The sequence below is a fragment of the Epilithonimonas sp. genome (assembly GCF_036780765.1).
Lineage (GTDB): Bacteria > Bacteroidota > Bacteroidia > Flavobacteriales > Weeksellaceae > Epilithonimonas.
Genome location: NZ_DAIQCG010000002.1, coordinates 363,733 through 478,507 on the forward strand (window position 1 = coordinate 363,733; position 114,775 = coordinate 478,507).

General features: G+C 34.3%; 117 protein-coding genes and 3 tRNA genes (2 of these 120 running past the window's edge). 65 read left to right on the plus strand and 55 right to left on the minus strand.

What is annotated here, in order from left to right; genetic code table 11:
• Together V7P73_RS05075 and V7P73_RS05080 are read right to left on the minus strand one after the other, a co-directional pair.
• Positions 1–49 (minus strand) — tRNA-Met (locus V7P73_RS05075) (it extends 127 nt beyond the left edge of the window).
• A 112-nt stretch (positions 50–161) separates the two neighbouring features.
• Positions 162–237: transfer RNA gene (locus tag V7P73_RS05080), tRNA-Met, on the minus strand.
• Between the two features lie 215 nt (positions 238–452).
• On the opposite strand from V7P73_RS05080, the gene V7P73_RS05085 reads away from it, so the two are divergent.
• The 3 genes from V7P73_RS05085 to V7P73_RS05095 are packed head-to-tail and all read left to right on the plus strand — an operon-like array spanning position 453 to position 3,752.
• Positions 453–818: a BlaI/MecI/CopY family transcriptional regulator gene (locus tag V7P73_RS05085; protein ID WP_333851852.1), complete on the plus strand. Its 366-nt coding sequence runs from the start codon at positions 453–455 to the stop codon at positions 816–818.
• On the plus strand, positions 818–2,854 hold the full coding sequence (locus V7P73_RS05090; RefSeq protein ID WP_333851853.1) for a M56 family metallopeptidase: 2,037 nt from the start codon (positions 818–820) through the stop codon (positions 2,852–2,854). Before V7P73_RS05085 ends, V7P73_RS05090 begins: the two co-directional genes overlap by 1 nt.
• A gap of 58 nt (positions 2,855–2,912) precedes the next feature.
• Positions 2,913–3,752 carry a GLPGLI family protein gene (locus V7P73_RS05095; RefSeq protein WP_333851854.1) on the plus strand — a complete coding sequence of 280 codons (840 nt, stop codon included), beginning with the start codon at positions 2,913–2,915 and terminating at the stop codon, positions 3,750–3,752.
• A 34-nt stretch (positions 3,753–3,786) separates the two neighbouring features.
• Here the strand turns inward: V7P73_RS05095 and mscL are convergent, their stop codons facing one another.
• A complete protein-coding gene (mscL, locus tag V7P73_RS05100; RefSeq protein WP_333851855.1) occupies positions 3,787–4,167 on the minus strand; it encodes a large conductance mechanosensitive channel protein MscL in 381 nt (126 codons plus the stop codon).
• 131 nt (positions 4,168–4,298) lie between these two features.
• Between mscL and V7P73_RS05105 the strand changes: the two genes are divergently transcribed.
• Positions 4,299–5,786, plus strand: a complete 1,488-nt coding sequence (locus tag V7P73_RS05105) for an NAD(P)H-hydrate dehydratase (protein ID WP_333851856.1) — start codon at positions 4,299–4,301, stop codon at positions 5,784–5,786.
• Here the strand turns inward: V7P73_RS05105 and V7P73_RS05110 are convergent.
• A complete protein-coding gene (locus tag V7P73_RS05110; protein ID WP_333851857.1) occupies positions 5,783–6,769 on the minus strand; it encodes a DNA topoisomerase IB in 987 nt (328 codons plus the stop codon). The two genes, V7P73_RS05105 and V7P73_RS05110, sit on opposite strands and share 4 nt — an antisense overlap.
• A gap of 171 nt (positions 6,770–6,940) precedes the next feature.
• On the opposite strand from V7P73_RS05110, the gene V7P73_RS05115 reads away from it, so the two are divergent.
• The 7 genes from V7P73_RS05115 to rluF all read left to right on the plus strand — a co-directional run bounded on the left by V7P73_RS05115 (position 6,941) and on the right by rluF (position 12,296).
• On the plus strand, positions 6,941–7,840 hold the full coding sequence (locus tag V7P73_RS05115) for a cell division protein FtsX (protein WP_333851858.1): 900 nt from the start codon (positions 6,941–6,943) through the stop codon (positions 7,838–7,840).
• 2 nt (positions 7,841–7,842) lie between these two features.
• Complete coding sequence (locus tag V7P73_RS05120; RefSeq protein WP_333851859.1) at positions 7,843–8,148, plus strand: DUF3098 domain-containing protein; 306 nt, start codon at positions 7,843–7,845, stop codon at positions 8,146–8,148.
• 77 nt (positions 8,149–8,225) lie between these two features.
• Positions 8,226–9,044 carry an undecaprenyl-diphosphate phosphatase gene (locus tag V7P73_RS05125; protein WP_333851860.1) on the plus strand — a complete coding sequence of 273 codons (819 nt, stop codon included), beginning with the start codon at positions 8,226–8,228 and terminating at the stop codon, positions 9,042–9,044.
• Entirely contained in the window at positions 9,045–9,743 is a 699-nt protein-coding gene (gene truB / locus V7P73_RS05130; RefSeq protein ID WP_333851861.1) for a tRNA pseudouridine(55) synthase TruB, read from the plus strand.
• A gap of 203 nt (positions 9,744–9,946) precedes the next feature.
• A complete protein-coding gene (locus tag V7P73_RS05135) occupies positions 9,947–10,813 on the plus strand; it encodes a T9SS type A sorting domain-containing protein (RefSeq protein WP_333851862.1) in 867 nt (288 codons plus the stop codon).
• A 148-nt stretch (positions 10,814–10,961) separates the two neighbouring features.
• Positions 10,962–11,552 (plus strand): hypothetical protein, encoded by a 591-nt coding sequence (locus tag V7P73_RS05140; protein WP_333851863.1) that lies wholly within the window; start codon positions 10,962–10,964, stop codon positions 11,550–11,552.
• Positions 11,553–11,573: 21 nt separating this feature from the next.
• Positions 11,574–12,296, plus strand: coding sequence for a 23S rRNA pseudouridine(2604) synthase RluF (gene rluF, locus V7P73_RS05145; protein WP_333851864.1), 723 nt, complete (start codon positions 11,574–11,576; stop codon positions 12,294–12,296).
• 25 nt (positions 12,297–12,321) lie between these two features.
• On the opposite strand, the gene V7P73_RS05150 is transcribed toward rluF, so the two are convergent.
• Both V7P73_RS05150 and V7P73_RS05155 read right to left on the minus strand, forming a co-directional pair.
• A complete protein-coding gene (locus V7P73_RS05150; RefSeq protein WP_333851865.1) occupies positions 12,322–13,659 on the minus strand; it encodes a helix-hairpin-helix domain-containing protein in 1,338 nt (445 codons plus the stop codon).
• A gap of 238 nt (positions 13,660–13,897) precedes the next feature.
• Positions 13,898–14,230: a MerR family transcriptional regulator gene (locus V7P73_RS05155; RefSeq protein ID WP_034965019.1), complete on the minus strand. Its 333-nt coding sequence runs from the start codon at positions 14,228–14,230 to the stop codon at positions 13,898–13,900.
• Positions 14,231–14,310: 80 nt separating this feature from the next.
• Between V7P73_RS05155 and V7P73_RS05160 the strand changes: the two genes are divergently transcribed.
• Positions 14,311–15,201, plus strand: coding sequence for an SMP-30/gluconolactonase/LRE family protein (locus V7P73_RS05160; RefSeq protein ID WP_333851866.1), 891 nt, complete (start codon positions 14,311–14,313; stop codon positions 15,199–15,201).
• A gap of 35 nt (positions 15,202–15,236) precedes the next feature.
• Here the strand turns inward: V7P73_RS05160 and V7P73_RS05165 are convergent, their stop codons facing one another.
• Both V7P73_RS05165 and V7P73_RS05170 read right to left on the minus strand, forming a co-directional pair.
• On the minus strand, positions 15,237–15,944 hold the full coding sequence (locus tag V7P73_RS05165; RefSeq protein WP_333851867.1) for a glycosyltransferase family 25 protein: 708 nt from the start codon (positions 15,942–15,944) through the stop codon (positions 15,237–15,239).
• Between the two features lie 80 nt (positions 15,945–16,024).
• A complete protein-coding gene (locus V7P73_RS05170; RefSeq protein ID WP_333851868.1) occupies positions 16,025–17,332 on the minus strand; it encodes a DEAD/DEAH box helicase in 1,308 nt (435 codons plus the stop codon).
• A gap of 471 nt (positions 17,333–17,803) precedes the next feature.
• Here V7P73_RS05170 and rpsA point away from each other — a divergent pair, with 471 nt between their 5' ends.
• From rpsA to V7P73_RS05185, 3 genes are all read left to right on the plus strand, one after another.
• Entirely contained in the window at positions 17,804–19,600 is a 1,797-nt protein-coding gene (gene rpsA, locus V7P73_RS05175; RefSeq protein WP_333851869.1) for a 30S ribosomal protein S1, read from the plus strand.
• A gap of 86 nt (positions 19,601–19,686) precedes the next feature.
• Positions 19,687–20,451: a T9SS type A sorting domain-containing protein gene (locus V7P73_RS05180; protein WP_333851870.1), complete on the plus strand. Its 765-nt coding sequence runs from the start codon at positions 19,687–19,689 to the stop codon at positions 20,449–20,451.
• Positions 20,452–20,584: 133 nt separating this feature from the next.
• Positions 20,585–21,568 carry an EamA family transporter gene (locus tag V7P73_RS05185; RefSeq protein ID WP_333851871.1) on the plus strand — a complete coding sequence of 328 codons (984 nt, stop codon included), beginning with the start codon at positions 20,585–20,587 and terminating at the stop codon, positions 21,566–21,568.
• A 43-nt stretch (positions 21,569–21,611) separates the two neighbouring features.
• On the opposite strand, the gene V7P73_RS05190 is transcribed toward V7P73_RS05185, so the two are convergent.
• A complete protein-coding gene (locus V7P73_RS05190) occupies positions 21,612–21,848 on the minus strand; it encodes a YtxH domain-containing protein (protein ID WP_333851872.1) in 237 nt (78 codons plus the stop codon).
• 228 nt (positions 21,849–22,076) lie between these two features.
• Complete coding sequence (locus tag V7P73_RS05195; protein WP_333851873.1) at positions 22,077–23,453, minus strand: glycosyl transferase family 1; 1,377 nt, start codon at positions 23,451–23,453, stop codon at positions 22,077–22,079.
• A gap of 156 nt (positions 23,454–23,609) precedes the next feature.
• Between V7P73_RS05195 and V7P73_RS05200 the strand changes: the two genes are divergently transcribed.
• From V7P73_RS05200 to ggt, 3 genes are all read left to right on the plus strand, one after another.
• On the plus strand, positions 23,610–24,164 hold the full coding sequence (locus V7P73_RS05200; protein WP_333851874.1) for a hypothetical protein: 555 nt from the start codon (positions 23,610–23,612) through the stop codon (positions 24,162–24,164).
• 138 nt (positions 24,165–24,302) lie between these two features.
• Positions 24,303–24,869, plus strand: a complete 567-nt coding sequence (locus V7P73_RS05205; RefSeq protein WP_333851875.1) for a pentapeptide repeat-containing protein — start codon at positions 24,303–24,305, stop codon at positions 24,867–24,869.
• A gap of 9 nt (positions 24,870–24,878) precedes the next feature.
• The gene (gene ggt, locus V7P73_RS05210; RefSeq protein WP_333851876.1) at positions 24,879–26,564 is read left to right on the plus strand and encodes a gamma-glutamyltransferase; all 1,686 of its coding nucleotides are present in this window, start codon (positions 24,879–24,881) and stop codon (positions 26,562–26,564) included.
• A gap of 626 nt (positions 26,565–27,190) precedes the next feature.
• Here ggt and rny read toward each other — a convergent pair.
• The 10 genes from rny to V7P73_RS05260 form a co-directional block, all read right to left on the minus strand.
• Positions 27,191–28,762 carry a ribonuclease Y gene (rny, locus tag V7P73_RS05215; RefSeq protein WP_333851877.1) on the minus strand — a complete coding sequence of 524 codons (1,572 nt, stop codon included), beginning with the start codon at positions 28,760–28,762 and terminating at the stop codon, positions 27,191–27,193.
• A 330-nt stretch (positions 28,763–29,092) separates the two neighbouring features.
• The gene (locus V7P73_RS05220) at positions 29,093–29,380 is read right to left on the minus strand and encodes a cell division protein ZapA (protein WP_248877526.1); all 288 of its coding nucleotides are present in this window, start codon (positions 29,378–29,380) and stop codon (positions 29,093–29,095) included.
• A 2-nt stretch (positions 29,381–29,382) separates the two neighbouring features.
• Positions 29,383–29,685, minus strand: a complete 303-nt coding sequence (locus V7P73_RS05225) for a hypothetical protein (RefSeq protein ID WP_074233423.1) — start codon at positions 29,683–29,685, stop codon at positions 29,383–29,385.
• Between the two features lie 334 nt (positions 29,686–30,019).
• Positions 30,020–30,832, minus strand: a complete 813-nt coding sequence (gene porT, locus V7P73_RS05230) for a type IX secretion/gliding motility protein PorT/SprT (protein ID WP_333851878.1) — start codon at positions 30,830–30,832, stop codon at positions 30,020–30,022.
• Position 30,833: 1 nt separating this feature from the next.
• Complete coding sequence (ubiE, locus tag V7P73_RS05235) at positions 30,834–31,559, minus strand: bifunctional demethylmenaquinone methyltransferase/2-methoxy-6-polyprenyl-1,4-benzoquinol methylase UbiE (protein WP_333851879.1); 726 nt, start codon at positions 31,557–31,559, stop codon at positions 30,834–30,836.
• Between the two features lie 49 nt (positions 31,560–31,608).
• Positions 31,609–32,181, minus strand: coding sequence for a hypothetical protein (locus V7P73_RS05240; RefSeq protein ID WP_333851880.1), 573 nt, complete (start codon positions 32,179–32,181; stop codon positions 31,609–31,611).
• A gap of 53 nt (positions 32,182–32,234) precedes the next feature.
• A complete protein-coding gene (gene ribD, locus V7P73_RS05245) occupies positions 32,235–33,287 on the minus strand; it encodes a bifunctional diaminohydroxyphosphoribosylaminopyrimidine deaminase/5-amino-6-(5-phosphoribosylamino)uracil reductase RibD (protein ID WP_333851881.1) in 1,053 nt (350 codons plus the stop codon).
• A gap of 24 nt (positions 33,288–33,311) precedes the next feature.
• Positions 33,312–33,965, minus strand: a complete 654-nt coding sequence (locus V7P73_RS05250; protein WP_333851882.1) for a hypothetical protein — start codon at positions 33,963–33,965, stop codon at positions 33,312–33,314.
• Positions 33,966–33,989: 24 nt separating this feature from the next.
• A complete protein-coding gene (nadE, locus tag V7P73_RS05255) occupies positions 33,990–34,781 on the minus strand; it encodes an NAD(+) synthase (RefSeq protein ID WP_333851883.1) in 792 nt (263 codons plus the stop codon).
• 5 nt (positions 34,782–34,786) lie between these two features.
• A complete protein-coding gene (locus V7P73_RS05260; protein WP_333851884.1) occupies positions 34,787–35,317 on the minus strand; it encodes a GNAT family N-acetyltransferase in 531 nt (176 codons plus the stop codon).
• A 46-nt stretch (positions 35,318–35,363) separates the two neighbouring features.
• Here V7P73_RS05260 and gldB point away from each other — a divergent pair, with 46 nt between their 5' ends.
• The 6 genes from gldB to V7P73_RS05290 all read left to right on the plus strand — a co-directional run bounded on the left by gldB (position 35,364) and on the right by V7P73_RS05290 (position 40,172).
• Entirely contained in the window at positions 35,364–36,347 is a 984-nt protein-coding gene (gene gldB / locus V7P73_RS05265) for a gliding motility lipoprotein GldB (RefSeq protein WP_333851885.1), read from the plus strand.
• A gap of 175 nt (positions 36,348–36,522) precedes the next feature.
• Entirely contained in the window at positions 36,523–36,849 is a 327-nt protein-coding gene (gene gldC, locus V7P73_RS05270; RefSeq protein WP_089768268.1) for a gliding motility protein GldC, read from the plus strand.
• A 99-nt stretch (positions 36,850–36,948) separates the two neighbouring features.
• On the plus strand, positions 36,949–38,103 hold the full coding sequence (locus V7P73_RS05275) for a cystathionine gamma-synthase (RefSeq protein ID WP_333851886.1): 1,155 nt from the start codon (positions 36,949–36,951) through the stop codon (positions 38,101–38,103).
• 18 nt (positions 38,104–38,121) lie between these two features.
• Positions 38,122–38,619, plus strand: coding sequence for a GNAT family N-acetyltransferase (locus tag V7P73_RS05280; RefSeq protein ID WP_333851887.1), 498 nt, complete (start codon positions 38,122–38,124; stop codon positions 38,617–38,619).
• Between the two features lie 5 nt (positions 38,620–38,624).
• The gene (locus V7P73_RS05285) at positions 38,625–39,695 is read left to right on the plus strand and encodes an endonuclease/exonuclease/phosphatase family protein (RefSeq protein WP_333851888.1); all 1,071 of its coding nucleotides are present in this window, start codon (positions 38,625–38,627) and stop codon (positions 39,693–39,695) included.
• 33 nt (positions 39,696–39,728) lie between these two features.
• Positions 39,729–40,172 carry a hypothetical protein gene (locus V7P73_RS05290; RefSeq protein ID WP_333851889.1) on the plus strand — a complete coding sequence of 148 codons (444 nt, stop codon included), beginning with the start codon at positions 39,729–39,731 and terminating at the stop codon, positions 40,170–40,172.
• A gap of 3 nt (positions 40,173–40,175) precedes the next feature.
• On the opposite strand, the gene V7P73_RS05295 is transcribed toward V7P73_RS05290, so the two are convergent.
• The gene (locus V7P73_RS05295) at positions 40,176–41,069 is read right to left on the minus strand and encodes a helix-turn-helix domain-containing protein (RefSeq protein WP_333851890.1); all 894 of its coding nucleotides are present in this window, start codon (positions 41,067–41,069) and stop codon (positions 40,176–40,178) included.
• Between the two features lie 456 nt (positions 41,070–41,525).
• Between V7P73_RS05295 and V7P73_RS05300 the strand changes: the two genes are divergently transcribed.
• A complete protein-coding gene (locus tag V7P73_RS05300) occupies positions 41,526–42,509 on the plus strand; it encodes an aldo/keto reductase (RefSeq protein ID WP_333851891.1) in 984 nt (327 codons plus the stop codon).
• Positions 42,510–42,796: 287 nt separating this feature from the next.
• Here V7P73_RS05300 and V7P73_RS05305 read toward each other — a convergent pair whose 3' ends face one another.
• Entirely contained in the window at positions 42,797–43,759 is a 963-nt protein-coding gene (locus V7P73_RS05305; RefSeq protein WP_333851892.1) for a bifunctional helix-turn-helix transcriptional regulator/GNAT family N-acetyltransferase, read from the minus strand.
• 389 nt (positions 43,760–44,148) lie between these two features.
• Positions 44,149–44,236, minus strand: a tRNA-Ser gene (locus V7P73_RS05310).
• 466 nt (positions 44,237–44,702) lie between these two features.
• On the opposite strand from V7P73_RS05310, the gene V7P73_RS05315 reads away from it, so the two are divergent.
• From V7P73_RS05315 to V7P73_RS05325, 3 genes are all read left to right on the plus strand, one after another.
• A complete protein-coding gene (locus V7P73_RS05315) occupies positions 44,703–46,214 on the plus strand; it encodes an acyl-CoA dehydrogenase family protein (protein WP_333851893.1) in 1,512 nt (503 codons plus the stop codon).
• A gap of 303 nt (positions 46,215–46,517) precedes the next feature.
• The gene (locus V7P73_RS05320) at positions 46,518–46,940 is read left to right on the plus strand and encodes a cold-shock protein (protein WP_333851894.1); all 423 of its coding nucleotides are present in this window, start codon (positions 46,518–46,520) and stop codon (positions 46,938–46,940) included.
• Positions 46,941–47,017: 77 nt separating this feature from the next.
• Entirely contained in the window at positions 47,018–47,278 is a 261-nt protein-coding gene (locus tag V7P73_RS05325; protein ID WP_333851895.1) for a SemiSWEET transporter, read from the plus strand.
• Here the strand turns inward: V7P73_RS05325 and pdeM are convergent.
• A complete protein-coding gene (gene pdeM, locus V7P73_RS05330) occupies positions 47,275–47,919 on the minus strand; it encodes a ligase-associated DNA damage response endonuclease PdeM (protein ID WP_333851896.1) in 645 nt (214 codons plus the stop codon). The two genes, V7P73_RS05325 and pdeM, sit on opposite strands and share 4 nt — an antisense overlap.
• Positions 47,920–48,045: 126 nt before the next feature.
• Complete coding sequence (locus V7P73_RS05335) at positions 48,046–50,514, minus strand: ligase-associated DNA damage response DEXH box helicase (RefSeq protein WP_333851897.1); 2,469 nt, start codon at positions 50,512–50,514, stop codon at positions 48,046–48,048.
• A 112-nt stretch (positions 50,515–50,626) separates the two neighbouring features.
• Between V7P73_RS05335 and V7P73_RS05340 the strand changes: the two genes are divergently transcribed.
• The 4 genes from V7P73_RS05340 (at position 50,627) to V7P73_RS05355 (ending at position 53,121) form a co-directional block, all read left to right on the plus strand.
• Complete coding sequence (locus V7P73_RS05340) at positions 50,627–51,142, plus strand: DNA cytosine methyltransferase (RefSeq protein ID WP_333851898.1); 516 nt, start codon at positions 50,627–50,629, stop codon at positions 51,140–51,142.
• Positions 51,142–51,297: a hypothetical protein gene (locus tag V7P73_RS05345; RefSeq protein WP_333851899.1), complete on the plus strand. Its 156-nt coding sequence runs from the start codon at positions 51,142–51,144 to the stop codon at positions 51,295–51,297. Before V7P73_RS05340 ends, V7P73_RS05345 begins: the two co-directional genes overlap by 1 nt.
• On the plus strand, positions 51,290–52,072 hold the full coding sequence (locus V7P73_RS05350; RefSeq protein WP_333851900.1) for an HNH endonuclease: 783 nt from the start codon (positions 51,290–51,292) through the stop codon (positions 52,070–52,072). The genes V7P73_RS05345 and V7P73_RS05350 overlap by 8 nt, the downstream gene beginning before the upstream one ends.
• A 137-nt stretch (positions 52,073–52,209) precedes the next feature.
• Positions 52,210–53,121, plus strand: coding sequence for a hypothetical protein (locus V7P73_RS05355; protein ID WP_333851901.1), 912 nt, complete (start codon positions 52,210–52,212; stop codon positions 53,119–53,121).
• A gap of 6 nt (positions 53,122–53,127) precedes the next feature.
• Here V7P73_RS05355 and V7P73_RS05360 read toward each other — a convergent pair whose 3' ends face one another.
• Both V7P73_RS05360 and V7P73_RS05365 read right to left on the minus strand, forming a co-directional pair.
• The gene (locus tag V7P73_RS05360; RefSeq protein ID WP_333851902.1) at positions 53,128–54,708 is read right to left on the minus strand and encodes an ATP-dependent DNA ligase; all 1,581 of its coding nucleotides are present in this window, start codon (positions 54,706–54,708) and stop codon (positions 53,128–53,130) included.
• Between the two features lie 79 nt (positions 54,709–54,787).
• Positions 54,788–55,813, minus strand: coding sequence for a ligase-associated DNA damage response exonuclease (locus tag V7P73_RS05365; RefSeq protein WP_333852127.1), 1,026 nt, complete (start codon positions 55,811–55,813; stop codon positions 54,788–54,790).
• Between the two features lie 657 nt (positions 55,814–56,470).
• Here V7P73_RS05365 and V7P73_RS05370 point away from each other — a divergent pair.
• Both V7P73_RS05370 and V7P73_RS05375 read left to right on the plus strand, forming a co-directional pair.
• The gene (locus V7P73_RS05370) at positions 56,471–57,880 is read left to right on the plus strand and encodes an APC family permease (RefSeq protein ID WP_333851903.1); all 1,410 of its coding nucleotides are present in this window, start codon (positions 56,471–56,473) and stop codon (positions 57,878–57,880) included.
• On the plus strand, positions 57,870–58,088 hold the full coding sequence (locus V7P73_RS05375) for a hypothetical protein (protein WP_333851904.1): 219 nt from the start codon (positions 57,870–57,872) through the stop codon (positions 58,086–58,088). The genes V7P73_RS05370 and V7P73_RS05375 overlap by 11 nt, the downstream gene beginning before the upstream one ends.
• A 145-nt stretch (positions 58,089–58,233) precedes the next feature.
• Here the strand turns inward: V7P73_RS05375 and V7P73_RS05380 are convergent, their stop codons facing one another.
• The 17 genes from V7P73_RS05380 to V7P73_RS05460 form a co-directional block, all read right to left on the minus strand.
• Complete coding sequence (locus V7P73_RS05380; RefSeq protein ID WP_313100593.1) at positions 58,234–58,971, minus strand: SDR family oxidoreductase; 738 nt, start codon at positions 58,969–58,971, stop codon at positions 58,234–58,236.
• 79 nt (positions 58,972–59,050) lie between these two features.
• On the minus strand, positions 59,051–59,617 hold the full coding sequence (locus V7P73_RS05385; protein WP_313100592.1) for a Crp/Fnr family transcriptional regulator: 567 nt from the start codon (positions 59,615–59,617) through the stop codon (positions 59,051–59,053).
• Positions 59,618–59,898: 281 nt separating this feature from the next.
• Positions 59,899–60,972: a hypothetical protein gene (locus V7P73_RS05390; RefSeq protein WP_333851905.1), complete on the minus strand. Its 1,074-nt coding sequence runs from the start codon at positions 60,970–60,972 to the stop codon at positions 59,899–59,901.
• Between the two features lie 82 nt (positions 60,973–61,054).
• Positions 61,055–61,339, minus strand: a complete 285-nt coding sequence (locus V7P73_RS05395; protein WP_333851906.1) for a hypothetical protein — start codon at positions 61,337–61,339, stop codon at positions 61,055–61,057.
• 3 nt (positions 61,340–61,342) lie between these two features.
• Positions 61,343–62,113 (minus strand): DUF3883 domain-containing protein, encoded by a 771-nt coding sequence (locus V7P73_RS05400; protein WP_333851907.1) that lies wholly within the window; start codon positions 62,111–62,113, stop codon positions 61,343–61,345.
• A complete protein-coding gene (locus V7P73_RS05405) occupies positions 62,113–62,913 on the minus strand; it encodes a DNA cytosine methyltransferase (protein ID WP_333851908.1) in 801 nt (266 codons plus the stop codon). The genes V7P73_RS05400 and V7P73_RS05405 overlap by 1 nt, the downstream gene beginning before the upstream one ends.
• 4 nt (positions 62,914–62,917) lie before the next feature.
• Entirely contained in the window at positions 62,918–63,244 is a 327-nt protein-coding gene (locus V7P73_RS05410) for a helix-turn-helix domain-containing protein (protein ID WP_333851909.1), read from the minus strand.
• Positions 63,245–63,574: 330 nt separating this feature from the next.
• Entirely contained in the window at positions 63,575–64,147 is a 573-nt protein-coding gene (locus V7P73_RS05415) for a YdeI/OmpD-associated family protein (protein WP_333851910.1), read from the minus strand.
• Between the two features lie 2 nt (positions 64,148–64,149).
• Positions 64,150–64,542 (minus strand): RidA family protein, encoded by a 393-nt coding sequence (locus tag V7P73_RS05420; RefSeq protein ID WP_333851911.1) that lies wholly within the window; start codon positions 64,540–64,542, stop codon positions 64,150–64,152.
• An 81-nt stretch (positions 64,543–64,623) separates the two neighbouring features.
• On the minus strand, positions 64,624–65,313 hold the full coding sequence (locus V7P73_RS05425) for a helix-turn-helix transcriptional regulator (RefSeq protein WP_333851912.1): 690 nt from the start codon (positions 65,311–65,313) through the stop codon (positions 64,624–64,626).
• 184 nt (positions 65,314–65,497) lie between these two features.
• A complete protein-coding gene (locus V7P73_RS05430) occupies positions 65,498–65,911 on the minus strand; it encodes a DUF1761 domain-containing protein (protein WP_333851913.1) in 414 nt (137 codons plus the stop codon).
• Between the two features lie 11 nt (positions 65,912–65,922).
• Positions 65,923–66,333 (minus strand): DUF6157 family protein, encoded by a 411-nt coding sequence (locus tag V7P73_RS05435; protein WP_333851914.1) that lies wholly within the window; start codon positions 66,331–66,333, stop codon positions 65,923–65,925.
• A 187-nt stretch (positions 66,334–66,520) separates the two neighbouring features.
• On the minus strand, positions 66,521–67,561 hold the full coding sequence (locus tag V7P73_RS05440; protein WP_333851915.1) for a DUF7638 domain-containing protein: 1,041 nt from the start codon (positions 67,559–67,561) through the stop codon (positions 66,521–66,523).
• 167 nt (positions 67,562–67,728) lie between these two features.
• On the minus strand, positions 67,729–68,262 hold the full coding sequence (locus V7P73_RS05445) for a hypothetical protein (protein WP_333851916.1): 534 nt from the start codon (positions 68,260–68,262) through the stop codon (positions 67,729–67,731).
• Between the two features lie 167 nt (positions 68,263–68,429).
• Positions 68,430–70,046: a DUF4435 domain-containing protein gene (locus tag V7P73_RS05450; RefSeq protein WP_333851917.1), complete on the minus strand. Its 1,617-nt coding sequence runs from the start codon at positions 70,044–70,046 to the stop codon at positions 68,430–68,432.
• 172 nt (positions 70,047–70,218) lie between these two features.
• Positions 70,219–71,298: a restriction endonuclease, SacI family gene (locus tag V7P73_RS05455; RefSeq protein ID WP_333851918.1), complete on the minus strand. Its 1,080-nt coding sequence runs from the start codon at positions 71,296–71,298 to the stop codon at positions 70,219–70,221.
• Positions 71,291–72,391 (minus strand): DNA cytosine methyltransferase, encoded by a 1,101-nt coding sequence (locus tag V7P73_RS05460; RefSeq protein WP_333851919.1) that lies wholly within the window; start codon positions 72,389–72,391, stop codon positions 71,291–71,293. The genes V7P73_RS05455 and V7P73_RS05460 overlap by 8 nt, the downstream gene beginning before the upstream one ends.
• 229 nt (positions 72,392–72,620) lie before the next feature.
• Here V7P73_RS05460 and V7P73_RS05465 point away from each other — a divergent pair, with 229 nt between their 5' ends.
• From V7P73_RS05465 to V7P73_RS05510, 10 genes are all read left to right on the plus strand, one after another.
• Positions 72,621–73,091, plus strand: a complete 471-nt coding sequence (locus V7P73_RS05465) for a hypothetical protein (protein WP_333851920.1) — start codon at positions 72,621–72,623, stop codon at positions 73,089–73,091.
• A 256-nt stretch (positions 73,092–73,347) separates the two neighbouring features.
• Positions 73,348–74,070: a hypothetical protein gene (locus tag V7P73_RS05470; RefSeq protein ID WP_333851921.1), complete on the plus strand. Its 723-nt coding sequence runs from the start codon at positions 73,348–73,350 to the stop codon at positions 74,068–74,070.
• 272 nt (positions 74,071–74,342) lie between these two features.
• Complete coding sequence (gene glgB / locus V7P73_RS05475; protein ID WP_333851922.1) at positions 74,343–76,289, plus strand: 1,4-alpha-glucan branching protein GlgB; 1,947 nt, start codon at positions 74,343–74,345, stop codon at positions 76,287–76,289.
• A gap of 12 nt (positions 76,290–76,301) precedes the next feature.
• Positions 76,302–77,708, plus strand: coding sequence for a glycogen synthase (locus V7P73_RS05480; RefSeq protein ID WP_333851923.1), 1,407 nt, complete (start codon positions 76,302–76,304; stop codon positions 77,706–77,708).
• A gap of 75 nt (positions 77,709–77,783) precedes the next feature.
• A complete protein-coding gene (locus tag V7P73_RS05485) occupies positions 77,784–79,052 on the plus strand; it encodes a glucose-1-phosphate adenylyltransferase (protein ID WP_333851924.1) in 1,269 nt (422 codons plus the stop codon).
• Between the two features lie 96 nt (positions 79,053–79,148).
• Positions 79,149–79,916, plus strand: coding sequence for a DUF3108 domain-containing protein (locus V7P73_RS05490; RefSeq protein ID WP_333851925.1), 768 nt, complete (start codon positions 79,149–79,151; stop codon positions 79,914–79,916).
• A 113-nt stretch (positions 79,917–80,029) separates the two neighbouring features.
• Positions 80,030–80,299 carry an SRPBCC domain-containing protein gene (locus V7P73_RS05495; RefSeq protein ID WP_333851926.1) on the plus strand — a complete coding sequence of 90 codons (270 nt, stop codon included), beginning with the start codon at positions 80,030–80,032 and terminating at the stop codon, positions 80,297–80,299.
• A 278-nt stretch (positions 80,300–80,577) separates the two neighbouring features.
• Entirely contained in the window at positions 80,578–81,432 is an 855-nt protein-coding gene (locus V7P73_RS05500) for a VOC family protein (protein WP_333851927.1), read from the plus strand.
• 313 nt (positions 81,433–81,745) lie between these two features.
• A complete protein-coding gene (locus V7P73_RS05505) occupies positions 81,746–82,183 on the plus strand; it encodes a VOC family protein (RefSeq protein ID WP_333851928.1) in 438 nt (145 codons plus the stop codon).
• Positions 82,184–82,213: 30 nt separating this feature from the next.
• Complete coding sequence (locus V7P73_RS05510) at positions 82,214–82,654, plus strand: SRPBCC domain-containing protein (protein ID WP_333851929.1); 441 nt, start codon at positions 82,214–82,216, stop codon at positions 82,652–82,654.
• A gap of 13 nt (positions 82,655–82,667) precedes the next feature.
• On the opposite strand, the gene V7P73_RS05515 is transcribed toward V7P73_RS05510, so the two are convergent.
• The 3 genes from V7P73_RS05515 to V7P73_RS05525 are packed head-to-tail and all read right to left on the minus strand — an operon-like array spanning position 82,668 to position 85,356.
• A complete protein-coding gene (locus V7P73_RS05515; RefSeq protein WP_333851930.1) occupies positions 82,668–83,783 on the minus strand; it encodes an FAD-dependent monooxygenase in 1,116 nt (371 codons plus the stop codon).
• A gap of 3 nt (positions 83,784–83,786) precedes the next feature.
• Complete coding sequence (locus V7P73_RS05520) at positions 83,787–84,473, minus strand: hypothetical protein (protein ID WP_333851931.1); 687 nt, start codon at positions 84,471–84,473, stop codon at positions 83,787–83,789.
• A 16-nt stretch (positions 84,474–84,489) separates the two neighbouring features.
• Positions 84,490–85,356 carry a sigma-70 family RNA polymerase sigma factor gene (locus tag V7P73_RS05525; RefSeq protein ID WP_027383822.1) on the minus strand — a complete coding sequence of 289 codons (867 nt, stop codon included), beginning with the start codon at positions 85,354–85,356 and terminating at the stop codon, positions 84,490–84,492.
• Between the two features lie 458 nt (positions 85,357–85,814).
• Here V7P73_RS05525 and gldD point away from each other — a divergent pair, with 458 nt between their 5' ends.
• The 4 genes from gldD to V7P73_RS05545 all read left to right on the plus strand — a co-directional run bounded on the left by gldD (position 85,815) and on the right by V7P73_RS05545 (position 90,742).
• Positions 85,815–86,372 (plus strand): gliding motility lipoprotein GldD, encoded by a 558-nt coding sequence (gene gldD / locus V7P73_RS05530; RefSeq protein ID WP_333851932.1) that lies wholly within the window; start codon positions 85,815–85,817, stop codon positions 86,370–86,372.
• A 113-nt stretch (positions 86,373–86,485) separates the two neighbouring features.
• Positions 86,486–87,406, plus strand: coding sequence for a PfkB family carbohydrate kinase (locus tag V7P73_RS05535; RefSeq protein WP_333851933.1), 921 nt, complete (start codon positions 86,486–86,488; stop codon positions 87,404–87,406).
• 57 nt (positions 87,407–87,463) lie between these two features.
• Positions 87,464–89,299 (plus strand): hypothetical protein, encoded by a 1,836-nt coding sequence (locus tag V7P73_RS05540; RefSeq protein WP_333851934.1) that lies wholly within the window; start codon positions 87,464–87,466, stop codon positions 89,297–89,299.
• Between the two features lie 66 nt (positions 89,300–89,365).
• Complete coding sequence (locus V7P73_RS05545; protein ID WP_333851935.1) at positions 89,366–90,742, plus strand: peptidylprolyl isomerase; 1,377 nt, start codon at positions 89,366–89,368, stop codon at positions 90,740–90,742.
• 68 nt (positions 90,743–90,810) lie between these two features.
• Here the strand turns inward: V7P73_RS05545 and V7P73_RS05550 are convergent, their stop codons facing one another.
• From V7P73_RS05550 to V7P73_RS05565, 4 genes are read right to left on the minus strand one after another with little or no spacing between them, the layout of a single operon-like run.
• The gene (locus V7P73_RS05550) at positions 90,811–91,149 is read right to left on the minus strand and encodes a hypothetical protein (RefSeq protein ID WP_333851936.1); all 339 of its coding nucleotides are present in this window, start codon (positions 91,147–91,149) and stop codon (positions 90,811–90,813) included.
• 26 nt (positions 91,150–91,175) lie between these two features.
• Positions 91,176–92,261 (minus strand): MBL fold metallo-hydrolase, encoded by a 1,086-nt coding sequence (locus tag V7P73_RS05555; RefSeq protein WP_333851937.1) that lies wholly within the window; start codon positions 92,259–92,261, stop codon positions 91,176–91,178.
• Positions 92,262–92,263: 2 nt separating this feature from the next.
• Positions 92,264–92,617 carry a DUF2116 family Zn-ribbon domain-containing protein gene (locus V7P73_RS05560; RefSeq protein ID WP_333851938.1) on the minus strand — a complete coding sequence of 118 codons (354 nt, stop codon included), beginning with the start codon at positions 92,615–92,617 and terminating at the stop codon, positions 92,264–92,266.
• 43 nt (positions 92,618–92,660) lie between these two features.
• Positions 92,661–93,194 carry a hypothetical protein gene (locus tag V7P73_RS05565; RefSeq protein ID WP_333851939.1) on the minus strand — a complete coding sequence of 178 codons (534 nt, stop codon included), beginning with the start codon at positions 93,192–93,194 and terminating at the stop codon, positions 92,661–92,663.
• 183 nt (positions 93,195–93,377) lie between these two features.
• On the opposite strand from V7P73_RS05565, the gene V7P73_RS05570 reads away from it, so the two are divergent.
• The 3 genes from V7P73_RS05570 to V7P73_RS05580 all read left to right on the plus strand — a co-directional run bounded on the left by V7P73_RS05570 (position 93,378) and on the right by V7P73_RS05580 (position 96,833).
• Complete coding sequence (locus V7P73_RS05570) at positions 93,378–93,713, plus strand: single-stranded DNA-binding protein (RefSeq protein WP_333851940.1); 336 nt, start codon at positions 93,378–93,380, stop codon at positions 93,711–93,713.
• A 63-nt stretch (positions 93,714–93,776) separates the two neighbouring features.
• A complete protein-coding gene (locus tag V7P73_RS05575) occupies positions 93,777–94,217 on the plus strand; it encodes an HRDC domain-containing protein (protein WP_333851941.1) in 441 nt (146 codons plus the stop codon).
• 69 nt (positions 94,218–94,286) lie between these two features.
• A complete protein-coding gene (locus V7P73_RS05580) occupies positions 94,287–96,833 on the plus strand; it encodes a phosphoenolpyruvate carboxylase (protein WP_333851942.1) in 2,547 nt (848 codons plus the stop codon).
• A gap of 61 nt (positions 96,834–96,894) precedes the next feature.
• Here V7P73_RS05580 and prfB read toward each other — a convergent pair whose 3' ends face one another.
• Positions 96,895–98,007, minus strand: coding sequence for a peptide chain release factor 2 (prfB, locus tag V7P73_RS05585; RefSeq protein WP_333851943.1), 1,113 nt, complete (start codon positions 98,005–98,007; stop codon positions 96,895–96,897).
• 551 nt (positions 98,008–98,558) lie between these two features.
• Here prfB and V7P73_RS05590 point away from each other — a divergent pair.
• Genes V7P73_RS05590 through V7P73_RS05600 form a run of 3 tightly spaced genes read left to right on the plus strand, consistent with a single transcriptional unit; the run spans position 98,559 to position 100,915 of the window.
• The gene (locus V7P73_RS05590; RefSeq protein ID WP_333851944.1) at positions 98,559–99,119 is read left to right on the plus strand and encodes an RNA polymerase sigma factor; all 561 of its coding nucleotides are present in this window, start codon (positions 98,559–98,561) and stop codon (positions 99,117–99,119) included.
• Complete coding sequence (locus V7P73_RS05595) at positions 99,100–99,831, plus strand: hypothetical protein (RefSeq protein WP_333851945.1); 732 nt, start codon at positions 99,100–99,102, stop codon at positions 99,829–99,831. The genes V7P73_RS05590 and V7P73_RS05595 overlap by 20 nt, the downstream gene beginning before the upstream one ends.
• A gap of 7 nt (positions 99,832–99,838) precedes the next feature.
• A complete protein-coding gene (locus tag V7P73_RS05600) occupies positions 99,839–100,915 on the plus strand; it encodes a hypothetical protein (RefSeq protein WP_333851946.1) in 1,077 nt (358 codons plus the stop codon).
• Between the two features lie 122 nt (positions 100,916–101,037).
• On the opposite strand, the gene V7P73_RS05605 is transcribed toward V7P73_RS05600, so the two are convergent.
• Positions 101,038–101,433, minus strand: coding sequence for a hypothetical protein (locus V7P73_RS05605; protein WP_333851947.1), 396 nt, complete (start codon positions 101,431–101,433; stop codon positions 101,038–101,040).
• 325 nt (positions 101,434–101,758) lie between these two features.
• Between V7P73_RS05605 and V7P73_RS05610 the strand changes: the two genes are divergently transcribed.
• The 6 genes from V7P73_RS05610 to V7P73_RS05635 all read left to right on the plus strand — a co-directional run bounded on the left by V7P73_RS05610 (position 101,759) and on the right by V7P73_RS05635 (position 107,548).
• Entirely contained in the window at positions 101,759–102,172 is a 414-nt protein-coding gene (locus V7P73_RS05610; protein WP_333851948.1) for a hypothetical protein, read from the plus strand.
• 103 nt (positions 102,173–102,275) lie between these two features.
• The gene (locus V7P73_RS05615; protein WP_333851949.1) at positions 102,276–103,457 is read left to right on the plus strand and encodes an acetyl-CoA C-acyltransferase; all 1,182 of its coding nucleotides are present in this window, start codon (positions 102,276–102,278) and stop codon (positions 103,455–103,457) included.
• Between the two features lie 96 nt (positions 103,458–103,553).
• Positions 103,554–105,029, plus strand: coding sequence for an MFS transporter (locus V7P73_RS05620; protein WP_333851950.1), 1,476 nt, complete (start codon positions 103,554–103,556; stop codon positions 105,027–105,029).
• A gap of 97 nt (positions 105,030–105,126) precedes the next feature.
• On the plus strand, positions 105,127–106,053 hold the full coding sequence (locus V7P73_RS05625; RefSeq protein ID WP_333851951.1) for a mevalonate kinase family protein: 927 nt from the start codon (positions 105,127–105,129) through the stop codon (positions 106,051–106,053).
• Between the two features lie 71 nt (positions 106,054–106,124).
• Positions 106,125–107,048, plus strand: a complete 924-nt coding sequence (locus V7P73_RS05630) for a UbiA family prenyltransferase (RefSeq protein ID WP_333851952.1) — start codon at positions 106,125–106,127, stop codon at positions 107,046–107,048.
• Positions 107,049–107,059: 11 nt separating this feature from the next.
• Complete coding sequence (locus V7P73_RS05635; protein ID WP_333851953.1) at positions 107,060–107,548, plus strand: GNAT family N-acetyltransferase; 489 nt, start codon at positions 107,060–107,062, stop codon at positions 107,546–107,548.
• Between the two features lie 149 nt (positions 107,549–107,697).
• Here the strand turns inward: V7P73_RS05635 and V7P73_RS05640 are convergent, their stop codons facing one another.
• Entirely contained in the window at positions 107,698–108,492 is a 795-nt protein-coding gene (locus V7P73_RS05640; protein WP_333851954.1) for a S1/P1 nuclease, read from the minus strand.
• Between the two features lie 276 nt (positions 108,493–108,768).
• Here V7P73_RS05640 and uvrA point away from each other — a divergent pair, with 276 nt between their 5' ends.
• From uvrA to V7P73_RS05665, 5 genes are all read left to right on the plus strand, one after another.
• Positions 108,769–111,597 carry an excinuclease ABC subunit UvrA gene (gene uvrA / locus V7P73_RS05645; protein ID WP_333851955.1) on the plus strand — a complete coding sequence of 943 codons (2,829 nt, stop codon included), beginning with the start codon at positions 108,769–108,771 and terminating at the stop codon, positions 111,595–111,597.
• A 38-nt stretch (positions 111,598–111,635) separates the two neighbouring features.
• Positions 111,636–111,815, plus strand: a complete 180-nt coding sequence (locus tag V7P73_RS05650) for a hypothetical protein (protein WP_333851956.1) — start codon at positions 111,636–111,638, stop codon at positions 111,813–111,815.
• Positions 111,816–111,965: 150 nt separating this feature from the next.
• A complete protein-coding gene (locus tag V7P73_RS05655; protein WP_333851957.1) occupies positions 111,966–112,361 on the plus strand; it encodes a hypothetical protein in 396 nt (131 codons plus the stop codon).
• Positions 112,362–112,586: 225 nt separating this feature from the next.
• Complete coding sequence (locus V7P73_RS05660) at positions 112,587–113,288, plus strand: CoA transferase subunit A (RefSeq protein WP_333851958.1); 702 nt, start codon at positions 112,587–112,589, stop codon at positions 113,286–113,288.
• Positions 113,289–113,747: 459 nt separating this feature from the next.
• Positions 113,748–114,371 (plus strand): HD domain-containing protein, encoded by a 624-nt coding sequence (locus V7P73_RS05665; RefSeq protein WP_333851959.1) that lies wholly within the window; start codon positions 113,748–113,750, stop codon positions 114,369–114,371.
• On the opposite strand, the gene pheA is transcribed toward V7P73_RS05665, so the two are convergent.
• Positions 114,368–114,775, minus strand: the 3' portion of a protein-coding gene (pheA, locus tag V7P73_RS05670; protein WP_333851960.1) for a prephenate dehydratase. 441 nt of this gene lie beyond the right edge of the window; 408 of the gene's 849 nt are visible here — the last part of the coding sequence; the start codon falls outside the window, past its right edge; its stop codon occupies positions 114,368–114,370. The genes V7P73_RS05665 and pheA overlap by 4 nt on opposite strands.

Sequence of the window (114,775 nt, forward strand, 5' to 3'; positions counted from 1 at the left end):
CGACCTCCGGGTTATGAGCCCGACGAGCTACCTACTGCTCTACCTCGCGATATTGTTCTGCAAATATACAACTTTTTTGATACAAGTCAAATTAATTTTGATTTTACTGATGAAATTATTGAGAATAAAAAAAGAGAACCACAGTTGTCATTCTCTTAAATTGGTTGCGAGGACACGACTCGAACGTGCGACCTCCGGGTTATGAGCCCGACGAGCTACCTACTGCTCTACCTCGCGATATTGGATTGCAAATATACGACTATTTCGATTCAAGTCAAGATTTATTTTAATAATTTTAATAACTAATGTTTTTTTAATTTTAAAAATTGAAAATCAATTAGTTATAGTTTTTAACTTCTTTTAACTATAAAAATAGTTGTACAAATTGAAATTAATCCTACATTTGTATTACTAAGTTTTTAGTGATATAAGATTGATTGTTTTTAAAGTAAATGAATATGAATAAGTTAACCAAAGCAGAAGAACAGGTAATGCAGTACCTTTGGCAGATAGAGAAGGGATTCTTGAAAGACGTTTTAGAATTGTTTCCTGAACCAAAACCGCATACTAATACCATTTCCACTATTCTTAAAATATTGATGGAAAAAGGATTTGTGAATTACAAAACTTTTGGAAGACAGCACGAATATTTTCCTCTTATAAGTAAAGAAAATTATAGTGGAAAGTCTATCAGAAGCTTGGTTAAAAATTATTTCGAAGGTTCATATACCAATGCTGTTTCGTTTTTGGTAGAAGAAAATGAAATAAGTGTTCAAGATTTGGAGCTTTTATTGAATGAACTTAAAAACAAGGAATAATGGAACCAATTTTACTTTACTTTGGCAAGATGATTCTTTGCTCAGCAGTGATGTTTGCTTATTATCTATTGTTTTTAAAGGATAAGACTTTTCATCATTATAACAGATTCTATCTTTTATTTTTGGTAATAATTAGTCTAATTCTACCTCTGGTGAAAGTTTCTTATTTTACGATAGAAACAAATGAAAACTTGTATCTACTTCTTAGTGGATTCAATCAAAATCAATCTCAAACTACAAACTATGATATCACTATTTATTCAGTTTTTTATACAATTGCTGGAGTGGTTTCAATCGCTCTTTTAATTAGATTAATACTAGGAATTTTAAAAATCCATTCGATAAAAAAACAGTTCCCAAATGAAACCATCGAAGGAATCAATTTTTATCAGACTAATCTAAATAATGCACCTTTTTCATTCTTCAGAAATCTGTTTTGGAAAAAATCAATCGAGATTAATTCTCCTGTTGGACAACAGATTCTGAAGCACGAGATGGTTCATATAGAACAAAAACACAGCTGGGATAAACTCCTGATGCAACTGGCAAAATCCATTTTCTGGTTCAATCCTGTGTTTTACTTTATCAACAAAGAAATCAATCTTATTCACGAATACTTGGCGGACAAAAAAGCAGTCAAAAAATCGGACACAAAAGCATTTGCGCAGATGCTTTTGGAGAGTCATTTCTCGGGTTCGGTTTTGCCTGTCACAAGTCCTTTTTTATCATCTAACCTCAAAAAAAGACTTACAATGATTACAAAAAATCAAACCAAGTACAGTTATGCACGCAAGTTATTTGCGTTACCAATCTTATTTTTTATGGTGTTTGCGTATATGGTAAATGCTAAAAACAAAGAAATCACAGAAACGAACAAAGCGATAGAAATCGCTGTTGAACAAATTAAAATGGATACAATCCAGCCAAAACAATCAGAATTTGATAGTTTTGCAAACAATCATCAAAGACAAACAAAAGCTTATTCTGATGCTTTGCAGGAAGACCATTTGAAAATGTCGGCAATCAGCAAAATAATGTCTGAGAAAGGAAAAGCGTTATCTGCTCTGAAAAAAGCTAAGAAAGAAGAGTATTCAGAGTATAAAGCTTTGGAAAATGAAATAGAATCTCTTGCTGCTCAGATGGAAGACGTTGTAAACTCGGATAATTACAAGAGAAATATCAAAGGTTTAGAAGAACATTCTGAAGCTATTGCTAAAATGTATGATTCTCCAGAATTTAAGAAAAAAATTTCTGATGCTGATGAAGTTGCAAGAAAAGCCGACGCAATGGTTAATTCTAAGGAATTCAAAAAGAAAATTGCGGATGCGGAGAAGCGTGCAATTGCGGCTGATAAATTGGTCAATTCTCCAGCGTTCAAAAAAAGAATTGCTGATGCTGAAAAGCGTGCGGAAGAAGCTGCTACAAAAGTTAACTCTCCTGATTTTCAGAAAATGATTCAAGAAGCTCAGAAAAGAGCACAAGACGCGGTTGAGAAATATGGTAAAGTTTATTCGGATGATGAATTTCATAAAATGATAAAAGACCAATTTAGGAAAGATGCTTTTACTGATGGGACTGTAGCTTATGGATTTGACGCAAGTGACTTTCCGGAGTTCAAGGATTTGACAACTAATTTCAAATTTAATTTTTCTGATGATGCATTCTTTAATGAAGCTAAATCTAAATTGTCTCCAAAAGAAATGAAAAAGATGGAGAAAAAAAGAAAAGAACTGCAAAAGAAGCAAAGTGAATTACTGGAAGAGCAAAAAAAAATTCAGGAAAAACAGCAACAATTAAACAAAGAAATGCGTGAGAATTCTTCATTTAAAATAAGTTTTAATTCTATGGAGAATGAACCAAAAGTTTTTGTTCCGAATAACAAGATGACGGCTGCTAATACAGACAAAATGATAGTTTATATCAATGGAAAAATAGTGGATAAATCTGTACTTAATAAAATGAATCCTAATGAAATTATGTCTATGAACGTTTTTAAAACAAACGGAACCGGAAAAATCGAAGTTATTACAAAATAAACAATTTACATTCATAACACTTTAGCCGGTTCGCCGGCTTTTTTAATACTTTATAACTATGAAAAAACTACTAATTAATTTATTTCTGATTGTAGGAATTCTGACGTTTGCTCAAAACAAAAGATTTATTTATGAATACAAATTTATTTCAGATTCGACAAACTTAGAAGATGTAAAAACTGAAATGATGTTTCTGGACACAACAAGAGATGGTTCCAAATATTACAGTTATACAGTTTTCAATTCGGATTCTTTGATGAAAGCTGAATTTGAAAAGCAAATTGCGGCAACTGGTTCTATGAATGTGAAACCTGGTATGCAAAAGGGAAGTGTACGATATTCGGTAACGAAAACTTATCCTGATTATAAAATTAATCTCCATCGTAGATTGGGGATGGATGCTTACAATATTTCTGATGACAGAAAAATCAACTGGAAAATCTTGTCAGAAAAAGAGAAAATAGGAGAGTGGAACGCTCAAAAAGCAGAAGCGGATTTTGCAGGCAGACATTGGATTGCTTGGTTTTCTACAGAAATCCCTATTCAAGATGGACCATATAAATTCCGAGGTTTGCCTGGGTTGATTGTTAAGATTGAAGACAAAACGGGTTCTCACAAAATGGAACTTAAAGGAATTAAAAATATTGTCGGCGATGTAGATATCAATGTTTGGGAAGCAAAGGAAATTGCTGTTAATTCCAAACAATTCCAAAAAGTATTGAAAGAATACGAAAATGACCCAACGAAAGGAATCAAGCAAATTCAAATGGGCGGAACATCTATCGTTTTAACTGGAAAAGATGGAACTTCCACAAAAATTGCAAAAGATCAGGAAGATCGATTGAAAAATCAAATAAAGAAAGATAATAACAGGATTGAATTGGAATTATTACAATAAAAAAATGCCACTGAAAAGTGGCATTTTGTGTCTTTTAAAGTGAGTGTTTTTTCTTCAATTCATCGCGGATCTCGGCAAGAAGAACATCCGTGGAAGATGGTCCAGCAGGAGCTTCTTCTGGTTTCTTGTTAAATTTATTGGCAACTTTTATTAACCAAAATAAAACAAAAGCAATTACCAAAAAGCTGATTACGGATGATAAGAAATTTCCGTAAGTTACACCGTTCCAAGCCAATTCTTTGATGTTTTCTGCGCCTGCAGCTTTCAAAGCTGGCGTCAATAGAAGTGGTGTAATTACATCATCTACCAATGATTTTACAATTGCGCCAAATGCACCACCAATGATGACACCGACTGCTAAGTCTACTACATTTCCTTTGAATGCAAATTCTTTAAACTCTTTTACAAATCCCATAGTTGTATTTTTTAATAGTTAGTTAATAACAAAAATAGAATTTTTTATTGATAACGGTTTATTTATTTCTATTTATTAATCAATTTTATTGATTAATTTTGAGATTAATTATTTTTACCAAATGCTGAAAAATGAAAATATTAACAGCAAACCAAATCAAAAACTGCGATACAGCGACTATCGAAAAAGGTATTAGTTCCATCGCATTGATGGAAAAAGCGGCCACAAAATGTTGTGATTGGATTATAGATTATTTCAGGAATGCGGACAAATTTTTGATTTTTTGTGGAAATGGCAACAATGGCGGCGACGGTTTTGCTATCGCCAGAATACTTTATGAAAAAGGGTTTGATGTAGAAGTTTTTATTAATAAAAACAATATGAAATTTTCTCGAGAGGCAGAGATTAATTTCAAAAAAATAAAAACAATAAGCGGAATTGATGTTAAAGATTTTTCTGAGGTTTTTAATGTCCATGATGAAAAATCTATTATCGTTGATGCTTTGTTTGGTTATGGACTGAATAGAGAATTGTCTGATGACTTTAAAAATTTAATCAAAAAATTAAATCAAATTAAAGCGCAGAAAATCTCAATAGATATTCCAGCCGGACTTTATGCGGATAGAATAATTGAAGAAAATTCTACTGTTTTCAAAGCGGATTTTACTTTGACTTTTCAGTTTTATAAAAGAAGTTTCCTCCATCCCGAAACTGGAAAATTCTGTGGAAAAATTATTGTCTTAGATATTGACTTGGATAAAGATTTTATTAATGAAGTTGAAACAGACTATTTTGTTATTGATGACGAATTAATCAAAGAAATTTATAAACCTCGCGAAGATTTCAGTCACAAAGGAACTTTCGGGAAAAGTATTTTAGTGGGCGGAAGTTACGGTAAAATGGGTGCAATTCTAATGTCAACTTTATCCGCTTTGAAAACCGGAAGTGGTTTGACGTTTACCATTGCACCAGAATGTGGTAATGTTATTTTGCAATCTCAAATTCCGGAGGCGATGTTTATTGGCTCAGGAAAAAATTATATTGATAAAATCGAAATTCAGGAAAAGGCAGTTTATGGAATTGGTCCAGGTTTGGGAAAAGAAAAGCAGACCCAAAAAGCACTTTTTGAGTTTCTGGAAAGTTACAATCAATATGTTGTTTTAGATGCTGATGCGCTCAATATTCTGGCGGAAAATAATAAGTTAAATTTGATACCTAAAAATGCTGTCATCACACCACACCCCTTGGAATTTGAAAGGTTGTTTGGAAAAACTGCAAACTCTTTTGAAAGAATAGAATTAGCAAAACAGAAAGCGAAAGAATTGCAAATTTTCATCATTCTGAAAGACCATCATACAGTTGTAATCACTCCAGAAAAAAAAGTGTTTTATAATATCACGGGCAATTCCGGAATGGCAAAAGGTGGAAGCGGTGATGTTCTGACAGGGATTTTAACATCATTAATTTCTCAAAAATATGAAATCGAAAAATCTTGCATCTTCGGCGTTTGGCTTCACGGAAAAGCTGGAGATTTTGCATCGCAAAAATTTTCAAAAGAAGCGATGTTACCCACAGATCTCATTAATAAGATAGGTGAAGTTTTTAAAAGTTTGAGTTAATTTAATTTCGATTTCAACATATACAAAACACCTACTTCAGTTTCAGAAAGATTTTCATTTTTTCTTAGGAGTTTTTTAATTTCTTTCTGAAAATAATTAATGGTTTGTCCGTTTTTATAATGCTCAAAAATTCTCGGATCTATATAAGAATCTCGTGCAACAGCTGGTGTATTGCCCAATTTTTCAGAAACTGTAACAATGGCATTCCGGATGCGTTTTTTCATCTCCTTCTGTTGTTGTTTTTCACAAATTCCTAATTCATCCAAAATTCCTGCGGCAATCATCGTTCCGGCCCACGTTCTGAAGTCTTTTGCTGAGAATTCTTCACCCATTATTTCTTTGATATATTGGTTTAGATCTTGGCTTTCAACAGTTATTAGTTCGCCGTTTTCATCATAATATTTAAAAAGTCTGTAGCCTGGCAATTCTTCCAAATCAGAAATTGTTTTTGCTAATTTGGAATTAATAATATGCTTTTCTTGAAATTTTCCCGATTTTCCTTTATAGGAAAATACTATTTCATCACCTTCGATGTTAAGGTGTTTTTTGCGGATTGTTGTTAATCCATAGCTTTGATTTTGTTGCGTATATTTGGGACTTCCTGGTCTAAAGTAAGCAGAGTCTAAAAGTCTGACCATTGCCGCCAGAACTTTTTCACGGGTTATTTTTTTCTTTCGGAGATGCTGTCCTGTAACGCGTCGCATATGTTCCAGATTCTCGGCAAAATGTAAAATCCTATCAAACTTGTCCGCATCTTTCTTCGCTCGGAATTTTGGATTGTAGATGTATTGCTTTCTTCCTTTTTGGTCTCTGCCTACAGCTAGAATTTTCGCCCTTTTATTGGTTGTGATTTCCACATCTTTCCAAGCTGGCGGAATGACCAATGACTTAATATATTCGATTTTTTGTGGGTCTTTTAGCTTCTCTTTATTTTTATCGAAATAAGAAAAGTTTTTTCCTGTAGCTTGTCGGGTTAGTTTCATAATTTTGATTTGATATTTTTCCTAAACAATAAAAATGCCGATTTTTCGATTCTAAAATTCTCAGGAAAGTAGTTGTGAAAATTAAGTCATAATGATGTTTTTATGATTTTATTAACAGAGGTCACGACGGCTTTTTAAACGAAAATTTCTATTTTAGCAAAAATTTTTTTGATGCCAAAGACAGTTGATGATTTTAATAAAAGCAGATTGAGGTCCAGTAATATTACTGTAGTCATCAGTATTTCGCTTGTTTTATTCCTTGTAGGATTATTTGGATTGATATTGATTAATGCTCAAAAATATTCAGACTATATCAAGGAACAACTTGTAGTGGAAGCTTATTTTGATGAGTATCTGGATCCACGCGACTCTGCAAAAACGCTTAAGTTTCAAGAAGAAACTTTTAATACAATTAAACAGCAGCATTATGTAAAACAAGCTAAATATATTTCTAAACAACAAGCGACAGTTTTAGCAAAAAAACAATTGGGGATAGATGCTGATGCACTTTTTGAGGAAGATATATTTCCAGCTTCCGTCGAAGTGACTTTGAAACCAGAATTCGTAGATCCTGCAAAAATTGATGGGGTGGTAACACAGCTTAAAGCTATAAAAGGCGTAAAAGATGTGGCTAATGATAACCAACTAACCATAGATGTTTATAACAACTTGAATAGGATTCTAACTTGGATATTAGCATTTTCAATTTTATTTTTGATTGTTGCAATAGTTCTTATTAATAATTCAATCAGACTGAAAATATTCTCTAAAAGATTTATTATCAAAACGATGCAGTTGGTTGGAGCTAAAAGGAGATTTATTTTGATGCCATTTATAAAAGAAGCTTTGGTTCTTGGATTAATTGGTGCTTTTATAGGACTTTTGGCTTTAGGAGCTGTTTGGTATTATTTCACAAGTCAGATTGGGACGCCATTTGTTCAGGATACAAACCAATATGTTTTCTTGGTAATAATAATTTTCTTGGTTGGTATTTTTATAACCATTGCAAGTACTATCTTTGCAACTTGGAGATTTTTACGAAGCAACGTAGATGACCTATATTACTCATAACAATGGCAAAAAAAACAAATAAATATTCTGCAGATCAAATAGGAAAACCTACAGAAACTGTTGAAAAAAACTCGTTCTATTTCGGAAGCAAGAATTTTAAATTGATGTTGATTGGTTTGGGATTAATTCTTTTAGGATTTGTCTTAATGATGGGAGCAGATGCCAATACAACTCCTGAAGGAAAATTTGACCCGAATTATTGGAACGAAGGAATTTTTTCTTTCAGAAGAATCAGATTAGCACCGATGTTGGTCATTGCTGGATTTGTGGTTCAGGTTTTTGCAATTCTGAAAAGAAACAAAGATTAAATTTTAATAAGAAATACAATAATAACTTTGTCTTGGTGAAACTGAGGCAAAGTTTTTTTTAATAAAACAAACACACTATGGATTTGATCAAAGCAATTATTATTGCAATCATAGAAGGACTTACAGAATATTTACCGATTTCTTCAACTGCTCATATGGGATTTGCAGCAAGCCTTATGGGATTAGAAGAAACTGAATTTCTTAAAATGTTTCAGGTTTCCATTCAGTTTGGTGCTATCCTTTCTGTGGTTGTGGCTTATGGTAAAAAATTCTTTGATTTCAGCAATTTGCAGTTCTATTACAAATTAGCTTTTGCTGTTTTGCCAGCTTTGGGAATTGGTTTTTTCTTAGATGATATTATTGAATCTGTTTTAGGGAATCAAATCGCTATTTCGTCTGTTTTGGTTTTAGGAGGAGTTGTTTTATTGTTTGCAGATAATTGGTTCAAGAATCCAATTATTCACGATGAGAAAGAAATCACGATCAAAAAAGCTGTGACTATTGGTTTTTGGCAATGTTTGGCAATGATGCCGGGAACAAGTAGAAGTGCTGCTTCTATTATTGGAGGAATGTCTCAAGGATTATCAAGAAAAGCTGCTGCTGAATTTTCATTTTTCTTGGCTGTTCCCACGATGTTAGCCGTAACACTTTATTCTGTTTTTGTAAAAACTTGGGGTAAAGAAACCGGTAATCCACAAAAAGGTTATGAGATGATTTTGGCTTCACAAGATCATATTTTGATATTTGTTATCGGGAATGTAGTTGCGTTTGTCGTTGCTTGGATTGCAATCAAATCTTTCATTGCTTTGCTGAATAAATATGGCTTCAAACCTTGGGGTTGGTACCGTATTTTTGTTGGCGTGGCTTTGTTGATTTATTTTTATTTCTTCAAGTAAATGACGGCAGAAGAATTACAATCCGGACATGTATTTCTATTGGACAAACCTTTGGATTGGACAAGTTTTCAGGCTGTCAATAAGTTAAAATATAAACTCAAAAATGAGTTCAAAGAATTACCAAAGAAATTCAAAATCGGTCACGCTGGAACTTTGGATCCTAGAGCAACAGGATTGTTAATTGTTTGTACGGGGAAATTCACAAAGAAAATTCCGGAAATCCAAGATGCGCCGAAAGAATATTGGACAGAAATCAAAATCGGCGTTCAAACCGAGTCTTACGACACGGAAAAACCCGAAATCCTACAAACTGATTATTCTCATATTACAGAGGAAAATATCTATCAAACTTTGGAAAAATTTCTTGGAGAAATTGATCAAAAACCTCCAGTTTTTTCTGCACTTAAAATTGATGGAAAACGTGCTTATGAACTTGCAAGAAAAGGAGAGGATGTGGAAATGAAATCTAGAAAGACCACGATTCTTTACCTTAATAATATTGAAATTAATTTGCCTTTTGTTTCATTCACTGTGGGATGCTCCAAAGGAACTTATATCAGAAGTTTGGCTCACGACATTGGACAAGAATTGAAAGTTGGAGCTTATCTAACTCAACTTAGAAGAACAAAAATTGGAGATTATTCAATAGAAAATGCTACTTCTGATTATCTCGAAAATAATTTCCATTTTAATAATTAAAAGGTTTTATTTTGTGATATTGATAGTATATTTAATGTAAATGTTAAATATAATATATTTTATAAAGTTTATTTTAAATTAAACATTAATCTTTAAAAGAATTTAAAAATTGAATATTTGTTTAATTCTTTTGCTTATTCTGAAGAGAATCTTTATTTTTACCTCTCAATTTTTAAAACAAACGTTTAATTTAAATAAATAATATGAAAAAAATTCTATTATCTTTTATTGCTACATTGGCAATTTTCTTTTCAGCTAATGCACAAACAAAAATCTCTTTCGAAGCTTCAGAAGGTTATAATGTTGGGAGTGTAGATGGACAAAAAGATTGGACTGCTTCAAGTTCTTATTTTAAAGTATCAAACAATAGAGCTACAGATGGAGCAAGTTCTCTATATATCGAGGATGATGCTAGTGAAGAGTGGAGTAATGCTTACACAACGATACCAAACTATAGTAAAACAGAAATATCCGCAGATGTATATCTTGAAGGTTTTGATTCTGATTATGCAGTAGGATTATATACTGAAGATGGAGATGTAGTTGCTGATTTTTGGTTGACATATCAAAGCTGGAACTTTGTGGTTTATGATCCTGCTCAGGAGACTTATGTAGAAACTGATTTAGAATGGGATGCTACAACTTGGTATAACTTCAAAACTGTAATTGACAAAGCCAATAACACACTAGAATATTATGTGAACGGTAATGTTATCTATTCTACAACTTTGACCGCTACAAATTTCTCTTTTTTAGACCTTTCTATAGAAAATTATGGATCTGGTTTCAGTGTTGATAATATCCAAGTTAAAGATGCTACGTTAGCTGTTGTAGAAGCAGGTAAAAAAGATATCTTCAGAATTTATCCAAATCCAACTGTAGATGTTGTGAATTTTGATGTTGCTGGAAAAATTAATTCTGTTGAAGTTTATGATGCTGCAGGTAAACTAGTTAAAACTTCTAAAGATGGAGCAAAATCATTAAACGTATCTGAGCTAGGCAAAGGTAACTATGTAGTTAAGGTACAAACAGAAAATGCTTCTTATACTAAAAAAGTAATCAAAAAATAAATCATTTATTTTGATGTAATTATAGCCTTGCTTTTAAAGTGAGGCTTTTTTATTGTATTGAAGTTTAATAAAACATACTTTTGTCAAATATTTTAAACGAAAACCATTGAAACTTCATTTGAGAAGGTTTCAATTATCAAAACATTCCATGAATAAAATTTTACTGACTTTAGCATTAATACTTTCAATTGTCGTTTTTGGACAATCTGAAGATAGTAAAAGTAAAACGATGGGTTTTTTCATCAGTCCGAATGTTCAGATTGGATATAATTTGGGAAATTCAATTAAAGATAATCAGAACAATGATTCTCCGTACTATCAACAATACGTTGCACCTTATTTACCAAATGATTTTACATACGGAATTGGTGTGGTTGGAGGTTATCATATATTTCGTTTTTTTGCTTTAGGAACAGGGATTAGATATAATTTTATAGCAAATGATCAGCATCTTTTAAATTGGATTATACAGCCGAAATTCTATTTAGGGAAAGATGATTGGAAAGGATTTATAGAATTAGAATATGGTAAGCAGTTTAATCACTCTAATGTTAATAATGCAGAACATTATGGATTGAAAATAGGTTATCAGGATGCATTTTCTAAACGATTGAATAACGAAATTGGGGTTTTTATTTACACTCAGAATTATAAACTTTCAGGGGCAACTTTTATAGGGCTTTCATTTGGCGCTACAATTTTTAGCAACAAAAAATATACGGTTTATAGAAATGATTAAGTTTTTATAAACAAATTGAATATGGAAAAAATTAGAATTAATAAATATTTGTCAGAAGTTGGATTCTGCTCCAGAAGAGCGGCAGATAAACTTTTGGAAGAAGGCAGAATTACTATCAATGGCATAGTTCCAGAATTAGGGACTAAGGTATCTGATGAAGATGAAATTTTCGTCGATGGGAAAACCATCAAAAAAGAAGAAGAGGAGTTTGTTTATATTGCCTTCAATAAACCTGTTGGTATTGTCTGTACAACTGATACAAAACGTGAAAAAAATAATATTGTAGATTATATCAACCATCCCAAACGTATTTTCCCAATCGGAAGATTAGATAAACCAAGTGAAGGTTTGATTTTATTGACTTCCGACGGCGATATTGTCAACAAAATTCTAAGAGCCAGAAACAATCACGAGAAAGAATATTATGTAAGAGTTAATAAGCCAATCACGGAAAAGTTTCTTGAGAAAATGAGAAACGGTGTTCCGATTCTTGATACAGTTACTAAGAAATGTGAAGTCGAAAAAATCGACACAATGAATTTCCGAATCGTTCTGACACAAGGACTCAACCGACAAATCCGAAGAATGTGCGAACATCTGGATTATGAAGTGAAAAAACTTAAAAGAATCCGAATTATGAATATCAAACTTGATCTTCCCGTAGGAAAATGGCGAGATTTGACTCCTCAGGAAATGAATGAATTGAATGGTTTATTAGAAGACTCCAGCAAAACGTTTGAGTAATTTTTCTACAATCAACAATCAACAATCATTTATCATTAATAATATAAAGTCTCATTTTTTCCTCGTATTCGGGTTTCAATTTCAAATATTTCCAGATTTTTTTATCATCAGGATAAGAGATTCTATAAAAGATAATTCTGTCTGCGGAATAACGGAAGTAAGGATGTTTTTTCAGCCAATCTTCTGGGGCATTGGCTAAAGAATATTTTGGAACCTCCGAATTGTCAAGTTTTGCAACATAGATTAATTTTTCGCCCAAAGCTCTGTCAATTTCGTAAGTTTCCAGCAGTTGTTGTTTGTTTATGAAACCACCAAGTTTCTTTCTGAAAGCCAAAATCCCAGCAGAATCTTTTTCGGTAAATCCAAATTCCTGCAATTGTTTGAAAGTGATTTGATTAAGATTAATTTTTGAAAAATCAGTTTTTTCTGCAACAACAGTTTTTTCTTCAGTTTGTTTAGGTTTATCAACAATAGAAAGTCTAATCCAAGGTTTCATTTCTTCATATTTTTCTGGCGAAATCATAAAACATTTTTGGATGTCTTCCAAAGATTTGAAAGAACCTTTCAAAATCTTATCTCGATATTTCAAAATGGAAATGGCCTGTTTTTCAGAAAATCCCAAAGCTTGCCATTGTTCTTGATTCAAATCGTTTGGATCAAAGTATTGACGGATTTTCACTACTTCTTTTTCTTTCTTTTTCTCAAATTTTTGAGTTAGATTTTCTGGTGTTTTGTTAGGTAAAATCAAATAAGGAGACATTTGCGAGAACTGTTCATCATTAATCATAAAACATTCTCTCAGCTTTTCTTTACTTATGAAACTTCCACCCAGATAATTTTTATATTTTAAAATAGCAGCCGATTGTTTCTCAGAAAAACCAAGATTTTCCCAATCTTTCTGAGAATATAAATCAGGATTGAATTTTCCTTTTAGATTAAGTCTTTTCTTTTCGTAAGGTTTGTAATTGTTTTGATTGTTTTTGAAATCAGAATTGTTCTCCGGAAGAAGAATATAATTTTTCAACTGCTCATATTTCTCCGGCGTTAGCGCATAACACTTTTTGAATTGCTCCTTAGATTTAAAATTTCCGCCAACAACTTCCTTATATTTCAGAATAGTTTTGACTTGCTTTTCACTGAAACCAAGATTCTTCCATTGACTTTCGTCTAAATCGTTTGGATTAAATTCAGTCAGAATAATTTCTTCAACTTTTGGTGCGATGAAAGTAATTTGAGGTTTTTCGTAATGCTGATTTTTCTTATAAATCGAAAAAGCAATCTGTGAAAAAATAATGAGAATTCCGAAAATTCCAAGGCTTAAAATTTGCCTTTTCCGGATTTGGAAAGGTAATTTTGGATTCATTTTTTGTATTTTAACCAAAGTTAAATAAAAAATGAATCGAAAATCAATTATTAATAAAAAAATATTACCAGATTTTTTTTGAAAATAGTATAAGCCACATAGGCACATAGAAATATAAAAGATAAAAATTTCAAAAAGATAAAATAGTATTTTTCGTCAATTTCTATTTTATCTTAGTTTTCGCATAAAACTATGTGTCTATGTGGTCTTAAAAGTATGAATTCTAACAGTAGCTCGATTAATCGTTTAAAGAATTCTTAAGCTTCAGAAGTTCAGCTTTGATAAACTCCAATCTGTCAATAATAGTAATGGTTTCAGAGATTTTGGTGTTGGTTGTCAAAGCAACTCTCGCGCCGTCAAGCGTATAGCCTTTTTCCTTTACCAAATGATAAATAATCTTCAGATTCTCAATATCAGAAGGCGTAAAATAACGGTTTCCTTTTTTGTTTTTCTTAGGTTTGATGATAGGAAATTCCTGTTCCCAATAGCGAATTAGAGAAGTATTAACATCAAAAGCTTTGGCAACTTCGCCAATAGAATAGTAGAGTTTGTCCGGAAGATTAAGTTTCATTGATAAAAATCGAATTCTCAAAGATAATTATTTTTAATTCTTTTAAGCAAATTGTAACTTGCGACTTTATTATTTATACTATGAAAAGTTTTTGGAAGTTTCGTTATGTCGCGATTTTGTTGATTTTGATAAATTGTAAAGTTCAAAATACCCATGAAAAACTGTTTGATGTTCCACCGACATTACTATCAAGTCAATTTGAATTTACAGAAGGTCCTGCTTCTGATAAAGAGGGAAATGTCTATTTCACAGACCAGCCAAATGATAAAATCTATTTTTGGAACTGGAAAACCAATCAATTGGAATTGTTTCTTGCCAAAACAGGACGGGCTAACGGAACTTATTATGATAAAGACGATAACCTGATTACTTGTTCCGATGACAATGGTGAGATTTGGAAAATCAATAAAAATAAAGACGTTCAGGTTTTATCCCAAGGTTTTGAAGGTAAAAGACTCAATGGTCCTAATGATCTTTGGATTGATAGATTTGGCGGGATTTATTTCACAGATCCTTTGTATAAAAGAGATTATTGGAAAAACTTCAAAGAAGAAATTTCTGAAAAAAACCTGTATTACAGAAATCAAAACGGAACAATTACAAAACTGGAAACCTTCATTCAACCGAACGGAATTATTGGTTCTGAAAAACTCAAAAAACTTTATGTTTCTGATATCAATGCTGGAAAAACTTATGTTTACGAAATTCTTGGCAAGGGAAAATTATCTGAAAAGAAATTGTTCTGCGAAATGGGTTCTGACGGAATGACTTTGGACAGCCAAGGAAATCTTTATCTCACAGGAAAAGGTGTAACGATTTTTAATTCTAAAGGAGAAAAGATTACCAATATTCCGATTGATGAAGACTGGACTTCCAACGTGACTTTTGGCGGAAAAAATAATTCGACTTTGTTTATCACAGCTTCTCATTCTGTTTATGCTTTACCGATGAATGTTTCCGGAATCAAATAAAAAAAATCGCTTATCAATAAGCGATTTCTATTTTTTTACCGAAAATGATATAATATTTTTTTATAAATTTTTTGTAGTTTGTAAGAAATAATTCTTGAAAGGCCAACTCTGTTATTGCTTATAAGAGAAGGAGTAGTTCCGTCAAAAGTTTTTTGGCTGGCAATGAATGGTTGTGATTTGTACATCTTAAATATATTGTTTTCAAAACACGTTGTATGGAATAAATCAATTGGTAAATTAATTTTGACTTTTTTAGCATATTCCAGAATGTTTTTTGCTGCAATTCTGTCTATCAAATATGCTGCTGTAGTTGTTCCCTGATCAGTTTGATAAATATATTTTCCCTCTTTTCTTTTACTTCTCGGAATGAATCTTAAATCAGAATCTTCTAAAGAAATCATGAACTGAGACAAATTGGTGTTTTTTATCTCATTTGTAATTTTTTCTATATAATAATTAAATTTTTTATGAAGATATATATCATCTTCTAAAATCAGAACATAATCATTCTCAGTTTTTAGAAGTGTTTCGTAAGCTAACAAATGCTTATATGCGCAAGAGGTAGTTGGTGTTTTTGCTTTTAAATCACCCGAAAAAAAATCATCCAAAATGTCTTTTTCAAGTTGGTCTTTATCACCATATACTATTAAACTGAAATTAATATTTTTATTTGATAAATGATCTTCGATATATTTACGCCTTTCTTTTGCTGTGCTGACGTGAATTACTAATGATGAAAGCATGGTTTTGATTTTTACAAATATAGTTAATATATGTTGTTAGGAAATATTATTTGTAATACAGTATTACAAATAATCGCTTATCAATAAGCGATTTCTATTTTTATCTTTTTGCCTTTCAACTTTTCGTTGGCTAATTGTTTGAGCAATTCGATGGTTTTTTTTCGGTTGACAGCAACGTAAGAAGTCGTGTCTTTGACTTCGATTAAGCCAATGTCATCTTTTCCGAGACCACCTTTTTTGATTAGGTAACCAACAATATCAACTTTGTTGACTTTGTCTTTTTTTCCGGCACTGATGTAGATGGTTTGATTCGGAGTTCTTTCTGGAACTCGATTAGCTTCCGAAACGTTTTCTTCTGGCGTGTTGTTTTTGATGAAAGGAAAATTCTCGTCTTCTGTCATAATTAAATACGCAAAACCTTTCGCATTCATTCTTGCGGTTCGTCCGTTTCTATGGATGAAAGCATCTTCTTTTGGCGGTAATTGATAATGCACAATCGACTCAACCTCTGGAATATCCAAACCTCTTGCTGCTAAATCTGTTGTAATCAAAATTCTTGCAGAATCGTTTCTGAATTTCAAAAGTGCGCGTTCTCTTTCGTCCTGTTCCATTCCGCCGTGGAAAGTTTCCCGCTGGATTCCTTTTTCTCTCAGTAATTCAGAAATTCTGTCCACTGCATCTCTGTGATTACAGAAAATCAAGGTTCTTTTGTTTCCGATTTTACAGATGAGTTGGAAAAGTGTATTCAGTTTTTCTTCAGGTGTTGTCATTACCTTTTTTAGCTGAATGTTCGGTTTTGCTTCATTTTCTTTTAGAAAATTGATTTTCTTTTCATTGTTGAGTTTTACAAATTTCGGAATGTTGTCCATCAACGTTGCAGAAGTCAAAATACGTTGCGAAAGTCCATTAAGCGAGCTAATGATATATTCCATATCTTCCTGGAAGCCTAATTCCAAAGCTTTATCAAACTCGTCCAAAACCAAAGTTTTGATAGTTTCCGGATTGAAATTTTCGTTTTTCAAGTGATAAGCAATTCTTCCAGGTGTTCCAATTAAAACAGCTGGTGCTTCTATCAGATTATTGATTTCTATCTTTTTATCGTGTCCGCCGTAAGCAATAGAAACTTTGAAATCTGTGCCCATAGATTTGAAAACCTGTTCGATTTGTAAAGCTAATTCTCTTGCCGGAACTAGAATTAAGGTTTGAATTCCTTTAACATCAGATTTCAAATTTCTAAGAACAGGAAATAAAAATCCTAATGTTTTCCCTGAACCGGTTGGCGATAATAAAACGACATCAGTTTCATTTTCCGACGCTTTATATATAGATTTCTGCATCTGATTCATATCCTGAATCTGCAGTTTTTGAAAGATTGGTTGTAATTCCATTTTGCAAAGGTAATTCTTTTTGGTTCGAGGTTCAAGGTTTGCAATTTAAGATTCAAATCTCTGTTAGCTAGTACTTCATACCTAGCCCCGATTGACTCTGTTTCATAAATTAATTTTAGAATCGTCGAAACTTGTACCTCGTTTTGCAACGGCATCCTTTTTTGTTATTGCGATTGACGAATGGTTCAACATATTGCTTCACTTCGTTCGCAATGACAAAAAAGATATAGTGGAAAGCGGGAATTAGCTCCTAAATAATATATTGTTTTTATTTTGAATATCAATTAGTTATAGAGAAAGTGAATTTGTAGAAAATTATTGTTGGTTTCAAATATTTTGCTTAATTTTGCACCACTTTTGTGAACGCACTTTGGGCGAAGTAAAACATTAACAATTAACATCTTCCGTATTTTTCAGGAGTCACAGCAAAGCCAAAGTCTGAATAAATAGGAATACAAATTTTATTAGAAAATGTCAAAAGAGACAAATTCAGCAGAGGTTCTTTTGAACCAAAATGTAGCACCAGAACAATTTGATTGGGATTCTTTCGAGTCAGGTCTTAACGCAGAAGACAGAAGCGAGAAGAAAGAATTGGAAGAAATCTATAATGGTTCTCTTAACGATCTTACAGATAACGACGTAATTGTTGGTAAAGTTGTAAGATTGACAGATAAAGAAGCTATCGTAGATATCAACTTCAAATCTGAAGGTGTTATTTCTCTTAACGAATTCCGTTACAACCAAGGTCTTAAAGTAGGCGATGAAGTTGAAGTAATGGTTGACAAAAGAGAAGACAAAACTGGACAATTACAATTATCTCACAGAAAAGCTAGAACGCTTAAAGCTTGGGATAGAGTAAACGAACTTCACGAAACTGGAGAAATCGTAAACGGTTTTGTAAAATCTAGAACTAAAGGTGGTATGATCGTTGACGTACACGGAATCGAAGCATTCTTGCCAGGTTCTCAAATCGACGTTAAGCCAATCAAAGATTACGATCAGTTTGTAGGTAAAACTATGGAGTTCAAAGTTGTGAAAATCAACCCAGAGTTCAAAAACGTAGTTGTATCTCACAAAGCACTTATCGAAGCAGATATCGAAGGTCAGAAAAAAGAAATCATCGCTCAATTGGAGAAAGGTCAAGTTCTTGAAGGTACTGTTAAGAACATCACTTCTTACGGTGTATTCGTAGATCTTGGAGGTGTTGATGGATTGATCCACATTACAGACCTTTCTTGGTCTAGAGTGAACCACCCATCTGAAATCCTAGAAGACGGACAAACTGTAAAAGTTGTTATCCTTGATTTTGATGACGAGAAAACAAGAATCCAATTAGGTATGAAGCAATTAGAAGCTCATCCTTGGGATGCTCTTTCTGCTGATTTGAAAGTTGGAGATAAAGTAAAAGGAAAAGTAGTAGTTCTTGCTGACTATGGTGCTTTCGTAGAGATCGCTCCAGGTGTAGAAGGATTGATCCACGTTTCTGAAATGTCTTGGTCTACTCACTTGAGAAGTGCTGGAGATTTCGTAAAAGTTGGTGATGAAGTAGAAGCAGAAGTTCTTACTTTGGATAGAGAAGATAGAAAAATCTCTCTAGGTATCAAGCAATTGAACAAAGATCCTTGGGAAAATATCGAAGCTAAATATCCAGTAGGTTCTAAGCATGTTGGAACTGTAAGAAACTTCACAAACTTCGGAGTTTTCGTAGAATTGGAAGAAGGAATTGATGGATTGATTTACATCTCTGATCTTTCTTGGACTAAGAAAATCAAGCACCCATCTGAGTTCTGTGCAGTTGGAGATAAATTAGATGTTGTAGTATTAGAATTGGATACTCAAGCAAGAAGATTATCTCTAGGTCACAAGCAATTGACTGAGAATCCTTGGGATAAATTCGAAACTAAATATGCTGAAGGAACTGTACACGCTGGTAAAGCTGTAGAAGTACACGATAAAGGTGCTTCTGTACAATTCGAAGATGCTGAGGTTGAAGCTTTCTGCCCATCAAGATTATTAGAGAAGGAAGACGGATCTAAAATCAAAAAAGGAGAAGAAGCTCAATTCAAAGTAATCGAATTCAATAAAGAGTTCAAAAGAGTAGTAGTATCTCATACTGGTATCTTCAGAGATGAGGAGAAAAAGAATGTAAGAGAATCTTCTAACAGATCAAGCAATGTTGCTTCTTCTTCAAACAACGAAGAAAGATCTACTCTTGGAGATATCGATGCATTAGCAGAATTGAAAAGAAAAATGGAAGAAGGTAAATAATCACCTTTAATCATTTTAAAATAATAAGCCACCTTTTTTAGGTGGCTTTTTTAGCAAAAAAAATATAATATCTAATATAATAACCTATGAAAAAAATTCTATTATCTATAAGCTTCATCACAGTAGCTTTTTCATCCGCTCAAATCAGTTTGAATGAAGGTTTTGAAAGTGGATCTACGCCAACTGGTTTTACAAATGTCAGCTTTTTTCCAAGCAAAGTTCTTACGCCTTGTACAGGAACTTACGGTTTGACAAGAAACTTCTGGAGCGGCGGGATTGCAGGCTCAACAACCTATTCTTCTACTTTATCTAACGGTGGCAAAATTGATATTTCCTTCGCTTACAAAACTCATATCTATTCTGGAGGTTCTGTGAATGGAACACTGAAAGCAGAATATTCTATTGACGGTGGTCAAAATTATACTGCTTTAGGTACTACTATTAATCTCAATTCTTTAATTGCTTGTACTACTTGGTCTGGATCTATTCCACAAAATGTAGTGCCATCGGGAGCCAATTTCAAATTCAGAGTTTCCGGACAATGGACATCGGGTGAGTATAATGTTATTTTAGATGACTTCAAATTAACGCAATCCCCATTCTTAGCAACTTCTGATATTGCTAAAAAAGAAATTCCAGTTTATCCAAATCCTTTCAAAGATATAATCTATTTGGATAATGCTGATGCTGTAAAATCCGTATCAATTGCTGATGTTTCAGGAAGAAATATCAAAACTGTTGCAGTAGCTTCAAAAGAAATCAGACTTTCTGAACTTAAAAAAGGAATCTATATTCTTACAATTGAGAACAAAGACGGAAGCTATAAACAAACTAAGTTAATAAAAGACTAAAATAAAAAGAAAGCGTTTCGGATCCCGAAGCGTTTTTTTATTTAAATCATTGATTGTATTGATGAACATATTTATTTAAGTTCTTAGCGAGAATAAATATAAAATCGTAAATTCGCCGGCTGTCTAAAAAACTATGGAAAAGAAAAATATTTTAAAAGGTGTTCTATTTGTTGGTATTGGCGCGAGTATCTATGGGATGCTGGCTACATTCGTGAAAATGTCGTATAACGATGGTTTCACAACTTCAGAAGTTACAACGGCACAATTTATACTTGGAATTATTGGATTGTTGATTCTGAATGTCATTCAAACCAAAACCTCCAAAAAACCATTATCTGCACCCAGCAAAAAAGAAATCAGAATGTTGATGCTGGCAGGAACTTCACTTGGTTGCACAAGTTTATTCTACTATATTGCTGTTCAGTATATCAATGTTTCTATTGCGATTGTATTGTTGATGCAGTCGGTTTGGTTCAGTGTAGTTGTGGAAAGTTTCATTACAAAAAAGTTTCCGAATGCCAGAAAAGTCGTTGCTACAATCATTGTTTTATTAGGAACTGTATTAGCAACTAATTTGATTAATCTGAATGTCAAAATCGATTGGCACGGAATCTTTTGGGGATTATTAGCTGCAGCATCTTTTACAATGACGATGTTCACATCCAATACTTTAGCGACACATTTGCCGGTTTTAAGAAAAAGTTTTACAATGCTTTGGGGTGGTTGTGTTATTGTATTGTTATTCCTGTTCTTTGCTCAGATAGGACCAATGTATTTTGACGGACTTAGATCTTTTTACCTCAATTTTACAGAGAATACACAACATATCAGACCATTTGATTATTCAATTTTCTGGACTTACGGTTTTATTTTGGCTCTGTTTGGAACCATCATTCCGCCGATTTTATTCAATCTAGGATTTCCGAATGCAGGTTTAGGATTAGGAAGTATCATCTCATCATTAGAACTTCCGGTTTCTGTAACAATGGCATTTATGTTACTGAATGAAGAAGTCATTTTAATCCAATGGCTGGGAATAGCCCTGATACTCTTCGCAATTGTTCTGATGAATTTGCCTTCCAAAAATCAAAACGAAGAAGCAAAAGCTTATCACTAAATAAATAAAAAAAGCCGTTTCAATTGAAACGGCTTTTTTATTGTTATTCTGCAGCTTGTTGTGCATCATTTTTCAACTCTTCGGCTTTTGATTTTACTTGATCTACAGTCTGATTAGCTTTATCTTTCAAGTCATTCCCGAATTTAGTCAGGTTATCTTTTGCTGTATTGATCGTATCTTTTACCTTTTGCTGATCTTCTGGAGAAGCTTTTTTGTATTTCCACCAAGCCAAAGCTCCCAATCCTAACAATGCCAAAAGACCATTTGTCTTATTTCCCATGATATAATTTTTTGATTAATATTTGATTCTTAAAGTTACAAGAAAAATGTATGCCATCTCATAGTTTTAAAGAAAAAATTTAGAGCGTGTCCTTTCCAACACATCAGCCGAAGCTGGGACCGCGCTGTCCACTATTATCTTTTTTTTGCCATTGCCATTGCCCAATCAAAAAAAAAGGATAGCCGTTACCAGCGCTCACGCGCTGCGCAGGATAGAACCAGTCAACAATTAATCCAGTTTTGTCAACAGTTCAGCCAATTGTCTTGTCAATTCTTTTCTACTGAACTCATTAATATTAGCAGAATTTTGAATGGATTTTCCAGCTTTCCAATCCTCATAAAGAGAGTAAATAAAATTTTGGATTTCCACATTATTAGCATAATCAAAATGTTTTCCAGCATTGGTTTTATCGAGAATCTTTTCCACATCTGCATCTTTTGGTCCGAACGAAATAATCTTTTTCCCAGTCGCCAAATATTCAAATAACTTTCCAGGAATAATACCTTTAGAGCTTTCGTTCGGGAAATTAGTAATCAAAAGCAAGTCGGAGTTTTGCATCTCATTAAAAGAATTATTGTGTGGCAAATAACCAAGATTTCTAATATTATCTCTCAAAACCGAATTCTTAATATCATTCAGAATTTTTTCATCAACTCTTCCCACAAACTTCAATTCAAAATCTTTAGCAAAATCTGGATGTTTTTCGGATAATTCAGTCAGAGCTTTCCAAAGATTTTCCGGATTCCTCAATTGTTCCAAAACCCCAACATAACTCAAATTGAATTTTGTTTTAAGGGTTTTAGAGTTTGAGAATTCTAGAGTTTCAGATTCTTCAACACTCCAACTCTCCAATCCTCCAACGCTCCAACTCTCAGACTCACTATCTCCCAAACTCTCCAACTTGTCAAATCCATTCGTCACACAAAAAGCATTAGCTCCATTTTTTCTGAAATTATCAGTATCGGTGTAACTTGTCGCCAGCGTCAAATCAGCATTTTCAAAAACTGATTTTTCAAGCTGTCTATGTTTTTTGTCAGAACCTGAGGTTAATTTCAAATGTTTATAATAAGATATTTCTGTCCATGGATCACGGAAATCAGTAATCCATTTCAGATTTGGCAATTCTTTTTTCAAACCCAATCCAATCAAATGCAAACTGTGTGGTGGACCAGTTGTAACGATTGTTTCAATATGATTTTCAACCAAATATTTTTTCAAAAACTGAATAGAAGGTTTTACCCAAAATTTTCTAGCATCTGGAATGAAAAAATTTCCTCTTATAAAAATGGAAAGCTTAGAGATAAAAGACTGATTCTTCCCAACATCAAACTGTCCACCCTTGAACTTCTTATTACTTTTACTGAATTTCTCAGCAATCTGATAAGGCTCCCAAATGTTGGTTTTTACAATCTTCAGATTCTCTGGAACTTCTTTTACCAAAGTCTCATCTACCAAAGGATAGCTTGGGTTTTCAGGCGTGTAAATGATTGGTTCATAACCAAATTCAGGGAGATATTTGGCAAACTTCAGCCAACGCTGTACGCCAGGTCCGCCAGCAGGTGGCCAGTAATAGGTAATAATTAATATTTTTTTCAATTTTTCCATTTTCAACTTTCAGAATGCCCGAAATAGTCGTGTAAATTTATCTGTTTTTAAAACGATTTCAAAATCTTAATATATTTAAAAGGAAAGAAACAATTCTCATTCAATTTTTTGTGGTATCATCTTTGTTGAAACCTAATGTTTTTTAAAATATGAAATATGAAAAGATTAATGTTTTTGATCGTATTAATAACTACAGTTTTTACTACGAGTCTTTTTGATGCACAGGTTAATGTCAATATTAATATCAACAGCCAGCCAAAATGGGGACCTTCCGGCTACAATTATGTAGAATCCTATTATCTGCCAGAGTATGATCTTTATTATAATGTTCCAAAACGCGGCTATTATTACTCTTCTGGAAGCAGATGGATTTTTTCGCCAGTTTTACCTGTGAGATTCCGCCACGTCGATTTATACAGAACGCACAAAGTTGTATTAGTTGATCGTTATCCTTACAAAAGACATAAAGTTCATTATAATCAGTATGCAAGATATAGAGTTAATCACTCTCCTCCATTGGTTGTAAAGCATTACAATGGTAAAGGTTATCATAAAAAAAGTTATAAAAATCATTACAAATCACCAAAATACAAATACGCAAGAGTTGTTCACCCAGGGATTTTCAACCGTGGTAAAAATAAACACTACAAAATGGGAAAACATCCTAAACCAAATAAACATCACAAAGGTGGTCCGAGAGGACATAGATAATATAAACAAACCTCAATTTTTGAATTGAGGTTTTATTTTATTCGAATTTTTCTATTAATCTTTTTCAGAATTTTCTACCTGAGAATTTCGGCTTCATCATAAATTCTGTAAATTTATCTGTTTTTAAAATGAGTTAAAATGATATATGAAGCGGGGAAAATTTTTTCTTCCAAAGGCTATAAATCCGAACAGATTCAGAAAGGAGATTATGAAGAATGCAATTTCATAGGCATCGATTTTTCTAAGTATGATTTATCGGATTTCAAATTTTCTAATTGCGATTTCAAAGATTGCGATCTTAGTAATGCAAAGATTCGACAGACTGCTTTTAGAGATGTCGTTTTCAAGAATTGTAAAATGATGGGACTCAATTTTGAAGATGCACATTCGTTCAATATATCTTTTAGGTTTGAAGATTGTATTCTGGATCATTCTTCTTTTTATCAGTTAGATATTCGGAAGACGATTTTCAAAAACTGCAGTCTGAAAGAAGCAGATTTTACAGAAACCAATCTTTCCGGTGCCTTTTTCGATGATTCTAATCTGGCTAATTCTGTTTTTGATCGAACAATTTTGGATAACGCAAATCTTAAGAATGCCATTAATTATTCCATCGATCCCAATAAAAATCAACTCAAGAAGACTAGATTCGCAAAAGATAACCTCGCTGGATTATTAGACCAACTTCAAATAATTATCGATTAAAATATCAATATGAAAAAAATACTATACGCAAGTTTACTCTTATCAGTAACCGTTTCTGCACAATACACAGACTTCAATCTCATCAAAGAAGTTAAGGTTAAAAACAAAGGCGTTGTTGTCTCCGCACATCCACTCGCGAGTGAAGCTGGCTCAAAGATTATGAAAGAAGGTGGTAATGCCTTTGATGCTGCCATTGCAACACAACTGGCGTTGGCGGTTGTTTATCCTCAGGCTGGTAATATTGGAGGAGGCGGATTTATGGTTGCAGTAACATCTGATGGAAAAAAGCTAGCTTTAGATTATCGTGAGACAGCACCTTCCAAAGCTAGTTTCGATATGTATTGGGATAAAAAAGGAAATGCCAATACAGATTTGTCTCAATATGGAAGATTAGCCGTTGGCGTTCCTGGAAGTATCTCTGGGATGTTTGAAACTTTGAAATATGCCAAACTTCCATTTTCAAAACTAATAGAACCTGCGATAGATTTGGCACAAAAAGGTTTTGCAATTACAGAGCAGGAAGCAGATCTTCTCAACCGTCATCAGGAAGATTTTAAAAAGCATAACAAAAATAAAATCGTTTTTATCAATGATAAAGGCTGGAAAGCTGGAGATTTATTAATTCAACCTGAGTTGGCAGAGACTTTAAGAAGAATCCAAAAATCTGGAGAAAAAGAATTTTATGAAGGAAAAACCGCAGAGTTAATTCTTGCCGAAATGAAACTCGGAAACGGAATTATTCAGGCAAAAGACCTTAAAAATTATAAAACCAAAGACAGAAAAGCGTTGTCTTTTGATTACAAAGGAAACGAAATTGTATCTATGCCAATGCCTTCCAGTGGTGGAACTTTGCTGGCTCAGATGTTGAAAATGGCTTCTTATGAAGATCTTTCAAAATACCAGCAGAATTCGGCTGAAGCGGTTCAAATTATGGTGGAAGCTGAGAGAAGAGCGTATGCCGACAGGGCAGAGTATATGGGAGACCCAGATTTTACAGCAGACAAAACTGAAATGTTAACCTCGGATGTGTATCTTAGAAAAAGATGGCAGTCTTATAATCCCAATCAGGCAACACCGAGCAAAGACGTAGGAACCATTATCAATCAACCAAAAGAAAGTATGCAGACTACGCACATTTCTATTTTGGATAAGATGGGAAATGCCGTTTCTATCACCACAACACTAAACGGTTATTACGGAAGCAAAACAGTAGTTTCAGGAGCTGGATTTTTCTTGAATAATGAGATGGATGACTTTTCTATAAAACCTGGTGTTCCCAATATGTTTGGTGCAGTTGGGGGAGAAGCCAACAAGATAGAACCTGGGAAAAGAATGCTTTCATCTATGACACCTACGATAGTTCTAAAGGATGGAAAAGTAAAAATGGTGGTTGGAACGCCTGGAGGAACTACAATCCCAACTTCGGTTTTTCAGGCGATTGTTGGCGTGATTGATTTTAAACAGAATGCTAATTTCTCTATCAACACACCTAAGTTTCACCACCAATGGTTGCCAGAAGTTGTGAAAATAGAGTACAATTTCCCAGAAACAACCATCAAAACTCTTGAGAAAAAGAAGTATAAATTCGAGAAAATCAAACAAATTGGAAAGACAGAAATAATTCTAGTTGATGAAAATCAAAATATCCACGCTGTAGCGGATGGAAGAGGAGATGATTCTGTGGGGGTGGAGTAACTTAAATGGATAAAGACATAAAATCAAAATTTATAATTGCATTTTTGTTTTTAAGTTTTATTGCCTCATGTTCCAAAGAGGATCTACAATATCTGGAACTTACAAGTGGTAGGGCAATGGATCCAAGTCAGAGTAGATTCTGAATAAAGATAATGTCTGATAACTATTTTTATTTATGTAAAGAAGTTATGAATGTCGATTCAGATAATTATTATAAACACAGTGGAAAATATAAATTTTATAAATGAAGTTATAAAATTGATTTTATGGAATATCAAGCTTTAGTTACAACTAATTTTTCAAAGGATAAAAAGTAGCTTTTAAGTCTATTCCAGATGAACAAGCGTACCAAATAAAATATAATTTTAATAATTCAGAAGATAGATATAGATTTTATAGCTTTAGTTTAAATGAAAAACAAAGTTTTATTTTCGAAATGTTTGAAAGTTTGCGATATAAAAAATTTAAAGAAATAGATTCAATTGAGTTTTCATCAGATTTATTACAAGAAAAACTTCCTGATCCTCTCAAATTATAATGAAATTTTGTAAAAAGGAACTGACTAATTTTTACCAAAACAAAAGGCTTCCAAATTTGGAAGCCTTTTTATAATTTTAAAGAGTGGATTATCTAGCAATATTCACAGCTCTGGTTTCTCTAATAACAGTAACTCTTACTTGCCCAGGATAGGTCAACTCATTCTGGATTTTTTCAGAGATGTCATAAGATAATTGGTAAGCGTTCTCGTCATTTACTTTCCCGCTTTCTACCATAACTCTCAGTTCTCTACCAGCTTGGATGGCATAAGCGCTTGAAACACCTTCGAAACTCAAAGCTGCAGCTTCTAGGTCTTTCAATCTTTGGATGTAAGATTCTAGAACTTGTCTTCTTGCACCAGGTCTTGCTCCGGAAATAGCATCAGCAACTTGGATAATTGGAGATAGGAGAGAGGTCATTTCGATTTCGTCGTGGTGAGCACCGATGGCGTTGATTACTTCGGCATTTTCACCATACTTCTCTGCCCATTGCATCCCAAGAAGTGCGTGTGGCAATTCTGATTCTTGTTCAGGAACTTTCCCGATATCGTGTAATAGACCAGCTCTTTTAGCTAGCTTAACATTCAATCCTAATTCAGCAGCCATTGTCGCCGCAATGTTTGCAACTTCTCTGGAGTGTTGTAGTAAGTTCTGACCGTAAGAAGAACGGAACTTCATTCTACCAACTACTTTCACCAACTCTGGGTGAAGACCGTGGATTCCAAGATCGATGATGGTTCTCTTACCAACTTCAATGATTTCTTCCTCGATATGTTTTCTTGTCTTCTCAACTACTTCTTCGATTCTAGCCGGGTGGATTCTACCATCCGTCACCAATCTGTGTAGAGACAATCTTGCAATCTCTCTTCTCACAGGATCAAAGCATGAAAGAAGAATCGCTTCCGGAGTATCATCTACAATGATTTCTACACCTGTTGCAGCTTCCAAAGCACGGATATTTCTACCTTCTCTACCAATGATTCTACCTTTGATCTCATCAGATTCAATATTAAAAACAGAAACCGAATTCTCTACCGCCTGCTCCGTTCCGATTCTTTGGATGGTTTGGATAACGATTTTTCTAGCCTCATTTTTTGCATTAAGTTGAGCTTCCTCCATAATACTTTGAACGTGGGCTTGAGCTTTTGTTTTAGCTTCAGCTCTCAAAGATTCTACCAATTCGTTCTTAGCTTCTTCAGCAGAGTAGTTGGAGATTTTCTCAAGCATTTCTACTTTTTGCGCTATTGCAACATCTAGATCGTGTTGTTTTTTCTGAACAACTTCCAGTTTTTTGTTGTAATCTGCAACTTGTCTTTCTAAGTCTTTTTCTAATTTTCCAGCTTTGCTAAGCTCGTCATTCAGTTTGTTTTCTTTGTCTTTGGTACGCTTTTCAGCTTCCTGCATTTTTTTCTCTCTGTTGTTGATGTTGGCGTCGTGCTCCGACTTCAGTTCCAGAAATTTTTCCTTGGCTTGCAGATGTTTTTCTTTTTTTACCGCTTCTGCCTGTACATTGGCTTTTTCTATAATGTTTTCGGCTGTTTTCTTAGCATCTTCTACAACGTATTGAGCTTTTGAATTGAGAGAACTTTTTCCGAAGAAAAGTCCTGCAACTGCTCCGATGATAAGGGCAACGACACCGATAATAATGGTAATTGTGTCCATAAAATTTATATATATATATTGAGTTTAATTGTCTCTCTAATTGATGGAAGTCAGACGTCTGAAGTTGGATAATTTTTGTTCCCACAGACACTTTTTTCCAATTTAATAAACTTCCGTCATCCAGCTTCTGACTTCCGACGGAACATAAAAAAACCTACAACAGTTCAGTTATAGAGTAAACTCCATAAAAACACGATTTGAACTGATTTTCACTCTTTGTAATCTGCGCAAGGCAGCACGCCATCGAATGAACTTTCGTCCGGTAATTTTTAATTGTTGAGTTTACTTCTTTGTGTTAGAACTATTGTAGGCAGCTTGTAATAGAAAAAATTATTTTTCCAATTGCTCTAAGAGTGTATTGATTTTGGCAACACGCTCGTTTGTATTTTTAATATTTTTCTCGTTGTTTAAAGAATATACTTCTGCATTGGTTCCCAGTTTCAAAGCGCACATCGCAAGAGCATCCTGTTTATCTCTTACATCGAAACTCGCTTCAAAATCCTTGATCATACTTTCTATCTGTTTCCCTACTTTGCGCAAGGTTTCTTCTTCTGCAGCAGGCACGTTCAACGGATAATTTCTTCCGGCTATATTGATCGTTATTCTTCTGAAATCCATTGTTATAAACCGCTGTTTTGTAATTCAGAAACGCACATATCTATTTCTTTTACCAATCTGTTGATGTGATTTTTCATCAGTCGGTTGTGTTCTGCGTTTCCGGATATTGCTGAGTAGAGTTTTAATTCTTTATTTTCTTCTGCTAATATCTGGTTTCTGCGTTTTTCCTCGGCATATTCTTCCTTCACTTTTTGTAGCTCCTCAGCCGTTTCTGCGTGTTTCTCTGAAAGAGTCCTGAACTTTTTGTAAAGGTTCTGAATCTTTTTCTCTAAAACAGAAAAGTTGTTTTCTAATTCGCTTAACATGACCAGAATTAAATTCTAACTTTTACAAAAATAGTAAAAATTAATGATGAATTAACACCTTATTGCGCTTTTGTGAAAATGAATGGGTTTGTGTTTGATTTTTAAGGATTTAAAGTTGGACATAAAATGTTTAGGAAAATAAATAGTTTCTGAGGTTTATCCTTTTGGTAACCTTATTTTCTATTAGGCGCAGCTGCGTGAGGGCGGAAGGCATTGTTGGAGCTCTCCGCCTTTGGCGGAAGCGACTGCCTGTAGACCGACCTGCTTGTCCCGATGCAGTCGGGACAAAAGGGCACGCCCATAAAAGCTTCCTATAGAGAAAGCTTTGTAGATTTTATTCGAATTTCAGAACAAACATAAATGCTCTGGTTTGTATTGTGGAAATGGCTGGTGTCCAATACGGCGGTGTGGTTGCGTTGTCTTGTACCAACTCGTTATTGGTGAAGAAAGTTCCTCGGATTGCTGGTGTTAATTTAAATCGACTGAAATACAACTGAATCCCAATCTCTGCAGACCAACCGAAATTGTGTGTGGTTGTACGGAAGGTATTTACGCTGTTGTCACCTTCGGAAGTTTCGTTGGACTGAAGATTCATCAAATAATTAACTCCAACAGCGGCGTATGGACGCGAGTTGTACCAACGGTCACCGTGGATTTCCAGCAAAATCGGAACATCTACATAAGTTGATTTTACCATTCTTTTCTGATCTACATCAGTTGGAGTGGTAATATTGGGAGTAATACTTCCATCCGGTAATGTAAAGCCTCCTGGAAATGCTTCATTGACTTTGTCAAACGTATTGAAGGTCAAATCTCTTTGTACAAAATGTAAGCCTGGCTCTATACGAAGATCTAAATAATAATTAAGCCTCATTTTACCAATTAATCCGGCACCGAAGCTGTAAGTAGATTTGGATTCTACAAGATTTCTGTTGCCATCCATCCCATATCTTGGATTGAGAACCATTTTGTAATCAAAATTATTACCAGCCAGATAAAATCCATAACTGAATTTTTCCAAATCCATACCTTCTCTGTTTTCTTGTCTGTCTTTTGTTCTGAAAAGATTGTTGTAAGTCTGCGACTGAAGGTTACTGCCAAATATTATAGCAGATATTGATAAAATTTTGATTAATCTTTGCTTCATCCTATTTTGTAGCTTTATAAATGGTGGCTATTCCTAAACTTAATTTTGTGTATTCTACTTTTTTGAAACCTGTGTTCAGAAGAATGGTTTTCATTTTTTCTCCAAAAGGAAAAGCGTTTACAGAATCTGGAAGATAGGTGTAAGCTCTGTTGTCTTTGGAAACCAAACGTCCTATTGCCGGTAATATATTCTTAAAATAAAACATATAAAATGGGCCTAAAAATCCTTCTACTTTTGAGAATTCTAAGATATAAATACTTTTGTTCTCTTTCACCACTCTTCTCAATTCTGATAATCCTTTTTCCAGATTTTCAAAATTTCTTACTCCAAATGCAACGGTTACGCCATCGAATTTATTGTCTTCAAACGGAAGTTGTTCTGCATCGCCTTTCTGCATCGTGATTTTGCTGTCAAGATTTTGTTTCTTGATTTTCTCGATTCCCACGTTCAGCATTTGTTGAGAAAGATCCAAACCAACAACATTAGCATTAGTTCCTTTCTGTACTGTAATGGCTAAATCTCCTGTTCCCGTCGCTACATCCAAAACCAATTGTGGTTGGTCTTTTTTCAGCATATTTACCAACTTATTTCTCCAAAGCACATCAATTTTCATGGATAAAACGTGATTCAAAAGATCATATTTTGGCGCAATGTTGTCAAACATATCTTCTACTTGACTTTTCTTGCTATTTTCGGAGTTATATGGTGTTACGTTGTTGTGTTCCATTTTATTGTTGATAAATGATAATTGATAAACAGTTACTTAAACTGAAGAATCAAAATTTGTAATAGTTGTTGTAATAATTGATAAAATCCTGCTTTCTAAAAACTTTTGATCTACTTTCAATTTTTGCGACGTTTTTGATAACGCGATCATAATCTTCGTCCAGATTATAATAAAAGTCTTCAGAATATAGCTTGTTTATTTTCTTAACATCGCCAAGATAAAGCTTCTTATCAATCTCTAATCCGGGTTTTGTAGCCATCAAAGAATCTTTGTTCAAGCCGTAACCATAGTATTGATTGTTGATGTAATAATCTTTGTGTGTAATATTCAGAAGGCCTCTTACTTTGTTCACTGTGAAGGCAGAATCGTAAAGCATTTGTTTGTTTTGATCAAAAACCTGAATCTTGTTTTTTCCTTTATTAAGGTCAACTTTCAGATATTGTCCGGCAGATAAAACCTTTTCTTCGCCGTTATTGACTTTGAAATAATAAGTTTCCGGCGTAGGATTGTCCACCAAATAATAATTTGGTTTTGCCAAAAACAAAAAGTAAATCGCAAAAGCAAATCCCATTGCCAACAAAGAAAAAATCAAACCTTTTGTAGATGCGCTCAGATTTTTCATAGAGTGATTAAAGATGCGAATTTACGGATTTTTTCTGAGCTGTAATTCTGATATTAGTTAAGACTTTCGTTAACGAAAAATAAAACTTCTGTATCTCTTAGTTTTTCTTTTTTTTGAGGATTGAAATTGAATTCCGGAGCTTTGGTTCCGTTCTCTAAATTCAGATTTGGATTTTTGAAAATCAATGCTTCATCCCAAAGATTTTGATTGATGAATTCCTGCAATGTAAATCTTCCACCTTCAATAATCACGGACTGAATTTGTAATTCATACAATTTTTCTAAAATCTTATTAAGTGAATTTTCCCTTTCTATTTTAAAGAATTTCAGATTTTTATCTTCAAGATTTTTAACCGAATTAAAAATAATTGTTTCTGCCTCATCATTATAAATATTAGACTTTTCAGAAACTTCGAGATTGAAATCGATTAAAATTCTAATCGGATTTCTTCCTTCAAACTCTCTTACCGTCAAACTTGGATTGTCGTGAAGAGCTGTGTTTTTTCCAACCAAAATAGCGTGTTCTTCGCTTCTCATTTGATGAACAAACTGCTTAGATAAAGCATTACTAATTTGATAAGGCTTGAAATCTTTATCCATAAAACCATCTGCAGATTGCGCCCATTTTAGGATAATAAAAGGTCTTTTTCTCTCGTGATATGTAAAAAATCGTTTGTTGAGTTGTCTGCATTCTGGTTCTAAAATGCTGGAAACAACTTCAATTCCTGCTTCGGTAATGATTTTTTTGCCTTTACCATTCACTTTATCGTGACTGTCCATTGCACCAATGACCACTTTTTTGAACCTCAATTCTTTGATTTTAAGAGCGCAAGGTGGCGTTTTTCCAAAGTGCGCACAAGGTTCCAAAGAAACATAAATTGTTGATTCCGGAATCAAATGTTTGTCTTCCTCTTTTATAGAGTTAATCGCATTGATTTCTGCGTGTGGTTCGCCAGCTTTTTTGTGAAAACCTTCGCCAATAATTCTATCACTATAGACGATAACCGAACCAACTAAAGGATTTGGATAAGTCTTTCCTAAAGCTTTTTCGGCTAATTCGATACACCTGCGGATGTAAAATTCATCATCATTTCTAACTTCTAACATCTTGAATCAAACTTCTAATACCAATTATTTCTTTGTTTCTACTGCAGTTGGTTTGTAAGTTACAGTTGGAATTGCAGTTGTGATAATGGCTTCCATTAATCTGTTCCTTTCTTTGGACAAAGCTTTGCTTGAGTATTTCAAATCGCCAGCGACTCTTTTAGAATAAGAAAAAATCAAGAATGATTTTTTACCATTAGAATCAAAATTTTTAAATCTGTCAATGTTATATTCAGCGTAAGATTCGCCTTCTTGTGGAACAACGGTTACGAGGTAATCTACAATGATTTCCTTGCCGTCAGGGCTTTCTGTTACGCTAACAAAAGAATATTTGTCCTGAGTTCTTTCTTTTCTTTTTTCAACATATTCTACTTTTTGTTTGACAGCCGTTTCTATGTCAATTTCCTTATCGAAATATGAAATATTAATGAGTTCCTTATAATTTTTGAAATCATCATCTCTCATAAGATATTGCTGTTGCGCCCAAGTCGGAGAGTTTTGCTTGCTCCAAGTTAAAAAATATTCACTCTCACGAAAGGTTAGAGGTCCCGGAATATTAAGTCTATCAATCACTTCCACCGGAGCAGAAACAGGAACTTCTTCGGTTTTAGTTTCCTGAGAATAAACCAGCGATGAAAATGCTAAACCAACTGATACAGCAAGTAGATTTCTAAGTTTCATATTAATATTTTTTTTAATTAAAGCTTATTTCAATTCCAATGGAATCTCACAAACCGGAATCGGATTCATTTTATGTTGCGTCGCTCTGTTGAATCTCAGATAAATTGTCATTACTTCTTTTTGTCTTCCTTCAAAATCTGCTTCTGTTTTTCCAGCAAGTTGTTGTTCCATAGCCCATTCCAATTCTGGATAAGTCGCTCCAATTTGATCTTCATCCGTCCTTTCAACTTCCCAAAGTCCGTCTGTTGGTTTTGCTACTTGGATACTTTCAAGAATTCCCAATTCCTTTGCAATCTCATAAACCTGAGTTTTATAAAGATCAGCAATAGGAGAGATATCCACGCCACCATCGCCATATTTCGTAAAAAATCCAACGCCAAAATCTTCAACTTTATTTCCTGTTCCAGTCACCAAAAGTCCATTGATCTGTCCATAATAATAAAGTGTTACCATTCTCAATCTCGATCTCGTATTGGCTTCAGCAAGGTTTTTATTGGGCGAATCGTCTTTGTAACCTTCTGTTGTTTTTTCAAAACTTTCAAAAGTAGGCGTAAGATCAACCCGGAAACCTTCAACATTTGGGAAATTGGCTTTCAGAAAATCAATATGATCTTGAGCTCTATCTACTTGGTCAGCTTTTTGACGAATCGGCATTTCCAAAACTAAAGTTTGAAGTCCTGTTTTTGCTGCCAAAACTGAAACCACAGCAGAATCAATTCCTCCGGAAACGCCTACAACAAATCCTTTTGAGTTAGCTTTGGTTGCATAATCTTTTAGCCAGTTTACGATATGATCTATTACTTTTTGTGTCTGCATTATTTTTATTTTCTATTATTTTTTTCTAATTCGTACCAATTACAAATATCACCTTTATCAAGAAAAGTTCCTTTGTTTTCAAAACCTAATTTTGTAAGAATGTGATTGGAAGATTCATTTCCGATATCAGCATAAGCATAAATTTTATCAGCATTTAGTTGATTGAAACCTAAATCTAAAGAAGCTAAAGCAGATTCCGTAGCGTAACCTTTTCCCCAGAATTCGGGAAGAAAACGATAACCTAATTCATATACATTTTTAAAACTGTTCACTTCTTCTGTCAAAAGTTTGATTCCGCACCAGCCGATAAATTGATTGCTTTCCTTTTCAATAACAGCCAACCTTCCAGTTCCGTTATTTTTGTATTGATTGATAATGTTTTCAATCATTTTAGCAGATTCTTCCTTTAATTTTACAGGCGGAACTCCAACATATTTCATAACATCTGGATTACTGTCTAATTGAAAGATGTTATCGATGTCGTCTATTGTTATTTTCCTTAGTGTTAATCTTTCTGTAAATATTGGGAGCTTCATCTATTAAAATGTATTTTTGCTTTTCGAAAATCTCAATGTAAAAATAATGAAGTTTTTCCGATATATCACGATTTCTGCAGTTTTAGTTTTTGGATTAAGTTCTTGCAAAAAAGAAAATGAAAACCAATGGAATGTTGAAATCAAAAATCCTGTTAAAAAAGTAGATGTCACAGATTTGTCTGGGGAATTCTATAATTCTTCTGTTAGTTTGGAAGATTTCAAAGCGAAATATCCTTGGTTTCAAGGTTCTGTTCCGGATGCAGATTACGAGAATAGAAGAAAAGATACAATGGAAGTTCGTGTTTATAAAGAAGCTATTTCCAAAATTGATAAAACTAAATTTAACAATGATTTAGTTGATCTTTTCTCACACATTAAGAATTACTTTCCGAACTTCGTTCCGCCTCATATTTATCTATATTCATCGGTTGTTGATTCACAAAATGTTACCGATCCAATATTTCTGAGAGAAGATCAAAATATGCTTTTTGTTGATATTACAGGTTTTCTAGGAGATGGAAATAAGAATTATAAAGGTCTTGATTTCTATTTTCAAAAATCAATGAATCCGGAAAATTTGGTTCCTAAGATTTCTATGTTTTTTGCTTCCAGATTAGTTCCTGCTCCAATCGATCAGCAGAAGTTTTTGGATCAGATGGTTTATCAAGGTAAAGTTCAGATTCTTCAAGACGCATTTTTACCAAATGTTCCTGATTATTTGAAAATCAATTATACCAAAGAACAATACGATTGGGCGGTTGCGAATGAAGCTAATATCTGGAACTATTTTGTAGAAAACGATTTGCTCTTCAGCGCAGATCCAAATCTTTCTGAAAGATTTATTACGCCTGGACCGTTTTCAAAATTCTACACAGAAGTGGATAGAGAAAGTTCTCCGCAAATTGCTATCTGGACAGGCTGGCAAATTTGTAAACATTATCTGAAAGCTCATCCGGAAGAAAAACTACAAGTATTTTTAAAGAAAAATGCAACAGAAATCTTCAACGGTTCAGATTATAGACCCAAATAAAGTTGGGGTGCTTGAGAATGCTAGAGCTTTTAGAGTTTTTTTGAATAATTTAATGTTTTGCTGAGCAAAGCGCCTTTGCGTATCTTAAAAATATTTTCAATTAAGTGAAAAAAATTGCGGACTTTGCGTTTAAAATTAGAATAAATACAACTTAAATATATTAAGAATAAAATCAATGAAAAAGACAAAAATCGTTATAGATGTAGAATTGGACGATAATCACGTTCCGGAAAAAATGTTCTGGAAAGCCGAAGACGGCGGAATCAAAAGACAAGAAACCAAAGCAGCAATGATTTCCGTTTGGGACAGCAAAGCTATGGAAGCTCTTAGAATCGACCTTTGGACAAAAGATATGCCTGTTGACGAAATGAAAAGGTTTTTTCATCAAATCTTAGTTTCCATCGGACATACTTACGAAAGAGCAACCAGTGAAGAAGATGTAGCACAATGGATTGGAGAAATGGCTGAGGAATTTGCTGTGAAGTCCGCTATTAAAATGTAAATCGTAAAATTGTAAAATCGCTTTATATATTTAGATAAATGATTTAGGAGATTAACTAATCATCGATTTTACAAATCAACAAATTAACAAATCAACAAGATGAAATTCAATACAAAAGTTATACACGGTGGGCAGCACCACGAGCCTGCAACTGGAGCAGTGAATGTTCCTGTATTTTTAACATCAACATTTGCCCAAAAAAGCCCTGGACAATTGCTTTCTGGCTACGAATATTCCAGAGGTGCAAATCCTACAAGACAAGCGTTAGAAGATTCTTTAGCAAGCATAGAAAATGGAGCGAGAGGTTTGGCTTTCGGTTCTGGTTTGGCTGCGATTGATTGTGTTTTGAAGTTATTAAATCCTGGTGATGAAGTGATTGCTGTAGACGACCTTTATGGTGGATCTTACAGAATGTTCACAAGATTATTTGAGAAATATCAGCTGAAATTTACATTCATCGGTTTTGATAATGTAGAAGAATTAGAAAATGTTATTACTGATAAAACCAAATTAATTTGGTTAGAAACTCCGACCAATCCTTTGATGAAATTAGTGGATATCAAAATGGTTGCGGATACTGTGAAAGGCAGAGATATTTTGGTGGCTGTTGATAATACATTTGCAACGCCTTATATTCAGAAACCATTGGATTTGGGTGCTGATATTGTAATGCATTCTGCAACGAAATATTTGGGTGGACATTCTGATGTTATCGCAGGAGCTTTGATTGCTAAAGATGCAGAATTAGGAGAAAAATTACATTTCATTCAGTTTGCGAGTGGTGGGATTTTAGGGCCTCACGATTCTTATTTGGTTTTGAGAGGAATTAAAACTTTGGCGCTTAGAATGCAAAGGCATTCCGACAACGGTTTCCAGATTGCAAAATATCTTGAGAATCATTCTTTGGTAGAAAAAATTTATTATCCTGGATTATCATCTCATCCGCAATACGATTTGGCGACTAGACAAATGACGGAATTTGGCGGAATGGTTTCTTTCACTTTCAAATCTGGCAAAAAAGAAGATGCGATTAAATTCTTGGAAAATATCAACGTTTTCACTTTGGCAGAATCTTTGGGTGGAGTAGAATCTTTGGCCAATCTTCCTGCGATGATGACGCACGCTTCAATTCCTGAAGATAAAAGAGCGGTTCTTGGAATCACTGATGATTTGGTGAGATTAAGTGTCGGAATTGAAGATGCGGAAGATTTGATTGCTGATTTGGAGCAAGCTTTCAACGCAATTAATAATTAACAATTAATAATTAAAAAAATGACTTTTCGTGATGCGACTTTAGATGACCTTCCTAAGATTGTGGAAATTTACAATTCTACGGTTGCATCTCGATTGGTTACCGCTGATTTGGAACCTGTTTCTATCGAGAGCAAACTCGATTGGTTTCATCAGCATAATTCTGAATTTCGTCCGCTTTGGATGATTGAAGATTTTCATAAAAATACCATTGGCTGGGTTAGTTTTCAGGATTTCTACGGAAGACCTGCTTATCAGAAAACGGCTGAAATCAGTATTTATCTTTCTGATGATTCGCGAGGAAAAGGTTATGGGAAGCAGATTCTGGAATCTTGTATCGAAAAAGCACCAAATCTCGGAATCGAAAATCTTCTTGCTTTCATCTTCGCTCATAATCTTCCAAGTTTGACTTTGTTTGAGAAATTTGGTTTTGAATTATGGGGAAATCTCAAAAATATCGCTGAACTCGACGGCGAAAAAAGAAGTCTTATTATTCTCGGAAAAAATATCAAAGATTAGCGAAAATGGAAAACATCCCGAATTGTCTTTATTGGATTACATCCGTTTTAGCGATTTTATCGATGCTAATTCCCGTTATCCGACATAATTACTGGGTTTTTCGTGTGTTCGATTATCCTCGTTTTCAGAAATTTATCATTCTTCTAATTCTTATTGTCGCTTGGTTTTTCACTTTTGAAAATCCGAATATTTACGAATATATAATTCTTACTGCTGAAGTAATTTCTGCTGGATATTTATTTTACATCATTCTTCCATACACGGATTTTGGGAAAACGATGATTGATAAAATTAAACCAAATCCCGGCGAAAAAGTTCTTGACATTTTGGTTTGTAATGTTTATCAGCATAACCGGAATTATCAGAAATTAATTGATTTAGTCACAGAGGAAAATCCATCTGTTTTATTTTTTTTGGAGACTGATGAAGAATGGCGAAATGCCTTAAAATCCGTTACCAAAAATTACGAATATAAAATCGAAGTTCCTTTAGCCAACACTTATGGACTTCTTTTTTACAGCCATTTTCCGGTTAAAAATTACGAAGTCAATTATTTGATTGATGATGATATTCCGTCGATTGTGGCGGATTTGGAATATAATGATCTAACGGTTAGATTATTCGGAATTCATCCAACGCCGCCGGTTCCTCAGGAAAATCCGGAAAGTACGGAACGTGATGCGGAAATTCTTTTGGTTGGCGAAAAGGCAGAGGAATTTGGAAAACCAGCCATTGTTTTTGGAGACCTGAATGATGTCGCTTGGTCCAGAACGACTAAGCTGTTTCTAAAATCCAGTGGAATGCTCGATCCGCGACGTGGACGAGGAATGTTCAATACTTTTCACGTCAAATATTGGTTTCTGCGTTGGCCGCTTGATCATTTTTTCGTAAGCCCGCATTTTCGATTAGTCGATATGAAAGTGATGAAATCTGTTGATTCTGACCATTTTCCGATTTGGATTTCTTTGGTTATAAGAAATGAAGACACGAAAAATCAGCTTGAAATTTCTGAGGACGAAGAAGCTGAAGTGGATGAAAAAATCGAAGAAGGCATTGAAAAAGGCGATGCTAATTAAAATCCTTAACTTAGTTATTCAAATTAAAATTTTATGAAAAAGCTGATTCTTGCTTTCGCAGTTTTCTTTTGCTACCAATTTTCTTTTGCACAAAAATCTGAAGCTAATCCAATTTATATTGTTGATAATGTGATTGTTTCTAATGTTTTGCTTCATAGTTTCAATCCGGAGGAAATTCAAAGTGTTCAGGTTTACAAATCGCCGTCTTCGCAAATCGAGCAATACGATGATCTTGTGAAAAATGGTTTGATTAATATTATAATGAAAAAGCCTTTAAACCTCGAAAAAGTAACTATTTCCGAAGCCAAAAAAAGATTGAATCTCACATCAGAATCAAGATTTTTTCTGAATGATATCGAAGTTCATAATGAATCGATTCTAATTGCGGAAGATCTTTTGAAAAGAGCCAGAATTCTACAACCTGATAAGAAATTCAATAATTATAAAGTTCCTGCAATCAGCATAGAAACTAATTAAATTTCAATTCAAATTCCTATACTCATTCGGAGAAACGCCAACTTTCTGCTTAAATAATCGCGTAAAATGCTGAGGGTATTTAAACCCTAAACCATAGGCAATCTCGCTGATAGATTTATTCACGTCAAAAATTCTCTCTTTCGCTACATCAATCACCTTTGACTGGATGTATTCCTGCGCAGATTTTCCGGTTTCTTTTTTCACCAAATCTCCAAAATAATTGGCAGAAAGATTCAGTTTTTCAGCACACCACGACACAGAAGGAAGCCCGATGTTCTGCGGTTTATCCGAGAAAAAATAATCATTCATCAGATTTTCAAATTTCTCCAGCACGCCTTTGTTGGCATTATCTCTTGTGATAAACTGTCGGTCGTAGAAGCGCAAACAGTAATTCAGGAGCAATTCTATGTTAGAAGTGATGAGCATTTTGCTGTGCTTGTCAATAGATTGTTGCAACTCATAATGTATTTTTTCAAAACATTCCGCAATGAGCTTTTTCTCTTTATCGGAAAGATGGAGCGCTTCATTGGTATTATAACCAAAAAAACCAAACTCATTCATTCTCTTTCCCAAAGGTGTATTCAGCAACAAATCAGGATGAAAAGCCAGCGCAAGTCCACTTGGTTGAAAAACTTCATCACTCACAACTTCAACCACTTGTCCCGGAGCAAAAAACACCAAAGTCCCTTCCTGATAATCATAATTATGGTTTCCGTATTTCAAATCTCCACATTTCACACGTTTCAGAACCACACAATAGACATCAAAAATCATCTTGTGAGCCGCTCTTGGGTTAGCTTTTGTATGGTCAACAATACTCACCAAAGGATGCAAAGTTTCATTGTTATTAAATTGATTATAATCGTTTATCGTATTGAAATTCACAATTCTATCCATCGTACTGTCATTTTATAAAACAAAATTACACAATCTATTTCGCCAATCATCATCCTATTATCTCAATCAGTAATAATGGTAAGAAATTCTGTAATCTGTATAATTCCGGGTTTTCTAAAATTAATTTGGGCGTATCCCTTTGGATTTTTGCCAGAAAATTTTGTCTTCAAAAGATACATTCAGTCAGACAAAAAACCAAGCGGGTCGGGCTATCCGCTATATCTTTTTTGTCATTGCGAAGGAAGAGAGGTAATCAATTGAACTTTTCAGCAATCGCAATAACAAAAAAGGATGCCGCTACTATCCCTTACGCAACAATGCGCACGATAAATTCAAGCAAAATTATCATCAGTAAAATTGGTAAGTAAAGCAGTAATCTGTATAATGAAACCTTTGAAATTTCGTCGGACATTTGCAATGTGATTTTACACCAAGTTTAATTTAAAATTTAAAAAAATGAAAACAAGAATATTAGGAAAAAGCGGATTGGAAGTATCCGAATTAGGATTAGGATGTATGGGATTAACGTTCGGTTACGGACCAGCAACCAGTGAAAAAGACGCCATTGGATTAATTCAAAAAGCTTACGATTTAGGCGTTACATTTTTCGATACAGCCGAAGCTTACAGCCAAGGTTTGAACGAACAGTTTTTAGGAAAAGCAGTCAAATCTTTCCGTAATGAAGTGGTAATTGCTACAAAATTCGGTTTTCTGGAAGGCGATGCTTCAAAAGGTGTTGACAGTCGTCCTGAAAGAATTCGGCAGGTCGTAGAAAATTCTTTAAAATATCTGGATACTGACGTTATTGATTTGCTGTACCAACACAGAGTTGACCCGAATGTTCCGATGGAAGACGTTGCTGGAACAGTAAAAGATTTGATTGAGGAAGGAAAAGTAAAACATTTCGGAATGAGCGAAGCCGGTGTGGAAAGCATTAGAAAAGCACACGCAGTTTTGCCGGTTACGGCTCTTCAAAGTGAATATTCTATGTTTTGGCGCGAACCGGAAAATGAAATTCTGCCTTTGCTGGAAGAATTAGGAATTGGTTTTGTTCCTTTCAGTCCGCTTGGAAAAGGGTTTTTGACAGGAACCATTAATTCTGAAACTAAATTTGATGACAACGATTTTAGAAATATCGTTCCGAGTTTTTCAGAAGAAAACAGAAAAGCCAATCAGGAATTGGTTGATTTGGTAAAAGCGATTGCAATTGAGAATAATGCAACTCCGGCTCAAATCGCATTAAGCTGGTTATTGGCTCAGAAACCTTACATCGCTCCGATTCCTGGAACTACAAAAATCCATAGATTGGAAGAAAATGTCGGAGCTGTTGATATCACTTTGTCTCAGGAAGAATTGAGCAGAATCAATACATCTTTGGAAGCAATTAAAATTGTTGGAGAACGTTATCCTGCCGCACTTCAGGCAAGAGTTGGGAAATAATTGTTTGTTCAGTTAATCAAATATCAGAAAAATCTGCGGGAAACGATCTTCCGCAGATTTTTATTTAATAATAACTTAAAATATAAACTATGAAAAAAGTACTTATAATCGGCGCTTCGGGAAGTTGGCGGCATACGTTATTGAAGCTTTCAAAAATTTAGAAAATATAAAACTGACTTTATTTCTAAGAAACAAAAACAGAATTTCAAAAGAACTTTCAGATGCTTGCAAAATCATCGAAGGCGACGCTTTTTTGAACGAGAGGTCTTTTTTTATCAAAAATGATTTTACTTCTTCAAATCCAATTCCATCTGGATATTCGCTCGTTTATAAGGAGTCGGTCGACCTGTAATTCTCTCAAATCCCATTTTATAATACAGATTAATTGCAGGTTTCAGAATCGTATTGCTTTCCAGATATAATTTTGAAGCACCCAATTCTTTAGCGGTATTAATAATTGCCTGACCCAAAAGCCAGCCTAAGTTTTTTCCTTGAGCTTTTGGAGAAACTGCCATTTTTGCCATTTCAAAATCGTAGTTTTCATCGTTCATTTTTATCAAAGCACAAACGCCTAAAGGTTCGTCTTTGTACAGCGCAACCAATATTTTTCCGCCTTTTTCGAGAATATATTCTTGCGGATTGTCCAATGATTTGTAATCTGTTTCTTCCATTTCAAAGTAAGTCGAAATCCATTCTTCATTCAAAGCTTTGAAAGCAGTTTGATACTTTGGCTCGTATTCCACGATTTTTACATCCTTACTTTCACGGATTTTTTTCTGTTCCTGAACCCGTTTTAATAATGATTTTTGTTCCAGCAGAAATTCCCATTCGGCAACAGCTTCCCAAAGATTATGATTGGCTTCTTCTAAAAGGCTTTCCACAGCGAGACCAATGTCAACGCATTGTTCTTTCAACATTTTATCTGCTAACGTTTTTCCTTTTTCGGTCAATGCAACAACATTTCTGCGTTTATCATTAGATTCAAGTTTATCATTGATTAAACCAACTTTTATCATTTCTTTCACAATTTTCGTTACAGAAGGCTGTGAATGCCCGATTTCTTTAGCAATTTCCGTGATTGTTATTTCCTCTGTTTCTGATAAAACAAAGAAAACCGGAAACCATTTCGGAGAAAATTCCGCAACGTTGTACATTTCGTAAATTTTCGTTGCATCATCTGTAAATCGGCTTGTCAGTAAACGCAATCTGCTTCCTAAAGCCATTTTTCCCGTTCTTTCAAATATATTCATAATTAATTACATAACTGATTATGCAAATGTAAATATAAATTTTGATTTAATATTAATTGTGAGAAAATTTAAAATTACAATTAAATCTAGATGCTCTAAGTTTGAATTTCTTAAAGTTTAAAAAATGAAAGAAATAGTAAAAAGAGTTGTTTCTGAATTTAATACTGAAATTGTTTAATAATTTACTTTTTAATACCCCTTTTTGCGAGATGTTCAATCGTTAGACTTCCTATTTAGTTGGGTTTTCCAGAGTTTTTAGTGACCTGTTTCGATATTTTCCAATAGGTCACTAAATAGGTCACTTTTGATGTTTTTTGATACTATTGCTAAAACAAAAAACGCTGTAAACATTAATGTTTACAGCGTTTAGCTTATTTTGGTTTCCCAACTGGCGGAGAGTGAGGGATTCGAACCCCCGGACCTGTTACAGTCAACAGTTTTCAAGACTGCCGCAATCGACCACTCTGCCAACTCTCCTTACTTGCTACGATCTCTCGTTTTCAGTGGTGCAAATATAGAAAGCTTTTGTATTCTGACCAAATAATATTTGAAAAAAGTTTTTAATTCATTAATTATCAAACTAAAAAATTAATTCTGATAATTCAAAACCTGATAAAAACCTTGAGAATTGCTTTGATTGATACAAAAAGTCTTGAGGGAAATAGGTTTTGTAACTGTTAATTCTGCCAAAAAGAAAAATATTTACTGAATATTTAATTATTAATCTTCTAATCTTTCATAATAAAATACTAATTAGGCCTGTCTAAATCATTAATTATAAATAAAAACAATTTATAAAATAACTATTAATTATTAATAGTATCTTTGATGCGATAATGTATGTGTGAAGTGCTGATTTTAAGTGATTAAGTCCTGTGCCATTCGCTTCACTTTATTTTTTGCTGTAGAGATGGCATACAGCGTTTTTATTTTATTTTAAATTATGAATGCAGTAGCATTAGACTTTCCTTCGGTTTCTTATGCAGAATTCCTTTCTAATTTTAAGGCTTCTTTAGGGTCTTTGTTTCAAAGAGAAAACATAGATCAATTAAGTCTTTCCAGAGGTTTACCTCCTAATGTTTGGAAAGAAATTTTCAATTTGAAACCTCTTTCTGTTGCTATTCCAACTGAATATGGTGGAAGAGGCGTGAAGGTGAAAGAATGTTTAGGGATACTTTCTGCTGCTTCTTACGAATCATTACCACTGTCATTAACGTTCGGGATCAATATCGCTTTGTTCCTTGAGCCTTTGGCAAAATATGGTAATAACATCATCAAAGGTGATATTTTCAAACATTTCTTAGATTTCGGAGCTATGGGTGGTTTGATGATTACTGAACCGGATTACGGAAGTGATGCGCTTAGTATGAGAACTCAAAACGAGCTTAAAGACAAAGAATACCATATCAAAGGAACAAAACACTGGCAAGGTCTTACAGGTTTAGCCAACTATTGGCTGGTAACTTCAAGAAATGTGAATTCTGAAGGAAATCTTGCGAGAGACGTGGATTTCTTCATCGCTGATACTCACAAACCAGAACAAAATATTGAGGTTCAGGAATATTATGACAATGCAGGATTGTATATGATTCCTTACGGTCTCAACAAACTTGATATCAAAGTTCCAGAAGAAAATAAATTAATTCCTGAATCAACAGGTCTTAAGTTGATGTTGGATTTGCTTCACAGAAGTAGATTGCAGTTTCCTGGGATGGGAATGGGATTCCTGAAAAGAATGATGGATGAGGCGATGACGCAATGTAAAGAAAGAATCGTTGGTGCTTCTAATTTATTTTCTTTAGACCAAGTTCAGTATCAATTGGCTAAATTGCAGTCTTTCTTTACACTTTCTTCTGCGATGTGCGCAAAAAGCACATTGATAAGTGGAATTGACAAAGATGTTTCTGCAAGCGGCGTTCACGCCAACAGTATGAAAGCTTTTGTGACCGATATGATGCAGGAAGCTGCTCAGATTTTGGTGCAATTATCTGGTGCTAAAGGTTATAGATTAAGCCATATTGGTGGAAGAGGAATAATGGATAGCAGACCTTTCCAAATCTTTGAAGGTTCCAACGAAATGCTTTATACACAGATTGCTGAAGGGGTTTTGAAGGATATGAAAAAGAAGAAAACAGACAATCTTGGAGAATATCTTTTGATTAATGAAATCACTAACAATGCAGCTAAATTCTATTCCAAAGAATTGGATTTTACAATTGGAGGTCCGCTTTCTCAAAGAAAAATGATTGATCTGGGAAAAATTATTTCAAGAATCGTTACCGTTAATGATTTAACAGATTTGAATAACGCAGGTTTCAATCAAGACTTGACGGATAACTCGATAGAAATTGTAAGACAGGAGATTGTAACGCTTATTGCTTCTATGAACCATCATAAGAATATCAATGCACTTTGCGACACAAACGAAAAAAGTGATTGGATGGACTTTTTCTAATCGAATCCTATAATAGATAAAGACAATGCCTCTAATTTTAGGGGCATTTTCTATGTCTCACATATTTATTGTATATTTGCATCATAATTCTAAACAGTTTCTGTATCTGCCGGTACAAGTTTTCTTTTATTTTGTGTTTCAGTCATTGGTAAATGTTTTAGGCAACACAACTTCTCGAATAGCGGAAACAGAATACTTTTTAATCTTATAGGAATCGATTTTCAAATTCCATTGGTGAAGATTTATTCTGAATTCATTTAATTCAATTTCGGAACATTAATTTAAAATAATAAGCAATAATTTATGGCAGATTCTTTCTCAAAAAAAGAAAACTTCAAGAAAAAACTTCAAAAACAAAAAGACAAAGCACTTCGTCGTGAAGAGCGTAAAACTAACAACGACAAAGGAAAAGAAACCGAGTTTATGTATGTTGATGCATACGGAAGACTAACTTCTACGCCTCCGGAAGAAAGACTAGAGGTTGATTTGGACAACATTCAGTTAGGTGCTGCTCCTATAGAAGCTGAAGAAACTGTGAAAACAGGAATTGTAACTTTTGTAAGTGAAAAAGGTTACGGTTTCATCACGGAAAATAAAACCAACGAAAACATCTTTTTCCATAGTAACAACTGCGCTGTACCAATCAAAAAAGGGAACAAAGTATCTTTCGAAAAAGAGAGATCTCCAAAAGGTTTTTCAGCTATTAATATTGAACTTGTCAAATAAAATTTGATTTAAAGATATTGACAATAAGCTCCGTTCGGGGCTTATTTTTTTGGCTTCATTTTAGATGATTCCAAATTATGAATACAGAATTACTAGGATTAATTGCCGGAGGAATCACATCTGTTGCGATGATGCCACAACTCATCAAAGTTATCAAAGAAAAAAACGCTGAAGATATTTCCGTAGCAATGCTTTTGGTCTTGATTACAGGTTTATCACTTTGGGTTTGGTACGGAATCTTGCAAGATGAATTGCCAATTATTTTATCCAATGGTTTTTCAATTTTAGTCAATTTAACCTTGCTGATTTGCTGTATTATTTTCAAAAAGAAAAACTAAATCTCATAAATCTCAGCATCTGTAAAAACATAGAATCTTCCTTTTTTTGGGAGATTTTTTGTATTTAAACCTGTAAACTCACTGAATGCAGGAAGTAATAATTGATTTTCTGAAACAACAAAACACGGCAGTTTGATATTTTTCACAGATGAATTGATAACAAATCCCGGATGAATATGACCCGTAATCTGAAATTTTTCATTCTTTTTTTGAAAATCGTGAACGAAAATAAAATCATCAATCTCCAAGATTGCATCTCTGAAATTTAAACAAAGTTTGGATTCTAGTTTTTTTGATATTCTATCGTGATTACCTTCAATCAAGTGAAATTCTAAATTCGAAAATTGGCTTTTCCATTCGCAGAATTTATCGACACCTGAATTGTCTCCTGCGTGAAGCAAATCGCCAACTACGAGAAACTTTTCTGGTTTAAAATATTCGATAAGAACAGATAATCTTTGTAAATCATTTTCAAAAACCTGGTCGGAGAGGGCAATTCCGTTTTTGCGGAAATGAGCAGTTTTTCCGATGTGTAAATCAGAGAGAATCAACGCTTTTTCCTTTTTCCAAAACAACGCACGCTGATTGGTTAAGGTGAAAACTTCGTTTTGAATATTGATATTTTTAGTTACTATTTTCATTTTAATTTCCTGTTTGTCATTCTGACGAAGGAAGAATCTCAGCTCTAAAGATTCTTCACTTCACTTCGTTCCGTTCTGAATGACACAACGATATTAAATTCACAATTGGCTTAGTTACAATTCACTTTATTTAACTTTCTTCGCTTGCTGAATCAACTTCTGAATTCTCGCATCCAAATCTTCACTCGTCAAAGTCTGTCTCAAACTATCAACTTTTATCGGGAAACTCAATGGAGTAAAAGCATTCGCAAATTTTAAAATAATTTTAGATTTTTCGATTCGCTTAAAAGCTTCTACCAATCTTTGTTCCTGCAGCTGCATATTAAAAACTTCCGTATAAGCTTGTCTCACAAGAAAATGATTCGGGTCGTAATCTTCTAGAACTTTAAAAATCAAACCTGCCGAACTTTGAAGTGATTTGTTGGAACGTTGCTGTCCGGGGAAATTCTGAACAACCATTCCGGAAATCACCGCAATATCACGAAATTTTCTTCTTGCCATTTCCGCCGCATTGATGCTGGAAATCACATCGGTCATCAGATTATCTCTCGTTAAAATTTTGTCTAAATTTTCTTCATTCAGAGGAATTTCTTTATCGCTGAACAATTCAAAACCATAATCATTCATCGCCATCGAAAACGAAATCGGAGCCAGTTTTGAAATCCTGAAAGCAATCAACGCCGCCATCACTTCGTGAACCAACCGTCCTTCAAACGGATACATAAATAAATGATAGCCTTCACGGTTTTTAATCATTTCCACCAAAAATTCATCATCTTTCGGAATGTGCGACCGCTCTTCCTGATTCATCAAAAGCGGATGCAGAAATTTCAGTTCTTTCTCAGAAACCTTTGGATTTAAAGCAATCGATAACTTTTCACGCAAAAACTGTCCAAGATTAGAACTCAACGGCAATCTTCCACCCAAATAACTCGGAGCCTGCGCTTTTCCTTTTGAAGCCCTTACAAAAACTGTCATATCTTTTATCATCGCCACTTCCAGAACTCTTCCTGCCAAAATAAATTTCTCTTCTTTTTTTAATCTTGAGATAAAATATTCCTCAACCATTCCGATATATCCGCCGGAAATAAATTTCACTTTCAGCATCGCATCGCTCACAATCGCACCCATATTCATCCTGTGAAGCATCGCAATTCTTCGGGAAGTAACTTTGTGCAAACCGTCTTCCATCACGACGACTTTGTGATATTCTTCGTAGCTTTTCAATGCACTTCCGCCAATCGTCAGAAATTCGATGATTGATTTCCATTCGTCATCCGTAATTTCCTGAAAAGTATAAACTTGCTTGATTCTTTCGTAAGTTTCTTCGGGATAAAATCCGTCGCCAATCGCCAAAGTCATTAGAAATTGAACCAAAACATCGAAACATAAAACCTGCGGTTCACGAGGCTCAATTTCATTTTGTTTAACGGCTTCTTTCAAAGCAGAAACTTCGATTAATTCTAAAGAATGCGTAGGAACGCAATAGATTTTTGAAGTTTCAAAAGGGGAGTGACCGCTTCTTCCTGCTCTTTGCAAAAATCTCGCAACACCTTTCGCAGAACCAATTTGAATCACTGTATCAACAGGTTTAAAATCAATTCCTAAATCTAAAGATGATGTTGAAACGACCGCTTTCAGTTTTCCCGAACTTAGATTCTCTTCGATCCAGTTTCGCAATTCTGCATCAATCGAACTGTGATGAATAGCAATTTGTCCCGCAAAATCGGGATAAACATTGAGCAAAAGCTGATACCACATTTCACTCTGACTTCTGGTATTCGTAAAAACAATCGTCGATTTTGATTGTAAAATAATCGGAACCACTTTATCTGCCAGTTTTTGTCCGAGATGTCCTGCCCAAGGCAAAATTTCAACTTCGTCCGGAAAAACAGGTAGAATTTCAATTTTCTTATGTTCTTTGGCGGTAATTTTTGTCTTTTTAATTGAATATGGAATTAAAACTTCCATCGCTTCAGCGAGATTTCCAATCGTTGCTGTGATTCCCCAGATTTTAAGTTTCGGAACATATTTTCTAAGCTGAGAAATTCCCAATTCTACCAAAACACCACGTTTTGAACCTAACAATTCGTGCCATTCATCCACAACAATCGTCTGCAGATTTTTGAAAAAACGCTGATGATTTTTCTGTCCTAATAATAACTGTAAACTTTCGGGAGTTGCGACCAGAATTTCAGGCATATTTTTGACCTGTTGTTGCCTAACTTTCGGATCAGTGTCACCATTCCTCAAGCCAACTGCCCAATCGAGTCCAATCTCGTCAATCGCTTCCTGCATTGCTTTGGCTATATCTTTTGAAAGGGAACGGAGCGGCGTAATCCAAATCATTTTCAGCCCCTTTTTATATTTATCAGGATGATTTAAGAAGTCTGAAATTAAAGCTAAAAAAACGGAATACGTCTTACCAAATCCGGTTGGTGCGACAACCATTCCGCTGTAACCATTTCCGAATTTCTGCCAAGTCTGAATCTGAAATTTAAAAGGCGAAATACCTTTATCGCTCATCCAGTTTTGGATGATTTTGTAGCCGTCGGTATTTTCGAATGTTGTCAAATTATTGTTTGTTTCTAACATTTCAAAGTATCAAATTTTTAACCAATTATAAAAAATATATTGTCATATTTTATTTTCATTTAATATATTTGAATATTGAAAATTTAACTTTAAAAATTGTGATGTTTATACTATGCGGGTTGATAATTTAGAAAAAGAAATATGTGTAGTTAAAGAGCCACAATTGGAATTCTTATACTATCAAGATGTAAAATCACGAAAGAAAAATGATACTTTAAATGTACTTTCATTATTTTCCGGTTGTGGAGGAATGGATTTAGGATTTGAAGGAGGTTTTTCTGTTTTACAAGAATCTGTAAACGAAATTTTATCACCAGATTTCATTAATAAAAAATTAAAGAATGGATTTGTTGAACTAAAAAAAACAAAATTTAAAACTGTTTTTGCTAATGATATTCTATCAGACGCCAGAAATGCTTGGGTCAACTATTTTTCTAAAAGAGGCAATAATGCGGAAGACTTTTACCAAGAAAGTATCGTTGATTTAGTAAAAATGCATAAAAATGGAATTTCTATTTTTCCAGATGAAGTTGATATTGTAACAGGTGGATTTCCTTGCCAAGATTTTAGTTTATCTGGAAAACTTATATATTCTCTTAAATGGTTAAACTCAAATCAATTAAACTGATGGATAAAGTAAAAATAGAAATAGCGCTAACTTCAGCACTTTCATTATTGAGAAATGAAATAAATAATATTGAATTTGAAGAGTTGAGAAATGAATATTTAATTGTAATTGAAAATTTGGAAATGGCATTAAACGAATTGGAAAATAATGGCTAAATGGACAAGAGATGAATTTATACTCGTAATGAATTTATATACAAAACTTCGTTACGGTCAATTTAATTATAGAAATGCAGAAGTAATACAGCTTGCGGAACTTATCGGCAAAACACCCGGTGCTGTTGCATTTAAGTTAGTTCATCTTTCACGTCAAGACCCAAAGCACAAAGATAGGGTAAAAGGATTAGCCAATCCGGGCAAAAATGCAATTGAAATGTATAATGAATTTACCAACAATTGGGACGAAATGCTTTATCAAAGTGAAGTCCTTTTGGCAAAATATCAAAATAAAAATATAGCAGAAATTGCTTTAGACCAAAACGAAATTCGAGAAATTGAAAAAGATATTTTAAATGGAAAAGAGGGCAAATGCATTGACCGAATTGTAAAAACAAGAGTAAATCAATCCTTATTTAGAAAAGTGGTTGTTAATAATTATTCTAATTCCTGTGCTGTTTGTAGTTTAGATATTCAAAGTTTATTGGTAGCAAGCCACATTTTAAAATGGTCAGAAAATGAAGAACATCGCCTTAATCCAACAAATGGACTTTGCCTATGTAATATTCACGACCGAGCATTTGAATTAGGTTATATCGGAATAAATATTGATTATTCAATTTTAGTTTCAAACGAACTTAAACAAGTAAAAGAACAAGAAACTTTTTCATCTTTATTTGGAAGACACGAAAATAAATCTATCATTTTACCGGATAAATTTTATCCCAATATTGACTTTTTAGAAAGTCATCTTAATTATACTTTCAAAGGTTAAATTCAGAGCCAAATAGAAGTGAATTTGATTCTTTACTAAGTAGAACTACGGAAGAGTTAAATCTTCACGGTCAAAATCCTACAAAAGAAATACAAAAATTACTAGGAAGAAATCTTGAACCATATGTTAAAGATTTGATGTCTGAATTAGCAGTCGGAACTCCATTCGAAGATTCAATAGAATTGATTGGAGGACAAAAATTTCCTGATATAATTGCTAAAAAATTTTACGGTATTGAAGTAAAAACTACAACTCAAAATCATTGGAAAACGACAGGTAATAGTGTTTTGGAAAGTACACGTGTTGATAATATTGAAAGAATTTTTATGTTATTCGCAAAACTTGCAAGTCCGATTGAGTTTCGTTGTCGTCCTTATGAAGAAGTTTTATCAGAAGTTGTTGTTACTCATTCACCAAGGTATCTGATTGATATGAATTTAGAAGAAGGTAAAACTATTTTTGATAAAATAAATATGCCTTACAATACTCTTCGAAAAAAAGATAATCCAATACGCCCTATTGTTGATTATTATAAAAGCAAACTAAAACCTGGTGAAGAATTGTGGTGGATGGATGCTGAAAATACTAATAAGGCAAGTAACATCGTAATCAGAATTTGGAATAATTTATCTACAACTGAAAAGCAAGAACTAAAAATTCGTTCAATGATTTACTTTCCAGAGCTTTTTGGAAACAGTAATGATAAATTTGGTCGTGTTGCAATATGGTTAGTTACTAGTGAAGCAGTAGTATGTCCAAATGTTCGAGATTTATATACTGCTGGAGGGAAAGTTGATTTATCAATTAAAGATAAAACGTATCAGAGTGTACCAAGAATTTTTCTAAACTTGCTGAATGCGATCCCTGAAATTGTTGAAACAATTTTGCAAACTTCCGCAAGCGAGCTTTCAGAATATTGGGAAGTAAAAACGACTGATAAAAAGAAAATTTTTGATTGGATAGATTTGGTTTCTGAACATTCAAAAAAAATTCAAGATGCTCGTCATTTAAATTTAAAAGAAATTCTTTCTCAATTAATTCTCAAGTAGAAAAAATTACTGTATCAATTTCTTAATCTCTTCCAAATCATCAATTTCATCCACTTTTTTATCTTTTCTCCAGCGTACAATTCTCGGAAAACGCAAAGCAACACCACTTTTGTGACGGTTGCTGAAACCAATTCCTTCGAAGGCAATTTCAAAAACCAGTTCAGGTTTTACGGTTCTTACCGGTCCGAATTTTTCAATCGCATTTTTGTTGACAAACTTGCTGACTTCCATTATTTCTTTGTCCGTTAAACCGGAATAAGCTTTGGCTATCGTGACTAATTTATCCTCGTTTTTTACAGCAAAAGTATAATCGGTGTAATATGCGCTTCGTCTTCCGCTACCTTTTTGGGCGTAAATCAAAACGGCATCAATTGTCAACGGATCGATTTTCCACTTCCACCAGTCGCCTTTTTTTCGTCCGGAGTGATAATGTGAGTTTTTCTGTTTCAACATCAAACCTTCACTGTTGATTTCTCTTGAGTTTTCTCTGATTTGGTATAATTCGTTCCAGTTTTCAAACGCAATCTGCAGGGAAATTTTGATGTTTTCGGGATTTTGATTTAATAATAATTCTTCCAGCATTACTCGTCTTGCAGAAATCGGTTTTTCCCTCAAATCATTTCCTTCCAATTCCAATAAATCATAAGCAAAAACCTGAATCGGAATTTCAGAAAGCATTTTCTTGGTTAAAGTTTTTCGATTGAGACGTTTTTGTAATTCATTAAAATTTAAAACTTTATTATCTTTCACGGCAAGAATTTCTCCATCAATTACAAAATTGCCTTTCATCTGCTGAACCACCTCTGTTATTTCGGGAAATTGTTCGGTAATCAGTTCTTCGCCTCTTGACCAGATAAAAACTTCATTATTTCTTCGGATAATTTGTCCACGGATTCCGTCCCATTTATATTCAATCTGCCATTCATCAGGTGTTCCGAGCTCTTCCAAATCTTTTTCCAAAGGATAAGCCAGGCAAGACGGATAAGGTTTAGAATTGTCGGGATTCACATTTTCTGCTGAAATCAATTCCTGAAAGGAAACCTCATTCGGTAACCATTTTCCCATCAAACTGTGCATCAAAGCACTGGATTCCTGTTCGGAAAATTTTGTCAAAGCATTAATCAAAGTTTTGTCTGAAACGCCAATTCTGAAACTTCCACCCAATAATTTATTGAAAATCAAACGTTCTGTATAATCAAGACCATTCCACGAAGTGAGGACAAATTCTTTTTTCTCGATCTCGGTCTTTGATTTTAGATTGATAATATCATTCATCCATTCAGACAAAGTACGTTCGATTTTTTCAGTTGGTGGCGGAAGAATTAATGACAATGTTTCTCCCAAATCGCCCACCGAAGAATAGCTTTCCTGAAAAACCCAAGACGGCAATTGGGTAATTTCCAACGCCCATTCTTTCATATAATTGCTATTCACGTTTCGTTTCGGTCTTTTTCCCGTGAACAAAGCTATGAACCAGACTTTATCATCATCCGGCGTACGTTCTAGGTAATCGATGATAGCATCGATTTTTGCGTTGGTCTTATTGGTGCTTTCGAGAGCATTGATTAATTCGGCGAAATTTTTCATCTGAAATTTTTTATGTTGTTAAAGGTCAGATGGAACGCTAACAGGATTTGTGTAGAATAAGATATTTGACTTGCGCGTTTCATTGCTCAGGATTTTTGATGATTTCTTTTTCAGTTTCCTCTTCGTCATCATCGCCGTATAAAGTTTCAACAACATCAGATTTGATTCCGATTTCGTTTAAATATTTTGAGAAAACTTCGGTTTGTCCGTGCGTAACGTGTACGATTTCAGCTTCTGTTGCTTTTATGGCTTGCAAAAGTCCTTTCCAATCGGCGTGATCGCTCATTGGGAAGCCTGCATCAGCACTTCGCCATCGTCTTGCACCACGAACCTGCATCCAGCCTGAACAAATAGCTGTTGCTGCATCGGGAATTTTTTTTATTACATTTGAATCTAATAAAGCGGGCGGAACAATGACAATGTCTCCAGCAACGTGTTTTATATTTTCTCTAAAATCAGGAATTTCGTAATCGGGAAGTTTGATTCCAACTTCTTCAAAAGCCTGATTGAGCTTACCTATAGAGTAGTGAACGTGAATTTTTCCTATTCCTTCCACAGCTTTCATTACTCTTTGAGCTTTTCCCAAAGAATAGCCGATGAATACAGAGGTTTTTTGATTCTCTTGATTCCGTAAAACCCAATTCTGCATTCTTTTATTCAAATCATCTACTTCGAGCCAATTGTAAATGGGAAGTCCGAAAGTACTTTCAGTTACAAATTCATTGCATTTTACCACTTCGTAGGGTGTGCTCAATCCATCATCCTGAACTTTGTAGTCTCCAGAAATTACACTTACATAACCTTTATATTCCAACCGAATCTGCGCTGAACCAATGATATGACCCGCAGGATGAAGCGATAATTTAACGCCATTAATATTGAGAACTTCGCCATATTGCAAAGTCTGACATTCGATATCTTCGCTGATTCTTTTATGTAAGATCGGTTTTGTAAAATGATGACAAAGGTATTTTTTCATTCCCCAGCGGGCGTGGTCGGCGTGACCGTGCGTGATAACCGCTAAATCAACAGGTCGCCACGGATCGATGTAGAATTTTCCCTGCGGACAATAAATGCCTTTGTTTGTGAATGTGATGAGTTTCAAAAGAATTTCGGTTTCTTCTGAATATTCAAAAAGCTGACCAATTTGTTTCAATTAAAACTCTTTTGTAGAACGCTTCAAGGTCTGTAGTTACGAATGAAATATCTTCTTGAAAATTAATTATGTATCATAGCCTTCAAATACGTTCTGTTTTGATTTACAGAAGGACAATTTGGTTTTGAAACTGAAGCTTTTTCATTGTATTCATTAATGCTTAGTTACCCCAAAATTGTGAATTCTTGTCAAATCCATTCAATTAAAATCATCATTCATAAAAAAGATAATTGGAAAGGAAACAATCAAGTTTCTTTGTTGTAATTGTTTTCTATGAAAAAAAATACCGAAGATAATAACAGCGAAAAGACAACGATATATAAAAAATAGTTGCAGTAATAACCATATTAATTGGTTTTTTTGGTTAGATTTCAACATGTTAAATTATGTTTTAATTTTTTTAATATTTAATAAAAACAATATTTTAATAAAAATCATTTAACAATAAGTGTGAAAAAATTAATTTTGACAAAATATTTATTATTATTTTAAATTTAATTATAAAAAAGCTAAGTACTTAATTGGAGAAAGTTTTAAATGGGGTTGCTGTAAAAAAATTAATTTTTTCAGTGAGATGTTTTTATATATTTGATTTCAAAGAAAACTATGGAAAAGAAACTCAAACTTTGGGATGCAGTGATGATCGTGATGGGCTCGATGATAGGAAGCGGAATTTTTATCGTGAGTGCGGATATTATGCGGAATCTCGGTTCCGGATATTGGCTGATTGTAGTTTGGTTAATTACCACAATAATGACCGTTGCGGCAGCTATAAGTTACGGCGAATTGTCAGCCTTATTCCCAAAAGCTGGCGGACAATACACTTACATCACAGAGATTTTTGGGAAACCAATGGGATTTCTTTATGGTTGGGGAATGTTTACTGTTATCCAAACAGGAACGATTGCCGCTGTTGCAGTTGCGTTTGGAAAATTTACCGCTTATTTGATTCCGAGTTTGAATGACGCGGCTCCGATTTTCCAAAGTGGCGAATTTAAAATCACTTGGATTCAGATTCTGGCAATTTTTGTGATTCTCTTTCTGACTTTTGTGAATACGAAAGGTGTTCAAAGTGGGAAAATTCTCCAAAATGTTTTTACATCATCCAAAATCATTGCGCTTCTTGGTTTGATTGTTCTTGGTTTTGTCTTGATTTCTCAATCTAATTGGAGTTCTAATATGAGTTTCGGCTGGGACGCTTTCCAAAACCTGAAACAAACCGAATGGAAAAGTATTTCTGGTGCTACTCTTGTTGGTGGAATTGCTGCCGCAATGGTTGGTTCGGTTTTCAGTTCTGTTGCTTGGGAAAACGTAACTTTTATCTCCGGAGAAATCGAAAATCCTAAAAGTAATGTGGTGAAAGCAATGATTCTCGGAACTTCTGCCGTAATGATTCTTTATCTTTTAGTGAATTTTGTTTACCTCAACGCACTCGGCAGAGATTCTATCGCTTTTGCTGCAAATGACCGAGTTGCTGTTGCTGCAGCCGAAAAAATGTTCGGAAATGCAGGTACTATTATCATTGCAGTTCTTGTGATGATTTCGACTTTTGGTTGTGTGAACGGGATTGTTTTGGCAGGAGCAAGAGTTTTCCAGACAATGGCAAAAGACGGCTTATTCTTAAAATCTGCAGTTGAAAATAATAAAAACGGAGTTCCCGGAAAATCACTTTGGATGCAGGGGATATGGGCAAGTCTGCTTTGCCTAAGTGGTCAATATGGTGATTTGCTGGATATGATTTCGTTTGTGATTGTTTTGTTTTATATGATTACAGTTTTTGGTGTCATCTATCTAAGAATTAAAAAACCTGAACTGGAAAGAGGTTACAAAACATTTCTTTATCCTTTCACACCAATTCTTTATCTTTTGATTGGAACTGGCTTTTGTATTTTGTTATTCATTTATAAACCGCAATATACTTGGCCAGGATTGGGATTGATTTTGCTTGGGTTGCCAGTTTATTTTTTTATTAATAAGAAAAGTAAAATTAATTATGAAAATATTAATGAAGATTAAATTTTTATTAGTTTTATTGTTTTCAGCATTTGTCTTTTCCCAAGATTTACAACCTGAATTAATTGTAAAAAAAGATAGTATAGCTAATGCCATTGATGAAAACAAAGATTTAATAGAAGGAATTTCAGGGGGAAAAATTTCAAACGGGAAACGGCTTTGCGAAGGAGCGGAAATAGAAGCACAAAAGTTCAGTTTAGCACTACCGTAGCATAAGCCATTTTCTATTTGCTAAATTACAGAAAAGAAAATAAAAATGGCTTATGCGATGATAGAATTACTGTCGTTGAGTTATGCACTTAATCCGCTCTTTTGCAAAACCGATGTTACTAGCAGGGCTTTTTGTCAACCCATTGCTACCAAGCAATTTCACCTGTTTCGGGATTGGTTTCTTCGCTAATGAATTTCCCTGTCACTCCATCTTTGTCTAATAAAGCATATTTCACAATTCGTTTCCCTGCTTCTTCCACTTCGCCACCATTATAACCGGTAAAATCAGTTTTTGTGTAGCCGGGACAAACTGCATTTACTTTGAATGTGGTGTCCCGAAGTTCGTAAGCCAAATGAACAGTAAACATATTCAAAGCGGCTTTTGATGAACCATAAACCGCAAATTTTGCAAAGTTATAACCAAACCAATTCGGGTCACTTTGAAGTGTCAGCGAACCAACGCTTGTGCTTACGTTCACAATTCTTGGTTCAGATGATTTACGCAATAAATCAATAAATGCTTGTGTTACTCTTGCTACACCAAAAACATTGGTGTTAAACGCTGAAAAAAATTGGTCGCTACTTGCTTCTAATGCTGTGTAAGGTGCACCACCATTGATACCTGCGTTGTTAATCAAAACATCCAAACTGTCTGTTTTCTTGCCGATTTCTGTTCGGGCATTTTTTACAGAATTGTCATCGGTTACATCAACTTGAATGGCTTCTACATTTGTTAATCCTTCTGCTTTTAGTTTTTCAACGGCTTGTAAGCCATTTTGTAAATCACGACTTCCGATAAAAACGTAAAATCCTTTTTGCAATAATTGCTTTGCGGTTTCAAAGCCAATTCCTTTATTTGCTCCTGTTATTAATGCTGACTTCATTTTTCTTTCTTTTAAAATTTATGATGTAAAATTACATCGTAAAAAAATGAAGTCATTTACCAAATGGTAAAAAGTGATTTTAGCGTATGCTTTTTCTAATTCTGCTTAATGATTGTTGCGTAACACCCAAGTAAGAAGCAATATGAGCGAGCGAAACACGATTGGTTAGCGTTGGATAGTTTTCAAGAAATTCCAAATAACGAGTAGTTGCGTCTTGCGAAATTACGGGGCTTTTTCTTGATTTTTGATACAAACATTTTTGCACCATCTTATTTTTAATGTTGTCCCAATTCACAATGGTATGTGAAAGTTCGTCCCAATTTTGTTTTGAAAAAACCACCAATTTGCAGTTGGTGCTTGCTTGCAAGTATTCGGCAGAAGCAGAATTTGTTTCAAAGTTAGGATAATCAACTGCCATATTATTTTCAGGGATAAAGCAACGTGTAATTTCTTCGCCTTTGTTGTTGTAATAACAGCCACGAACAACACCATCAACAACAAAACCGACTTGTCGGGGAATTTTACCCGCTTCCGAAAAGTAGTCATCTTTGCGAAGTTCTATTTCTGTTGCTCTACTTGTGATAAGGTCTATTTGTTGTTTGTTTAAGTTGCCAAACTGTAAAATATATTCAATCAATTCTTTCATTGTCGCAAAGTTAGCAATTGATGTTAGTTGGTCATTTCACATTTGGTAAAAAGTGCTGTACCCAACCGTTAAGGTTTTCTGTCGGGATAATTTTTCAAGTTTCGGACTGTGCGGTCGTTTAGCCTTGCTGGTAACGTTTTGCAGCTTGGCGAAGTGGCGGATTTTGAAGCACTTACTTTCATTTTAGCATTAATGTTGATTTGAAAACCAAATGTTCAATTTAGCACTGAACCCGCCATTTTGCCAAACTGCTGTTATGCCTTCGCCCTTCTTTTTTCGGTTCATATGTCGTTATAAATTGTCGCCAATTCTGTTTTGATTTGTCTGAAAGTTAAATCGACTTTTAGGTCTTGATTAAGTCCTGTATTTATGCAATAAACAAAAGATTCCTTTCTGTAATAAAGTTCGTTTTTCTTCAAAGACTTTTCAATGCTGTCCGATTTTGCAAGCAAGCAAACAAGTTGATAGTCTGGATTTATTGCATCTGTCCTGTTGTTTGGGTGTGCTTTTGTGTAATGTTGCGTTGCTGTCAGTTTGATTAAGTTTTCCAAATAGTGAGCAAGTTGCGGAAATTTGCTTTTCGGGAAAATGTGATGTATTTGCGTTGCTTCGCCATTTGCCCATTGGTCTTTAACTTCACTTTCAGAATACATTTTCTTTATTTGGTTCATTGCTTTTTGTACCAAATAAGCGTTGAACGCTGTATCTGTCAATACATTTTGTTCACTTTCAGCATTTGCTTCTTGTCGTGAAATGGTTTTGTCTTTTGATACATCACGCCAATTTTTACGGTTATACATTAAGTCTGTGTAGTAAAATTCATTTTCTGACATTCGCCCTTTAATTGAACCTGGTAAATTGTTTTCGCAAGCGTAAACATTTAGCAACTTTGGAAAAATACGTCTAACTTCAAGTTCTCCGTTGATTGCGGTATTTCCGATAATAAACTTGATAAAACGTTTTTGTAAATCTTCAAAATCTAATTTTGACAAATTGCCTTTTTCGTATTTGCATTTGTATTCTTCAAAGAACTTTATTTGTCCGCTGTCCGACATTACTTTTACGAAGTATTGATAAAGGAAATTGTATGCGTTTCTATCTTTCAACGAAACGTATTCCAAAACTGTAAGATTTGCAATTTTGTAATAATTCGTTGTTCCTTTTTTTTCAATATCCAAAACTCCTGCATATGCCAAAAGGCGTAACGGTTGCTGAATAAATTTGTCGTATTCACTTCTTGTTGTTGGATTGGTTGCAGACGGTTTGTTGAAAATCGCTTTTACGTTTTTGATGAAATATTGAGAATCCCAAATATCTTGAACGGTAAATTCTTTTTGCGGTTCGCTTTCACGCAAATTTATTACGCAATCCGCAATAATACACACTACATCAGGTGTACATTTTTGGTTTCTTGTTCTAACTCTATGTCGCAATCTACTATTCAACTTCAAGTTTTATTTCGTTGATTGTTTTTCTAAATGAATGATATTTCAAAATCGTACCTGAAAAATCATCATAATTCCAATTTCTGTTTTCATCTTGATAAATCAAATCGGAATTAAAATCTGCTTTGAAAATGAATAAGGGAAAATGATTTTCGTTCCAATTATTTTTATCGGAACAAAAACTTTCGGCTTCATTCAGCGTTTCAAAAATTTCATAAGTTGAACGTTCATCGTTAGAATAATAATGTTCAACTGCATACATTGTTTTTGCTTCCATATCTTACCAATTTAAGTGTTCAGTATGATAATTGATTTGTATTGAATTCATTTCTTTTCTGTTGAATTTTAAATTTTTCAACGGATTTTCAACGACATTTAGTTGTGGTGTTTTTGATAAATTGCTAACTACAACAAGAAAATAATCGTCTTTGTATTCTTCTGCTTTTTCAAATTCATTTTGCGTAATTCTGATTGCACCATTTTTATTTCTTACGCCTTTTACTTCTGCTAAAACAAATTTTTGTTGTAACTGAATTTGAAAATCATAACCATCGCCCCATAATCTTGCATCTTGTAATAAACCACTTTCAAATATCGGAACAGTTTTATAATTGCTCATAAAGAAGAACTCTGCTTCATTTCCTGTTTCTTGAAGTTGTTTGAATTTTGATTTTACAATCGGTTGAACTTCTTTTGTTGGCAAAATCAATTTCGTATCAAAGTCTTTAATGAACAACTTAACGATATTCGCAAATGATTTTGCATTTTCATTTCCGAAAAGACTGTCAATAAAAAGTTTTATGTGTTCTCTTTGATTTCTTTGCCACCAACCTTTTCTACCATTATCAAAATATGGGTCAAAACTATCTTGCCTGTTTGAAACAGCTTTTTCTGTTTTTGCTAAACCTAATTCAACAACTAATCTATTAAAAGCCGTTTTTGTGTTACAGTTAAATTCTTTCACAAAAGCCAAATCGAATTTTGCTAATCCGTAACCAATCAAATTCATTATTTCTGATTGCTTTTCCGTTTCGTTCAATTCGTTTTCCATTATGCAACTTGTTTTAATGCGTTAGGGATTGCAGTGGAAATCCTTTTGTGAGGAACGAACAAAAGATTGAAACGGAAAGCCCGACCCGATAGGGAAACGCCCAAATAAAAATTCTCCGATATTTGTCCCATTTCATTCAGTTGTTCCAATCCTGCAAAAAGTTTGCGTAATGTTTTTGGTTTATTTTTCTCGGGAAAAATGTCGAACGGACTAATGTTTTGTAAGTCTTTACGAACACCAATTACAAGCGTTCTCGTTCTGCTTGAATGAGAACCATAATCTTTGAAGTTTACGACTTTGAAAAGTATATTGTAATGTCCGCCTAAATTTAATTTTATCGCTTCTTCAATCGTTTTTACCGTTCCGTCAATGTCGGTGCAAGTTGTGTTTAAAAACGCTCTTACATTTTCAAAAATGAAAAATTTCGGATTAACTTCTTTGGTGATTTTGATTGATTCCACAACCAACGAATTTGGTGTCAATTCTTCATTTTTCTTATGATTGGCAACCGACATTCCTTGACACGGTGGCGTAGCCACAATTACGTCTGGCTCGGAAATTTTGTGTTCCGTTTGCCATTTTTTGATTTCAGCAAAAAGTTTGTTTTTGATTTCTTTAGTTGAAATATCTCCATCCAAATAACCTGTGTCGTACTTGCATTTGTTGTTGAACACTTGAATTTTCAAGCGTTTTGTTAAGATTTCATTTGTTGCAATGCACTCGAAACCGTTTTGTTTGAAGCCGTAACATCCAACTCCTGCACTGCTGAATAAACTAATGTATGTCAATGGTTTGTTCATAGTTTTAGAATTTAATTTCGGCTTGTTTAACATTTATACTTTTCAAGTAATTTACTTTTTCTTCTGCAACCATTAATGTTTCTGAAGAACAATTGTAAGCGTACATTTTTTTAGCAAATTGGTCGCCAAAATATTCTACTTTCAATTTTTCAAAGTTAAGGTCGAAAGCATTTGCTAATTTATCTAACCGCTTTTCGTCAAATTCACGCTTACCGTTTTCAATTTTGCTCAAATTAGCAGAATCCAGTTTTAGCAATGCTGCAAGTTCAGTTAAAGTCAATCCTTTGTCTGTTCTTAATTGTCTGATATACTCTCCAAAAGTTGCTTTCATTTGCTTGTAAATTTTAACTTGTCAATAAATGACAAATTTAGCTAAAGGTTTTAATTCAGCAAGTTTTTTTCTGTCAATTTTTTTAGAGCGTAGGATTTATGCGGTTGGTTTTAGGGTGAGGCATAACGGAAAACGCATTGGCGAAGTGGCGGATAAATTGGACGAAAAGTTCAATTTAGTAGTAACGTAGCCGATGTGTTTTCACAGAAGCTAAATTAGTTAAAAAAGCTGAATGTGAAACACATTCGGCGGCTAAATGTGCAGAAACTTTCAACTTAGCCGTAAACCCGCCATTTTGCCAATGCGATGTTATATGCCGTTTTTCTTTAATCAAAACTGTTTTGGTTTCTTCTTTTGTCCTGTAAGTTCGGCTATTTCATCTATGCGTTTTTGTCGGGTTTTGGGCTGCTTTGCAAGTACAATCCATTGCAACATCATTTTTTTAGCAGTTTTGCTACAACTTAAAAAATATTCCTTTGAACTCTTATGTTTTTTAAATGCTTTTTCTAAATCTTGGGGAATTATCAGTTCTTCAACTTCGTCTAAAATTGTCCAAGACCCATTTTTTTTGGCTGTTTCAATGCTTTTCAAACCTTCTTCTGTCATTAAGTTTTGCTCAATAAGAAGGTTAATTTTTTCTTTATTGATTTTACTCCAAGTGCTTTGTGGTTTTCGTTTACTGAAAAACTGACGCGTTGTTTCTTCGTCAATTTTTATTTTCTTACTGTCTATCCAACCATAACAAAGAGCAACATCAACTGCTTCGCTCCAAGTGATGGATTTCTTTTGAGATTTTTTGGTATAAAAAACAAGCCATACAGCTTGTTTTGAAAGATGATTTTTTTGTAACCACTTTCTCCACGCTGTAAGGCTTGTCGGATAAAATATTACAGTTTCTAACATTTTTACTTTACAACTGTTGCTTCCAATTCAACTGTTAAAGTAGCAAAAAGTCCTTTAACTTCAATTAATGTACTTGCTTGTTTAATACCGTGTTTTTGGAGAAACGGTACATAAACGTCCATACACGTTGTGAAAAGCTCTTGTACAGATGTTGTGTAAATATTCAATCTGACAATGTTTTTTGCCTCATAACCTGCTTCGTTTATTAATTGCTCAAGGTTTGCAATGGTTTGGATAAGTTGCGAACGCATATCTGCATTACTTGGCACACCGTTCGCATCAAGTGCTACTTGTCCTGAGCAGTAAAGTGTTCCTGTTACGTTTGTTACTTCTACAGCTTGTGCAGAGTTTGTGTTTTCGCCCCATTTCCAAGGGTCAATTGTTCTTTTTTCCATTTTAAAATTGATTTACTTGTTAATCGTAATGCAAAAATAAAATGGGGTATTGACAGCCTTATGTCAGGGGTCTGCAAAAAATTATTGTTTGTCAAAAAAATCCTGCAAAGTCATTTTATGTTGCTCGAATGTATCAACAAGAACTTCTAGTTTTTTAATTCTATCCAAGCGGAAATATCGAAACTCTTTTCGCAGTCGACAATACGCAATCAGTAACCAGTTTTCGGTTGTACTAACCAATGCAAAAGGTTCTATATGACGTGTGGTGGTTTTGTTTTGTTCGTTTTCGTATTCAATTTTTGCGATGTAAAAATTGGTCAATGCAAATTGCAAATCCGACAGATTATTGCTGTTTCTTTCTCGATTGATGTTCTGGTCAAAACGAGTTCTTTCGGCAAGCAAATTGGCTTTGTGTTTTATGCTATATTGTAAAACTGATTTTATTTTTTCGATAGCTTCAGTATAGTCTTTGATAAAAGATGTGTCTTTGTTTTTGAGTACTAATTGTTCTGCAATAATTAAAGCATTGGCTTGTGCTTCGGTAAACATTACAGGCGGAATTCTGTAGCCTTCCATTAAAGTATAACCTTTTCCGTCTTCCGTCAAAATTGGAACTCCAGCTTGTTCCAAAGCTCTGATATCTCTATAAATTGTCCGAACACTAACCGAAAATTTGTCTGCCAAGTGTGTTGCCGTTAAGATTCGTTTCGTTTGCAACTGCGTCAAAATTGCAGTGAGCCGTGAAAGTCGTTTTGTATCATTGTCGTTCATTTTACCAATCGTGAGAGGGGTTTGAGCGTGGGTTTAAAATGGCATATAACGGTTCGGGGCTTTGCGATGGTGGGGCAATCGAAGCACAAATCTTCAATTTTGAACAAAGGTTGAACCGAAGAACTACCGTTGAACTTTGCAGTTTCGCCCCACTATCGCAAAACCCTTGTTAGCGGAAGGCTTTTTATTTTGATATTGTGTAAATAATTATTGTTACTATGAGTATTCCCAATGTTTGTGCTGTCCCTGTAATCGCTCCAAAAGTCAAAGGCTTTTTCATTGTCGGTATAATTGCAGTTGTAAAAACAATAGCCATTGCAAGTCCAATTCCTAAAATAAGTCCAAGTTTTATTGCTTCCGAATATGAATTTGTATTTGTCAAGTTGATTAAAACAGCGATTGCTAATGATGTAACAAAGCAAGCGATTAGAGGAACTATGTAATAAATGTTAGTTTCTTTCCAATTTTCTGGTCGTTGAAAACCCATTGCTTGTTCCCATTTTTTGCCAAATGCAAACTGTCTGTGCCAAATTCCACAAAACGCACAATAAGCAATAGTTCCAATAATTACTGCAAGCCAATTTATTTCTGTCAGCATATTTTTAGTTTTTATTTGCTCGATTTCATTGCTTTCACTTTCTTAATTTTTGTGTCAGCTAAAAATTGTTGATATTCTTTTGTTTCCATTCCATAAAGTGCAATTTTCCCATTGCTGTCGTTATGAATACCAAAACCGTAGGTTTTTGTCAATGGGGAAGCACGAAAGCAAGGTTGTCCTTTTGAAAAGAACTGATCTCTTGCTCGTTTATATTCAGCTTCTGTTAAGTCGTTTCTGTCAGCAAATATTTGAAAGAATATATCGTCAGAAGTAAACTTGTAAGGATTTTTGGCGATAAGTTCATATTGCATTTCAGCAACTGTTTTCTTGTCTTTCGTTGGTGGTTTAATTCCGCTGTCAGCTTTTGTGTCTTCCGCAATTTCAATAAAAGTGTCAAAATAGTTTGTCGAATGTGTCTTCATTTTTTAGTTGAATTTTTTTTGCGATTGTTTGGGTAAGCTTTCCGCTAACGGTTTGCAGCTTGGCGAAGTGGCGGAAATCGAAGCACAAATGTTCAGTTTTGCACAAAAGTTCAATCGAAGAACTGAACTTGAATTTAGCACTGAACCCGCCATTTTGCCAAGCTGCTGTTATGTGCTGTTTTTATTGTCATTCGTCAATTGGTTTTGGCATATCATCATAAGGGTATTCATAACCATAGTCATCTTCCCATTCTTTTTTCACAATGTCGCCATAAATTACCTGACGAACTTCATAATCTTTTGTGTCCATTGTCCCAACGAAAATTCTTTGATGTTCTGGAACTGCTTCATATGCATCTTTTAATTCATCTCTCAATTTTTTTGTCGGATTTTGTTTGTATTCCTCAAATATTCTTGCACATTTTGCGATACTATTTTCTCTGCCGTTTAATTCATTGAACTTGTCAATCAGCTCGCTCATTTTGAATTTAATATCAACACCACTTCCTGAAACAACATTAAAAGAGCCTAAATTCAAAATTGTAACAGTTTCTCCAATTTTCAAATCTGTTGTTAGTGTTCCGTTTTTAGTTAGGTTATCTAAATCTTCAAATTTATAAATTTTCTTTTTCGGTAAATTAGTTATCTCAATGTTCCCACTCTTGTAAATAGATAATTCAGCTAAATAAGTTTTATTGTCGTCGTTTCTGTAAAAGAAATGAAATTTCTCGCCATTAATTCTATTAGGGAAAAAAGAGTTCGGGTCGTCAAAATGATAAGGTATAGGTGTTGGTATAAAATGTTTTGCAACATTTGCTTTACCTACCATTTTTGAATTATTGCCATTATAATTGTGTAAATTTTCAAGTGTCGGGTTAAGCTTCTTCACTAATGAGTAAACATAATCATATAGAGTTTCTTTTGTGTGTTTCCATTCTCCTTGTTCAATTTTCCAATGTCCTAAACTAAAAATAGAAATAGCTTCTCCGTCTGGAATTGATGTGACAACCCAACCTTTATTTAACTTGTCTTTGAACATTGACAAGTCAACCATTTCCCAACATGAAATAAGTCCGTCACTATACACTTGTAAGTCAGTAAAATGATATTGCATATTATGTATAACCCCTGGAATAGAAAATCCTTCAAGAACTTCTGTCCGTGTTATCGTTGTCAAATCGGCTGGTTCTGTCTTGTTAGACTTGAATATTTTGTCAAACAGTTTCATTTGTCGAATGGTGTCGTTTTAAAATAGCACATAACGGTTTCGGGCTTTGCGTTCGGGCGGGTTTCGGAGTACAAAGTTTTAATTTATCACTAAAGCTCATTAGAAACATAAAGCTTCAGGTTTGCACTTCAGCCCGCCTGACGCAAAACCCGTGTTATGTGCTGTTTTTATTTCCATTCGTCTCGTAAATGTCGCCATTCTTTCCAAAATGTCAAGTAACCTTTTTTGTCGAAGTCGTCCGTTGGTATTGTCTTTGGTAAACTCGTTTTGTAAAAGTTTTCAACTTGGTCTGCGAAGTCCAAAACCAATTTTTTATATTCTTCTTTGTCAACTGTTGCTTCTTGTCCGGTGTCTGTTATGTGTTTGATTTTACCATCGTCTGTGTGAATAATTGTCCAGTCAATTCCGCTTGGGCAACCCATAATAGCAACGTAGTCATTTTCTTCGTCAGCCATAAAAAAGTGTCCGCAACAAGGAAGCATTTGACTTGCATAGTCGTCTTTTTTGTAATTATCCTTTATTGTCCGCATTAAATACAGAGCAGTTGAACTTACTGTTACGTCTAAACTGTCTTTGTCCGCAACAACTTCATCTCCAATTTTTACAAAAACGTGTCCGTGTGCACACAGGTCTGTTGGGTCGTCAACGTCCTTAATCCAATGAAGGTCTAATATTTTTATGTCAAAATTGTTGTCGGTCATTGTTTGTAATCGGTCGTCCTAAAATAGCACATAACGTTTTGCAGCTTGGCGAAGTGGCGGACTTAGAAGCACTTACTTTCCTTTTAGCACTAAACTTATTTTGAAAACCAAATGTTCAATTTAGCACCGAACCCGCCATTTTGCCAAACTGCTGTTAGGCGTAGTTTTTATTTCTCTATTAATGTTGTCAACGGTTTAAGTAATGTTTTAAAATACTCCTTGGTTTCCTTATCGTCAATGATTAGTTTCCTTACAGCACTCTCATATTTGTCTCTTGTCATACCAAGTCCTGTTGCTATTTTTGTCAACACAGGTGTTTCTCTGACTGGATAACGTGAGATTAGACCATCCAAATTTTTGTCCGCAACTAATTTGTCAAAGTGTGCTTCTTCTTTTTCTTGAATGTCTTTTAAGTTAATTTTTAATTCAAAATTGCCCTTTTCTTGAATGTCCTTGTGCTTTGGCAATCCTGTCATTACGCTATTTCTAACTTGCTTTTCACAAAGACGTGAACAAAGCCTTGTCTTATGAGGAATAAGTACGCTGATAATTCCTGATGTTGCTTTCTCAAAAAGTTCGGTTTCATCTTGTCCTAAAACTTCTGCAAGTCTTTTAGCAATGCGTTTTACAATTTCCAAATTATAGTAAAGTGCTTCAACAGAATAACAAGTTAGTGCTGCAATTCCCTTGTTGAGTAAGTTTTGAATTTGTTCTTCTGTTCTGTCGTCAGCGTCAATCAAACCATAAGAATTTATCCAATGTAATTTTTCAGTCCCTTTTATTCCTTCAACTGCCTTTTCAACTTGGGTGCAACTGCCTTGTGGCATAACTGAAATATTTGGATAAATTAAGGAATATACTTGTCTATCTAAGCTTTCGTAATCGCCTTCAACAAACAAAATATTTCTTTTTGACCCAAGTATTTCTCGTTTGATAGAACTTGGGATTTCGTCTGCTTCAGAAATTAAATCTGCATCCCAATCTTTTATGTTTTTACCGTTCCATTGACAACTTCTCAAAAGCAAAACACTTGCTTCTGAATGGTCTATTGGTAAAAAAACATCGTGTGTGGATATTACAAAAACGCAATCTTTTCGCTTTTGAAATAGAGAAGATAGCAAAGGTGAGATAATTGAACGATGCAGGTGTCTTTCAGGTTCGTCAAGTATGATAAGTTGGTTTGGCTCTGTTGTCAAAACATCAGAACATATTAGTAAAGCATTTCTTTCTCCATCTGATAATTCAGCAATACTGTATGGTTCACTTCCGTTCTTTGATGCAAATAATTGTTCATCTTTCATTAGGGAGATAACAATCGGAATATTTGATAATGCCAATAATTCATTTATACTTTCGAGAGGTGCTTGAATATTAGATAATTTTTTTGCTTGTGCTAAATTGTCGTTATCAACTTCCTTTGTAATGTTTCTTGCTCGTATATTCTCAGAGTTAATTAAATCAAAAATTGTTATACTTGACCTAGAACTTGAATAGTCATCTTTCCAACGTGATGTAACTTGTCTATCTCTATTCTTCATATCTTGCTCATTTGATTTCTTATCTCGAGCTGTCAAATTCATTGTATTGTCGGTAAACCAAGTTTGTCTATGTGCCAATATTCTTTTCGTATGGTCGAAATTTTGTTCGAAGAGCTTGTGCATTAAAGTTGATTTACCAACTCCATTTGCTCCAAGAACAAATAAAGCATTCCCTTCGGTCAAAGGAATATTTAGTATCCCGTTGTTTGAAGTTTGAATAGCAAATTTGTATTTATTTTCTGTCATAGTTTTTTGTGTCGTGTCTGTTTAAAATTACGCCTAACGTTTTGGCGCTTGGCGCAGTGGCGGATTTCGGAGCACAAAACTTTCAATATATCACAAAAGTTGATGCGAGGTAGAATGTTCAATTAACCACGTCACCCGCCATTGAGCCAAACGCCTGTTAGGCACAGTATTTCTATTTCCACCCAATGTTTGTCAGTAATTCTTGTATCCAATTTTTCGTTTCGCCCTTGGCATTTATTTCAATTGCTGTAGACATAATTGTATCAATAAATTCCTGTTTACTATTTAAGTCGATTTTGAAAATCATTGTCCTAGAATATGTAAAAATGTCTTGGAAAAGAACCATAAATCCTTCTTGTTCAAATACCGATATTCTTTTCTCCAATAATTCTTCGTCAAAAGTAGCACTCGGGCCATAAATAAATTGTCCTTTAGACCCACCTTGTTCTTGAATTTTTTTGAATGCGTGTTCTAAATCATAAGAAGTAAACTTTTTGTCTTTTACTTCAATTGCGTAATAAAAATGGTCTTCTTTGTATATGTCAATATCTCCTACTTCTTTAGATGATGAACCGCTTTGATTTACCTTATGAGCAATTACCCTAAAGTTTTTTGAAAACCTTGAATGATAAATTTTCTCCAAAGCACCAACTACAATAGCTGACGTTTCGCCTTCAAACGACTTATCTAAAAATCTGAAAATAAATTCATAAATCTCAACTAAAGTAGGATTGTATTTTATTGAGCTGTCATGAAGTAAATTGTTTTCTTCAATTTTTTCGTTCAAGAACTCTAAGGCACAAGCTAAATATTTTATTGCTTCTGAACTCGTATGGATTGAGTTGAAAATTTCTATCAGAAGTTCAAGAGTTTCTTTGTCCTGACCCTTACGAACCGCATTCGTGTCACTTAAATGCGTAAACCTTGCTGGCTTATTTAAAAATGGCTCGTTTGAGCCACCAAGTGCACTTTGCAAAAAGTCACGCTCAAATGGAACTAAAACATTATGGCATAAACTTCTAGCATCAAAAGCTCCTTTTAGAGGTGCTCCTGCTTGCAAAGCAAGAGCATTAATATTTTCGTTTGTAGCCTTAGCTAATAATCCATTTACAAGAATATACTTATAGGTTTTGTGATTTCCCTGTAAGACTATTTTTATGTTACTCGAAATAATGTCTTTCTTTGAACATCTCTCTCTAAATGCGGATAATAAAACTTTTTCCGCATCACTTTTCAATATATTTTCAGCCATTAATGTTTTCTATTTCCAATTGGTAAGGAAGATTAATAAAAATATTTTCTATCGCTTCATTGATTAAACAATCCATCATCATTCTCGCAACATTGTATCCCAGATTACAAGGTACTGCATTACCAATTTGTTTAAATTTGGACGATTGAGAACCACAAAATTCATAATCTATAGGGAATGTTTGCAATAGTGCTGCTTCTTCAACTGTCAATCTTCTTAATCTACTTGGTGCTTCTTGGTAATCCATTGGACTTGCACCTTTCATAAGGTTTGAATGATAGTTTTGAACCCAACTTTCAGATTTATTATACAACTCTTCTTCATCAATTATAGGGGTTTTATTTCCACCCATTGAAGCTGGTAAAGTAGCACAATATCCATCAATCTTTACGGGTCTGCCTAAGCCATTAAATAACATTCCTGCAAAAGGCGATTTTCGCATTACTGGATTAGGTGTCAAAGTAATCTTTGCATTACAAACACTTTTGTTATTTCCTTTTCCTGCCCTGTCAAGCACAGAAAGTGCTTGTCTAACTGTTGGGGCTTTCTTTTTGAAAGGTTCTAACATTTTTTGTAAATCAGGAATGAGCTTTGAGTTATTCTTAAATCCAATGAAGAAAACTCTTTCTCTTGCTTGTGGTACATCAAAGTCTGTGGCATTCAAAACGACAAAATTCACAGAATAACCTAAATCTCTAAATGTTTTTAGTAGTTCAATTCTTAACGGCTCCCATTTTTGTAGTTGTCCTAAAGCCTTTACATTCTCCATTACAAAAGCCTTCGGGTTTAACTTGTCAACAACCTTTGTAAAAGTCCAAACGTGTTCACTTCTTGGGTCATTCGGGTCCATTTTACCTGCAACAGAAAAACCTTGACAAGGCGGACCACCTATAACCAAATCAACATTATCAAGTTGAGATAATTCTTCAAAGTATTGATTGATGTCTCCACATCTTATGTGGTCTCCAATATTTTTTGCATATGATGCACAAGCATTTTTATCAAAGTCATTTGCCCAAACTATGTCAAATCCTGCTCTTTTAAAGCCAATGTCAAGTCCACCTGCTCCGGAATATAATGATACTACTTTCATATGTCAAAATTACGTTTTTATTTGCTTTATTCTGTTGTTCTGGGGTTCTTAATATTGTGCCTAACACTCAAATATACGAAAGTTTCTCTAGTCTAAAGAAATATTTATTTCTAATAATATCCCAGTTTCATTAGTTTTTTTACTAATTTTATTATTCGCAATATCAATAGATATTTAAACTATAAGTCAAAGTAGATATTTAAAATGCGAATACTAAAACACTTTTATGATGGACTTAGATTTATACAATTTCAGTTTTGGTACTCACAGAGACAAAAATGTCATCTGGATTCGTTTTGAGAAAAATAATACCCTGATTCAGGAGCTTCAGAAAGCCTTTCCATCTGCTACGTGGAGTAGTACAAACCGAGCTTGGCATTTGCCGGATCTCCCTGCAGTGAGAGATGCACTCAAATTAGCAAGAAAAGAATGGGGAAGCCAGATCAAGTCCGAAATAGATGAGGTAAATCAAAAAGCTTTTTCAGATTTTATAGACCAGCTGAAGCTGAAGGCTTATAGTAAGAACACAATCCGAACCTACATCACAGAGTTTGGGCATCTGCTTCGGATTCTTCGGACTTTTCCGGTAGATGATCTCTCAGAAGATCGGCTGAAAGATTGCAAGAGCTTCTGGGGCATAACTCTATCAAGACTACACAAATCTACACCCATATCACAGATGTTTCAAAAACAAAAATAAAAAGTCCATTGGATTTTTTATAAAATAATAATGTAAAGAAAAATTCCTTAACTTTACAATACATTCTAAGCTCCATAAAATCATAACCTAGAGAGAGCACATCCAATACAAGTCCAATACATATCCAGTAAAGTCCAATAGAATAGTAGTTGAGTAATAGATTGGTACTGTATGAAAATTCGTGTTAGCCTATACAAAGGATACACAAAGGGTACAGAGTGTACACAAAAGCTACAAACTGGAAAAATCATAAACTATGGCAAGAGTCAACAAAAACGGAAATCTTAGTGGAGCAATAGGTAACTTGGTATTTGTAAACAGAGATGACAAAACACACGTTCGCTCAAAACCTAAAAGGGTAAACCAATCCACTAATACCAGAGGTGCCGCTACTGGCTTTGGTAAAAACAGCGGTCACGATCGTATCCTGAGAGAGGCTATCATGGACAAAATACAGATTAGAAACTACCGTTGTTTTTCCATCAACCACCGCACTAGGCTCAGGCTCACGATAGGAGAGTCCACCAACCAAGATGGTACCACAAAGATGGCGTACCTCAATCCGCAGCCAATGGTCGGCACGGTATTCAATAACGATTGGCAGTGGGAGAGAGCCACCAATTTCTATCCCGAGTATAACTTGAGTGCCCAAAATACGATGACAGTCCATTTGCCACAGCTTACAATAGGCAAACAGATCATTTTCCCCAAAAATGCAGTGCAGGCAAACCTCGATATATACGCGTTCACAATAAACCCCAATACGCAGAATATACAGACCGAGATCCTTTCATCCCTATCGTTCAGTTTGGAAAAGAAAAAAGATATACCAGCACAGGATTGGATATTTGATATTCCCCAAGGTACTTTTTGGACAATGATATTGGCAACCATCAGCTACACATCACCCAAAAACAATATCGCCGAGGAGCATAAGCACACCGGCACCTATCTCTGGGCAAAATCCATCAACCCATAAAAAAGAAATTTCCTCCCTTTAGGGTTGAGGCAAAGAAATCTCCTCCCTTTAGGGTTGGGGCAAAGAAATCTCCTCCCTTTAGGGTTGGGGCAAAGAAATTTTCTCCTTTTAGGGTTGGGGCAAAGAAATTTCCTCCCACAAAAAAAACTTTAATACTATTTAACAAAAACTTTTTTACTATGTAACGATTAATATTGTTATCTTGGTAAAGGTATTATAATTGCTACCAAATCAGCATTAATCATTCATCATTTATCACTTATAATTAACCTATGTCGGTTCAGCCATATTCACTATTCTCCGATTTTGATATTTATCTTTTCCGTTCAGGAAAACACACCAGGCTTTACGAAAAGTTCGGTTCTCATAAGGTCGAGGTCGATGGGGTCTCCGGTGTTTATTTTGCCGTTTGGGCGCCAACAGCCACAGACGTTGCTGTAATGGGGAATTTCAACAATTGGAATTCTTTTTCTCACAAGTTGGCAGGACGGTGGGATCAATCTGGGATTTGGGAAGGTTTTATTCCCGATTTGGATTTTGGTGAAGTTTACAAGTATGGCATTAGGACAAAAGACGGTATTTTATTAGAAAAAGCAGATCCATACGGACTTTGTTTTGAGAATGCTTTGCAGGCGGGATCTGCAGTTTGCACCACTTGGTACGAGTGGCAGGACAAAGACTGGATGGAAAAACGCTGGCGTTACAACAGCCTCGAAGCTCCTATTTCTGTTTACGAGATGCATCTCGGTTCTTGGATGCGTGACCCAAATAATCCTCAACGTTTTCTTAGTTATGGCGAGATAGCAGACAAATTAGTTCCTTATCTCAAAGCCATGAATTTTACCCACGTAGAATTTATGCCCGTGATGGAATATCCATACGACCCAAGCTGGGGTTATCAGATTACAGGGTTTTATGCCGCAACTTCCAGATTCGGTGGGCCACAGGAATTGATGTATTTGATTTCCGAACTTCATAAAAATAATATCGGTGTTTTTCTGGATTGGGTGCCTTCTCATTTTCCGGGCGATGCCAATGGACTTCATCGTTTCGACGGTTCTTTTTTATACGAACACGAAGATCCCAGAAAAGGCTTTCATCCAGATTGGAAATCCTATATTTTCAATTACGGAAGACCAGAGGTCAAATCTTTTCTGATTTCAAATGCAATATTTTGGCTAGACCGTTACCACGCCGATGGTTTACGTGTGGATGCGGTGACATCTATACTACATCTCGATTATTCCAGAAACGATGGTGAATGGGAACCGAATATCTACGGTGGCAACGTCAATCTGGAAGCCAAACAATTTTTACAGGATTTTAATACCGCGGTTTATAAAGAATTTCCAGATGTGCAGACCATTGCAGAAGAAAGCTCAGATTTTCCAAAATTAACCAAACCTGTCCACGATGACGGAATTGGTTTTGGGATGAAATGGATGATGGGATGGATGCACGATACATTGGACTATTTCAAAGAAGACCCAATCAATAGGAAATACCATCACAACAAAATTACGTTCACGAGCACCTATATGTATAATGAAAATTATATGATGCCCTTGTCTCACGATGAGGTGGTGCACGGAAAAAGCAGTCTGATTTACAAAATGCCGGGTGACGAATGGCAGAAGTTCGCCAATCTCCGTGCAATGTATGTTTATATGTTCACCAATCCGGGAGCGAAATTGCTTTTTATGGGAGATGAGTTTGCCCAAACCAACGAATGGAATTTTACGAGTTCTCTTGATTGGCATCTGCTCCAATACCTTGTTCATAAAAATCTTCAGGAATTTGTGAGGGATCTGAATTTCTTATACAAAACACATCCTGCTTTATATGAGTTGCAATTCTCGCCGTATGGTTATGAATGGGTTGATGGTGATGACAGAGATAATTCGATTTTTGTTTACCTCAGAAAAAGCAAACACGACAAAGAAGTTCTAATGACTGTTCTGAATCTGACACCCAATAGTTTCGATTACAGAATTGGTGTAGATGAAAATACAGATTGGAAAGTAATCCTCAATTCCGATGAAGAAAAATACAGCGGAAGCGGAGTAGAAGCCGTCATTTCCCAAAGATTGGATGAAGGTTGGAATAACAGAAAGAACTCAATCATCATAAAATTACCACCATTATCAGGTGTGGTATTGAAACAAAGTAAACTTATAAAGAAATCTAAGATGGCGGATTTCCTGAAACGTAAAAAATAAACTAAGAAATATATGAAAGTATTTCATCTCTCTATGGAGTGTTATCCTGTTGCAAAAGTCGGTGGACTTGCGGATGTGGTAGGCGCACTACCAAAATATCAGAATAAAATGGGGTTGGATGCCAGCGTGATAATGCCTTGGTACAACAAACCGTTTTTCTACAATCACGATTTCGATATTGTGTTTGATGGTTTCATCCATCAATCATCACATATGTATCAGGTTCAGGTTTTCAAAGAGAAAGACAAATCATTAGGTTTTGATTTGTATTTGGTTAAAATTCCAGGACTTTTGGATAGGGAAAATGTCTATGGCTATTGGGATGAGAGCGAGCAGTTTATTGCTTTTCAACACGGTGTTTTGCATTGGCTGAGTGCGATGCAGATTCGTCCGGATGTTTTGCATTGCCACGATTATCACACAGGATTAGTGCCGTTTATGATTGATAATTGTTATGAATTCCGTTTCTTGAAAGGTGTCAAAACGATTGGAACGATTCATAATGGCGAATATCAAGGAAGTATGAATTGGCAGATGTCCAGTTTTCTTCCACATTTCGATGGTCAGAACTCGGGATTATTGGATTGGAACGGAAGAATCAATCCGATGGCGGCGATGATTAAGACTTGTAATGCTTTCAATGCTGTGTCTGGTGGGTATTTGGAAGAGTTATTTTACAGCTTCCAAGGTCTTGAACCATTGATGAATCAGGAACGCCAAAAAGCTTTTGGAATCATCAACGGAATTGATACCGAAGTTTGGGACCCGCAAACCGATGATATGTTGAAGTTCAATTTCAACCGAGATTATGCAGAAGAAGGAAAATGGGAAAATAAAAAAGCAATTTGTGCAGAATACGGACTTAATCCAAATCTTCCGCTTTTCGGTTTCATAGGTCGATTTGCTGGAGAGAAAGGCGCAGATTTATTACCAGATATTGTGGAGAAAAGTATTCAGGAAACAAACGGCTCATTGAATATTATTGTCTTAGGTTCCGGAAATCCACAAATCGAAAATAGGCTCAGAGAATTACAATATCAATTCAATATTAATTTTGCGATTGATTTGGGTTACAAAGAATATTTATCGCATCAGATTTATGCTTCGGCAGATTTCTTGCTAATGCCAAGTCGGGTAGAGCCTTGTGGGCTTAACCAAATGTACTCTATGCGATACGGAACGATTCCTATTGTGAGATATACAGGCGGTTTACGAGATACAGTTCAGGATATTTCAACTGGTGGTAGTGGACTTAATTTTACCAATGCTGGAGCAGAAGACGCAGTTCACGCCATAAAAAGAGCATTGCACATTTATAGTCAGAAAGATTTGATGAAAGGTTTGATTTATAATAATATGTCTTTTGATTTTTCTTGGGAGAAATCGGCGCAGAATTATTCTCAGCTTTATAACTATTGATTTTTTTGTTAACATTGGCTTAATATTTGAAAACTATCATTAACTTTAATAAAAATATATAACTAAAAACATATTATGAATGAAAGCGTAATTTCTATCGTTTTAGGAGGTGGACGAGGAAGCAGATTATTCCCATTGACTTATACGAGGTCCAAACCCGCAGTTCCAATTGCTGGTAAATACCGTTTGGTCGATATTCCTATTTCTAATTGTCTCAACTCGGGACTTAACAGGATTTTGGTGTTGACTCAATTCAATTCTGCATCACTGAATTCTCATATCAAAAACTCTTATCACTTTGATATTTTCAGCAAAGGATTTGTAGATATTTTGGCTGCTGAGCAGAATGTGGAGAATGAAAACTGGTATCAGGGAACCGCAGATGCAGTTCGCCAGACAATGAAACATCTTGAAAAATATGAATACGAATATATTCTGATTCTTTCTGGTGACCAGCTATATCAGATGGATTTCAAGAAAATGATAGATTTCCACAAAGAAAAAGGTGGAGATATTACCATTGCAACAATCCCTGTAACGGCGAAAGATGCCACTGGATTTGGGATTATGAAAGCGGATGAAGATAGCAATATCACTGCATTTACAGAAAAACCGAGTTTGGATATTCTATCTGATTGGACTTCTGAAACCAGCGACGCAAGTAAAGCTCAAGGTAAGGAATATCTGGCTTCGATGGGAATTTACGTATTTACAAAAAATGTTTTGAGAAAGCTTTTTGCTGATTATGAAGGTGATGATTTTGGAAAAGATTTCATTCCTGCATCCATCGGAAACCTAAATGTTTTAAGTTATCAATACGATGGTTATTGGACAGATATTGGTACAATCGAGTCTTTTTATGAGGCTAATTTAGATTTGGCTCAGGATTTACCTCAATTCAATTTATTCAGCTCTAATCCAATTTATACAAGAGCAAGAATGCTTCCTCCGACGAAAATTAATGGTTCGTATGTCAGTAAAACTATTTTCGGCGATGGATGTATCATTTTAGCAGATAAAATTGAGAATTGCATTATCGGAAACAGAACCCGAGTAGACAGAGGTTCTACGATTGTGAATTCCTACGTGATGGGTGCTGATTACTATCAGACTGCGCAACAAGTTTCTCAAAATGAGAGAGATGGAATCACAAGTATGGGTATTGGAAAATACTGTTATATTGACAAAGCGATTCTGGATAAAAACTGTTACATCGGAAATAATGTAAGAATTATTGGTGGAAAACATCATCCAGACGGAGATTACGGCACACATTCTATCAAAGACGGAATTGTGGTAGTAAAGAAAAACGCAGTCATTCCAGACGGTACTAATATTATGTAATTGGATACATATTTAAAACCCTTCGCAAACGGAGGGTTTTATTTTTTAAATTTGGCAAATAATTTGTCTTATACTAAGCCTATAAATAAATAATTAATGAAGAATCTGTTATTTCTTATCAGTTTTTTATGCTTCACATCTGCTTCGGCGCAATTTGATAATATCAATTCTGGCGAGGTTTTGAGTTATAGAATCCACTACGGTTTCATTACGGCTGGAAACGCTACTTTATCAACGACAAAAACGTCCTATAAAGGTCAGCCTGCTTTCTACGTTCGAGGTGTCGGGAAAACAAGTGGTGCCGCGAAAGCCTTTTTCAAAGTAGAAGATGTTTACGAAAGTTATATTAATGAGAACAGGGAACCGCTTTTTTATGTGAGAAATGTTTCTGAAGGAAGCTACACGCAACATCTGCAAAGTACTTTCAACCCAACAAATAACACATTGGTTTTAGTAGATAAAAAACATACAGACAGACCTGCAAAAACAATTAAAGTTCCTAATGATATTCAGGATATGTTGTCTTGTTTTTATTATTTGAGAAGTCAGTCTGCAGATAATTTGAAAGTAGGAAGTGTTCTGAAAATGAATGTCTGGATTGATGACGAATTGTTTCCTTTTCAATTAAAAGTTGTTGGAACAGAGAACTTGTCAACCAAATTTGGTAAAATCAATTGTCTTAAAATTATTCCTTCTGTGATTAGCGGAAGAGTTTTTAAAGAGAAAGAAGGTGTGACGATGTGGGTCTCAAATGACAAGAACAGGGTGCCAATTCTTATAAAAGCCGAACTGGCAGTTGGATCACTCAAAGCAAGTATCGATGGTTACACCAATGTGAAATATCCATTGAGTTTTAAAAAATAAATATACTGAAAATCACTCTTTTATGGGTGATTTTTTGTTTCGTGGCTAATTATTGTCCTAAGGCAAGTTGAGCATATCAGAATAAACTTAACTTTGATTTAAAATAAATTCAAATGAGTAAATTAACAGTAACTGCAAAAATCAATAAACCAATTAATGAGGTTTGGAACGCATTCAATAATCCAGAACATATTGTGAAATGGAACTTTGCCCACGAAAGCTGGGAATGTCCTTCTGCTAAAAATGATTTGACAGTTGGTGGTAAATTAGAAGTAAGAATGCAGGCAAAAGACGGAAGTTTTGGTTTCGATTTGGTTGGGATTTATGATGAGGTCAAAGAATATCAACTTATCAAATACTATATGGAAGACCACACTGTCTGATGACAAAACAAAAGTGACAGAATATTTTGATCCCGAAAATCAGAATCCTTTGGAATTCCAAAAAGATGGTTGGCAAGCGATTCTGGATAATTTCAAGCGTTATTCAGAAAGTATTTAGATTCAACCAAAAAAGTTACAAAAGATTGCATCAACTTTTTTAAGCGAAAGCGTTTTTGTAAACCTTAAAAACAGTTTATATTTAAAAAAAACTTTTTGGAATTTGTGTTAAAATTTAGAAGATTAACACTCGTCTAAAATCTAATTCAAAAATATAAAAAATGAACAACAATATATTTCCGTGTTTCTGGTTTAACCAGAACGGCGCTGAGGCGGCAAAATTCTACACTTCGATTTTTCAAAATTCAAAAATTACTGTTAACACACCAACGGTCATTAACATAGAAATTGAAGGTCAAAAACTAATGTTTCTAAATGGAGGTCCAATGTTCCAACCAAATCTCACTTTATCATTAATGATGATGTGTGATTCAGCAGAAGAAGTGGAAAATTACTACCAAAAATTGGCTGAAAAAGGAAAAGTAATGATGGAGTTGGATGCTTACCCTTGGAGCGAAAAATATGCTTGGGTGGAAGATCAATATGGTATTTCTTGGCAATTATTTCTGAGTTCTGAAAAAGCAAAACAAAAGTTTTCTCCGGTAATGATGTTTACAGGCGAAAATGCTGGGAAATGCAAAGAAGCTTTGAATTATTATACCAATATTTTCCCAAATTCTAAAATTGAAGGTGTAATGGAGTATGCAGAAGGTCAAGGCGATGTGGCTGGAAATGTGGCGCATTCTCAGTTTATCATCAATGATTATGTGATGATGGCGATGGACAGTTCTCACGACCATAAAGCTCATTTTACCGAAGGAACTTCTATAACCATAATGACAAAAGACCAAGAAGAAACCGATTATTATTGGAACGAATTCACGAAAGAAGGCACGGAAAGTATGTGTGGTTGGCTGAAAGACAAATATGGTTTCAGTTGGCAGATTGTTCCACACAGATTGATTGAACTGACCAATACCAACGAAGTGGAGAAAGCTCAAAAAGCTTTTGGAGCAATGATGAAAATGAAGAAAATCATCATCAAAGATATAGAAGATGCTTATTACAACTCATAAAATAAAAATTTATGAAATCATTAAGTTGTCTTGGAATCCAAGTGGATGGTTAATTACGATGACCCAGCAAAAGTTCAGGAGCATTAAAGAATCAAACAATAAAAATTACAAAAGAGTAGAAATATTAAATTGTTTTTCAACATTAAGAAGTTAGGAATTACTGAAATATCTTAATCAAAATCAATTTATTGATTTCTTAAATGTTTAAAAATGTATTGTATTTTAATACCTTAATGATTGAGGAAATTAAGATTTAAATAGACTCTTTCTTTTGTGGTTTTAATAAATAACATAATTCAAAATAAATTAGAAAATGCCAAAATTAAATTCATACCTCAATTTTGATGGTACAGCAGAAGAAGCTTTCAAGTTTTATCAATCCGTTTTCGGTGGAGAATTCGTAGGCGGAGTAATGAAAATGGGAAATGCGCCAGGAACTGAACATCTTTCCGAAGATGAGAAAAACCGAGTAATGCACATTGCATTACCCATTGGAAAAGACCTTTTGATGGCGTCTGATATTGTTCCTTCTATGGGACAAAAACTCAATCAAGGAAACGGAAATTATATTTCTATTTTCCCAGAAAGCAGAGAAGAAGCCGACCGAATCTTCAACGGACTTTCTGCTGGCGGAGAAATAGAAATGCCAATGGAAGACCAGTTTTGGGGCGACTATTTCGGAAGCTTCAAAGACAAGTACGGCGTTTGCTGGATGGTCAACCATAGCAAAGATTCTGGTTACGAAGGATAAATAGTTTACACAAAAAAACAAAATAATTCTATGAAAAAAGTGACAGCAAAAGCAACTATTGGAATTCAGAAGCCTGTTTCAGAAGTTTTTGAAGCGATTATTAATCCGGAAATAATGCAGAATTATTTCATTTCCAAAGGCTCCGGAAGAATGGAAACTGATAAAGAAATCTTCTGGTCTTTCCCTGAGTTTGATGGTTCTTATCCATTGACAACGAAAGAAATAATTCCCAATGAGAAAATTGTTTTTGTCTGGGACCCAAAATCTGTTGTGACGATTGAGCTACAAAAGTTGGCTGAAAATAACACAGTGATAAAAGTTTTGGAAGAAGGACATACCAGTGATGAAAAAGACATAAAATGGGCAATTGGTCAAACCGAAGGCTGGGCCAATTTTCTAGCTTGTATGAAAGCGTGGTTGGAATATAGAATTCATCTGCGGAAAGGCGCTTTCGACTTTATGAAAACTTAAAAGAACATAAAAACTAGATTTCCAATCTCAAAATCTTCTCCATCTGTTTTTGATTAACAGTTTCCGGAATCATTCTAAAAATAAAATTTCGGATTCCTGTGAAATTTTCCCATTGCGCAATCTTTCCGATTGTCCAACTTGTGTTCACAATATGATGAACTTTTTCTTTCCTGATTTTTTCAAATTGATCAAAAATTTTGTTCCAGTCTTTTTCGGTTTTCAAAAGCTTTGACAAAATATAAGCATCTTCAACAGCTTGACAACCACCTTGTCCCATATTCGGGGTAGTTGCGTGGGCAGCATCTCCAATTAGGCAAAGGTTCTCTGCGGACCAATTATTCATTGGTTTGATGTCGATAATGTCATTCAGAATAATGTTTTCTTTAGAAGTTTTAGAAAGCATTTCCAAAATATCAGGATGGAATTCGTGAAACGTTTCCAATAAATTAATATCAGCACAATAGAAATTCTCATTGACCAAAGCGTACCAGTATAAAGTATTTTTAGATAATTTCACAAAACCGAAACGTTTTCCTTTTCCCCAAATTTCGTAAGCGTTGTGACTGTATTTTTCTGGAATTTCGGTTGTAAGAATTCCGCGCCAACATTTTTGATTGGCATTTCGGATTTCTCCGGATTTAAGAATTTGATTTCTAACTAAAGACTTTACACCATCAGCTCCGAAAACAATTTCACTTTCAATCTCTGAATTATCTTCAAAAGTCAAATGGTAACTTTCCTTTTTCTCAATTTTCGAAAGCCGTTTATTCAGAACAATGTGTTCCGAAATATTTTCACTCAAGATTCTTTGTAAATCTGCTCTGTGAATGGCGATGTTACAAACATTGTATTGGCTTTCCAATTTCAAAACATCAGTTTTAGAAATAGTTTTCAGCTTTTCATCAGTGATGATTAAAGCGTGCATTTTGGTTCCTGCATTTTCAATTTTTTTCTTCAATCCGAGTATATCGAAAATTTGCATTGCATTTCCAGCCATTGCGATTCCCGCTCCAACCGTTTTTATTTCTGGCGCACTTTCATAGATTTTGAAATCGATGTTTTGTTGCTTTAGAAAGTTGCCTAAAGTCAAACCGCCAATTCCCCCACCGATGATTGAGATGTTTTTCATAAGTTATTTTAAACCGTAGTGAAGTAACTTACTTCCTAGTTCGGTAATTTTCGAATTCTTCTTTCTAAAATCTTCTAACTCATTTTGTGTATACATATAAAAAGGATTTGCTCTTTTTTTACAAAGTCCATTAATTAAAATTTCTTCTTCTTCAAAACTAATATTTAACATCATCTTGTCATCTAATGATTTTAAAACAAATAAGTTTGGTAAAAATGTTTTTTCTACTATGTAAGTTAATTTTAGAAATTCTGAATATGAGATTCTTTTTAGTAAAAAATTATTAAATAAACGTCCAATAATCTTAGGTTTTTCATCGGAATCGACTCGACTAATTATTTCTAAAAGTTTTTCTCCAACTTTATGCTGATATTCTTTGGAGTCATCAATGAACTGAATTTCCTTAAGAATAAAATCTTTATCCAAATCTTTCAGCTCATTTAGAAAATGGATTAATTTATTGGTGAAAATTCTATCATTGATTGTATTTCCAATACTTAGAATTTTTGTTATGCTTCCAAGAATAGGAATGTCTTTTAAAGTGTCATTTGTTATAAATTTATCTAAAGATATTTCTGATAAATCTGAAACTAAAGAAAAATTTTCACTTTTAATAATTTCATTAAATTTATTATTCATAACTTCAAAAATACAAAAAAAGCAAGACCAAAAGTCCTGCTTTAAAACCATTCAGTGAATGAAAATTTTATTTCCCTAAATAAGACTTCAAAATCTTACTTCTCGTATTATGTTTCAATCTTTTGATTGCTTTTTCCTTGATTTGACGAACTCTCTCTCTCGTAAGGTCAAAAGTTTCACCGATTTCTTCAAGTGTCATTGGATGTTTTCCGTTCAATCCGAAATACAATCTCACCAAATCAGCTTCTCTAGGCGTCAAAGTTTGAAGTGCTCTTTCGATTTCGATTTGTAGAGATTCCAACATTAGATCTTTATCAGGACTTGGAGATTCACCAGAACGCAAAACGTCATAAAGATTAGAATCTTCACCTTCCACAAGCGGCGCATCCATTGATAGGTGACGACCACTGTTTTTCATAGATTCTTTGATATCTTCCTCGCTCATATCCAGAACTTCTGCCAATTCTTCCGGAGAAGGTGGTCTTTCGTTCTCTTGCTCAAGGTGAGCGTAAGCTTTGTTGATTTTGTTGATAGAACCAATTTTGTTCAAAGGTAATCTTACAATTCTCGATTGCTCTGCCAAAGCCTGCAAAATCGATTGACGAATCCACCAAACAGCATAAGAGATGAATTTGAAACCTCTCGTTTCATCATATCTTTTTGCCGCTTTCATCAGACCAAGATTTCCTTCGTTGATTAGATCGGGAAGAGAAAGACCTTGATTTTGATACTGTTTAGAAACCGAAACCACGAAACGTAAGTTAGCTTTGATCAATTTTTCAAGAGCAGCTCTGTCTCCAGCACGGATCCTCTGAGCCAAATCTACCTCCTCGTCAGCGGTGATCAATTCAACTTTTCCAATCTCTTGCAGATACTTGTCTAGTGATGCAGTTTCCCTGTTGGTAACCTGTTTTGTAATTTTTAATTGTCTCATTATAAAAACCTCATTCTATTAGGTTGCATTATATTATACGATAAGAACATCAAAAAGGTTACAAATATTTTAATTTCATCAGATTATTGTTTAATTTTAACTCATTTTAAAACAGATTAAGATAATTTGGGCAGCTATTTCCGCCTTCCACTCCCAATCTTTTCACTCCGCTGCGCTGCGTAAAAAGGATTTCCGCTCAGGTCGGGCTGCAAGATTCTACATAAAACATCATTCCGTAATAAAATCCAATTTTGTCATTTCCTAGGAATCTCAGTAGTTTAAATTCCTACCGGAAAGACAAAATGATGTTATATAAAATTAGTGAAATTTCGAAAATCTCCGATTGAATTAATTAAATCCCCAATCATTATTACATATTTCTCTGTAAATCAATTATTCTTAACAAAAATTAGGTTTTCAAAATTTTCTGTATCAATTCTAATTGTTATTTTTGCCGGATGTTTAAAAATCTGATCAGAATTTTTGTTGGTCTATCGTTATTCTCTTGCGGTAAAGAACCGGTTCCGAAACCAAAAGGAGATTTGCGTTTGGAATATCCCAATCCAAAATATCTGAGTTTTTCTTCGCCCTGCAGTTATTCTTTCGATTATTCGGATTTTGCGAATATTAAAGATGCAAAACAGCCTTGTTGGTACAATCTGTCTTATCCACAGATGAAAGCTAATGTTTTTATTACCTATTTCCCAATTAAGAATGATTTTAATCTTCACGTGAAAGAAGTAGAAAAAATGGTTTATGAACATACGATCAAAGCAAGCTCTATTGAAACTAAGACTTTTTCTTATCCAGAGAAAAAAGTTTACGGAAGTTTTTATGAATTGAAAGGACAAACGGCTTCTAATATTCAGTTTTTTGTGACGGATAGTACGAGACATTTTGTAACTGGGAATTTGTATTTCAATTCCCGTCCGAAACCAGATTCCTTAGCACCAGCTGTAGATTATATCAAAAAAGATCTTCTGCATATGATAGATTCCTTTGATTGGAAAGAGTAGTAGTTTGAAGATGGAAGTCAGATGATTTTAACTTCGAAAATAAAAATAAAATAACATAATATAAAAATTTCCGACATCCATCTTCGGACATCGGACATAGAAAAACTTAACATATGAAATTATTAGCAGTAGGGACTGTAGCATTTGATGCCATCGAAACACCTTTTGGACAAACGGATAAAATTCTTGGTGGTGCAGCCACATATATTGGTTTAGCCGCTTCATCTTTGGATACAGAAGTAAGTTTGGTTTCTGTAATCGGAGGAGATTTTCCGCAAGAATATCTGGATATGATGACTTCTAAAAATATTAATGTGGATGGAGTAGAAATGGTAAAAGATGGAAAAACTTTTTTCTGGAGTGGAAAATATCATAACGACCTTAATTCCAGAGATACTCTAGTTACAGAACTTAATGTTTTAGCTGATTTTGATCCAAAAGTTCCTGAACATTCTGCTGATGCTGAAGTTCTGTTATTAGGAAATCTTGATCCTGTGGTTCAGCTTTCAGTTTTGGAAAGAATGAAAACGCAGCCAAAATTGGTAATCCTTGATACAATGAATTTCTGGATGGATATCGCTTGGGATAACTTGATGAAAGTAATTGCTAAAACAGATGTTATCACAATTAATGATGAAGAAGCAAGACAACTTTCTGGAGAATATTCTTTGGTGAAAGCAGCTAAGAAAATCCACGAATTAGGACCAAAATATGTCATCATCAAAAAAGGAGAGCATGGTGCTTTGCTTTTCCACGATGGGAAAGTTTTCGCCATTCCTGCTTTGCCTTTGGAGGAAGTTTTTGATCCAACAGGAGCTGGAGATACTTTTGCAGGAGGATTCGCAGCGTATCTTACAAAGAAAGGCGATTTTAATTTTGAAAGTATGAAAACAGCGATTCTTGTAGGAAGTGCAATGGCTTCTTTCACGGTAGAAAAATTCGGGACAGAAAGAATCGAAACTGTTACAAAAGAAGAATTGTCTGAGAGAATCAATCAGTTCAAAGAATTGACCTCATTCGAATCTGCAATATAAATTTAACCTTATTAGAATTTAGCACTCAAATGGGTGTCGTAAATTAACATATATAAAATGAAGAAGATTTTTTTTCCTGTTGTTTTAGCATTTGTCTCGCAAACTGCTTTTTCACAATACCTGATTGTTGGCAAAGACAGCATCTCTGTAAAAGATTATATCAAAGATAACAAATATGGACTGGAAACCAACGGTCCGGATAAATCTGTAAATTCTACAGTAGAATTTTTATTGTTGCAACAATTAGCAAAGGAAAAAAAAGCGGATACGCTTAACTTTTTCGTTAATTCTGTTAATCAAAAACTATCTGAGTTAAGAGAGCAAAAATTCTATCCAAAACCGATTATAGATCCATTGGTTCAGGATTTTGTTAATTCTAATAAGACTGAAACTCAGGTTTTACTTTTCATCAAAGAAAAAAAGGCGGATGATAAAACCGATTACAAAGCACTTTACAATGAAGTGAAAGCCGGTAAAATGACAATGGAAGATTTCTTGGCAAAAAATTCTAAACCAGAAGCATCAAAACCATTTTATGTAAAACCAGGAATGTTGGATTATGAACTATATCAACAGATAAAAAATGCTTCGGCTAATTCTTATACATCATTTATTGACAAACCCAATGTGGTTGCTTTTGCAAAAGTAGTAAACACAAGACCTAGCCTTGGTTATATGATTTTTGGCGTTTTGTCTGTTCCAAAAGATGATAATTATGAATCTAATAAAGCCAAAATCTATAAAGAACTGGCTTCTGGGAAGAAATTTCAAGCAGTTGTAAAAGAGTTTGGTGCTACTGAGGAAGAGAAAAATTCTGGAGGTGCAGTAATGGGATCTCCAATTTTACCAGATGAAGTTTATAATGCTTTGAAAGGTCAGAAGAAAGATTATTACACACCAGAGCCAATTTTGTTTGGTGACAAATATTTTATCTTCAATATTTATAATATCGAGCCTTATCAATTAACAGATGATAATAGAAGATTCTTCCAAAAAGAAATGTTATCTACAAGTTATGGTGAAGAAGCGACTTCTAGATTGGTAAACTGGCTGAAAACTCAGGATAAATTTACAGAGACTAAAGATTTTGCTGAAATTAAAAAATCTTATCAGGCTTATCTTAATCCGAAAAATCCAAAAGCTGTTCTTTTCACGTATGGGAAAAATACGGTGACTTACGAAGATCTTAAAAAAACCATAGATTCTCAGTATAAAAGTTTGGAATTGATTCCGACTACTCAATGGGCAGAACTTGTAGATTATCAGGCAGAGCAATACATCATTGGTGTTTATGCAAAGAATTTTGAAAATCTTCCTGAGGTAAAACCAGAATTAACAGAACTTAAGAAAAATCTTTTCTCTGAATATATCTTCTCTGAATATCTGAAAGACGAGGTGAAAAATAATCCTCAGCTTTACACAGAATATTATAATGCCAACAAGTCCAAATTTGTTTGGGAAAAAAGAGCAGAATCTAGAGCGGCTGTTATTTCTGATCCAAAACTCATAAAAGAACTTGAGAAAGAAGTAAAAGATCCTAAAAAATGGACTGCACTAAAAGAGAAATATAAAAATCAGGTGAACGATAAAAACAAGGTTTTGGTTCATTTTGAGGAAGGTAAGATCCAGGAAAGTGCAGATATTTTCAAAAAACATAATGTGCCATTTAAAAAAGGGACATTTGCGACTAAGATATCAGACAGAGACGTGATTGTTGCGATTGATGAATTGTTGCCGGAACAGCAGATGACTTTGGAAGAATCCAAAGAAGATATGACAGATGCTGTAACAGAAAAAGTACTGCAAACAACAATAGCTAATCAACGAGCAAAAACTAAGGTCAAGATTGAGCCTGCTTTCATGGCAGAACTGAAGAAAAATTTTAAGAAATAATTATAACAAAAAATGAAGCAGAATTGACGGATAATCCTAATTTTGCACCTTAATAATCAAAATATAATGTTAAAATACACAAAATGTCTTTTTTTATTGTTTGTTTTTGTTTCCTTTTTTAGTGGGAAATTATCAGCACAATTACAAAAAGGTCAGCTGATAGATGGGATCGCAGCCGTAATTGGTAATGAGATTGTTCTAGAATCTGACATAGAGGATCAAGCGAACTATGCGAAACAGCAAGGCGCGAATGTAGGTGATAAATGTGATTTTATGGAAAGTATCCTGAATAACAAATTGCTGATCTACGAAGCAAAAAAGGATACATTGATAGAAAACAGAAGTGCAGCTATCAAGGAAATGGCAGGGAACAAATACAACCAGATTCTGGGTCAGTTTCCGGATGAAAAAACGATGTTGGCAGCTTACAAATTCAGAACATCTTACGAGATGAAAAATGCGATTGAGAAAATTGATGCTGATAACTATTACGGTCAAGCCAAATACGGAAGAATTACTGAAAAAGCGGACGTTACACCGAATGAAGTAACGGATTTTTATAATCAATTCAAATATCAGCTTCCAAACGTAAAAGATGAAGTAACTCTTTCTAAAATCAGTATCTATCCAAAGATTTCTGCAGCGCATAAACAAGAAATTATTGATAAGCTTAACAAAATAAAGCAGGATATCAAAGGTGGTGAAAGTTTTGAAAACCAAGCGAGAATCTATTCTGAGGATGAAGGTTCGGCTGCTGTTGGTGGGATTTATAAGAACATCAATATGGGACAAATGGTAAAACCGTTTGAAGCCGCTGCGCTTAACCTTCAGGAAGGTGATTTGTCAGATCCTGTGGAGTCGGAGTTTGGTTATCACTTGATTCAATTGGTGAAAAGAAATGGTAAGAAATACGACGCAAGGCACATTCTTATAAAAAGTACGCCAAACGCTCAGGAAATTACCGCTGCAAAAAAAGAGTTGGATAGTATCCGAACTTTGATTTTGGAGAAGAAAATCACTTTCAAAGATGCAGCTTACAAATATTCTGATGATAAGAGTAATAAATTCAGTGCTGGTATTATGACCAACAGTCAGGATGGTTCTGATAAACTAGAAAAACTGAATCTTGATCCAACTATTTCTTATCAGATTGCAGGACTTAAAAAAGGAGATATTACGGATCCTTTCCAACAAGAAGATTCTCAAAAAAGAAAAATGATCAGTATTGTTCAGGTTAATGATATTATCGATGCGCATCAGTTGGAATTGTCCACAGATTATGAGAGAGTCAAGGAAATGGCGCTTAACAAAAAGAAAAACGAAATCGTAGAAAAATGGGTTACGAATAAAATTCCATCAATTTTTATCTCGATTGATAACAAATATAAGGATTGTAAATTCCATACAAACTGGTTGAAAACATCTGTTGTTGAAGCTAAATAATCTACTTATTAGAAAATAAAAAAGGATGAACATCATTGTTCATCCTTTTTTTTGTTTTTGATTTAAATTTATTCTGACTTTACGATTTTATAATCATCAAATTTTCCGTTCCATTTTTCATTGTAAGTATTGAATTCTATTGTAGTGATTTCGCCATTGCTGACATCAATAACATAACTTAAACCATCTTTTAAACCTTTAACTTCGATATTTTCTCCATTGCTGTATAAGGCGTTGATATCTTCAAAATCTCCACTGAAATCCGGGTAAACAAGATTGGTAATCAAACTATCTTTACTAAGTTTTCTCTCAGTCACTTTTAGATAAGGAATATGAGATTTTAATGACGGATATTTTATTGTTAAGTTTTCTAAGAGTATCAGCTCTAATTCGTTTAGTTCTTCCATATCACAAATTTAAATAAATTTAATATTTAAGAATTCCACCATTCTGGAAAAACCTTAGAATCATCATTTAGACTGAGTTTTTCGCCAATCATCGGTGTGGCAATTTTGAAATTTTTACCTTGACTGTTTTCAAATATTTTCTGCAAAGGTTCGTTCCAGGAATGTTGTGCTAATGCAAATTTTGAAGAATGAACGGGTATAATATTTTTAACATTCAGATCTTCTACAACTTGTACCAATTCTTCCGGCAAAGTGTGGATGTATTTCCATTTCACATTGTATTGTCCATTCTCTAAAATAGCCCAATCAAAAGGTCCGAACTTTTCTCCAATCTGTTTGAAATGAAAATCGTAACCACTGTCTCCACCAAGAAAAATTTTCTTACTACGTGTTTCTAAAACAAAAGAAGACCAAAGTGTATTATTCCTTTTGAATCGTCTTCCGGAAAAATGTCTCGCAGGAGTAGAAGTTATTTTGAATCCGTGTGATACATTTTCTTCCTCATACCAATCCAGTTCGGTGATTTTTTCTTCATCATAACCCCATTTTTCTAAATGTGAACCAACACCAAGACCACAAATTACTTTTTTAATTTTAGGTTTAAGGCTTTTCACGGTTTTGTAATCCAAATGATCGTAATGATCATGCGAAATAATCAAAAAATCAATCTCCGGAAAATCTTCTGCAGAATAGATATCCGTTCCGGCAAAAGCTTTTGTAGTTCTTGGAATAGGCGAGGCATTTCCACTGAACACAGGATCAACCAAAAATCTTTTTCCATCCAGCTGAAAATAGTAAGATGAATGTCCCATCCAAACCAGAAAATTATCAATTATCGACTGATTTTTCAAGTCTGTTTTATGAGTTGGGATAAGATTTTTAGGTTTTTTATTTTCAGTTTTATCGGTTATAAATTCCCAAAGAACTTGTCTCATCGTGAATCCTTCAGCGAGCGATGGCGTATAACTTAAGTTCTGAAAAACACCATCTTTATAATTAGGCGATTGTTTCATCCGGATCAATCGTTTGCCGGAAAAACTGCCACCAAAAACTGGAAGATTGTAAAGATAAATTGCCAAAGCAGCTAACAAAATCAGAAAAGTAAGAATCATAATTAATCGGTCTTTTTTACTATTAAAACCCAATCGTTATCAAGGATTTTGTAACCTTGATCATAAACGAAAAAGTATTGCGAGCCGTTTTTGTACTTCACGATTTGTGTGATGAAATCGAAATCAAAACCAGCGTTCTGTAGTTTAAGACGATTGATTTTCGTTTTTCCTTCAAAATTATGTTCAGAAAGTATGCGGTAGTTCTTGCGGAGTTTGTTGTTGACGTTCCGCATATAGTTGGTAGTCGTTTTGTTTTGCTTATTGTTGAAGGCGTTTCGGCAAGCATCGGAACAGAACTTTTTGTCTGATCTTCCAATGATTTTGTCGCCACATTCTGGGCAGGTTAGAGTTTCCATTCGTGTATTTATCAATTCAACTAAATTACAAAACTTCAGAAACTTAATGATTAGTCGTTGCTTTTTTCTTGATTAATTTTCCATTTTCATCGCTCATGTCTTTTTGCAAGAAGTAAATTGTCTCATTTTCCTTGAACACCCTGTTTTGCAAATCCTTTTCACTAAGATTTTCACATCCGGTTGGAATCAAAAACGGCTGAATAATTTTCATCCAATTCCCTTTGATGAAGGAATAAGTTATCATTGTGTAAGTGCAGCCATTCATCGGAGCTTGATAAATTGAGATTTCATCGCTTCCATCATTATTTAAATCGCCTTCGTTAATGAGAATAATCGCACAGCAGCCTGCTTTTATCGGTTTTAATTTTGCATCGGAAAATCGAATTTCAAATTCTGCGGGTGTACCATTTTCTATCGGATTTCCTTTTGCTTCTTTAATTTTGATTACAGTTGCAGTTATTTTTTTGCCATTTCCCAGAAATTTACCTTGGATTTTTTCTCCGATCTTATGTTCAGTTTTTGAATTCTGTCCGAAAGTTAAAATGCTAAAAGTCAGAAATGTTATTAAAGATTTCATTTTATTAAATCAATTTATGCTCTCTAAAATTATAAAAACTTTCCGTTTACAAACGATTACAAACGGATATAAATACTTTTTAACCGAATCCAGTTTTCTTTTTGATGAAAATTTGCAACAGAAAATCAAGCGAAAGACAAAACACGACTTGATTTAAAAAGTTTAATTCAAAAATTTAATATTATGTCTTTAAGAAACAAAGTGACACTTATTGGTCACACAGGAAAAGAAGTAGAGGTTTTCAATTTCGAAAACGGAACTAAAAAAGCAACCGTTAGTCTAGCAACAAGTGATTATTATATCAATGCTGCAGGTGAAAGAGTAGAAGATACGCAATGGCATAATCTTGTTGCGTTTGGAAAAGTCGTAGATATTTTGGAAAAGTATGTTCCAAAAGGAAAGGAAATAGCAATAGAAGGAAAACTAACTTACAGATCGTATGATGACAAAGATGGAACAAAAAGATTTGTGACAGAAATCAAAATAGATGAACTGGTTCTTTTGGGATCTAATAAATAATATCAAATAAACCTCGGTAAGCGGAAAACTTGCCGAGGTTTTTATATCTTAATTTTGAATATTATGAAAGTAAAAGTTTTGAAAATAAGAATTGATGATCGGTTTCAAATTACAGATGAAGCCATAGTTAATGATTATTTATCCCGATTCGAGATTGTTAATATGAATGCAAAACTCATGGCTGATGAAATTAATTATTGGTCGGTTTTGATTTATTACAACAACAAAAAGAATACGGTAATTTCTAGTAAAACTACAGTGAATTCAGAATCTGAACTTTCGGAAGAAGAAAAGATTATTTACAATAAGCTCAAAGATTGGCGTGCAGATAAGGCAAGAGAAGCCCAATTGCCAGCTTATATCATTTTTCATAATACCCATCTGATGTCTATTGCAAGACATAAACCTTGCACTTTGGAAGATTTAGAAAATGTAAACGGAATCGGAAAGTCTAAAGTAGAGAAATTTGGGATAGAAATTCTCGAGGTTTTGGAAAATGCATAAATATAAAATTTACAATAAAAATAACATGATGAAGGATTGATTTTATGATTTATCTCTTATTTTTGTTATATGCTAAACGATCAAAAAATTGAAAAATTCAGGCAAATTGTAGAAAATAAATTTCAAATCTACAATTCACTCTTCATGAGTTTGCCTTATGATAAAATGACCAATATTGGGATGCTGCTTCCTTTTCTTTATGAGGAAAGTAAAGAAGGCTACCAACAAGGGAAATCTCCGGAAGAAATTGTGGAAGAGTTTTTCCAGAAACATACCGAACTACAAACTGAAGATCAGAAACTGGAATTGCTATTCAAAATTATCCAATACATAGAAAGACAAGTGGTTTTGTTTGATAGTATAGAAGATGCAGCTTTCCAGCAATTACACTCTGAAACTGATTCTGGTACAGTGATGAATCTTTATGAGAGAGCTAATCAAGAACACCACTTGACTGCCATCCGAAAGAAAATGGATGACTTTGGAATTAAAATTGTTTTCACGGCACACCCGACTCAGTTTTATCCAAATGCTGTTCAGAGAATCATCCACGATTTACGTGATGCAATCATTAATGATTCTGTGACACAGATTGATACTTTGCTTCAACAATTAGGAAAAACGCCATTCGTTAATAAAGAAAAACCGACACCATTAGATGAAGCAATGAGCATCATTTATTACTTGAGATATGTTTATTATCAAAGTATTGGTGAGTTGTATAGAAAAATCAAACAAGTTTATGGTACTTCTACTTTCACACCGAGTCCAGATATTATTCAGTTAGGTTTTTGGCCAGGTGGAGACCGTGATGGAAATCCTTTTGTAACGGCAGATATCACGATGAAAGTTGCTGAAGAATTGAGGATTTCTATTCTTAAAGATTATTACGGACATCTTAAAATTGTGAGAAGAAGATTAAGTTTCCGTGGCGTTTCTGACGTCTTAGATGAATTAAGTAAAAACCTTTATGTATCTATTTTTCAGAAAGAAGCTAGGATCTCAGCAGATGAAATTGTAAAGAGATTAGACGAAGCAGAAAAGATTCTCAAAGAAGAACATAATTCGCTTTTCATAGATGTGTTGGATGATTTCAGAGATCGAGTGAAGATTTTTGGAACTCACTTCGCGACTTTGGATATCCGTCAGGATAGTAGAGTTCATCAAAATGTGATTGATGATATTTTTAAGAAAATAATTGATGAAAATGTAGATTCTAGAACGGATGATGAAAAAGTTCAGCTTTTGATTGATTCTAATCAGGTTCTGAATCCGCAAGATTTTGAAGATGAAATGACTTGCGAAACTCTGAAAAGTATTTATAACATCAAAAAAATCCAAGAGAGCAATGGTGAACGTGGGATGCATCGTTACATTATTTCCAACTCGGATGAGGTGAAAGATGTGATGAATGTCTATGCTATGATGAAACTTTGTGGTTATGCAGATGATGAAATCAATATCGATATTGTTCCGTTGTTTGAAACGATGGAAGGTCTTGACAAATCTGAGGAAGTGATGAGAACTTTGTACAGCCATCCTGTTTATAAGAAACATCTGCAAAAACGAAACAACAAACAAATCATTATGCTTGGCTTTTCAGACGGAACCAAAGATGGTGGTTACTTGAAAGCGAATTGGCAAATCTATACTTCGAAAGAGAAGCTTACTAAAATCTCTGAGGAAAACGGAGTGAAAGTCGTTTTCTTTGATGGTAGAGGTGGACCACCCGCAAGAGGTGGTGGAAAAACTCACGATTTCTACGCTTCGCAAGGGAAAACAATTGCCAACAACCAAATTGAGTTAACGATACAAGGGCAAACTATTACAAGTGTCTTCGGAAATAAAGATCAGGCGAAGTTCAACTTTGAGCAGTTGTTGACGGCGGGGATTGAGAATGATGTTTTTAAAAGTGTGAAGAAAGATTTGAATGATGAGGAAAGAAAGTTAATCTCAGAATTAGCAGACATCAGTTATGGTAAATATTCTGACTTAAAAGCGCATCCAATGTTTGTTCCTTATTTGCAAGAGATGAGTACTTTGGAATATTATGGACGAACAAATATCGGAAGCCGACCAAGTAAAAGAGGAGCAGGTTCTGAACTGAAGTTTGAAGATCTAAGAGCAATCCCTTTTGTTGGATCTTGGGCACAGTTGAGACAAAATGTTCCTGGCTTCTTTGGGTTTGGTTCTGCTTTGAAGGCTTTGAAAGATGCAGGAAGATTTGACGAAATCAAAGAACTATATAAAGGTTCGGACTTCTTCAAAACGCTTGTTCTGAACTCGATGATGAGTATGAATAAGACTTATTTCCCATTGACTTATTATATGAGAAATAATGAGAAATTCGGTGAGTTCTGGAATATCTTGTTTGCTGAATTCTCTTTGTCTAAAGAAATGATGTTGGAACTAACCGGCTATAATATCCTTATGCAGGAAGAACCTATCAATAGAAAATCGATTAGAATTAGAGAAAAGATTGTGCTTCCGTTGTTGAGCATCCAGCAATATGCTTTGATTAAAATCCAAAAAGGAGAAGGTGATCGTGAGGCTTATGAAAAGCTTGTTATGCGTTCTCTTTTCGGGAACATCAATGCGAGTAGAAACTCGGCCTAAGAAAAAATCCTTTCAGAGTTCTGAAAGGATTTTTTATAATCATTTTAATAATTTAATTAATCTACAAACTATCCAACTCATCCGCAGAGCCTTGTCCTTCATTCATAAGATAAGCTTTAAGGAAAGGTGTCAGGTTGCCATTCATCACACCATCCACATCAGAGGTTTCATATCCTGAGCGCACATCTTTTACCAATTTGTAAGGATGCATCACATAATTTCGGATTTGAGAACCCCATTCGATTTTCATTTTTCCGGCTTCGATTTCGTTTCTGGCTTTCATTCGTTCCTCGAGTTCAATTTCATAAAGTCTGGAACGTAATAGCTGCATTGCTTTTTCCTTATTCTGAAGCTGAGAACGGGATTCCGAATTTTCAATGATAATTCCTGTCGGAGCGTGACGAAGGCGAACAGCGGTTTCAACCTTATTTACGTTTTGTCCACCAGCTCCGGAAGAACGCATCGTTTCGAAACTGATATCAGCAGGATTAATATTAATTTCAATCGTGTCATCCACCAAAGGATAAACATAAACGGAAACGAAACTTGTATGACGTTTGGCATTACTGTCAAACGGAGAAATCCTCACCAATCTGTGAACGCCATTTTCTCCTTTCAGATAACCGAAAGCAAATTCACCTTCTATTTCTAAAGTTACAGTTTTTACGCCTGCAACATCGCCTTCCTGGAAATTCAGTTCACGGATTTTATAGCCTTGCTTGTCTGCCCACATTGTGTACATCCGCATCAGCATACTGGCCCAGTCGCAAGACTCTGTTCCGCCAGCTCCGGCTGTGATTTGAAGAACCGCAGACAATTCATCGCCTTCGTTGGAAAGCATATTTTTGAATTCCAGATTCTCAATTTTTTCTACCAATTGAGGGAAACTTTCGTCCAGTTCTTTTTCGGAATCTGGATCTTCTTTTGCGAATTCTAAAAGAACTAGTAAATCCTCGAACTGAGAATTGATTTCCTCATAGCTTTCCACCCATTTTTTTTTGGAACGGAGCTGTTTCAGAAAAATTTCGGCTTCTTTTGGCTTTTCCCAAAATTCCGGCGCAGCAGTTTTCTCATCATCATTAGCAATCTCAATTTTCTTTTTCTCGATTCCAAGAAACTTGTGAAGATCTTCTATTCTGGATTGTATATCTTTTATTTGGTCTGTGTTTACCACGTTTGTTTTGATTTTTGCAAAAATAAGGAGAAAATTGTTAATGTTGGGAAATAATGATTGAAGTAGAAATTAAACGCAAAGTCCGCTAAGATTTTTTTTATCTAATTGAAAATATTTTAAGTTCACAAAGACGCTTTGCTCAGCGAAGAATTATTTTTAAGCCATATTGTGGTTTTATGCAGTTGATGAAAACGTTATTTCTATGACGAAACCCGCAATAGGGATAGTAGTGGAAATCCTTTTTTGTGGATTATTATGTTCACTCAAAAGTGGAAAACGTCTTCCACAAAAAAGATTGCAACGGATAGCCCGACCCGAGCGGTGGCTTTAGGAAGGCGAGGGAATTGCCATAATTTAAATTTATTTCTCGCTGATTTTACAGATTTAACTGATTCTTTTTTTTATGTTGTCTGCGAAATTAGTAAAATCTGCGAGAGTTTATTTAAAATTTATTTTGTTGATAATCAGTTATTTTACAATTAAATTTTATTTATTTTAAAAATCCAGGCAACCATTTCGGATTTTTGTCGTCTTATAGTCAGAAAGAGAAAATGAACAGAGATTTACAACATATCTTCTCCAAAGCAAAGAAAAATGACCGGCTGGCTCAAAAGAGTTTGTTCGAGATGTTTTCGGGCAAGATGTTGTCTGTCGCGAATTCTTACATCAATAATCGGGATGATGCAGAAGATGTTCTTATGAATGCTTTTTACAAAGCCTTTACGAAGATTGAAGATTGTAAAAATTATGAATCATTTCCTTTTTGGCTGAGAAAAATTGTTGTGAATGATGCGATTAATTTTATTCGTAAAAACAAGCATATTCTGTATGCAGAGACGGAATTTACAGATGCGATTGCAGAACAGACGAAAGATGTTTCGGAGTTTTCTCAGGATATAGATTTAGAAATTATTTTTAAGGAAATGCCGATTGGTTACAAACTGGTTTTTAACCTCGCTGTTTTTGAAGAAAAGAAACATCAAGAGATTGCGGAAATCCTAAATATCTCCGAAGGAACAAGTAAAAGCCAACTAAGCAAAGCAAAAAAATGGCTTCAGGATTATTTTAATCAACAACAAAACACCAAACAAAATGCAGAATCTGAAATCTAAATACGAAAATCGGGAAATGAAAGTTTCCGACAGTCTTTGGGACAGATTGGAAGAAAAACTAGACCAAGCTCCTGCTAAAGAAGAAAAACCAAAAATGATTTGGTGGAGATATGCGGTTGCGGCTGTTCTGATATTTGGATTGAGCGGAATCTTTTGGATGATAAATAAAAAAGTTGAGGTTGATAATAATCAGCAATTTGTAAATCAGACTGAAAATAGTGATAACCAGACTTCAATCCCATCAAAACAACCGGAAAATGTGGAAATTTTAAAATCAAATCCAGTTAATTCGGTTTCGAATTCTGATAATCAAAAGTTTGTGGTTGAAAATGAAGATTCTTCGACTCCGCTCAGAAATCTGAAAGATTCGGCGGAGCCAATGACAAATTCAATTAAAAAAGAAAAGTCAGTTTCAAATCAAATTCCTGAAAAAGAATTAATTATAAAAAAAGAAGAACCTCAAATTGTTTCTAAACCTGAAGAACAATTGGCTCAAACCGATATTCAAAAACCAAGAGAAAAAGTAAAATATGTGTCTTCGTCGGATTTACTTTTCGGAGTAGAAATCGATAAAGCTAAAACTGAGACACCAAAATCTGCAATGGGAATCAATACAATAAAACCAAAAAATGATTCTGATTTTCCTAATCCAAAACGTATTAAACTCTTTGGAATTACGCTCTACGAAAAAGATTCTATAACAACTAAATAATTAAACTATGAAGTTCAAAATTCTACTTTTAGCAATGCTTTCAGGCTTTGCTACAGCACAAACTACGCTTGATAATCAGATGAAATCTTATACTGAGAAAGTTAATTCAATCGTATCAACGGAGAAAGCGAATATGAAAACCGAAACGGATAAAATAGATGAAGCGTTCTCCGCTGGAAAAATCACGAAAACTGAACAAATCGCACAAAAAGAAGCCGTTTCCAAAAGATATGAAACAATTATCAATGATAAAATTGAGAAAGAGCGTCAACAATTAGAAGATATTACAAAAACAGCGGTTACCAATTCTGTTTACAATACAAAACCGGATACTTTGAAAAATAAAGATTTTTTTGTTTTCAGTACTGCGGGGCTGTCTATCAGAAAAGGTGGAAAATCTCCTGCGCAATATCTTAAAAGCAGTACTTTGAGTGTAGGTTATGCTTTTACCAATCTTACCAAAGATAAAGGAAGTTTTAATCCTTTCGAAAACGATTCTGAGATGAGAATCGGAAACTCGCACAGTGTTGAAATTCAGTTTCGTACAGATCGTCAATTAGCAGGTTTCACAAGTCCTTGGTTCATCAGATATGGCTTAGCTTATAGAACAGATACGTATATGCCGAAACGTCCACAGGTTTTTGTTCAGGAAAATTCGCAATTATATCTTGAGGATTTTCAGGAAGGTAGATTGAAACGTTCCAAATTGAGAAATGTTTATCTGACTTTACCAATTGAATTTCAGCTTTATCTTAATCCAAAATATACCGAATATGATGGTAAACAATACCTGGATGTGAGAAAAAAAATGTGGAAAATTGGAGTTGGAGCTTACGCGGGAATCAACACGAGAAGCATTGTGAAAGTGAAATATTATAACGAGAATGATAATTTCAAAAAATACGATTACACTTTGGATGACGGCGTGAATGCTTTCTTATTCGGAGGTAAATTTAGTTTGGGTTACGGAGGTGTTAATTTATTTATCAAAAAAGATTTCACTCCAATTTTCAACAGCAAAGCCAATCTGCCAAACAAAAACGGAATCCAAATCGGAATCGAAATTGCCAATATTGATTTTTAAAACTATAAATTTTCATAGAACATTCTTATACACTATTTTCTTATTAAAGCTCACATCTTGAGAGAGAGATGTGAGTTTTTAGTATAATAATATATATTTAGAAAAATATTACTAAATGAAAATTATTTAATATCCTCGTTACTTAATAATATAGAAAATGATTTATCATTTTCTAATTCTTTAGCGTTAAATAAAAAGCCAAAATCTACATCGTTGCTCATTACAAGATAGCTTTTGTTATCAATAGTATCTTTTACACAATGCCACCCATTAAATTTGCCGTTATTAATAAAATTTTTGTTTACTAATTTATTGTTTTTGTCATACCAGACTATTTCATAATCTTTTGAATAAAAATTATATTTTATATTAGCATTCTTTCCAGTTTTTATTTTTTTTAAATATTTTTTGTTAGTGTTTTCGTAAAAATAATAAACATATTTGAAATTAAAAATCGTAGTATTTTGAGCTGAAAAGTTTAATGAAAGTAGAGTGAATATTATTAGTATATTTTTCATAACGGATATTTAAATATTGTTTTCATTTCTTTTAGAATACGTAATTTGACAAAATTTCATTTTCAATCTGATATGTTGATTTGGGAATTGCTTTCTTTTCATCTTTAGAAGTTATATAAATAGATTCGTCAGACTGGAACTTTATCAGTAATGCTAATAATATGATTGATTAAGCCTAACACATTAATTCTGCAGTATTCATATCCAAAAATCTTGATATAAAATTATAAAATAAATTTGATTTTTTTTGAGGAAAATTAAAATCATCTTTTCTCTTTTTTGCAAGTCAATAATTTTTATTTACATTGGCGAACAAGAATTAAGAATGAAAAATTTACAGTTAATCGGTTTGTTTTTGGTTGTGGCAGGCAGTTTTTTGCCTTTGGTTCATATTCCAATCGTTGGAAACTGGAATTATTGGAAAGTAGATAATACACTTGCAATGGCGGTTTGGGGATTTTCTTTATTGACGCTGATTTTCATTCTAATTGACAAAAGTAAATTCGTGAAAATAATGGCATTTTTAATGATATTGCTTTTTGTTTTCACAATCGTTGCTATTAAGTTAAAATCTTTGGATTATTTCAGCTTTTTACCATTCAAATCCTGGCAATCAACATTTGCCGGAATCGTCAAATTATCTTGGGGATGGTTCATCGAATTTCTAGGAGTAACCTTAATTTTAATAGCATTAAGAAAAAATAGAATTGAACCACAAAGACACAAAGATTTACACTAGGAACACAATTAATTATAAAATTAATGAAGTTTGTGAACTTTGTGAGAAACTTTGTGAACCTTGTGTTTAAAATAGAATATCAAAACAAAAAATTAAAAATATTATGAAAGAAGTATTCATTGTATCAGCGGTCAGAACGCCAATGGGAAGTTTTATGGGAAGCCTGTCGGGCGTACCTGCAACACAATTGGGAACTGCTGCGGTAAAAGGAGCTTTAGATAAAATTAACCTTGACCCAAGTTTGGTTGAAGAAATTTATATGGGCAATGTTTTGCAGGCTGGCGAAGGTCAGGCTCCGGCAAGACAAGTTGCTTTGGGTGCGGGTTTATCCAATCATACGCCTTCTACAACTATCAATAAAGTTTGTGCTTCCGGAATGAAAGCGGTGACAATGGCAGCTCAGGCGATTAAAGCTGGAGATGTAGATGTTATCGTTGCCGGAGGAATGGAAAATATGTCAAGTGTTCCTCATTATTTGGACGGGAGAAACGGTGTGAAATTGGGCGACATCAAAATGCAAGATGGACTTTTGAAAGACGGTTTGACCGATGTTTACAACAAAGTTCATATGGGTGTTTGTGCAGAAATGTGCGCGTCAGAATATAACATTACAAGAGAAGAACAAGATGCTTTTGCAATTCAGTCCTACAAAAGGTCTGCGGCGGCTTGGGAAGCTGGAAAATTCGCGGATGAGGTTGTTCCTGTAAGTATTCCTCAAAGAAAAGGAGAACCAATTGTTTTCTCAGAAGATGAAGAATATAAGACGGTTAAATTTGATAAAATCCCAGCTTTGCCAACAGTTTTCCAAAAAGAAAATGGAACAGTAACTGCAGCCAATGCTTCAACATTAAATGACGGTGCTTCTGCTTTGATTCTAATGTCAAAAGAAAAAATGGAAGAGTTAGGTTTGAAGCCATTAGCAAAAATCATTTCTTATGCTGATGCAGCACACGAACCTGAAAAATTTACAACAGCGCCTTCCAAAGCTTTACCAATTGCTCTTAAAAAAGCTAATCTTACAAAGGATGATATTGATTTCTTCGAGTTCAATGAAGCGTTTTCTGTTGTAGGCTTAGCTAATAACAAAATCCTGGGTTTAGATGATTCTAAAGTGAATGTGAATGGAGGTGCAGTTTCTCTTGGACATCCACTGGGAAGTTCTGGATCGAGAATCATTGTAACTTTGATTAATGTTCTAAAACAGAATAATGGGAAATATGGTGCAGCTGCGATTTGCAACGGCGGCGGTGGCGCAACAGCTATTGTGATTGAGAATTTACCGTAAGATTTTTCTTTAATAATAACAAACCATTAAGAATAATTGATTTTTTAATCAACTTCTTGATGGTTTTTTTATTTTTGTCTAAATAATATATTTCCAATGTCAGAAATAGAAAAAACAATTCCCAAAAACTCAATAAAGAATAACCCAAAAATAATGCGTGCCTGGGCTTTTTACGACTGGGCCAACTCGGTTTATTCACTGGTGATCACTTCCACGATTTTCCCTATTTATTACTCGATTCTTACTACAGCTTATGAAAAAGATGAGTATGTGAAAGAAACGGGACAATGGATAAAAGTTCCTGTAAGAAATTTGATCAAAATTTTTGGGAAAGAATATCAGCCAGATGCGGTTTATGGATATTCTTTAACGCTTTCTTTTGTAATTGTAGTTTTATTGTCGCCAATTTTATCCTCTTTGGCAGATACCATTGGAAATAAGAAATCATTCCTACAGTTTTTCTGTTATCTGGGAGCAACTTCCTGTATGGGACTAGCGATGTTCACTGGAATGGGAACGGTTTGGCTAGGGTTACTATTTAGTGTGACGGCGAGTGTTGGTTTCTGGGGAAGTTTGGTTTTTTATAATTCGTTTCTACCGGATATTGCAACGCCAGATAAACAGGATTCGCTTTCTGCAAAAGGGTATGTTTACGGCTATATCGGTTCTGTGATATTGGTTGTGATTTGCTTGGTATTGATTCAGGTTTGTGCAGAAACTCCTAAGCAGGCAGCTATTTATACTAGAGTTAGTTTCTTGTTGACAGGCGCGTGGTGGTTTGGGTTTTCACAATACACCTTCAAACATTTGCCACAATTTGGACAAGTTAAAGAGCAGTTGCCAAAAGATTTGGTTTTGCTTAATTATAAAAATATTTTCAAAAGTCACGCTGAACAAGGCGGTTTTTTCGAGGTTTTAAAAGATAACATCAGTTTCTATATTGATATTGTAAAACAAAGTTTTAGAGAATTATTCAAAGTTGGAAATCATCTTTTTGGAGATAGAAATCTGAAGTATTTCCTCACCAGCTTTTTCTTTTATAGTGTTGGGATGCAGACCATTTTCCTAATGGCAACATTATTCGGAAAGAGTGAAATCAATATGGCTCAGGACAAACTGATAATGACATTATTATTAATCCAAATCGAAGCAATTATTGGTGCACTGTTTTTCTCTTGGTTATCTAAGAAAATCGGAAACAAAAATGTCATCAGTATCACAGTTGCAATGTGGATTGGAGCTTGTCTTGCGGCTTATTATCTCAACAAAGAAAATCCAAATGTAGAATATCAATTTTACGGAATTGCTGGTGTAATCGGTTTGGTAATGGGTGGTTTACAGGCGATGTCAAGATCTACATATTCCAAATTGCTTCCGACTGATTCTATGGATAATACCACATATTTCAGTTTCTATGACGTGTTGGAAAAATTAGCGATTATTTTGGGAACTTTCATCTTCGCAACATTGATAGAGCATTACAACAATATGCGTTATGCAGCTTTGTCGATGACTATTTTCTTTGCACTTGGATTGATATTTGTTCGGTTTGTCAAAACAAAATCCAATTAATTAAGTTTAATTAATATTTAATTCATAAAATTTAGGCGCGATAATTGTTAAGTTTCCAAACAAAATATTTTGTAAATTTGCAATATCAAAGCACGATATGAACAACCCTTTATTTTACGCAAAAATTCTTTTGTTCGGTGAGTACGGTATTATTGAGGATTCTCAAGGTCTTACCTTACCTTACAGTTTTTATAAAGGAACATTGAAATTCTCAGATTTGGATAACGATTTTGAAAAAAAATCAAACCAATCTTTGGAAAAATATTCCAATTATCTTTCAGAATTAGAATTGCCTGCAGAGTATAATTTAGATGTAAAATCTTTTCAAAATGATATTGCAAAAGGTTTATTTTTCGATTCTAATATTCCGCAAGGTTACGGTGTTGGAAGTTCTGGGGCTTTAGTTGCCGCAATTTTCGAAAAATATTCTCTTGTCAAAAAAAATCCTGAAACGATTTCAAAGGACGAACTTAAAGACTTAAAAGTTATTTTCGGTCAGTTGGAAAGTTATTTCCACGGAAAAAGTTCAGGAATTGACCCTTTGATTTGCTTTATGAATCTTCCGATTCTGATAGAAAGTAAAGAAAGTGTAGACAAAGTTTCTATCCCAAAAGAAGAATTGGGGAAAGGCGCGATTTTCTTGATTGATTCTGGCGTAACTGGTGAAACTGGACCAATGATTCAGATTTTCTTTGAGAAATTGAAGAACGAAGGTTTCCGTAAAACTTTGAAAGAAGAATTCATCCGTTACAACAACGCTTGCATCGATGCTTTCTTAAAAAAAGATATGAATCCGTTTTTTCGGAATCTTAAGAAATTATCGGTTTGGGCATACGAGCATTTCCGCCCGATGATTCCGGAAAATCTTTTCAATGTTTGGAAAAAAGGTTTGGATTCTAACGCTTATTACCTTAAACTTTGCGGAAGCGGAGGTGGAGGTTACATTCTCGGTTTTGCAAAAGATTATGCAAAAGCAGAAAAGATGTTGGAAGGTTTCCACAAAGAAGTAATTTACAGATTTTAAAATAAATATTTAAAGTAATATAAGCCTTTCATCGTCTAACTTTGAAAGGCTTTTTATAATAAATTAGAAAAATGACAAACGAAGCAAAACCAACTTCACGAAATGCTCTTTACCGTATTTCTCAGTTGATGGGTTTTCTTTTGGGTGCTCGTTTTTTTGTCACGGTTCTGCTCACTTTTGCGCTGTATGTTTCTACATTTTTCCTGTTCAATAGAGAAGAAACTTTAAGGAATTTTGTTTTCGATTACAAAGTTCATTGTATCATTATCTGTTCTGTGTTGAGTATTCTAGCGGGTGGAATTATCAACCGGTTTTATGATAAGGAAAAAGACCAATTGACACAGCCTTTCCGCTCAAGATTGCAGAATTTCTTAAAAGAAAAATACTTCCTCACCGCTTACGTTATTCTGAACGTATTCTCACTTGGATTGGCAATTTTTGTGTCTCACAGAGTTTTTATTTTCTTCTTGATTTATCAGTTTCTGATGTGGTTTTACAGTCATAAACTCAGCAAAATAATTGTTCTTAACAATTTCACTTTTGTATTGTTAACACTCTATCCATTCTTCGGAATGTTGATTTATTACCAGACATTTTCGCTCAAGATTTTATTCTTGGCAATTTTCCTTTTTCTAATGTTATTCATTATCGATGTTACAAAAGATACATTGACAAAAAACGCTGATAAAATGTTTGGTTATGACACACTTGCGAACCGAATCGGATTCCAGAATACAAGGTCAATCCTTTTAGTTCTTCTGATAATTACTTTGGCAATTTCCGTAATTTTAAGTGTAGGAATCGGCTTCAAAAATATAATGGCGTGGTATTTTTTAGTAACGACATTAGTCATTATTGGAACCATTTTTATGTTGTTCCGAAATCAAAAAAATGATAAATTTAAATCTCTGAATCTCCTCAGATTATGGATTTTCTTCGGGATTTTGGCAATGTTATTTGATGGAATCTTCCACAAATATCCTTGGCTTATTTAAAAAAATAAAAAATGTCAGTAACTATAAGGAAAAATAAAAAAGAAGATAACGAGATACTTGCTAAAATTATCCGATCCAGTTTTCACGATTTTGATGTGAAGAACACTTGTGGGACAGTTTACACAGATCCGACTACAGATCATTTGTTTTCTTTGTTTCAAGTTGAAAATTCTGCCTTGTTTGTGGCGGAAGAAAATGGTATTATCTTAGGTTGTTGCGGAATTTTTCCAACAGAAAACCTTCCGGAAAAAACAGTAGAACTGGTGAAATTCTATCTTACAAGAGAAGCCAGAGGAAAAGGAATCGGAAAATTATTAATGGAAAAATGTTTTGAGAAAGCTAAAGAAATAGGATATAATCAAGTTTATCTGGAGAGTTTACCTGAGTTTAGCAAGGCTGTTTCCATTTATGAAAAACAGGGATTTCAATATCTGGAAACGGCTTTGGGAAATTCTGGACATTCTGGTTGTAATCTTTGGATGATTAAAAAACTCGATTAATATTTTATCGAAAAGTCTAGAAAAAATCAAATAAAAAAGTCCAATAACCCTTGGGAATTGGACTTGTTAAATATTTTCGTACTGGTTGAGCAAATGTTACAGAGCGAAAATTTAGAGAATTTAAGTTTTCAAAATTATATTTCTGACTTTTATCCGAAAATATCATTCAGAACTTTTGCCAATCTCAAACCTCCGTACAGCAATTGTCTTTCTAGTGTAGATTCGAAACGGTAATTATAATCATAACTCAACTTAGAATCTTTCGGCGTTTGATAGTAAATAGAATTCGCGATTTTATGACTGTCAAATAGCCATTCTTCTAATGTTCCGCTTTGGATTTGTTTCACTTCATCTTTTGATTTGATATCGAGAAGATTAGCAAATTCGGTGTAAGTATATTTTTGATCTTCAACCAATTTAGAATCCCAAAGTGAATGTAGATTCGTGTTTTGTCCAAAGTAAGTCAGATTGATTTTATTGCCACCCAAATCCGCAGCCCTACCAACGTGCAAAGGCTGATGAAGGTCGCCAACCAAGTGAATCAGGAACATCAGAGCCTCTTTTTTGTCTTTTTGAGAAACATTTTTATCCTTGATTTTTTCCGACAAAATTTTGATTTGAGTATAAAGATTAGGCGATTTTTGCACAGATAAAGAATCTTTAAACTGCTCAAAATTCTTCTGTGGATTGATATTTACATAATGCCAAGACGAGGTTTCTTTCCAAACCCCTGTTGTGTCAGATTTGATGAAGTCCGGCCAGTTGGCATAGTAAGCCATTTTCTGCTCACCGAACAATTTTTTGATATTTCGCTGAGCTTTGGAAGTCAAATGATGCTGTGCGATTTCTGCTAAAATCCTGTGTCCTGTCAATCCCCAAGCAAAAGAGTAAAGTGATGACAAAATACAAACTGCGAATGCAAGTTTTGATAAAATACGTTTCATTTTTTAATTTTTTCAAGTTGCAAAGATAGTTTTAGCTTAAGTTTTATCCTCTAAAAAATAATGTTAAATATTATTAAACTTGCGCTTGATTTCTAACACAAAGACACAAAGTTGTTTCTTCCCTTTCTGTATATTTTTAAGGCACAAGGTTTTTCTTTGTGCCTTAAAACATTCGTATAGAAATATTTTTTTGTGCCTTAGTGTTTAATCAATTTAATCATTAAAAACCAAGTTAATTTCCGTAAATTTGCGTCTTCCCAGAATGAGAATAATTTAATGAAAGATAATCAGGATTTTATCGAAGTTTACGGTGCTAGAGAACACAATCTCAAAAATATATCCGTAAAAATCCCAAGAAACGAATTGGTTGTTATCACAGGACTTTCCGGAAGCGGAAAATCCTCTTTGGCTTTTGATACTATTTTTGCCGAAGGACAACGCCGTTACATCGAAACTTTTTCGGCTTATGCAAGGCAGTTCTTAGGCGGATTGGAACGTCCGGATGTTGATAAAATCGAAGGATTGTCACCTGTTATTGCAATTGAACAAAAAACGACCAACAAAAATCCACGTTCAACTGTCGGAACGATTACAGAATTGTATGATTTCCTAAGACTTTTATTCGCAAGAGTTTCGGATGCTTATTCTATGAGTTCTGGAAAGCGTTTGGTAAGTTACACAGAGGAACAAATTCTGGAAACCATCAAAGATAACTTCAAAGGGAAAAAAGTTTATCTGTTGGCTCCGGTTGTGCGTTCTAGAAAAGGTCATTACCACGAATTGTTCATTCATCTTTCCAAAAAAGGTTATTCACAAGCGAGAATCGATGGTGTTTTGCAAGACATTGAATACGATTTAAAACTTGATAGATATAAAACTCACGACATCGAAGTGGTAATTGACCGTTGGATTATTGGAGAAAATGCTTCTGAATTGAGAATGCCAAAATCTCTGAAAACGGCTTTGGAAATGGGAGAAGGAATCATTGCTATTCAGGAAATGGGACAGGATGAAGTTCACTTTTTCAGTAAGAATTTGATGGACGATTCTACTGGAGATTCCTTGGCATTGCCTGAACCAAACACTTTTTCTTTTAACTCTCCGAAAGGTCATTGCGAGACTTGTAAAGGTCTTGGTACGATTAAAAAAGTCAATACAGATTATTTTGTAGAAAACGATAAATTATCAATCAACCAAGGCGCATTGTTGCCACTGGAGCAAATCAAATCCAACAAATGGATTCTTTCTCAAATCAAATTAATTTTAGAAATTTTTGATCTTGGGCTGACAACGCCGTTTAAAGATATTCCGAAAGAAGCTTTAGATTATATCTATTACGGTTACAGCAGTGACGTTACTAAAGAATTAAAACACGCAGGAATTTCGAAAAAAATCAAAATCAACTTCGAAGGTTTAGTCAAAATTCTTGAAGAGATTGTTGAAGAAAGAGAAAATTATGATGCGGTTTTGGTTGAACGAAATTTCACAACCGAAGAAACTTGCCCGACTTGTAAAGGCGCGCGTCTTCGTCAGGAAAGTTTGAGTTTCAAAATCGATGGAAAAAATATTGCAGAAGTTAACGGATTGTCTTTGTTGGATTTCAAAGATTGGTTAGCGGATGTGAAAGATAAATTCAGTGATAAAAATAAATTGATTGCACACGAAATTCTGAAAGAAATCGAAACCAGATTACAATTCCTTTTGGATCTTGGTTTGGATTATTTGAGTTTGAGCAGAAGCTCTAGAACGCTTTCTGGAGGAGAATCTCAGCGTATTCGTTTGGCAACTCAAATTGGTTCTCAATTGGTGAATGTTCTCTACATTTTGGACGAACCTTCAATTGGTCTTCATCAACGTGATAATGAAAGGTTGATTAAATCTCTGAAGGAATTACGTGATATTGGAAACTCTGTTTTGGTTGTGGAACACGACAAAGATATGATTCTGGAAGCCGACCACGTTTTGGATATTGGTCCAAAAGCGGGAAAATTCGGTGGAGAAATTCTTTGGCAAGGAAATCCGAAAGACATTACCAAAGCTAACACAATCACAGCCGATTATATCACAGGAAAACGTAAAATCGAAATTCCTGCTGAACGAAGAGCTGGAAACGGAAAATCTATTGTTCTGAAAGGTGCAACAGGAAATAACCTTAAAAATGTTAATCTGACGATTCCGTTAGGGAAATTAGTGGTTGTTTCAGGGATTTCGGGAAGTGGAAAATCATCATTGATTAACGGAACTTTGTACCCGATTCTAAACCGTCATTTTTACAGAGCAATTCAGGAACCTTTACCATATAAAAGTGTTGAAGGAATTGACAATATCGACAAAATTGTAGATGTTGACCAAAGTCCAATTGGGAGAACACCACGTTCCAATCCTGCGACTTACACGGGAATGTTCACAGATATCAGAAATCTTTTTGCCGAATTGCTAGAAAGTAAAATCCGTGGTTACAAAGCCGGACGTTTTTCTTTCAATGTGAAAGGCGGAAGATGCGAAACTTGTCAGGGTGGCGGTTTGAAAGTGATTGAAATGAATTTCCTTCCGGATGTTTATGTTCATTGCGAAACCTGCCACGGAAAACGTTTTAACCGAGAAACTCTGGAGGTTCGTTACAAAGGAAAATCGATTTCTGATGTTTTGGATATGACGATTAATGAAGCGGTAGAATTCTTCCAACCAATTCCGAAGATCTTTAATAAAGTAAAGACTTTGAAAGATGTTGGTTTGGGTTATATCACAATCGGACAACAATCCACAACTTTGAGTGGAGGAGAAGCACAACGTGTGAAGCTGGCAACCGAACTTTCTAAAAAACAAACCGGAAATACATTATATATCCTAGATGAGCCGACAACCGGACTTCATTTCGAAGATGTGAAAATCCTGATGGAAGCGATTACACAGTTGGTTAAATTAGGAAACTCTTTCATCATTATCGAACATAATATGGATGTGATTAAATTGGCTGACCATATTATTGATGTTGGACCAGAAGGAGGAAAACACGGTGGACAAATCATTGTAGAAGGAACGCCGGAAGAAGTAATTAAATCTAAGAAAAGTTTGACTGCTAAATTTTTGAGGAAAGAGATGTAATTGGTATCAGATTTGTGATTCTGTACGAAAAACCAGTTATGAAATCATTTAAAATTTATCTTTCACTTCTTGTTTTCGCTTTTAGTATTATATCTTGTGAAGTAAGAACTACAACAGGTGCCAAAACGGTAAGTGGAAAATCAATCCCACCGGGACAAGCTAAAAAAATCTATGGAACCAAGTCTGCTAAGCCTTTCGCTCCTGGACAAAACAAATAAATTGCATTTAGGACTTTGAATTTTCAGAGTCCTTTTTCTTTTTCCAATGTTAAATTTTCACTTTCAATATTAATTTAATATTAACTAAAGATTAATTTAGTGTATATTTGTTGTAACATTAGATAAGTAATAACTTAAAATCAATTGATTATGAACAAGAAAATGCTAGCGTTATCAATATTTTTATTTGGAATTTTAGGAACGCTAAACTTAGCAAAAGCTCAAACTACGGACAACAACATACAAGAAGTCTTCTTACAATCGGGAGATGGTTTCGGGGAATTAAGGAAATTGCTGAAGGATAATTTCGACTTCACAAACCAAGATTACAAAGAGGGAGTCGTGAATTCCAACGTGAGATTCAGTTTGGCCGAAAACGGAAAAATTACCAATGTTCACGCCAACGGCGATTGCAAAAACGTGAGCAAAGAAATCGAAAACGTATTGTCACACCTCATCTACAAAGTAGATATGGACAAACTGAGCCAAAAAATAGTAGCATCATCTTATGTAATGCCCGTGAGCGTTACAATAGACAACCGATAAAAGTTTAAAATTGTTAGGGAAAAGTCATACATTTTTGGTGTATGGCTTTTTTTGTGGCAAAATTTAAGGAAAATTTTATTGAATTTGTCATTCCCTAGGAATCTAAACTGTTGAGATTCCTAGGGAATGACAATATTATGGTTTTATTTTGCTCTAGTCTTCGCATATTAAATGATTTTTCTATATTTATAAACCAACAAATTGAACAAAAGAAAACTCAATTTTATGATTGATAAAAGAGTGAAAAACGCTCAAGAAGCGGTAAAAGATATAGAAAACGGAATGACGGTAATGCTTGGTGGATTCGGGCTTTGCGGGATTCCTGAGAATTGTATTTCAGAATTGGTAAAGAAAAATGTCAATAATTTGACTTGTATTTCCAACAATGCAGGCGTTGACGATTTTGGTTTAGGCTTATTATTACAGAAAAAACAAATCAAGAAAATGATTTCTTCCTACGTTGGAGAAAACGCAGAATTCGAGAGACAAATGTTATCCGGAGAATTGGAAGTAGAATTGACGCCTCAAGGAACACTTTCTGAAAAATGCAGAGCTGCACAAGCTGGGATTCCTGCTTTTTACACGCCAGCAGGTTTCGGAACCGAAGTTGCGGAAGGTAAAGAAGTTAAAGATTTCCACGGAAAACCTCATATCTTAGAATACGCTTACAACGCAGAATTCTCCATCGTAAAAGCTTGGAAAGGTGACTACGCAGGAAATTTGATTTTCAAAGGTTCAGCTCGTAATTTCAATTTTCCAATGGCTGGAGCCGGAAAAATTACCATTGCGGAAGTAGAAGAATTGGTAGAACCAGGACAATTAGACCCGAACGAAATCCATATTCCTGGAATTATGATTCAAAGGATTTTCCAAGGGGAGAATTATGAAAAGAGGATAGAGCAGAGGACTGTGAGGAAGAAGGCTTAAAAATAAAAACCGTTTCATTGAAAAATGAGACGGTTTTCTATTTATCGTTGTAATGACCTAAAGATTGGATGAGCGTTACAGAAACCTCTTCTTCAAAAATTTCATAAACAAATCGGAGTTGAACTATATACTTTCCCATATTTTTTTAGGGTCAGTGGTCAATAGTTTTCCTTCTTCTTTTTCCTTTCTTGCTTCGTTGATTTTTTTTTCGAGTTCAGGATTTATAACTTCAGATTCATTTTTTTGAAAGTGAACTGGATTTTCATTTCTTCAAGTAATAATTTGAGCAAACGTAATTGCTTTTCGTTTTTAGGTATAATTAAAATGTTTTCCATAATCCTATTTTTAACAAAGTTATGAAATTTGGTATTCTTTAGTTTTAAAAATTTTTTAGATTTGAGAAAAAATATAGTAAAGGATTTTAATGAAGAAGCATAAATTAAAAAATAGTATATTGTGATGATTTTTTATCTTAATTCAATTTTCTCAGATTTAATCTCAAAACACTCCGATAATGAAATATTAAAAACTGATTATTGGAAAGAAATAGAAAAAGCATATTCTCAAAAAAGCAGAAAATATCATAATCTGACTCATCTTGAGAATATGATTCTTGAAATGGAAGAAGTAAAAGATGAAATTTTAGATTACGATTCAATACTTTTCTCAATTTTCTATCACGACATTATTTACAAAGCGACATCAAAAGACAACGAAGAAAAAAGTGCAGAATTAGCAAAAACCAGACTTGAAAAACTGGATATTACGAAGGATAAAATAATTAGAATTTGCAATCAAATTCTTGCTACAAAGTCTCATAAAAAAAGTGAAGATTCTGATACCAATTTTCTTATTGATGCAGATTTAGCAATTCTTGGTCAAGATTGGACAATTTATGAAAATTACACTCAACAAATCAGAAAAGAATATTCCATTTATCCTGACTTTATGTATAAACCTGGGCGCAAAAAAGTATTGATTCATTTTCTTGAATTCGACGAAATTTTCAAAACAGATTACTTCAAAGCAAAATATGAAGAAAAAGCTAGGGAAAATATTCAAAAAGAATTAGAAATCATCTAACCTTCCAACAAAAACTCCTTATAATTCCCCAAAAACTTAACATCAGCGCCAATCGCTCTTAGTTCATCAATCGAATTAACATAAAGAACATTGTTCCAATCGCCGACAACCGTTACAAAAAAGAAATAATTCCCCAATTTGGTTTTCAAAGTTCGGGATTCGATTTTGCTAAGGTTCATATTTCGCCACGCAAAAACCGATAAAACCTGATGAAGTCCACCAGCGTGGTCTTGAGGAAGCGTAATGAGAAGTCCAGTTTTCTTTCCGGAACTATTCAAATCACTCTCAAAACTTGCTTCACTTTTAGAAATAACAATGAATCTTGTATGATTCTGTTCAAAATCGTGGATATTTTCGTCGATGATTTTTAAGCCGTACAGATTCGCAGCAAATTTGTTTGCAAC

What these genes read in the sequence shown, in the direction of transcription:
- V7P73_RS05085 (WP_333851852.1), top strand. Translation starts at nt 453, where the DNA reads ATGAATATGAATAAGTTAACCAAAGCAGAAGAACAGGTAATGCAGTAC.
- V7P73_RS05090 (WP_333851853.1), top strand. Translation starts at nt 818, where the DNA reads ATGGAACCAATTTTACTTTACTTTGGCAAGATGATTCTTTGCTCAGCA.
- V7P73_RS05095 (WP_333851854.1), top strand. Translation starts at nt 2,913, where the DNA reads ATGAAAAAACTACTAATTAATTTATTTCTGATTGTAGGAATTCTGACG.
- mscL (WP_333851855.1), bottom strand. Translation starts at nt 4,167, where the DNA reads ATGGGATTTGTAAAAGAGTTTAAAGAATTTGCATTCAAAGGAAATGTA.
- V7P73_RS05105 (WP_333851856.1), top strand. Translation starts at nt 4,299, where the DNA reads ATGAAAATATTAACAGCAAACCAAATCAAAAACTGCGATACAGCGACT.
- V7P73_RS05110 (WP_333851857.1), bottom strand. Translation starts at nt 6,769, where the DNA reads ATGAAACTAACCCGACAAGCTACAGGAAAAAACTTTTCTTATTTCGAT.
- V7P73_RS05115 (WP_333851858.1), top strand. Translation starts at nt 6,941, where the DNA reads ATGCCAAAGACAGTTGATGATTTTAATAAAAGCAGATTGAGGTCCAGT.
- V7P73_RS05120 (WP_333851859.1), top strand. Translation starts at nt 7,843, where the DNA reads ATGGCAAAAAAAACAAATAAATATTCTGCAGATCAAATAGGAAAACCT.
- V7P73_RS05125 (WP_333851860.1), top strand. Translation starts at nt 8,226, where the DNA reads ATGGATTTGATCAAAGCAATTATTATTGCAATCATAGAAGGACTTACA.
- truB (WP_333851861.1), top strand. Translation starts at nt 9,045, where the DNA reads ATGACGGCAGAAGAATTACAATCCGGACATGTATTTCTATTGGACAAA.
- V7P73_RS05135 (WP_333851862.1), top strand. Translation starts at nt 9,947, where the DNA reads ATGAAAAAAATTCTATTATCTTTTATTGCTACATTGGCAATTTTCTTT.
- V7P73_RS05140 (WP_333851863.1), top strand. Translation starts at nt 10,962, where the DNA reads ATGAATAAAATTTTACTGACTTTAGCATTAATACTTTCAATTGTCGTT.
- rluF (WP_333851864.1), top strand. Translation starts at nt 11,574, where the DNA reads ATGGAAAAAATTAGAATTAATAAATATTTGTCAGAAGTTGGATTCTGC.
- V7P73_RS05150 (WP_333851865.1), bottom strand. Translation starts at nt 13,659, where the DNA reads ATGAATCCAAAATTACCTTTCCAAATCCGGAAAAGGCAAATTTTAAGC.
- V7P73_RS05155 (WP_034965019.1), bottom strand. Translation starts at nt 14,230, where the DNA reads ATGAAACTTAATCTTCCGGACAAACTCTACTATTCTATTGGCGAAGTT.
- V7P73_RS05160 (WP_333851866.1), top strand. Translation starts at nt 14,311, where the DNA reads ATGAAAAGTTTTTGGAAGTTTCGTTATGTCGCGATTTTGTTGATTTTG.
- V7P73_RS05165 (WP_333851867.1), bottom strand. Translation starts at nt 15,944, where the DNA reads ATGCTTTCATCATTAGTAATTCACGTCAGCACAGCAAAAGAAAGGCGT.
- V7P73_RS05170 (WP_333851868.1), bottom strand. Translation starts at nt 17,332, where the DNA reads ATGGAATTACAACCAATCTTTCAAAAACTGCAGATTCAGGATATGAAT.
- rpsA (WP_333851869.1), top strand. Translation starts at nt 17,804, where the DNA reads ATGTCAAAAGAGACAAATTCAGCAGAGGTTCTTTTGAACCAAAATGTA.
- V7P73_RS05180 (WP_333851870.1), top strand. Translation starts at nt 19,687, where the DNA reads ATGAAAAAAATTCTATTATCTATAAGCTTCATCACAGTAGCTTTTTCA.
- V7P73_RS05185 (WP_333851871.1), top strand. Translation starts at nt 20,585, where the DNA reads ATGGAAAAGAAAAATATTTTAAAAGGTGTTCTATTTGTTGGTATTGGC.
- V7P73_RS05190 (WP_333851872.1), bottom strand. Translation starts at nt 21,848, where the DNA reads ATGGGAAATAAGACAAATGGTCTTTTGGCATTGTTAGGATTGGGAGCT.
- V7P73_RS05195 (WP_333851873.1), bottom strand. Translation starts at nt 23,453, where the DNA reads ATGGAAAAATTGAAAAAAATATTAATTATTACCTATTACTGGCCACCT.
- V7P73_RS05200 (WP_333851874.1), top strand. Translation starts at nt 23,610, where the DNA reads ATGAAAAGATTAATGTTTTTGATCGTATTAATAACTACAGTTTTTACT.
- V7P73_RS05205 (WP_333851875.1), top strand. Translation starts at nt 24,303, where the DNA reads ATGATATATGAAGCGGGGAAAATTTTTTCTTCCAAAGGCTATAAATCC.
- ggt (WP_333851876.1), top strand. Translation starts at nt 24,879, where the DNA reads ATGAAAAAAATACTATACGCAAGTTTACTCTTATCAGTAACCGTTTCT.
- rny (WP_333851877.1), bottom strand. Translation starts at nt 28,762, where the DNA reads ATGGACACAATTACCATTATTATCGGTGTCGTTGCCCTTATCATCGGA.
- V7P73_RS05220 (WP_248877526.1), bottom strand. Translation starts at nt 29,380, where the DNA reads ATGGATTTCAGAAGAATAACGATCAATATAGCCGGAAGAAATTATCCG.
- V7P73_RS05225 (WP_074233423.1), bottom strand. Translation starts at nt 29,685, where the DNA reads ATGTTAAGCGAATTAGAAAACAACTTTTCTGTTTTAGAGAAAAAGATT.
- porT (WP_333851878.1), bottom strand. Translation starts at nt 30,832, where the DNA reads ATGAAGCAAAGATTAATCAAAATTTTATCAATATCTGCTATAATATTT.
- ubiE (WP_333851879.1), bottom strand. Translation starts at nt 31,559, where the DNA reads ATGGAACACAACAACGTAACACCATATAACTCCGAAAATAGCAAGAAA.
- V7P73_RS05240 (WP_333851880.1), bottom strand. Translation starts at nt 32,181, where the DNA reads ATGAAAAATCTGAGCGCATCTACAAAAGGTTTGATTTTTTCTTTGTTG.
- ribD (WP_333851881.1), bottom strand. Translation starts at nt 33,287, where the DNA reads ATGTTAGAAGTTAGAAATGATGATGAATTTTACATCCGCAGGTGTATC.
- V7P73_RS05250 (WP_333851882.1), bottom strand. Translation starts at nt 33,965, where the DNA reads ATGAAACTTAGAAATCTACTTGCTGTATCAGTTGGTTTAGCATTTTCA.
- nadE (WP_333851883.1), bottom strand. Translation starts at nt 34,781, where the DNA reads ATGCAGACACAAAAAGTAATAGATCATATCGTAAACTGGCTAAAAGAT.
- V7P73_RS05260 (WP_333851884.1), bottom strand. Translation starts at nt 35,317, where the DNA reads ATGAAGCTCCCAATATTTACAGAAAGATTAACACTAAGGAAAATAACA.
- gldB (WP_333851885.1), top strand. Translation starts at nt 35,364, where the DNA reads ATGAAGTTTTTCCGATATATCACGATTTCTGCAGTTTTAGTTTTTGGA.
- gldC (WP_089768268.1), top strand. Translation starts at nt 36,523, where the DNA reads ATGAAAAAGACAAAAATCGTTATAGATGTAGAATTGGACGATAATCAC.
- V7P73_RS05275 (WP_333851886.1), top strand. Translation starts at nt 36,949, where the DNA reads ATGAAATTCAATACAAAAGTTATACACGGTGGGCAGCACCACGAGCCT.
- V7P73_RS05280 (WP_333851887.1), top strand. Translation starts at nt 38,122, where the DNA reads ATGACTTTTCGTGATGCGACTTTAGATGACCTTCCTAAGATTGTGGAA.
- V7P73_RS05285 (WP_333851888.1), top strand. Translation starts at nt 38,625, where the DNA reads ATGGAAAACATCCCGAATTGTCTTTATTGGATTACATCCGTTTTAGCG.
- V7P73_RS05290 (WP_333851889.1), top strand. Translation starts at nt 39,729, where the DNA reads ATGAAAAAGCTGATTCTTGCTTTCGCAGTTTTCTTTTGCTACCAATTT.
- V7P73_RS05295 (WP_333851890.1), bottom strand. Translation starts at nt 41,069, where the DNA reads ATGGATAGAATTGTGAATTTCAATACGATAAACGATTATAATCAATTT.
- V7P73_RS05300 (WP_333851891.1), top strand. Translation starts at nt 41,526, where the DNA reads ATGAAAACAAGAATATTAGGAAAAAGCGGATTGGAAGTATCCGAATTA.
- V7P73_RS05305 (WP_333851892.1), bottom strand. Translation starts at nt 43,759, where the DNA reads ATGAATATATTTGAAAGAACGGGAAAAATGGCTTTAGGAAGCAGATTG.
- V7P73_RS05315 (WP_333851893.1), top strand. Translation starts at nt 44,703, where the DNA reads ATGAATGCAGTAGCATTAGACTTTCCTTCGGTTTCTTATGCAGAATTC.
- V7P73_RS05320 (WP_333851894.1), top strand. Translation starts at nt 46,518, where the DNA reads ATGGCAGATTCTTTCTCAAAAAAAGAAAACTTCAAGAAAAAACTTCAA.
- V7P73_RS05325 (WP_333851895.1), top strand. Translation starts at nt 47,018, where the DNA reads ATGAATACAGAATTACTAGGATTAATTGCCGGAGGAATCACATCTGTT.
- pdeM (WP_333851896.1), bottom strand. Translation starts at nt 47,919, where the DNA reads ATGAAAATAGTAACTAAAAATATCAATATTCAAAACGAAGTTTTCACC.
- V7P73_RS05335 (WP_333851897.1), bottom strand. Translation starts at nt 50,514, where the DNA reads ATGTTAGAAACAAACAATAATTTGACAACATTCGAAAATACCGACGGC.
- V7P73_RS05340 (WP_333851898.1), top strand. Translation starts at nt 50,627, where the DNA reads ATGCGGGTTGATAATTTAGAAAAAGAAATATGTGTAGTTAAAGAGCCA.
- V7P73_RS05345 (WP_333851899.1), top strand. Translation starts at nt 51,142, where the DNA reads ATGGATAAAGTAAAAATAGAAATAGCGCTAACTTCAGCACTTTCATTA.
- V7P73_RS05350 (WP_333851900.1), top strand. Translation starts at nt 51,290, where the DNA reads ATGGCTAAATGGACAAGAGATGAATTTATACTCGTAATGAATTTATAT.
- V7P73_RS05355 (WP_333851901.1), top strand. Translation starts at nt 52,210, where the DNA reads ATGTCTGAATTAGCAGTCGGAACTCCATTCGAAGATTCAATAGAATTG.
- V7P73_RS05360 (WP_333851902.1), bottom strand. Translation starts at nt 54,708, where the DNA reads ATGAAAAATTTCGCCGAATTAATCAATGCTCTCGAAAGCACCAATAAG.
- V7P73_RS05370 (WP_333851903.1), top strand. Translation starts at nt 56,471, where the DNA reads ATGGAAAAGAAACTCAAACTTTGGGATGCAGTGATGATCGTGATGGGC.
- V7P73_RS05375 (WP_333851904.1), top strand. Translation starts at nt 57,870, where the DNA reads ATGAAGATTAAATTTTTATTAGTTTTATTGTTTTCAGCATTTGTCTTT.
- V7P73_RS05380 (WP_313100593.1), bottom strand. Translation starts at nt 58,971, where the DNA reads ATGAAGTCAGCATTAATAACAGGAGCAAATAAAGGAATTGGCTTTGAA.
- V7P73_RS05385 (WP_313100592.1), bottom strand. Translation starts at nt 59,617, where the DNA reads ATGAAAGAATTGATTGAATATATTTTACAGTTTGGCAACTTAAACAAA.
- V7P73_RS05395 (WP_333851906.1), bottom strand. Translation starts at nt 61,339, where the DNA reads ATGGAAGCAAAAACAATGTATGCAGTTGAACATTATTATTCTAACGAT.
- V7P73_RS05400 (WP_333851907.1), bottom strand. Translation starts at nt 62,113, where the DNA reads ATGGAAAACGAATTGAACGAAACGGAAAAGCAATCAGAAATAATGAAT.
- V7P73_RS05405 (WP_333851908.1), bottom strand. Translation starts at nt 62,913, where the DNA reads ATGAACAAACCATTGACATACATTAGTTTATTCAGCAGTGCAGGAGTT.
- V7P73_RS05410 (WP_333851909.1), bottom strand. Translation starts at nt 63,244, where the DNA reads ATGAAAGCAACTTTTGGAGAGTATATCAGACAATTAAGAACAGACAAA.
- V7P73_RS05415 (WP_333851910.1), bottom strand. Translation starts at nt 64,147, where the DNA reads ATGTTAGAAACTGTAATATTTTATCCGACAAGCCTTACAGCGTGGAGA.
- V7P73_RS05420 (WP_333851911.1), bottom strand. Translation starts at nt 64,542, where the DNA reads ATGGAAAAAAGAACAATTGACCCTTGGAAATGGGGCGAAAACACAAAC.
- V7P73_RS05425 (WP_333851912.1), bottom strand. Translation starts at nt 65,313, where the DNA reads ATGAACGACAATGATACAAAACGACTTTCACGGCTCACTGCAATTTTG.
- V7P73_RS05430 (WP_333851913.1), bottom strand. Translation starts at nt 65,911, where the DNA reads ATGCTGACAGAAATAAATTGGCTTGCAGTAATTATTGGAACTATTGCT.
- V7P73_RS05435 (WP_333851914.1), bottom strand. Translation starts at nt 66,333, where the DNA reads ATGAAGACACATTCGACAAACTATTTTGACACTTTTATTGAAATTGCG.
- V7P73_RS05440 (WP_333851915.1), bottom strand. Translation starts at nt 67,561, where the DNA reads ATGAAACTGTTTGACAAAATATTCAAGTCTAACAAGACAGAACCAGCC.
- V7P73_RS05445 (WP_333851916.1), bottom strand. Translation starts at nt 68,262, where the DNA reads ATGACCGACAACAATTTTGACATAAAAATATTAGACCTTCATTGGATT.
- V7P73_RS05450 (WP_333851917.1), bottom strand. Translation starts at nt 70,046, where the DNA reads ATGACAGAAAATAAATACAAATTTGCTATTCAAACTTCAAACAACGGG.
- V7P73_RS05455 (WP_333851918.1), bottom strand. Translation starts at nt 71,298, where the DNA reads ATGGCTGAAAATATATTGAAAAGTGATGCGGAAAAAGTTTTATTATCC.
- V7P73_RS05460 (WP_333851919.1), bottom strand. Translation starts at nt 72,391, where the DNA reads ATGAAAGTAGTATCATTATATTCCGGAGCAGGTGGACTTGACATTGGC.
- V7P73_RS05465 (WP_333851920.1), top strand. Translation starts at nt 72,621, where the DNA reads ATGGACTTAGATTTATACAATTTCAGTTTTGGTACTCACAGAGACAAA.
- V7P73_RS05470 (WP_333851921.1), top strand. Translation starts at nt 73,348, where the DNA reads ATGGCAAGAGTCAACAAAAACGGAAATCTTAGTGGAGCAATAGGTAAC.
- glgB (WP_333851922.1), top strand. Translation starts at nt 74,343, where the DNA reads ATGTCGGTTCAGCCATATTCACTATTCTCCGATTTTGATATTTATCTT.
- V7P73_RS05480 (WP_333851923.1), top strand. Translation starts at nt 76,302, where the DNA reads ATGAAAGTATTTCATCTCTCTATGGAGTGTTATCCTGTTGCAAAAGTC.
- V7P73_RS05485 (WP_333851924.1), top strand. Translation starts at nt 77,784, where the DNA reads ATGAATGAAAGCGTAATTTCTATCGTTTTAGGAGGTGGACGAGGAAGC.
- V7P73_RS05490 (WP_333851925.1), top strand. Translation starts at nt 79,149, where the DNA reads ATGAAGAATCTGTTATTTCTTATCAGTTTTTTATGCTTCACATCTGCT.
- V7P73_RS05495 (WP_333851926.1), top strand. Translation starts at nt 80,030, where the DNA reads ATGAGTAAATTAACAGTAACTGCAAAAATCAATAAACCAATTAATGAG.
- V7P73_RS05500 (WP_333851927.1), top strand. Translation starts at nt 80,578, where the DNA reads ATGAACAACAATATATTTCCGTGTTTCTGGTTTAACCAGAACGGCGCT.
- V7P73_RS05505 (WP_333851928.1), top strand. Translation starts at nt 81,746, where the DNA reads ATGCCAAAATTAAATTCATACCTCAATTTTGATGGTACAGCAGAAGAA.
- V7P73_RS05510 (WP_333851929.1), top strand. Translation starts at nt 82,214, where the DNA reads ATGAAAAAAGTGACAGCAAAAGCAACTATTGGAATTCAGAAGCCTGTT.
- V7P73_RS05515 (WP_333851930.1), bottom strand. Translation starts at nt 83,783, where the DNA reads ATGAAAAACATCTCAATCATCGGTGGGGGAATTGGCGGTTTGACTTTA.
- V7P73_RS05520 (WP_333851931.1), bottom strand. Translation starts at nt 84,473, where the DNA reads ATGGTTTTAAAGCAGGACTTTTGGTCTTGCTTTTTTTGTATTTTTGAA.
- V7P73_RS05525 (WP_027383822.1), bottom strand. Translation starts at nt 85,356, where the DNA reads ATGAGACAATTAAAAATTACAAAACAGGTTACCAACAGGGAAACTGCA.
- gldD (WP_333851932.1), top strand. Translation starts at nt 85,815, where the DNA reads ATGTTTAAAAATCTGATCAGAATTTTTGTTGGTCTATCGTTATTCTCT.
- V7P73_RS05535 (WP_333851933.1), top strand. Translation starts at nt 86,486, where the DNA reads ATGAAATTATTAGCAGTAGGGACTGTAGCATTTGATGCCATCGAAACA.
- V7P73_RS05540 (WP_333851934.1), top strand. Translation starts at nt 87,464, where the DNA reads ATGAAGAAGATTTTTTTTCCTGTTGTTTTAGCATTTGTCTCGCAAACT.
- V7P73_RS05545 (WP_333851935.1), top strand. Translation starts at nt 89,366, where the DNA reads ATGTTAAAATACACAAAATGTCTTTTTTTATTGTTTGTTTTTGTTTCC.
- V7P73_RS05550 (WP_333851936.1), bottom strand. Translation starts at nt 91,149, where the DNA reads ATGGAAGAACTAAACGAATTAGAGCTGATACTCTTAGAAAACTTAACA.
- V7P73_RS05555 (WP_333851937.1), bottom strand. Translation starts at nt 92,261, where the DNA reads ATGATTCTTACTTTTCTGATTTTGTTAGCTGCTTTGGCAATTTATCTT.
- V7P73_RS05560 (WP_333851938.1), bottom strand. Translation starts at nt 92,617, where the DNA reads ATGGAAACTCTAACCTGCCCAGAATGTGGCGACAAAATCATTGGAAGA.
- V7P73_RS05565 (WP_333851939.1), bottom strand. Translation starts at nt 93,194, where the DNA reads ATGAAATCTTTAATAACATTTCTGACTTTTAGCATTTTAACTTTCGGA.
- V7P73_RS05570 (WP_333851940.1), top strand. Translation starts at nt 93,378, where the DNA reads ATGTCTTTAAGAAACAAAGTGACACTTATTGGTCACACAGGAAAAGAA.
- V7P73_RS05575 (WP_333851941.1), top strand. Translation starts at nt 93,777, where the DNA reads ATGAAAGTAAAAGTTTTGAAAATAAGAATTGATGATCGGTTTCAAATT.
- V7P73_RS05580 (WP_333851942.1), top strand. Translation starts at nt 94,287, where the DNA reads ATGCTAAACGATCAAAAAATTGAAAAATTCAGGCAAATTGTAGAAAAT.
- V7P73_RS05590 (WP_333851944.1), top strand. Translation starts at nt 98,559, where the DNA reads ATGAACAGAGATTTACAACATATCTTCTCCAAAGCAAAGAAAAATGAC.
- V7P73_RS05595 (WP_333851945.1), top strand. Translation starts at nt 99,100, where the DNA reads ATGCAGAATCTGAAATCTAAATACGAAAATCGGGAAATGAAAGTTTCC.
- V7P73_RS05600 (WP_333851946.1), top strand. Translation starts at nt 99,839, where the DNA reads ATGAAGTTCAAAATTCTACTTTTAGCAATGCTTTCAGGCTTTGCTACA.
- V7P73_RS05605 (WP_333851947.1), bottom strand. Translation starts at nt 101,433, where the DNA reads ATGAAAAATATACTAATAATATTCACTCTACTTTCATTAAACTTTTCA.
- V7P73_RS05610 (WP_333851948.1), top strand. Translation starts at nt 101,759, where the DNA reads ATGAAAAATTTACAGTTAATCGGTTTGTTTTTGGTTGTGGCAGGCAGT.
- V7P73_RS05615 (WP_333851949.1), top strand. Translation starts at nt 102,276, where the DNA reads ATGAAAGAAGTATTCATTGTATCAGCGGTCAGAACGCCAATGGGAAGT.
- V7P73_RS05620 (WP_333851950.1), top strand. Translation starts at nt 103,554, where the DNA reads ATGTCAGAAATAGAAAAAACAATTCCCAAAAACTCAATAAAGAATAAC.
- V7P73_RS05625 (WP_333851951.1), top strand. Translation starts at nt 105,127, where the DNA reads ATGAACAACCCTTTATTTTACGCAAAAATTCTTTTGTTCGGTGAGTAC.
- V7P73_RS05630 (WP_333851952.1), top strand. Translation starts at nt 106,125, where the DNA reads ATGACAAACGAAGCAAAACCAACTTCACGAAATGCTCTTTACCGTATT.
- V7P73_RS05635 (WP_333851953.1), top strand. Translation starts at nt 107,060, where the DNA reads ATGTCAGTAACTATAAGGAAAAATAAAAAAGAAGATAACGAGATACTT.
- V7P73_RS05640 (WP_333851954.1), bottom strand. Translation starts at nt 108,492, where the DNA reads ATGAAACGTATTTTATCAAAACTTGCATTCGCAGTTTGTATTTTGTCA.
- uvrA (WP_333851955.1), top strand. Translation starts at nt 108,769, where the DNA reads ATGAAAGATAATCAGGATTTTATCGAAGTTTACGGTGCTAGAGAACAC.
- V7P73_RS05650 (WP_333851956.1), top strand. Translation starts at nt 111,636, where the DNA reads ATGAAATCATTTAAAATTTATCTTTCACTTCTTGTTTTCGCTTTTAGT.
- V7P73_RS05655 (WP_333851957.1), top strand. Translation starts at nt 111,966, where the DNA reads ATGAACAAGAAAATGCTAGCGTTATCAATATTTTTATTTGGAATTTTA.
- V7P73_RS05660 (WP_333851958.1), top strand. Translation starts at nt 112,587, where the DNA reads ATGATTGATAAAAGAGTGAAAAACGCTCAAGAAGCGGTAAAAGATATA.
- V7P73_RS05665 (WP_333851959.1), top strand. Translation starts at nt 113,748, where the DNA reads ATGATTTTTTATCTTAATTCAATTTTCTCAGATTTAATCTCAAAACAC.